This window comes from Paenibacillus sp. FSL R5-0341, assembly GCF_037975235.1.
Classification (GTDB): domain Bacteria; phylum Bacillota; class Bacilli; order Paenibacillales; family Paenibacillaceae; genus Paenibacillus; species Paenibacillus amylolyticus_A.
Window position 1 is genome coordinate 1672474 of record NZ_CP150241.1, and the last position, 112749, is coordinate 1785222.

The window sequence follows — 112749 nt, forward strand, 5'->3', positions numbered from 1 at the left end:
CTGCACGGCGTCGGCTCCAGCGTTTCGGGCTGGAGACATCCCGAGCTGCCATCAGATGCAAGCATCAATATCGATTTTTACATCCAGCAGGCTAGACAGGCGGAGGCCGGCAAGCTTGATTTTGTATTTATTGCCGATGGCTTGCATATTACAGAGCAGTCTATCCCTCATTTTTTGAATCGTTTTGAGCCACTTACCGTCCTGTCTGCTCTTGCCGCATCGACCAGAGACATTGGATTGGCAGGAACACTCTCCACATCCTATAGCGAACCGTTTACGGTGGCTCGTCAGTTTGCATCCCTGGATCATCTCAGCGGCGGACGTGCAGCGTGGAATGTGGTGACTTCGCCATCGGAAGGTGTAGCAGACAACTTCAACAAGGGAGGCCACCCCGACCACGAAACCCGTTATCGTATGGCGGAAGAGTACGTGGAGGTAACACGGGGATTATGGGACTCCTGGGAAGACGATGCGTTGATTCGGGACAAGGAAAGCGGTGTGTTCTTTGATCCGGAGAAGCTGCACAAGCTGAATCATAAAGGCGAATTCTACGAGGTGGCCGGTCCGCTGAACATTGCGCGTTCGAAGCAGGGGCATCCCGTCATTTTCCAGGCAGGCGCGTCAGAATCAGGTCGGGATTTTGCTGCAAAAACGGCTGATGCTGTATTTGTGCACGGTCAATCGCTGGAGGAAGCCAAGGTGGTATACGATGATCTGAAGCAGCGCGCGCGCTCCTTCGGACGTAAGCCTGAAGACATACTGATTCTGCCGGGCATTGCACCGATTGTGGGACATACCGAAGAGGAAGCCCAGCGTAAATATGATGAGGTTCTCCATCTGGGCTCTGTTGATGATGCGGTTCAATATTTAAGTCGTTACTTTGATTATCATGATTTTACCCAATATGATCTGGATGAGCCTTTTCCGGATTTAGGCGATTTTGGTTCCAATGGCTTCCGAAGTTTTACGGATCAGATTAAGCGGGAAGCACGGGAGCAAGGATCGACACTGCGCGAAGTTGCGTTACATGTTGCACAGCCCCGATCCCCGTTTTTTGGCACACCTGAAACCATTGCCGATATGATGCAGCTATGGTTCGAGGAGGGGGCTGTGGACGGATTCATTATCCTGCCGACCGTACCGGATGGACTGGAAGCTTTTGTAGAGTTGGTCGTGCCTGTGTTGCAACAGCGTGGACTGTTCCGTACGGAATACGAGCATGATACGCTGCGGGGAAATCTGGGACTTTCGGTGCCTGTTAATCGATACATGAAGCAGGGTGGTTGAATTAGTAGGCAAGAAAAGTTGATTCATAGTATATCGATTATAAAAAGAAACCGTTTCTATCCAATGGTTGGGTGGTACATCCATTTCACCAAAGAACGGTTTCTTTTTTGTTTTGTCATTTGAGCGCGTTCGACAGAGATCGTCTATTCATTCATAATCTGTTAATGAATGATTTCTCCAGATTAAGTTTAACGGTCAATGGAATTAGAACGAATCAGGCTAGTAAACTGGCAACCATCTTTAAAGTGAATTTGGAGGCCTATTTGGCTGTTGAGGAAATCCCTGGTCACTTGGCGAACTATTATTTGGAAAAGAGCTTCAAACAAGATATGAAATGGAGAGCTAAAGAATTAATTAGATGTAATCCAAGAAAATAATGGAGGATACAGAATGGACCTGAAGACGTATCTCGCAGAGCATTTTCCAAACCTGACCTTAGAACCGCCGCTTTTTTATAATGGGGATGTTGGAATACGATTCGAACTTGGCAATTCTCTGATGTTTGGAATGAGTACGGAGTATTACATGGAACAAGTTTATCATCGATCACTTGAATTATTTAAGGCTCTTCATGATCAAGAAGATGAAGTCCTATTCATAACTCAAGCTTATTTGGGAGATAAGCCTAAACAAAAAGTGAAAAAATTGAACCTGTACAGAAAATATATTAAGAAGAAAAGGCCGATTAGAGCCTTGATCCTTGAGATATTTCCAGGTTTGGATTGTGAACCAGATGACATCCAAGACCCAAGAAACACCATGTATTGGTACTGGACTAAATGTAGAGTTAAGGACTTGAAATATAATCAGTTAATCAAAGCTATATGTAATCATGATGTTGGAATTAGGCCAAAGATTTATCATAGGGTGTATTTTATTAATATAAGTAAAAAAACGATATTTCATATCTATGATGATAGAGGTTGCGATGTTATTTCAGCAGCAAGGGAAGAACTAATGGGTATTTATAAAGAATATAACGATTGGATTCTAGATTATGATCGAGAGATAATTAACAATGTATTTCTAGGATAATACAGGAAAACCTGAAATTTAATTAATCACAATCCCTAATAATTGTGGAAAAGAAAAGAAGCCGAGAACCTATCCACCCGGCTTCTTGTAGTTGATTTTTTTTCAAAAAAAGTTGCAATAAGAAGATTCTCTCCACACCAAAGTGTGTTGTAAATTGTTAAGCGTATCACTGTTTTATTTTATCTAACGGTACGTTAATACTTGCTGACTCGATTGGAGTAATGATCGTTCCGTCTTGTTCAATCAGGGAAATCGATATTTCTATAGAGTCTTGATTATCCAAATCTATAGAGATTGATCTACGTTGAAACTCATCAAACAGGCCTTCTGTTTTAACAACGGTATCTTCTTCAAACAATTCAGCATTTTTATCATGAATTGTAACTTGGAAAATTCGATCTGGAATTTTTTTTGATTTATCCGGTTGATAGTCTCTTTTACTGTACCATAACCCAAATTGTAGTTTTTTTGAAGTAGGTAGGTAGTAGAGCTCTGTAAGATGTATATTTGGATTCTTTAAATCTTGATTCTGTTCTGTAAGCTGAATTGGTTGTTCATCGTTATTATATGGAGTATCCCATTGTAATGGCAATGTCGAACCCGTTTTGAGAGCAATTAGTTCCCTGTCAGCATACCAATAAATCCCTACTAGAATTACAATGACTGAAAAAAGTGAAATAATTAGTTTTCTTTTCACATAACATCCCTACCATCTTTAGTTAATAACCTAACTGTCCTACTCCGTGTATCCAAGATTTAAATAAATTTAGAATCCCATTGTAGTTATTAATTCCATTACTTGCAACTACAGTATTGGACATATCTAAAGCAGAAGTTTTCAGATGTGATCGCGCAGGGTTAATGTATTATTTGAAACACAGGTTTGGAAGAAACTTTACGAGTGTTCCGATGTAAGGAGTAAGGATATGATTAAAAAAGAAAAGAAGTTTATCATTGCTATGATTGTACTTGCTGTAGTTGTATTAGGAGCTATATGGTACCTAAAAGTAGGCTATTTATTAAAGAAACCGGAGATGCCCGAAGCAAATATTGCAATTCAGGCCCAAATGGTGGATGGTGGTGCGATCAGTTTACGAAATGCTGATTACACCGAAAATCAAATCAAGGTTGGATATGAAGTGAGAGGGTTCAGTTTGGAGGAATATAATATTGCTTGTGAGCTTTATCATGACGGACATTTGATTTCAACTTCTGGCTCAACAGGTGGAGGTTTGATAGAACTGGACGAAAAGCATTATTACTTCATTGGTTATGAGAATATAACTGAAATGAATCTTCCTGAATCTATACATCTAAACGTGGAGATTAAAGTGATACCCAAGATTTTAGAAAAAAATCGATAACTTCAACATTTGACGTAAGTCTTGATAAAGAAGTGCAATAGATTTAAGAGGGCAGCTATGTCCGCAAAGATCACCGTTGTATGATGAAAGCCTCAATTTAAAAGGTACTTCTTCATGACAGATTTACGAAATGTCGCGTAATTGGATAACGCTTGAGAAGTGGAGGATTGAGGTACACTATATTGACTTATCCCTTCAAGGCTGAATTTGCCTAAGTTATCATTGATTAATCCATAATCACCAAAGGAGTTTTTCATCAAGAAAAGCACACTTTTATCACCCTTCTGCAGTTCTACATAGTCATCAGCTGTATATTTAACGTCTCCATCCAGGCTAACGGGCTCGATGATCGTTAATTCGTTCTGATCTGAAGGGAAACCTTCAGGTTTCTTTAATATCTTTTCAATCTTGATGTTCGTATTGGTGTGAAAGGATTGCATAGTCCCATCATCAAATGCAGTAATGACATGTTCTCGATCTCTAAAGTCTTCTATGGCATAGCCAATGACGATCAGTTCAGCAAACGCATCGAGCTTATCTATTTCATGAAAAGTTAAGGAATTGCCCGAAAGGTTGACGACTTTATGAATGGGCTCCCCCGGTTTCGATTGACCATTCATATATGCTAATGTACCAATGGAGACAGCTAGGACTATCAATACAGAGGTTAGTACAATTTTATTTTTGAAAAAAGACATGATCTCATCCTCTCATTGAATTTGAGTTCTTTGCAAGAATTTTGCTGTATTTCTACTATACACATATCTGAAAATTATTGTAAATTTAATTGTATAAGTCAGAAGAATTGAAGGAGAATCCTATGAAGACCATTGTGTATATGGTTAGGCATGCGGAGTCACCGTACACGGAAGGAACGGAAAGGACCAGAGGACTTACCTTGGAGGGCAAGGTGAACGCAGCTAAAATAACAGAAATGTTAAAAGACGAAGGAATACATACTATTATCTCAAGTCCATATGCCCGAGCTGTCCTAACCTTGGAGGGGTTGGCAACAGTGTTGGACATCAGTATTCAGATCATGGAGGATCTGCGAGAAAGACATTTTTCAGATGATATGATTACAGATGAAGAGTTCGAGCCTGCCTCGGAGAGAATGTTTGATGACCCTGATTATGCATTGCCAGGAGGCGAGTCGAACACGATTTGCCAGAATAGAGCAGTGGACGTGTTAAAACATATTTTAGAAGAATATAAGGGTGAAAAAGTAGTTATTGGCACCCATGGACATGTTATGACATTGATGATGAATTACTTTGATTCGAGTTACGGATTGGATTTTATGAACCAAACCAAGAAACCGGACATCTATCAATTAGAATTCAACGAGATGGAATTGGAGAATGTGACAAGGCTCTGGAAATGATATATAAGAACACTTGTACGCATTCGTGGATACAGCTAGAATATAGATATCTTTGATTATGAAAATATGGAAGGGAAGATTCCAATGACATTACATAACTTATTTCATGAGAAACCAACCCAATTATGGAACGAAAGAATGATTGAAGGCGGAGATGAGCTTTTTACAGAAGAGAGATTACTCATGTCTGATAAAGCTTTGGATCACTTTTTAAACCAATTAATCGCATTACAAGAAAAGAAAGATTCCGAGCAGATATTAAAGGCTGTAGAAGAAGTGGTGGTTGCCTTTAATGAAATGAATGAGGCCAATGATTATTTCATTGAAACGATGGAACGTGAAGAATTGGCTGATTTTATCGAGAAGGCAGCTAGGCAAGCTGGATTACAGATTGAAGGGCATGAAGATATTACGGAAGAATGGAGAGAATGGTAGTTTAATTAGACTGAGAAAGTTGAGGAAATATACCATGGACCCACAAGCATATGGTCGCTATTTATTAGAGATGGGCGGAGAAGAATTCAAGCCAGCGGACGATGAGCAGGTTGAGGCAGACCATCTGTACGGATTTTTTCAGTGGTTTATGCCATCAGGGGCAGGGGTTGAACGTTTGTTTGAGCCGATTCCAGACGGTCAGCGTTATCTGGACAGAATACGTCCGATCTATGAGATACTGAATCCGGAGGACTTTACAGGTGAATACGTGCCAGGTTATTTCAACGGTGGAAATGAGGAGGCTTCTGAGGCGACGTTGCGTGATCTGGGGTAGAAGTTAATCGGAGGATTGAAGAGCCTATTCTCCATGGTGACAGAGGATGACGAAGTAGCGGACGCCGCTAAGGAAGCATTACAAGATTTGGCATGTCTGACGGAGGTCGTTGTGCTGGCAGCAGGGGAGATTAACAAGTTAGAGCAAAGAGCGATTCTAGGCATGGATGAAGAAGATAACGAGTCCGTTTACGAAGCACTTGGAGAGCTTCTCAGCTCACGCAAAGATTACAACGAAGCTGTCGAAATATTGAGCGAAGCTTATTATTCCATCGCTTGCGATTATTGGGTAGCCTATTACTTACAGTGGCCCCGCTACCGAGGTTTGCAAGAAGCGAAAGACTGTCTGTTTCCTTACTTTGAGTTATATCGTTATGGCTATAACCTTCATTGGACTCAAAATAAGCTATTCATCGGCAGTCGCTCATGAGTATAGAAGATCATGTACAACACATGTAACAAGCGATCATTGAGAAATACAAGTCGTAGTTAATGCCAATTTTATAGAGAAGGGTGATAGATATGGAACGAGGACTCATTATATTTTTGAACGGAACGTCAAGTTCGGGGAAGACGAGCATCGCGATGGAAATGAAAAATCAGGGAGAGGTTCCGTTTCACCATCTATCTGTAGATCAATTCCTGCATAATTATGATCAGTTTATCGACAATACATATCCAGATATGAAACCAACAAGAGAAGTGGAACACCATGTGATGACAGATATCCTGTTCGACCCCATCAATTCGTTGTACTGTGCAACCATTAAGCTGTTTTCGGAAATGGGTTTGAATGTCATCGTGGATACGGTCATCAGCAATGACAAGTGGTTTAATGATTTTTATGAGTTGCTTTCGGATTATCCGATATTGTTTGTAGGTGTGCATTGCTCGAAAGAAGAACTCACCAGAAGAGAGCAGAGCAGGGGAGATCGCGCGATTGGACTGGCCCATTCCCAGTTCGACTACATCTACTCCTATGATGAATATGATCTGGAAGTGAACACGGAAGAGCTTAGTTCAGCTGCATGTGCGGAAAAGATATTAAGTTATATGAATTCCGATCAGGAATACTCGGTATTTAAGAAGTTAAGCAGAAGAGAGGTAAAAACATCGTAAAAGAAATGAATTCAAGACCAAGGCTGGTAAGCTGGCGTTTTGATGATGAGGTTAGGTCGGATCATCCGGAAGAATGGAATTGGATAGAGATCACGATGGTCTTTACAGATGGTTCCAGACGATGGAGCATCTTATATACACCAGAACGTTTGCTAAATAACTTGTCTCGACCGGACATAGACCCACCAGGTCTTCATATGAAGCAACTCATTGTTGTTAGAAGTTATGAAATGCATGACATTGAGAGAGTGCTGAACGTTTTTGATGAAGAAGATAAATTGATCGAGGCCTCAAGGGAATATCCAGAGTAGCTTCGAAATGATGAGTTCTATATTAGATGTGTTAATACATGTTTTATGTCTTGAAAAGAAGATTGGAAGGTTGTCTGATCTCTATGGAGTAGAGGAGGACCTTCCTTTTTGTTTTTAAAACTTTGGTGGACAAGGGGGAGAACGTTATGAATCCTGAAGATCATATTCAACACATGTTACAGGCGATCATTGAAAAAACACAATCCATCATCAACGATACTGGTAAACAATCCTTCGGCTCTTTGGCGTATTTCTTGGAGCACATGATAGCCTACCGGGATGAACAGCAATACATGTCTAACGAGTGGCATATCCGCACACCGCGCTGGCTAGGAGAATATGGAAATACGCCGGAGGAAGAAGAGCTTCTTTCAGACATCTACCAATTGCAAGCGTACATTGTAGAAAAGTTAAAGGGCGGATAAGCGGCTCGCGATGTCGCATTAGTCCGGCTGAAATGTCGCAAAAGTACATGGTAACACGATACGGAGATCGTATATACTCTCTTTATGTTTCGATAATGAAAATCATTATCACCAGTATACATAAGGGGGATTTACAAATGAAACAAGGAACAAAGGGGCAAACGGCTGGTAACAAAGCCTACACTGCTCACAAATCACGATTACTCATGGGCTTGATGATGGCCCTTATTCTAGTCCTGACGGCTTGCGGTGCCGCAACAGGTACAGATAGCGGTAAGCAATCTGCGGCAACGCCAGCGGAGACACCTGCGAATGCGGAAACGCAGACGGACGGAGCTTTTCCCGTAACGATCAAGGGTATGAAGGGTGACATCACTCTAAACGAAAAACCACAGAAAATTGCAGTCCTGGATGTTAAGTTTCTGGATCAAATGTTAGCCGTTGGCGAGAAGCCAGCAGGTAGTGTTATCGCTGGAGGTAACACTGATTTTCCAGAATACTTAGGCGATCAACCGAGTGATGTACAGGTTCTGGGTACACGGGATGAGCCTAACCTGGAAGCGATTGTTGCACTCGACCCGGATCTGATCATCATGACCGACTTTCAGGAGAAACAGTATGAGAGTGTAAGCAAAATTGCACCTACCCTGGTACTCGACTTCTACGAAGACTGGCGTGATACGTTAGCTACGGTTGCCCAAATTACAGACAAGCAGGACGAGGCAGAGAAAGTGCGTACAGCGTATGAAGAGAAAATCGCCGGGCTGAAAGCACAATTGTCAGAGAAACTTGGCGATGAAACAGTGGCGATCATTCGTCCACGAAAAGAAGGAATTCGTGTTCACGGGATTGATCATCGCATTGGTGGTATTATGTACAATGACTTGGGGCTAAAAATGCCTGCTCTGGTACAAGAGATTAATGAAGATGGTTCCGTAGAAATCTCGATGGAAAAAGTGCCTGACATTGGGGCAGATCGTTATTTTGTGCTGTCGGATGAGCTGTTTGCAGCAGAGGCAGAGGCAATGTTGACTAATCCAGTGTGGAAGTCCCTCGATGCTGTGAAAAATAACCTCACGTATGATGTAAACTCAACTCTTTGGATCGCTTATTACGGACCGCTTGCGATTAATCTGATTGTAGATCAGGCATCGGAAGCCCTGCTCGGATCGAACTAATATGAACCCATATCTCTCGACAGACTTATGGAAAGAGACGGTAGAGGATCATTCGATTTTGCTTGGTGAGCCGCCTGAACATAGTGTCCGTACCATTGCTTTGAGTGAGTTGCATGACGAAGAGGCGTGTCGAGAGTATATCAGCTGGTTTCAGAACTATATCGATGCGCCTGACATGAAAGTGGCAGCCTCCATGTTAGCCAAGCGGCTTGGTTATCTATGGACGACTCCGCTGGTGACTGCAATGACGTTTCATCATCAGCATGTAACCTTTCAGCTGGAGAACAGCTTTCTCTATCATCCGGCGCTCTCAGATCATGAGGGCGGCACACGATTTCCTTTTCTAGCGGTGAATGGGCTTCAGGCTGAAGAACTGACTGGAGACAGGATCGTATGGCGGGAAAAGGCTGTCCAGAGCATGTTTGCGGTAGAGCTGACACCTCTGTTAAAAACACTTGCTGCGATTGCACCTCTTTCGATGAGTATTCTCTGGGAGAATATCATGGTACGGATCGGCCGACTATTCGCTCCTGATGAAGCCGAGACAGAGCAGGAAAGTAAGATCATTCGAGAGGACTTTTCCTATCTGACGCAGGTGGCATCCGGGGAAGTGTTTGGTGAGAGGAAGAATCCGTTAACCCGCTTCACCGAGTGTAAGGACAATGTGCATGTTGCCAAAAGCGAGCGAATTACCTGCTGTTTCTATTACCAGATGTCAGGCGAATATTGTCTCAAATGTCCGAAAATTGACAATGAGAAAGAATCTCAACTAAAATGACAACAGCAAGAATTTTACCTTTGCGATTGTCAGGAGATGAGAGAAATGCCGCTGCAAGAACAGACAAGTCTATGGAGTGATACAACGATCAAGATGCTTGACGGGTATAGCGGTACTTTGCAGACAGGCAGCGTTTTACACGAAACGGATTTAACTTCAAATGTGCTGCTGTTGGCATATGGAGGCGAAGGGGAGCTTGCAATGGATGGCGAGGGTTGCCACATTGGAGCTTCTTTTGCCTGTCATGTGGTGAAGGGAGCATCCTTTATGCTGACGGCCAGATCAGACGAACTTTATTATATCGTGATCATGTACGAGGCTTCTTCCATGGAAGGAGCCTCCCATGCCATGCCCTCGTATCGCAAACATCCGCTGCAAAATTCGTTTATTCAGAACCCCGTGACTCAGGCAGAATGGATCCAGAATACGGAAAAAATCGTTGCCAAATGGCGTCGTGGCGAAGGACTTGAACGGTTTCATGCCCATGCGTTGCTCCAGGGGATGATCTATGAACTGATCATGGAGTATGAACGTGGTCAAGGCGGATCAGAGTCCGACATGGTGGATGTAGTCGTGTCATATATATCATCGCATTATCGCCAGAATCTGGAGCTTAAGGAGCTGGCAGCTCTTGCCGGTTGCAGCGTAAGGCAGTTACAGCGACGATTCAAACAAGAGAAGCAGCTTGGACCGATGGAGTACGTCATCCAGCTACGGATGGAAAATGCATCGCGGATGCTGCATCATACGGATGCGTCCATTGGAGAAATTGCTGAAAAGATGGGATATCGCGACATGTATTATTTCAGTAGGGCATTTAAGAAATATTATGGCGTCCCTCCGCTGCGTTATCGGCTTGATGCCGCTAAGGAAACAGATGCAAATTATGCTCAATCCTTGCTGCGGAATCGCATGGCTTCTTCGTACGAGTCGGACCAAGTCCCAGTGATATGCCATATGCGAGGTGAATATCCTGTCACCCGTTCTCCGCAACGTATAGCCGTACTTGATGTGCAATATGCGGATCATTTGCTTGCGCTTGGATTATCTCCAGCGGGAAGTGTGGGATTGGGAAGTGGAACGTTCCATTTCCCGCAATATATCAGGGCAGGACTTCAGGGTACCGAGATACTCGGAACATATGAGTACCCTGATCTGCTTGCGGTAGAACGATTGTCACCGGATCTGATTATTTGCACCGAGGTACATGATCAGTACTATGAACGGTTAAGCCGGATTGCTCCAGTTCTTATGTTTAAGCGCAATGAGAGCTGGCAGACCATTCTTAGCCTGTTCGGTGAATTAACTGGTAAGCGAGCAGAGGCCAAACGTATACTTGCGGATTATCACCGACGAACCACATTGTTATCAGAGGAACTTGCTCCAGTACTGGCAGGTAAGAGCGTGGCACTGATTCGTCCACTGGATTCTCTGGTTCGCGTACATTCTGCTTCGCATCGTACAGGTGCTGTGCTGTACCGTGATCTGGGTCTGCCTGTCCCGTTATTTGTAGCAGATACCACCGACACGGCCTATCATATTTCAGTTGAGAGACTACCGGCTGTGCAGGCGAGCCACTACTTTCTGCTTAGCAATGAGATCATGCAGGAGGGCATATCCGCGACCGAGCAACGTGTCTGGGGGATGCTTGATACGGATGAGCGACAGCAAATACACTCCGTAGATGCCGCGACATGGATCGGTTGTTATGGACCAACAGGCATCAATGGCATTGTGGATCAGATTGCACAGGCTTTGTTGACTTGAGCAGGTAGCTGCTGGCGCTAGCCCATTTTGCAGCGAAAGACGGTACGTTCTACCTTTTAAAAAGTGGATAGGTTCCAAAAGCAACGGAAGGTCGTCGGATTCCCTATGGGATGAAGAAGGCCTTTTTTTAAAAATGATGGTTCCTTACTTGCATTCTTTACAACACTATGCATATTCAGTATTCAAAACCCACAGGGAAGTATGGACTTGGGAGATTAAGTTTCTTGATTTATTTAGAGAGACATCCGTTAACATCATATTCATGTTGCGCAGTCTTGTATTCGCACGTATGCATGGTATAAAGCCTAAGAATGTGCAAAAAAAAAAAAATCGGCGAACCGATTCTTAAAAGTAATTTTCATTCTTACGGCGTAAAAAAACAATTTTCAATTGATAGCAGAATCTACGTCAATTTAACTGAGTAGCTAAGCTTAACTCAATCTTGCACTTCATGATAATTACCAGTCCATGGATCAAAAACGTATGAATTTACTTCTGAATTTTTTTCCACAGAAAACATATAACCTTTTTTAATTTCATTATATTCATCTTCTATTAAAGTATTTTTCTGCTTATTAACCACATAAGGTTCTTCTAAATTCTGAGTGACCTTATCTACTGCACTTTCATACGTGTATTGAGGAAGTGTGGTTACTGCATAGATTGGAATAAATATCAAAAAGAGTGTTTGTAAAAAAAATGCTATTTCTCTACGCTTTTTACTTAGTTGAACTTTTAAGAAATAACTCAACACTATGAAAAAGACTAACGCTCCAATAAAAGGAAACAAATCTAAAATATTATTGTAACGATATTGTAAAAAAATCAAAAAAGACATTTCTATCAGAGAAGCAATAATTATTAGTTTTCTATACATCATATCTCCTTTGAATAAGTAGTTGAAGCCAACATCAATGACATCAACTTATCTTAAATATATATTGAGTGGACTATTTTGACATAGCCTTAGTTAAGAAGCCAAGCATTATAGGCTCCGATTATGCAAAGATCAGTATTACTTCTTCCTTCGCCTTCAACTCTAATTGGTACCCATGCAACTTTTCCGTTCTTTGTATTAATCACTTTAGCATCTACGATCGTTCGCTTACTGCGCAAGCCAATCTTTCCGTTAGATCTCACTTCCAAGTCCTGTGCAGCAAATCTTCCATAAACTTGACCAGTAATAGCTTTGGTGATCTTATCAGCAACAATAGTTGAGCCAAGCGCTACGAGAATAGCTGTAATTATACCACCTGAACTAACTGTGAGAAGACCCAAAATCACACCTACTATGATTGAAACTTTAGTTCCTGAATCATAATTAAGATTATAAGTTTCTCCAAAAGTGATTTTTTCTTGTTTATATAAATAACCCCATTGCTTCACATTTGGATTAGAATTGTATGCTGAATCTACAAACGTCCAATTACTAGCAGCACTAGTAGCAAAAGATTCTTTGTTGCTAATCATCGGATCTGGAGCAATTTTTTCAATATAGTCACTCTCATTAGAATATTCTACTTTACCATCATTATCAATTGTCATCATATCTCTTGTTTCTTTGTTTTTAATTGTTTGAGATTCTTTTTCGCCATTTACATAAGAAGTTACAATATATTCTTTGTCTGTTTCTTCAATTGAAACTTCCAATGTACTTCCATCCTCAGTAGGGATAACATATGTACCCGATTCATTAGTTGTACTAGTAGTGTTGCTAAATCCACTAGCCCCTGCAACTTGAACGCTTAAAATACCAATAATTAGAAGACAAGACAACAATGATGTAAATAATTTTCTCATACGAACACTCCTTTTAATAATATACTTTTAAAACGTTTTCTATCCAATCATTTCCTAATATAATATATAATATCATTTAATGTAAATTATTATCTTTTCACCATGAGTTGTTTTCAAAGAAGGTCCGACATCCTTCCAAGTGAATTTGGTGTATAAATTAAGTAAAGATGTATCTCCTCTATCTTTGCCTCGAAGGGAATGTTATGAGGAACGATTTTTGAACTCAGATGTATATGTTAAAATGATAGAAAGTTTTTAAAATTCGAATAACAGGGGTAAAACACATGAAATGGCAGGAAGTGAGAGAACTGTTCCCTGACCAATTTGTTCTGGTTTCTATTCTTCAATATCATGAGGAAACAAAAAAGTCGTGGATGAGGTTACACCAATTCGTACTGTATCCGAACAAAAGTGAATAAAGAGTTTTTTCGAGTAGAGCCTGGTAATATTGTATATCATACGTCGAATCAAGACTTTGTAATTCATCCCCGTAAAGATCTATTAATGAGAGTGAGACGTAATACGAATGAAAATCAACTATGATGGACAGCTAATTACAACGTCACTTACCATTACATTTAGAGGAAGAACACTGAAAGTAGACGATGTTATTATAGACACTGGATCTTCACATACGATCATTAGTCCTGATGTTTTAGAGGAAATCGCAGTGACTTACGAAACTGGGGATTCAATTTTTGAAGCATACGGGATAGGAGGGAGTATTCCTTTCTACACCAAAATGATGGACATGTAATAGGCACAAACTGCATTGAGAATATAGAGATCGATGTAGGCATATTGCCTAAAGATCATAAAGGTCTTCTCGGGTTGGATATTCTGAAATAACAACAGTTTATTATTAACTTGAAGAGATTAGAGTTACATAAGTGAATTTTGAAATAAAGGCTATGGTGAAATCTACTTAGAAGGAGAGACTATGAACGAAAAAGCTAAAGGAAAATTAAAAAAGCAATTCCTACTCATCGTTTTATTTATTTTTATAATTGGAATCCAACTAATTACCAACAACTTAGTGAATCATCCCCTTGTATGGACAACTGCGATGTCAACTTTTAGCTTTATTATACTTTGTATATTCGGCCTTCTAACTTACCTTGATCTCAAGAAACAAGAGCAGTTCATAACGGTCGGACAAATTGTAGATGTGAAGAAGAATAAAAATATCATTATAGTCAAAGGATTGGGACGAGGTAATAGCAAAGTTTTAATCAAAGATAGTCCTATTCTGAATATGATGCAGCCAAATGACCTGATTGAAATCACGAGATTAAAATATACAAAAATGATAACGAAAAAAGTGTATAAGGACCAAGAGATACAACTTTGAGCAAGTGGTGGAAGAGTTGTAGTACTTTACATAAAAATAGAGGATGAATTTTGATATACGTCTAAGGTAGAAGGAGAGAATGTAAATGAACAACATAAACTCTCATAATTGTAACTTAAATATAAGGTATGATCTGCCTGATGAAGTGTGGAATAAAGTTTCTAAAGTATATGAGAGTATGCCAGGTTGGATTGGTTATAAAAGTGGAATTCCATATTGGTTTGGAACTGAAGAGGATGATGTCTTCATTGAAGCATCCGTTGAGCCTAGTGGATTATCATTTTATGCACAGATGGATAAAACTGATTGGAATGCTTGGATAGAAACATTTAAGTTGGAAGCGACAAAAGTGTTGGGTTTTGATGTTGGTGAACCTGAAGATGGATATGTGTGATGAAAGAAGGAGGATCTAATGATGAATGAATATGGTACATTACATGAGTCAAACGGTCGGTATGTTTTGAGGTTTGAACGATCTTTTCATCAAAATCCAGAAGATGTTTTCCTTATGATCACGAAGCCTAGTTCCTTCGCCCAATGGTATCCTTTCGCAACAGGAGAGATGGAACTCAGACTGGGTGGCAAGATTGCCTTTGATGATGGTGAAGGAACGACATATGAGGGGACTATTACTGAGCTAGAGAAGCCATATGTATTTGGTTTCCGTGAAGTTGATGATCTGGTTAACATTTCATTGAAGGCAGAAGATAAAGGCTGTCGAATGATCTTTACCCATACGTTTAACGATGATTCATGGGCAATAAATACCGCCGCAGGATGGCATAGGTGTCTGGATGTATTGGTGCAGATCATCAATGGTAAGCCCATTCAGTGGCAAGATAACTCAACTGAGCTGCGTAAAATCTATAGTGAAGCATTTAAGTTGGAGGATCTAAACCATAAAATGATCTAAAAAGGATAAAAGAAAAAATGATAAACTCTATTAGCATTGATGAGCGGAATGGGACCACATTTAATGAAGAGATCGTTATGAACCCTACATGGGCAGACAGTTTACGTTTTTTGAAAAAACTCGATGGAGATAAATTTACATTAGTTTTTTTTGAGGTATCTGACACAGGTTCAGCAATAGTTGGAGGCGGACCGGAATATTTTGTAGTGTCTGTTACAATGGATGAACATATATATACGCTTATGAACGATAAGCGGGGGAATAGTGAAATTTCTCTAGTTATCGGTGGTCAGTTAGGAAACTATTGCGATAACATTTGTATAGAATTAATACCCATGCTGGAAGTGCTAAAGTATTTTTATGAAACTGGTAAACTACACGAATCACATCAATGGAAGCAAGAATAATATTGACTTTGAAAGTAACTTGAAGGAAAGATTGGCTTCATCTAACATTAAATTCAACATATTCGGTTGAAAATGCATTTCTAAGGAGCAGATTCACCGGGGAGAGTAACGGATGCAGAACAATTGCCAGAAAAGTCAGAAACATCACACTGTATTTTTATGTAGATCATAAAGTAATTGATAATTTTTCGTGAACAAATTGTAGCGCTTTGTTTATATGAAATGAATTGGCTTGGTTTTACTGAAGAACAAATCAAGAGCAAGACCGATAACTTGGAAAACGAAAAATCATCTCAGCAAGTAATACTCAACAAAGGAACGTTATATGAATTCCAGAAAACTATACATCCATGAAATGAGTGATTTTATGAATATACAAGATTTAAGGGATTGGTCGGATAAGCACAATGCAAGAAACCGGGCAATAGAGGCTTTTTGGCATAACTTAGAAACCTATAGAGTTGAAGATCCTGAGGAGTTTACAGAGTTATTTTGGGATTACGACCAAAAGTATTTGAAAATTTGGATAGAGGATATATCACTCCATATCAAGAGTCTGGAATACCTGGATCCAAGTAATAAAGAGCTTGAATATATTGAAGTGAAGGTCAGAATTGAATATCGAGCAAATCATATAGGCTATTACAGAATAATTTTCGGTATAGACGGCCAGGTTGAAGATGATTATTTTATTTCGGAATGGACTGGATTAAGACTGTATCAAACAAGGAACTTGTTAGAAGATATGAGGGAAGAGATCGAAAACGACCTGATCAATGGGGAAATAAAAGAAAAAGAAGCTATGAAATTAATGAGTATCATAGAAGAGAAGAAAGAAAAAATTCGAAACAGCTATGCTGAGTCGTGAGCATAGGAAACGTTATTAATATCATAACGGGAGAGCTTAGCTCAGCCGAAGGTGCAGAAAAAATAATAGATCTTTTTACCTCTCGCACCTTGAGTCGTCATTAGGAAGATTTTTTTCAATTATTTAAATTACTCTCGATATCTCCTTGAGGAAGGTCGACCGATTCCCTGTGGGATGAAGAAGGGCCTGCCTTGTTTGTTTTTTGTCATCACAAAAGAAAGGTTCCTCTGATTCACTGCATATTCACATCCCATACAACCCAACATATATTGAGCGTATTAAAAACCTTTGGACCATATGGACATGTGAGATTAAGCATTCTAACTATTATCCCATTTTAACCAAATTTTTCTTCGTAAATATCACTACATAGGTTATCATATGCGTAGTCCAAATATTACGATGATTATGTAGTATTTTCGAAGTGAATGAATTAGATGTTATAAGAAAAACTAGGAAAATATATAACCATGAAAATCAAAGGATGAAAGAATTGAATAAGAATACATATCTTGTCAATATAGCTTATCTAATTGACTTGACTGACGAAGAATATAAAGAATTCGATGGGGAATTGACTCCTATACTAGAGAATGAAATTACTATAAGGAGAGATTTGAAATTACATTGGGAGAGCAGTTCCTCTGTATTGCTCAATCCAGAAGCAATGAATTGCGGAAGATGCGCAAAATGTAATTCATGGGCAACTGATAGAGACAAACCAAATCATGTTGATGAACTAAATAACGGAGCAGTTGTTAAAGGGAAATTACTTTGTGATGAGTGTTTGCCAGAGGAGCATAGGTGGGCTTTCTAGATAATGGATAATGTGAGTATTTTCAGAAATCAGTACCGTTTGATAACAACATGTTCACGCTTTGGGTCATTCGGTCCACGGTCCGGCAGGAGCAAAATGAGGGTTCGGAGAGTTATTTGGCAGCGGCAGGGAAGCAAAATTAGTGGGACTTCTTGAACACAAGAACGTTATGTGTAATTGCTGAAAGATAAGAATGAATATTCAAACAAAGGATGAAAGTGATGGACAGTTTAATTGAATTAATTTTTGAACCGGTATTTAACCGACTTGTATTTAAAATTAAACAATTGAAAGCTCAAGTAATATATGGAACATATTCAAAGAAGAATAATTGGATAAATGGAAACTTGAATAATAAAACGTATAAGGAAATAATCTTAAGTGACGAGAATCTCTTAAACTTATTTTTAAATAAAGAATACAGAAATAATAATTTAAAGGATGAAGAAACACGGATAGTCTATATTGAAAACATCAAAAAAGCGATACAGAAATAAATAATTATTTTGATCATAAAACAAGAAGCATCAGCAGCGCACAACATAATAATCATGCATCAGGGTATTCTCCCGTCGGTCCCAGAAGCGGGTTCAAAGAGCTGGTTGCTGTGTAACACTTCTGACTACGACAAACGTTCTGAATGCAGGAACGCTATGTGCAATTGTAGAGTTGGAGTAGGAGAGTCCAGTGGTGGAGAGGAAATTCAAAAGTCATTTTTTATTTCTACTGTCAGTTCCATTTGTAGTATTAGAGGTTTTACTTTTATTAAAATATCCTAACACCGGGTTAGGCAGGATTATAAGCTTGCCCATGACCTTTTTGGTGAATGGTATGATTATTCTGATCTTATCCAGTTTAGTTTATTATTTGCTTAAATACACCAGATTTAAAGTTGTTGGGTGAGTTATTCTAGGATTAACAATATGTTTAACTCTTATCGTAACAGTATGGTTGTATCCGCAGGATTCATCCAAACATATTTCAAAAACTATAGTAGAAGATATCAAGAGTTTATGGAGTAAATAAGGAATTTAATTGTGAAACAGACAAAATCAATTTACTAAGATATTGGATGTGACTGTATGAATCATGAACTATTCAATAAAATCAATGGATATTTAGAAGGGGTAAGTAATTTAATTACTCACTTCGGAGGATGTTATGGGCACGAATATCAGTTTATAAAAATTGATTCGCCAATAGAACGAGCTATAGAACTTCATAATACTAATAGTAATTTAAATGGAAAGATGAGTTTGATTGGGAACAGATTTATTTTTCGCTAGGTGATGAAGTATTTATCTTAGATATATATCAGTGGGGTTAACGGACAACTTTGCACTTCTCAGTCTGTCGAGTCATCGCCGTTGGTATGTAATAAGCGTTAAAGGAAATTAACAAGTCAAAAAAATAAAATAATGATAACTTGTGAGGCATTATGAAATTAATAAAATTAAAGGGCACTAAAACTGAAGAAGATATAAGAAGAGAATTAGTAGGATCGCATGAGTCATTATTTAATGATGAAATAAGATCAGGTTTGCTTTCAGTTATTAAGAGGTTTTTTCCACAAATGAAAACTGCCTATATTTTGTTCTGGATACCTGAACAAGGGGAAGATATTTTTTCGTTGCTGATTAATAACGATAGAATTGCAAAAGTAGAAATCGATCGCTACGACCCAGATATTGAACCTATAATTGAAAGCAAACAACTAGACAATACCTATTTAAAAGGACTTAGGAAATATACACGGATTAGACTAGCGATCGCACTTGAACTTGCAAACACGGATCTTAAAAATGAAGAAAAAAATTAAAGGAGTTTCCGAATTGAAGAATCAAAAGCGTTTAATGATTTTACTATTTCTTTTAACAATACTCGCCCTAAGTGGATGTATTTCATACAGTGTGAAGACAGATAAAATTGTTGAGGACGGGTTGATAATAAACTCAAGTTCATTTGGACTGGGAGAGAGCGAAGAAGATGTAGGTATTACAGTTGTAACATACAATTTCACTCTTCGAAATAGAACCAATAAATCAATAATGTTAGAAACAGTTGAACCGATCTTGAGTAAGGATATTCAGGAGCGATTAATTGATAGGGACATTAAATTGGACATAAATGAGAAAGTTGATGGTAATAGCTCGGAAGAACTGACAGGTACTTTTAAATTAGATACTAAAGGGCTGGATAAAGAAGGAATAATCAATTTAAACATTAATGTTAACGAATTTAATATAGCATTTGAACAAGTCATAGGAATGAATGAAGTAAATAACTAATTTGAGATAACTTTAAGAAAATATATCTAACAAAGAGGTGTATCTTTATGGAAAGAAAAAAAGATGATTACAATCAGATGAGTGTAATTCCAGAGCACCATAGCCCTGTTCGACATATGCTTAATGAAGTAAATGGACTACCGAACAGTCAATTTATAGACAGTTTTAAGAAAGCTCTGGATACTCCAGATGCATATGTAATTATGGAAGGTGATGATGGAGGACAAATCTATTTGTCTTGCCCTATGAAACTAGTAAAATGCAGTGAAGAGACATTACATACTCTGTTAAAAGATTTAGATACCATTGCATGGGACTGTAATGAGGGAGAAGGCCAAGGACTATTTTACGAAAAACTCTTTCCTGGTGATGGGATTAGTGGAGGTATGGGGGGAGGAGATGTTGAGGAAGGACTATGGATTCATGAAGAATTTATAGATTTACAATTATATGATGAAATTCATGAAGTCATATTAGGCAATAAAGAAAGAATAACAAAGTAATAGAATTAATGAATCTTAAGGGCCTTCAACATCGGATAACAAAGTGTTAATGTTGTGGATTGGCAAACTGTTGAAATACTTCATACGGTGTTAAGCAAAATATGCGAGGTGAGTTATGGGCGTAAGAAAAAAATATAAACGTAAAATCGTTCGCTTCAATCGATTATTTTATTGGTATGTTGAACCTGATATTGACGATGAAGGGATAATCAAATTACATATCATTTCTGAGGATAAGAAGTTAATCGTCACTTATGAAGTGGGACAACACAGTAATAAGAACAAGCCCCCATATATAGTCATCATCGGAGAAGAATTCGAAGGCTGGACAACAGAATATATAGGATACAGAAGAGTACTAACACCGAAATGGAGCGATGAGATCATCACGCCAAAATGGATAGGTGAAATTATTGATTGGTGTCTCTTGAAAGATAAAGAAATAAACATCGTTAATTGGAAAGGAGAACTTCTCCGACCTCTCTCCTAAAAAGAGTGTAATTGCATTTGAGAATAATTTAGAGTCATGTGGACTTTTTTGAAAACGCATACGTGAAAACAAGAGATGAAATTAACATTTCACATAAAAGGAGAGAAGCTAATGCAGATGAATCGTGGACATCATACGGTAAACAAAGTAATCGCTTGTGTTCTGTCATTCATATTTATCATTATGGCAATAGCGGTACCTGCCCACGCTGAAGAGAAACAGGTGGAGACTACACCATCCAGAATTCCTTTATCCAAGTTAGAGGAAACGATTGATGCTTATGTTGCCTCGTATGAGAAGTATACCGCTGCCGTTTCGGTTGTGGCTATTAAAGATGGTGAAACCATTGTGAATAAGGCATATGGTTACGCAGATATTGAGAATCAGCGAAAGGCGGATACCTCCACTGTTTTTGAATGGGCTTCCATCTCTAAACTGCTGGTCTATACAAGTGTGATGCAGCTTGTCGAACAAGGAAAGCTTGATTTGGATACGGATATCCAAGAATATCTGCCAGAGGGGTTTTTCAAAAAGCTGAAATATGATGAGCCGATTACCCTAATGAACCTGATGCATCACAATGCCGGTTGGGAAGATCAAACAGCGGCCGAGGTGTTTTATTACTCGGAGGATGAAACGTTAGAATTAGGAGAAACACTGCGTAAAAATGAGCCGAAACAGATCTATAAACCGAATAGCGTTGTCGGTTATTCAAACTATGGAGTTGGACTAGCCGGTTACATCGTGGAAGTGGTAAGTGGCCAACCTTATTATGAATATGTTAATCAACATATTTTTGAACCTCTTCATATGAACGACACTACGGTTCATCCAACAGGGCAAGATCGTCCAGACCTTGTGCAAAGAAGGAATGAGATTGAAGGGTATACAAAAGATTTGAAACTGATCCCTGAGAACAGAGTATACGTTACGTTTTATCCTACAGGGGCAGCGATTGGGACAGCAGAAGATTTAGGCAAATTCCTTGCAGCGTTAATTCCTGTAGATGATAGCAATGTATTATTTAAGAACAGGGATACGTTAAACGAAATGTTGTCAACAAGTCTATATTATGAAGGTACTTCTACTCCGCGATTTGCGCATGGGTTCGTTGAGATGGAATACTGGGTGCCTACACTGATGCACGAAGGGAATTTGAAAGGATTCTCAAGTAAACTTGTCTTTGATCCCGAATCTAAATTTGGGATGGTGGTCATGACAAATCAATCCTTTGAGGAAATTTATTATTACGGACTTACTAAAGAGATTTTCGGTGATAACGTCAATTCTAATAGAGTTACTTCGGAGGGGGGAGGGTATTTTCAACCCGCACGACGGGCAGCCGCTAGATTTACTAATTTATTTACGTTTCTTGATATAACGAAATATACAAAAGCTGATTTAGCAAAGTCTTATAATGTTGTCGAGCATAATGGTATTGTTGAGAAAATTTCAGTCACTCCTTACATTGATTACTTGCCTGTATCGAATGTAAAGGTAAACTTGATTAAGATATCTCTTATTCCGGTTGCACTAGCCATCATTTTCAGTTTAATTGCTTTGATCGGCTATTTAATCCGGATGCTTATTAACAAACTACGTAAACGAGGAAATCCTACCACCAATTTTAATAAATATCATCTTGCAATTAACTTTGCAGGTATGGCACTCCTTCTTAATCTTTTCATCATACAGAAGAAGATTAGTTTTCCAAATTATCCTGGTTATTCTTCGATACGGATCAATTTAATGTTTAATCTACTTTATGTGGTTCTAGCAGTGGCGTATCTTGGCTTGCTTATGTACAAACTGCGGAAGAGCAGTTACAGCAAAAAGCAAAAGGTGATGTACATCATGTCTGGTATCTCGGCTGCTATCTTGGCTGCTTTTATTGTGGGATGGAATTTGTATGTTTAGAAGGGCAGAAGCTAAATATAGATATTTCAAACATTACAAAGGCTTGCGGATGACTCCTATATATAAGTGATATTAAGTGAGGTCAATTACAAAGACATAAAGGCAGCAGTTCCTTATCGGGACCTGCTGTCTTTAAATTAGTTGGACAAGTATATAAACAAAGTCAAAGGTAACAACAAAAATGATCAGGGCTCTAGTTTAGATCTCTCACTGGCTTATTGCTACAGGTATTTGACACAGTTAATAAATGAACGGTAAAATCCAGATATTCCCTGAATTCAGAAACTAAATATTTCTTTAGTAGGTGTGAGGTATTCTATGACGAGAATTATGGTTACGCCAGAGCAACTTTTCGCAATTAGTAAACAGTTCTCTACAGCTTATACTACTCTTCAACACATGAATGAAAGTCTTCTGCGAAGTATGACTGATATTGAAGCGAACTGGGATGGGAGTACTAGAGAAAGGTTCTACTATGATTTCAAGAAGTCACAGATTGTTATGACTGAAGTTGTCACACTTATGAGTTCAATATCAACTGTGTTACATAACCATGGAGAACGATTTCTCCAAGCTGATCACGGGTCGGAAGGGCAAGTAGACATAAACTGTTTACCACCACCACCGAATGCTTGTGGCCCACAGGAAGGTGTAGACGATCGGAATGCAGTTGAGAAGTCTGTAGATAGTTTAAAAGAGCTAGGACAAGCATTTATACAATCGGCAGATGACCGATATCAGAAGAGATATGATAGTGTAGGCGGATTTCTGGATTACTGGACATTTGGTATTCCAAGTGGACTCGTAAACGGGTATGTTGATCGAGCTGACAAAGCTTTAGAGTCGCCTCAAGACACACTGAACTGGTTGACATTTGGAGTCCATGGAACGATTAGGGAAGCCGTTTTGCCTACAAATGCTTGGTCAAGTGAACATTGGGCAAGTATACTTGGTACAGGTGGTATGGTATTAGGGGTAAGCTCTGTTTTCAAACCAAAGCTGCATATCGATACCCCTGTTAAATATGAGGGCGCAGTGGATTTTAGACAGATTTTAAGTGACGGACAACGCAATGAGCTTCCGCTGACGGATAACCAAAAGATTGAGATAAAGAGTTACTTGAACAAGCTTGATTTCCCCGAAGAAAATATCTTAATCGCACAACCTGGTTATTATGATACCTGGAATACAGGCATGATGTATAATCGCTTGGTCATCAATACGGATGTCTTACCAGCAGCAGCCCCGGGAGTAGGGACTTTGAGTGCGAATACACGCATTTCAATGAATGCTACACTAGCTCACGAGATTATTGGGCACTATGAGGCTTCTATCGCAGGCAGATCGTTCCCACTTTATGATCTTCCTCCTGAAGTCATCAAAAGAAACTATGCTCTTGATGAGGCTCAGGCAAGTATCCGGGCAGCAAGGTTTGCTCCTGAACTCAATTCTACTGAACGGTATGCTTTATTGAGAGATGCGATGGTTAGACTTCGTAATGCCGATCTCAGAGTGCGAGATGTGAAAGGCGAGCTATTCATAGATCAGAGATAAGGAGGCCATACAATGGAAACTAAAATACTGTTTGGCGTGGGGTTAGTCTTCGATACTCCGGAATTCGGAACCATCGTCATGGGGGCCAATGAAGAGTTGGATGAACTACTTCCGTCAACAATCAAAGAGATGATCGGTAAACAGATTATCATAAAAAAAACGGATGGGGAAGAGCAAGTGTATGGAGTCATTTCTACTCAAATTAATCATTCTATAGCTGGTAAAAAGAATATCGGTATATGTTTGGGGAAAGAGATATCCCCGGAGGAAATACCATCTGGTTCATTTGTTTATTGTTATTCATCAGAACAAATTGATTGATAGTGTAGATTGTGCAAAGATGACATTAAATAGAGGTTGATTATTGAATTTACTGTGCTCATCTCTACTTCCGCAATGATCCAAGGTCAAAGGAGATTTTTTATGAGTATTAAAAATACGCAAGAAGCAATAAATCCAAAAATTGAAAACACACTAAATAAAACAAGATCAGTCCAATCTGACTCACTAAAACGTCTATCAGTTCGTGAATACAAGAACGTTATAAGTAATCGGGGAAAATAATTTGATTATAGGTGATTCTATGAAAGCACTAATATTATCTTTTTTCCAAGACTATGGTGTTGTTTTACAGACCATAAGCTCTATTTTTTTACTTGCGGTTACAATTATTTATGTAGTTGCAACTTATAAGATCATACACTCGTCCCATAAATCTTTTTTAAGGCCACTAAAGATAAACGATGAAGGGAATCAACTGATTGTTAAAAATTTCGGTCCAGGGATTGCGATAAATATTAAATTATTTATTAATACCAATATTTTTAAGAAAATCGATCCAAATAAAGACCCCACAGGAATAATTTTTGAAATATTTAAAGATAGATATAAACTAACAGAGAGTGAAACATTTGAACTGGAACCTGGTCAAAACATAAACTTCATATATGAAAAAGAAGTGATAAGATTTGATAAACTATTATTATACTGGGAAACAATAACCGGAGAACGAATGTTAATAAGGTACAATATAAATTTATCTCCTAATGGTCGAATCGATATAGTTCGATACAAGAAGCTCAGATTAAAGAGTTTAAAAAACACATTATTAGCGCCATTACAAATTATTTCATCTATCCTTGTTGGAGGTATGATGCGACCAACATTTGAGGAATTTTTAGAAGGAGAAAGAAAAAAGAAAGAAAAGAAAAACAAAAAATGGTTGATTTGATTATTCGAAGATGGCCCCGATAATATAATACAAATTATTCACGCAATGGTCCTGGTGGCCCTTGGTCTTAAGAGGCATTTCTAGAATTGAAATCAGTAGGAAACCCCATTCGTTTTCATGAATACGAAACGTTATACCACAGAAATATAACAAAATGAGATCTATAAAAAAATGAATGGAGATTTATGATGAGATTAACAATGTATAATTTAATTAAGTGTGGATTTTTTTCGGACAATCTGCCATCTCAAGTATTCACAAGTATTGAAATAGCAGATTTTCTTAAAAATAATCCATCAATTATAGAATTGAACTCAACAAGTTTAAAATCTAAAAAGATTGAGTTTACTCCTTGTTTATTTATTTCAAGTTACAAGAGTGACCTTGAAAGAAGAATTATAGCTCTCCCTCATTTAGATATGTACTTTATGCTATGTGAAGCTATTGAAAAACATAGAAGAGTTATAGAATATAAGCTTCGCCAAAATCAACATTCGTATTCTAATATCATTTCCCCTAATCAAATCAAAGGATACAAGGTTTTTTCCAGATTTATAAAGAATTATCATGACCGCACTATTTATTCTGCTGGTTACAAATATCTTTTGAAAATAGATCTTAGTAAATGTTACGAGAACATCTATACGCATAGTCTAACATGGGCCTTATACGGTAAGGAAGATTCAAAAAATGAACTTAAAAAGCAGCCAAAGTATAGAGATATAACATATAAAAGCTATGACGAATTTGATAAATTAGTTAGATCTATAAATAATAATGAAACTAAGGGAATCCCAACAGGCCCTCTAAGTTCTCGAATAGTTTCAGAGGTTATTTTAACTTCCATTGATGAAATTTTAAATAGTGAAGGGTACCATTTTAAACGTTATGTCGATGATTATAATTTCTATTTTCGAAATGAAAGCGAGATAAATGAATTCATCCCTTTTTTTCAAAATATTCTTTATGATTATAAATTACATATTAATACTGAAAAGACTCAAGTTAATAAGTATCCATATCAACTGAATCAGGACTTTGCTAAAGCTTTAAAAGAACACGATTTTTCTAAGGATGGATACTTGAAATATATAGAAAAAATGATAGAACTTCATCAAAATAATAATAAAGGGGTTTTGAAATACGGATTGAAAATTTTAAGTAGTCATACTATTCCGCAGAAAGAGAAAAAGCTTGTTTTCTCTCATTTAGTTAATATGATTCTTACATTTCCTAATATGGCCGAATATGTGCATAATGTCATATTGAATAACAACTTCACTTTCGATAGAAGTATACAACACAATATAAACAATATATTAGAAAGTTGTCTTAATTATAAGCATGAGCTTGAAACTATATGGTTGCTTTCTGTTATGGGTTCTCTCAATATGCCAATTGAAGTTGAAAATCTTGTGAGCATCATCAATTATTCTGAACCACTTTCTACAATTATGGCTTTGGATTATGTACAAAAGCAAAGTCTAAATAGAGAGATTGAAATTCAAAGTAGCACTGATCAATTGAAAGCGAAATTAAATAATGAATCTATTTACGGAGATAAGTGGATTCTTATATATGAGATTAATAGAAATCAATGGATTAGAGGGCTGAGAAATATATTGAATCAAAGTCAGCTTTTGAAGAAAGCATTAAACAATGATGTACGTTTTTATATCAGTCCTTTTAATTAAATAAGAACTTATGAATATAACTGTTGAAAGTGAGCTCAAGCGGCGGTTCCTTTAGTTTTAATCTAGCAATATATCAATTGGCTAAGTCTGGCTCTCTGAGTCTTGATCGATTTGATTATTAGGAATGCAGGAATGCTACATTCAACATAATTGAATCAATATATTTGATGAAAGCTCTCTTATATTGTTATAATATTTCTTGCTTATCTAAATAATAAGCCTGCTTAAAAGAAGGGAGGTTTAGAAGTTGAATGAATATAAAGAGAAAGTAAAAAGCTTATGGAAAGATAAAGAAAATACTTATTTCATCCACTACTCATGTCAAAATTTAAGTGATGATAATGAGGGATATTCCCCGCGTATCACCTCGATTGCTGTTTTACATTATCAGAGTAAGCAAATGTACAGCTTTTCAATGCAACTCGTTGCTGAAGAGCTGGATATTAAGAGAGAAGAAATATTTGAACATTATGATAAGATTGAAGAACAAATGCTTGATAAATTCTTTGCTTTTGCAGCTGAACGAGGTAATGCTGCCAATTGGATACATTGGAATATGACCAATAGTAATTTCGGATTTGAAGCGTTGGAACACCGATTTAAAGTGCTCTCTAAAAAAGATGCTTACCGAATTAATGAAAATAAGCGTTACAACCTTTCTAAAATTGTGAGAAAGATTTATGGAGATAACTTTGCAAAAGATCCAAAGATGTTAAGTTTAATGGAGTTAAATGGTGGGAGAGACCGTAATTTTTTGACGGGTGAAGAAGAGGTTAGGGCATATAAGGCGAAAGAATTTGTTAAGTTACACAATTCAACAATGTGCAAAGTATATTTTTTTAGTAACGTGTTTAGTAGAATCATTAAGAAAAACCTTCGAACAGAAAACAATCAATTAAAATATAAAATAAATGAACTCTCTCAGTCTCCAATAGTTCAAATCTTAGGAATTGTAGGTATCATAGGGACATTAATCTCATTAATACCGTTAATTCTTTCTGTTTTCAGATAACATCTATTCTATACAAATCCTTAGTATTCTATATAGGAAAACTTTTGAAACATCGTCTAACAATGTATAAATTAATATTACAATCCGTAGTCGATAAGAAGAATTTCTAAGCAGTCTCTGACAGGCCTATGCTTATGCTTGGCGTTGTGAATACAGAGGGGCAGCCTGAGTTAGTTCCATAGCAAAGACACTTTGAAAAAAAAGTCTTTGCTATGACTTTTTATATACTTACTGGAAGATGAATCGGGGATGACATATTAGAAAGAGTTTAAAGTTAGACAGCAAGATCAGACACCATAATTGATATATCGCAGTATCATTATAAAGTGTAAAATTATTGATGTTTCATTTTTAGTTTTTTTACTTTGAATTCACTAAGTTGTGCACTTATCCTTGGATCGAAAAAGTCAGATTTGAAAACTTCTAAATCTTGTGTGTAAACTGCTAACCGTATAAAAATATTTGGATTTTTATAATCTTCACTTTCTGGTAACCATCCTATTGAAGATGTATTAGGCAAAACGTTTCTATTAATTTCATCTCCGTCTGAACTTTCAACTTGTGGTATATACTTTATTCGATCTATAAATTTGTTGAATTCGTATAATTCTATGTATACTTCGGAAATATACGTAGATCTTTGAGAAGTATTCAATATTACATACTGATACCTGTGTTCTTCTCCCGCTCCTAAGTTGCTTAACGCTAACTTCACCCTCAATTTCAATCTTACCTTTTCTTTATTTTGCTTAATCATAATTACTATTGGTACGACTATACTTCCTATCAAAGCAATAATTAGAGTGGCTATAATATTAAACGTATCCAATAAACTCATTCCTCTCCTAATTTTGAATAATTCTTAGATCACAAAAGTATCATTATGAGTATAAAAGATGATACTTAAACGGTATTGAAACATTGATCTTCACACGTAAAGAAAATTAACACTATTTGCGGTTTTATTCTTGAAATTGGAGCAATGCATTTTGAAATGATTATGTTAAGGTACATCTGGATAGATAACGCTCACTTTTCACCTCATTTACTCAGACTCTCCAAGCAAATACCCCACAGAAACCTCCAAAGCTTTCGCAATTACCACCACTTCATAATCTTGAACAAGACGATACTGACCCTCTAAACGTGAAAGACTGGTCTGACTGATATCCAAACCCAATGTTTGCAATTTGGCGAGGAATTCTCGTTGTTTGATGCCCTTACTTTTACGAATAGATACGACTCGGGAGCCGATGATGTTTTTGTCGCCAGGCGGTTCTTGTCTATGCTTCATTATGTACACCCCTCATTTCAACCAAATTGTATGAGAAATAATGGTTGTTTTAATGCGGATATCGAATTAAAATGAAATAAACCGATATTCGCATTAAAACTGACTGCTCACGTCTAGGATTACCAAGATATGGCGCAGTTTAGACCCATCAGAGAGGTGGATGTATGAGCCGGTTGCTTGACTTATTGGAAGAGGAACGGCGCAAGCTTAATCAGCTTGGTGAGGCATCCTTGAAGCAAGCGATTCCGTTATGGGACAATCCCGAGGTTCAGGAACAGAGCCGAAGGGTGGATGAACTGGTGGCACGAGTGAGTGGAATGAAGGCGAGACATAACCGAGTTGTACGATGATGAGCGAGGTACATAATGCGTAGGGGAGGAGAAGCAATGGATTTTCCACAGTGGATGCAACGAGCGATTCAAGCAAGGCTGGATGAGGTGACTGCCCGGATTGAACATGATCCTGAACTGAGTCGAGTACGTGGGGGAACAGACGAAGCATTTGAAGTTTTGTTTGCAGGTAATGATGTCGAGCAAACACCTGAATATATCGAGTGGGAGAATCGTTATATTGTCAGCAAAGGCATAGAAAATGAGCGGTTGTATATGCAGGGACTACGAGATGGCATTCAGCTCACAGTATCCTTGCTGGGTCAGTCGAAGTCGATGTCAGAGGAGACCGATACAGAGGCTTGATCCACTAAGGCGAACCCATAAGTCAGGGGAAGCTGCCTTGATCTTAACTTAAAAACCGGAGCCGAAGCGCGAATCTATCGCTTCGGCTCCGGTTTTAATGCTCAATTTTCCAAATTCTAAATTAAGGAAAGGAGGGCGTTAATGATGTGTTAAGCTTAAAGAAACAAAGGCAGAAGTGAGGTATGGTTATATGAAAAAAAAATCTAAATACTTAATCCTGCTTTTTATGTTTATTGCGATTGTGTTTATTCTGCTTTTTTTAAATACCAATAAAAATGAAGCCAATGAGCCAGTGGTTAATGGCAATATCATTCACGTCAAAAACTTTGATCTGGATGCCAAATCAACGAATTTAAAGACTATGACAGAAGGGTCGATATTCGTTGAGGGTGAGAAGGAGCATATTGATCATATCAAGATAGTAGCACATGTAGAGATTGACCCTACTGACTGGGGTGGTGTTGCATTTTATCTCCCTGATCAATGGAGTGTCGCCAGCATCACCAGCAGTTATCCTGAACATCAATCGAAGTTGAAGCCTGCTGAGTATGTATCCACTTGGATGAATTCTTCTGATGACTCTTCATGGCGCACGATGATTGAAATTGGGAGAGAACGAAATTACATAGCAAATGGCGGAGGTACTGGAACGATTGTGATCGAATTAAGTCCCGATAAAAAGGGGATGTCCACCTCTGAGTCATTGAAAATTGGTATTGAGGTCGGATCAGACGAGAAAGATGGAAAGAGAGTTATGGGCACAGATTCTGTTGAAGTTCCTGTATTTTAAAGTGCTAGGATACCTAAATATAGAAAAACAAGCCGAAGCGATGGCAATGCACGCTTCGGCTTGTTTTTTTGATTATTTTGAACCGTGTTACTTCTTCAACTCTTACTTCGCACTTACCGATTTAAACCAATCATTCACTTCTTGCGTGATCTGATCACCGCCATTGGATTTCCAGTTGGCGACGAATTGGTCAAAGGCATCAATTGGCAAATTGCCGTAGATGATTTTGTTGAAGGTTTCCATCTCGGACTGGCGGAGCAGGTTCCATTTGGATACCATGGTTGGTGTTGCAGCGCCAGTGAAATAGTTTTGTTTACGGACGTCGATCTGGGACATAACGACTTTACCAGCATACCAGTTTTCCGGTTTACGGAATTCGGCCATTTGTTTCTCGTAAGGTGTTTCAGGCTTCTCGCCGTTGGCCAGCTTCACGAGTGTTTTCATGTACAGATCCGGGATACGTGCTGGGCCGGTCAGGAAAGGGAATTCGTTGGAGAAGTCTTTGATCTTCTCTTTGTCACTGGTCGGTTGTCCGTCAATGATATCCCAGTCGTAACCTTTGGCGAAGCCGTATTCATACTCACTGCCCGCTTTCGGGTTCGCGAGGTTGTCCAGCAGGTAGTTGTAATACAAGAAGATGGCTTCTGGATGCTTCGCATCTTTGTTGATCATGATACTTGCGTTGACACCAGAGTTCTGCCACTTCGTACCGATCTTGCCGTCTGGGCCAGCTGGCACAGGGTAAGCTTTATACTTTGAGCCAGGTACGTTCTTCAGCAGGTCAGGTGCAGGCCAGTCCGGTACCCAGTTTGCGCCAGGCAGAATGCCCGCTTTGCCAGCTGTCCAGCTTTCAGCGGATTTGCCTTCGTCCCACAGAGCGGAGTCAGCGTGGATATAACCTTTATCCATCCATTCAGCCAGCTTGGCAAGAGCTTGTTTGGCACCCGGGTTAACGGAGCCGTACTCGAGGTTGCCGTTTGCGTCTTTGTTCCATTGCTCCTCAATTGTGCCGTATGCACCGAACAACCAGTCGAGCTGACCCATCCAGGTGTTGGTGTTATTTTTCAGCGAGATCGCCAGCGGGAATACTTTGTCTGGAGACAGACCGTCCGGGTTTTCGTTTTTGAATTTGTCCATGATGTTCTCAAGATCCGCGATAGTTTTCGGAGCTTCCAGGTTCAGCTTCTCCATCCAGTCCTCGCGGAGCCAGAGCAGTGTATCGTCGTTGTCGGTGTACTCCATGATCGGCATGTTGTATTTCTTGCCGTCCTTGGTGAACGGATACCACAGTTCAGGATGTGCTGCTGCGTGATCTTTCAGAGTCTGACTCGCGTACTTGTCGAACAACTCATCGATGGCGATGAATTGACCGGAGTCGATCAGCTGATTCGTCAGTACCGCATTGGTGGGTACCGTTACGAAATCAGGCAGCTTTTCGCCAGAGGCGATAGCCAGTTGCAGCTTTTGTCTGTATTGATCGTCATTGGCCGGATACCAAGTATCTTTGTGTTTCATACCCAGCGTTTCGAGCATCCAGCGATCGTGCACGTTATTTTCTTTGGTATCTCCTTGCACGTATTTCTTCGGCATTAATACCGAACTGAACTCGATCGGTGGATCATATTTTCCTTTAGCAAAAGCAGCTTCTGCTTCCGCTGAGCCGACAGTTCCCGGCGTATTATCGGTACCATTGTCACTGGCTGTCTCGCCACTGCCGCACGCAGTGATCGTGATGAGCGCGATAACCATGAGCAGTGACCACCATGTTTTGAATTTGATCATTGTTCAATCCCCCTACGGTGTATGATCTTTACAAATGCGTGTTCAAAAAGGCCGGTTTTCAGTACCGAGAAGATGGGATGAAGCTAGAAATGGAGTAGCGGAGCGTAGATAGAGCTACGTGAGCAACGGACATTTCGGTTGAATCCCATATTCGATGCTGATGATGCCGCTAGGCATCCTTCGTAATCAAAAGCGGACTTTTTGAACAACCTCTACAATGTAACTGTACCAATTTGGGCGGGAGGGCATCTATATGAGTTTGTTAGTTTCGATAGGACTCTATTAGTGAATGTTCAATAAGATCGGTTTTCAGTCATGTTATTTATGCTGGTCTCTGTATTCTTGCGGCGTAACGCCGAATTGACGCTTGAACACTTTGATAAAATATGCCGGGTCCATATAACCAATCTCCATGCTGATTTCGTACACTTTTTTGGTGGTCGTGACCAGCTTGTGGCAGGCCCGATCCATACGCAGGCGCGAGATATAATCACTGATGCCTTCGCCCGTTTCGATCTTGTAGATTTTGGACAAATGGGTCGGGTGCAGATTGACATGGTCAGCGAGCACACGCAAAGACACATCCAGATGCAGGTTCTTATCTGTAAAATCCTGAATCTTCTTCACATACTCCGAACGGATGTCCTTGATCTCGTTGGACGTGCCTTCCTTGAGTTTGCCAAGCACGCTGAGCGACCATTTCCGCAATTTGCTGATGGTAGCGAAAACTTCCCCACTTTGCAAATCCTCGACATCATTGCCCATTAAAGTGGTCAGAGTCAGCTTGTTCCGATGGGCGATGTTAGTGAACGAAGCCGTAATAAGAAAACCTGCCTCCATGCAGTGCTCCCAGGATTCCGACCATTTCTCATCCAGCTCTGCGCAGACCGCGAGGATTTTCTCTTCGGCTGCATCCCATTGTCCGCTTTCCAACAGACTAATGAAGGTGGGCGGGGTGTACAGTACATCCAAGGGACCTTGCGCCGCAGGTGTCTCGACATCGCTGACACGCATGACGAATTCGCGTTCGTCTCCGACGATCTGCCGGAAATAGGCGGAAGCCTGACGGAAGCGATCGTAGAGCTGATCCGGAAAGGTGAACCACTCGGTGATAACGATGGAGAGGGAGCCTTTCAGAAACTGTTTTACTTTGGATTGAAGCTGAATGGACAGCTTCTCCAGAATGGTTTCTTTGCCAATATCGCCTTTCCGATCTTTAAACTGAAGCAAAAAAACCAGATATCCGTGCTCCTCCTTGACGCCCCACACTTCCATAAACTCACCCATAATCTCTTCCGCCATGTTGATGATCGCATATTCGATCAGGGTCTGATCATTGCTGTCATAGTGTCCGAATTCTTCTTCCAAACGAACCAACATTAATGCGGCATCTCCGGTATGAAAGGGCAGATCGTAATTGGCGATTTTCCGCTCCCATTCGGCAGCGGCGATTCGTTGTCCCTGTAAAGCTCCTAGTAGCAGTCGTCCCCGCAAATGGGGGAGATTCTCTCGCAACGTAAACTGCGTCCGTGTCAGTGAACTGACAAGTTCCCATTCATTATTTAATTGATCGATGGCCTTCTGAACAGCACCCATTAATTCATCATCAGTAGGGGGCTTCAGCAGATAGTCTACAGCTTCGAACTGGATGGCTTTTTTGGCGTAATCGAATTCGGAATACCCGGATAACAGGATGCATTTTATTTTTTTGTCACGGATGCGGATACGTTCAATCAGTTCAATGCCTGTCATTTCAGGCATCTGAATGTCTGAGATCACGATATCGATGGGGTGGGTGTCGATCATTTGTAGTGCTTCGTGTGCCGAGTATGCTTTATGCATATGTTCGATCCCCAGCGTGTGCCAGGGCTTGGTCATGGACAGGTTATCGACCCAGTGTGCTTCATCGTCTACGATCATCATGTGCATTATAATGTCTCCCTTGGTGGTTGGTATATAAGGCCAATAATTAAAATCAAAGGATACGTGAAGTGAACAAAATCGCTACGGATTTGAAGGGTTCTTTCGATCGCTGTTCAAGCCCCATTTTCTGAATTAGATGATTATAAGGTTAAAATGGTGCTTGAAAGGCGAACACTTCGTTTCTACAGAATCCCTTCAATCCTTCGCTTGAGTTCACGTAAATTCTAATCATTTATTTTAAACAAGGCCTTATATAAATGTTCACGTGTAAATGGTTCGTTCAAAATCAAATAGTCAACTTATCGTTAGTATCGTATCAAGTTGTATCGGTATTACCTTTATCGGAATCTGTGTCCTCTTTTGGTATCTCCCAGATGATTTCGGTTCGGAATCCGCCTAGTGGGGATGGGCCGAATAGGAGGTAGGAGTGACTGCCGAACAGGTGCGTGATTCGTTGGTGCGTATTCCAAAGGCCGCAGCCCATTTCTTCTTGTAAAGGTTCCTGCATTTTCAAGTTCAGCGCTTCGTACTGTTCCGGGCTTAAGCCTGGACCATCGTCGTCGATGTATATTCGGCCAAAACCATTCAAACGCTCCCCGGTAATTCGGATTTCCCCGGATGAATAGGACTTCGCTACACCATGTATGACGGAATTCTCGACCATCGGTTGAAGCATTAATCGTGGCACCGACTGGGAGAGCATATCCTCAGGGATATCAATGTGATACTCAATTCTACCATTACGCAGCTTCTGGATATCCAGATAGTTGATCAGCAGCTTGATCTCTTCTTGTAGCGACGACGTCTCCCGTTCCATACGGGTGGTGTAGCGATAATATGCACTTAGGTTATGCGCCATGGAGACGACGGCTTGCTCGTCCTTCATCTGGGCCATGTTGATGATATAACCAAGACAATTATATAGGAAATGGGGATTGATCTGGGCCTGCAACTGCTTCAGCGTTGCTTCCCTGGCTCTAATTTTCTCATGGAACACATTCTCGATCAGATCCTGAATCTGATGGGACATATCATTAAATCTACGGAACAGGAATGAGAACTCATTCTGGTTTTTGCTATGCAGTCGGACAGAATAATCTCCTTGCTCTACGCGGCGTAAGCCTTTGATCAGCTTTTTGATCGGATATTGCACATTCCGGTACAGCAGGATTGACGCAGAGATCCCCACCACCAGGAGCAGGATCATACAGGTGTAGAACAGATTCTGACTAAGCGAGATGGGTTTCAGAATCTGATACAGCGGGATCACATCAACCAGATGCCAATCCAGATAAGTGGACTTTACTGAGCTAACCAGATAGTTCTTGCCGTTCAGTTCGACCACATCCTGTGTGGTATCTTCGGGAGAGTGCGTATCCAGATATTGAATGAGTTCTGCAGATAACTGCTTGTCCGCGCTTCGATTGAGAATGGGTGAATTTCCTTTGTGATACAAGAAAGGATCGCCTTGTCCGCCAGCCTTATACGTATCCAGCATATTTTGAATATTCTCATAACTGAAGCTCGCTTCAATCACCAGATTACTTCCCGTGAGCATTCCCGGCTGTGCCAAGGAATCGGTATAGAACCAATAGAAGGATTGCAGCTTGTCTTTTGATTCCGCACCTTGGTCCCCATAGGTCCATTGTCCGCTCATATTCTTTTTCAAATACGCTTCATCATACCCTGTGGTTCGATTGTAGTTGGCGATGACATCTTCATTCTGCTGTGAATGCACCGCATATCGGGTGGGCCATATATCAGTAACACCGGTTTGCAGCATCATCTTCTCTTGTATCACATAACGGGTCTGCATCCGGTCATATCGATCATCCCACATGTTAAGGCCGTTGAACGCTCTGACATTCGGGTCTCGGGAGAGAATCAGGCTGAAATCCATCATCTGATTGATTCGGGAGTCGATCTGACTGGACAAAAACGTGAGCTGTTTCGTGTTGGAGATCTGCAGTTCTTTGCTGACGACATCATAGGTGACGTTGTTCGAGTAGGTGTACATGATCAGAATAGGGATGAATAAGACCACAATTAACAAGTTTATTTTGGCAAACAGACTGAATCGGGATCTGGTAGTACCTTGAAATGGCATTAAGCGCTTCCATATATGCATGAAAAGTCTCCTTCTAATTCGTGTGTAAACAACCTCTTCCGATGATATCCCTAACAAAACACTATCAAGCCTAACAATGTTATATAGCAGACCTCAGAATGGCTTGATACTATTTATATCAGAGAACCCGATCACACACAAAAACTTTTTTTGGGAACAGGAGAAGCGCTATGGAGGCTAAATTGGAGGGTAAGCGGATCCCGCAGGCAAACGTTGGGAACAAGCTGGATAAAAAGAGAAAAAAACGCTACAAACAGCCATGGATTCTGCACTTCATGGTGTTGCCGGCGGCCATTATGGTCTTTATATTTTCATACATTCCGATGTCCGGGATTTTGATGGCATTTCAAGATTATAAACCTGCACTGGGATTTTTTAATTCCGAATGGGTAGGACTGAAGCACTTCAGGTACATGTGGGAAAATGATTATTTCCTGCAAATTACGTGGAACACGCTATTTTTTGCCTGTACGAAGATTGTCATGAATCTGATCATTCCGTTTATTTTTGCCTTATTGCTTAACGAGGTACGGAAGATGGCACTGAAAAGAACGATTCAAACGCTCGTGTATCTTCCACACTTTCTGTCTTGGGTTACGTTGTCAGGCATTCTGATCGACATTCTGGCCCAGACGGGTATTGTCAATCAGTTCCTGGTTTCGGTATTCGGCATCAAGCCGATCTTCTTCCTCGGGGATGGCAGCTGGTTCCGATTCACGATTATTGCGAGTGATGTCTGGAAAGAGTTTGGATTCAACACAATCATCTTCCTCGCGGCACTGTCCGGCATTAACCCTGCACTTTATGAAGCGGCTGAAGTGGATGGGGCAGGACGCTGGAAGCAAACGATGTATATTACCATCCCGGCACTGATTCCCATTGGGATCGTGATCGCAACACTGGCACTGGGTAATGTGCTTAACGCCAACTTTGACCAGATCTTTAACTTATATAGTCCGTTGATTTACCAACAAGGAGATATTATCGATACGTTTGTGTATAGAGAAGGTCTGCTTAGTGGGCAGTTCAGTTTCGCTACCGCTGTGAATCTGTTCAAATCGGTCATCAGCCTGATCCTGATTGTGATCTCGTACCGACTGGCTTACCGATTCGCCGGATATCGAATTTTCTAGAAAGGATGACAAACGAATGTATCATAAAACGATGCCTTACCGCATATTCAGCATATTCAACAATGTGTTCCTGACCATCCTTTCACTGCTCTGCTTGCTGCCTTTGTATCACTTACTCATGGTATCACTTAGCGCATCTGCACCTGCAAATGCGGGTCTCGTAACATTTTGGCCGATTGGATTCACACTGGAGGCGTATGCGAAGACATTTGCCAATACCAACTTCCTCTCCTCCTTATGGGTATCTGTGGAGCGGACGGTGCTCGGTACTGGACTTGCGTTAATCGTTAATACGCTTGCAGCCTATGCGCTTTCCAAAGAGACGCGGGTGTTCCGCGCACGTAACATCTATCTGTGGTATTTTGTCATCACGATGCTGTTCAGCGGTGGCCTCATTCCGGGATATATCCTGATTCTGAAGCTGGGACTGATGAACACATTGCTGGCCTTGATCCTGCCGGGATTGGTTGCGGTGTTCAACATTATTCTGTTGCTCAATTTCTTCCGTACCGTTCCGAAGGACCTGGAAGAAGCTGCATTTATCGATGGTGCAGGTCACTTGCAGACGTTTATCAAAATCTATCTGCCTGTCTCCGTACCCGTTATTGCAACGGTCTCGCTCTTCATGATGGTTGGGCATTGGAACGCATATTTTGACGGGATCATCTACATCCGTGATGCAGAAAAACTGCCACTCGCGACATTCATGCAGACGATCATCGTGCAGGCCGACATGTCGAAGCTTGATCCGGAAGCAGTTGCGAACCTGTCCCAACGGACCATTCGGGCTTCGCAGATCTTTATCAGCGCACTGCCGATCCTGCTTGTGTATCCGTTCCTGCAACGGTACTTTGTAACCGGGATCGTGGTTGGTGCTGTTAAGGAGTAGTTGAGTGTAGGGGTTAGAATAGGGTTGTGAAAAGGAAGCTGCTGAACTGGGGAAGGCCAGGGAGGTGGCTTCTTTGTGTTAATAGGCGTTTGAGTAAAAGCATCAAAAGCCTTTATAAACACTCTATTTACGTTGAATGTTGAATTGGATAGTATTCTATTTTTCAATAATGACTAAAGGACAGATGAAATTTCAATGATTGGTGCGTGTTTACTAAGTGGTATAATATCATCAAACGATAGGGGGAATGACTATGAAATGGCAAGAGGTTCAACAAATTTACCCGAATCAATTCGTGAAGTTTGAAGTCCTTCATTCTGAAGAGACAGAGAATCAAGAAGTTATAGATGAGGTCGCTGTGATCGGTCCTGTAAGCGATGAAAAAGCAACCCAAGAATTACTAAATAGCCGGGACAATACCTTGGTCTATCATACTTCCAAAGATCAAGTCATTGTTAAGGTACGGAAGAATGTAGGTTTAAGGAGAAAATTTTAAATGAAAATTGAATATAGAGAAGGACTATTATTCACTGAACTAATAATCCTTTTTAACGGAAATAGAAAAAGGATCAATAACATAGTTATTGATACGGGAGCAAGTCATACCTTGATTTCACAGGATGAAGTAGACGATATTGGCATTCTAGTTGGGGTAGAGGATGAGATTATAACAAGTTACGGAATTGGCGGTAAGGAACATGCTTTTAGTAAGCGTGTCGAGGGAATACAGGTGGGAGATTTTGTTTTAAAGGATATTCCAATAGATTTTACTTCATTTAAATATCATAATATTAACGGTTTATTAGGACTGGACATACTTATAGAAGGCAAATTCAATGTAGATCTAGAAAAATTTAAACTATATCATCTATAAATCTAAGATAAAAGTATATTTTTATAATTGGAGATTGGAACGAAGCTCGTTGCCTACACTATGCTGCCCTGCTATAATTTCGATATATCTATCGTATTGGGGGTTATGACGTGGCAATATGGATAATGCCGGATTGCTCGTTCGCTAGAAAGCCTTACGCAAAGCCTGAATAGGGGCGGACTTTGTGTAGGGCGCGACAAAATGAGATCGTTTGCCCTGAAATCAACATCAACATTATGGTTCAACCCGCAGGCTTTGCACCTTACTTTATTTTCCTAATAAAAATAAGGGGCTGAACGCCATGCAAACACCATTTATTCAGAATCATCAATTTAATTATATTCAAAAACAAGCTGACTTCCTGCTGAAAACGCTACGCTCGGTTGTAGATCCAAAAGTATTGGAAACCGTTCGTTATACGGTCGGCACAAATGCGGTGAGCATCTTCGATGAACTCACTCCGGAGCAGAAGCAACTGCTGGAGCAGTTATCCACGTATGAGACGACACATGAATTGCAGACGTATCTGAACCGGCTGGAAGCATATCTGATTCCATATCCGCAAGTATCCGCGAAGCAGATTCAGAAGCTGTTTCCCAAGGTAAAGAAGCTTAAGGTGCCGGATCTGGAATCCATCGATTACGCGCGTACAACTTATCTGAGATGGACCGATATTGCTACCGATCGCTTGTTCATCGTGTATCCGTATGAAGGCAGATTCCTAGGGATTGAGGGGCGAATTACGGCGACGAACAAGAAGGGATACTGTATGTTCTGTCATCGCCATCAGGAGCTCGGATTCTTCAACGTGAAGACCAAGAGTTATACGCCAGACAATATTTCTTCTGTAGCCCAGTACGTATGCATGGATAACACAGCTTGCAACCATAGCATCACCGATACCAGTATGTTGGAGAAGTTTCTTTTCTCGACAGTAAAATAATGCATCTTAACAAACAGGGTCGCTCTTCTGAGCGACCTTTTTTGCCGTGTTCAAGCGGAGTTGGGGCGTTATAACCATGCAGCGCTATTAATATCTTTACAGCGTCGGAATATCGTTGGCATAGTTCAGTCCCAAGTGATGTGCATGGTTCAGCAGTGCTTCATAGTGTTCGGGCTTGGATTCCAACGTTTCATATAAAAACTCAACTCTTGATTGGGACACGCCACAGTAATCGGAAATACCCACATTGAGCAGATTGGTGATCGATTGCCCATAGTTGCGCTTATGCATCTGTTCTTCCGTCACGCCGGAAAGAGCGATCCACAATATCTGCTGATGAGGAAGTTTGTTCGCGCCATAGGCAAACCCGTTGTTCATGACACGATCCACATAACCTTTCAACATGGCTGGCAGATGCCACCACCAGAGAGGAAACACAAAAGCCACAGCATCGTGCTTCTTCAATCGCGCCATCTCCGTTTCAACCTCAGGCGAGAACACCTGATTTTCTTGAGTATAGTCTGGTTCATCCATCTCTCGGAGGATTGGGTCGAAGCCAATCCCATGCAAATCCAATATCTCATAACTGTGACCGGCCTCAGTAAGACCCTGTGCAAAACGTTGAGCTACCTGAAAGGTCAAAGAATCTTTTCTTGGGTGGGATACTACAACGAGTACGTTCATCTTATCTTTCACTACCTTTCTGGATTGCTGTCTTGTAGCCATAAATCAGTGGCTGATGCTATTATAAACAGGTATGAAAACATCTGGAAGTACGCACTTTGATGTTCTATAGGAAGAATGAAGTGCTATAGGAACATTAAAGTACCCTAAATGGATGCCTCGAAATAGGCTCAAATAATAGAAAAAAGAGCAATAAAAAGATTATGATTCACCTTGATATAGCCTGATTATGGAGGGGTTCAAAAATGACGGAACATGAAGACACAAACGCTCCAAAGAAATATAAAGTTGGCGTGGAAGCGGCCTTGGAAGTGATGGGCGGGAAGTGGAAGCCTTTGATTATTTATCATTTGATGACCGGACGGAAACGCACATCGGAGCTTCGACGGTTGATACCGGACATTACGCAGAAGATGCTGACAACACAGCTCAGAGGTCTGGAAAAGGATGAGATTGTGCAGCGCAAAGTATATTCGGAGGTACCTCCCAAAGTGGAGTACGAGTTAACAGACTACGGCTGGGGACTCAAGCCTGCCCTGGACCATCTATGTTATTGGGGAGAAGATCATCTGGACAAAATCCACGGAGATAAGTTTAAAGTGTTGGAGGACTTCGATTCTGAAGAGAAGGGGGCGAGAAATTGAATGGTACAGAGCACGTGAAACAGGCAGTTCCCATTCGTTGTGAAGGCGTGGCAGTAGTTCTGTTGAAGAAGAGCCTCGATCAATACCGTGTACTGATGCTGAAGCGGGCGGGTCGTATGTTGCATAACGAGTGGTGTTATGTTGGCGGCGGGATAGAGAAGGGCGAGAAGGCATGGGAAGCTGCATTAAGAGAAGTTCACGAGGAAACAGGTATTACGGAAGTCCGGTTGTATTCTGCCAATCAATTCGAACAATATTATTCACCCATGGAGGATTATATCTATACCGCTCCCGTATTCGTAGGATATGTGGATGAAAGCCAGGTTGTCCGGTTAAATCATGAACATATCGAGTACCAATGGATGACGTTTGACGAAGCCAGAGAAAACGCGGCATTGCCTGGCATTGATAACATTTTGGATTTTGTTGAAAAGCATTTTGCCAGAAAAGCCCCTTCCAAGTGGCTTCGGATTCATGGAGAGAATGATTAGGAGGTGGAACTCATCACGTACAAGACGATTTATCCAAGAGCATGGTTGAGCCTATTATGCATGAATGGGCGGCGCGAACCGACAAAGAGATCAAACATAAATTGTTTCAAACCTTGGGGTGGATCAGTACGTCTGTTGAATATAAGGAATCGTTGAGGCTGAAGATTTTGGAGGAATAGCGGTGAAAATAATAGAGCAATTTCTAACGATGTCGATCTGAAGTGGTCGAGGTGTTAGGCTTTACAAGATCTGTTATCGCTAACACGATTATTGAAGTAGATTCTAAAAATTAGCAGGAGAGATGCCCATGAGATATCTAACGAAAGAATGGTATGAGCTGTGTCAGCAGACACATCTTCATTTTGGTTTAAGAGTACATAACGGAGCTTACGAGTTCGATGAGAATCTATTTTTAAGGTTGTATAAAAGAAAGGAAAAAGCGCATGTGAAGCAGGAGCGAGAGCTTTATGATTTGGACCCACGTTACATGCTGGAGCATGATGGTCAAGTGCTCACTCGCGTAGACAAAGCTTTCGGTGAGGAAGAAGTGACAGAAGAGGATCAGATCGTTTATCACATGCCTTCGGAAGAACGAGCGCATATTGAGAAACTCATTGCAGAGTATGATGTACGCCCTCCTTTTGATGAGCAGAAATGCAAGGAAGAGTACAAAGAATCAATAGAGTGGAATTTTCAATACAAGGCGGAGAATTTGCCACAGGAAATCGTTGAACAAATTGCGGATATTCGTGTATTTACGTTGGGTTATTGCACGAGAGAGATTTTACAGCAATTAAAGAAACAAAGTGCGGAAAATAAGAGACATGTGGATCACGCAGCGAAAGAATTTAGAGAAGTGATGATGGCGCAGGATATTCCCGATGAAATACATGGCCGGGTTCAATATCATGATTGTACAGTGACAGAACTGCTGACGGGAGATGAAGTGGTCATTCGTTTTGATACCCGTGGGGGCTTCACCAACATAAATAAACTTACGCTGGTTGCACCCGAAATCATCAAGCAAGACGGTGGGATTGTAGGCAGTTACTGGCTATATCAAGAGCTGTATCGAATCGATAACGGATATGAGCTTCATGTTCTATTTGATGGAGAGAATATGCCTGAGCTGATTGTTCGCTGTGCTGATATTCTCGTAGAGGAAGAGTGAGAGTGAGCCCTAAAGGCTGATTATGGAGGAATTGTAGTGAAAATTAGCATCTTAGAAACCAAATTAGCTTCAAGATACGACGAGTTCGATCCTGAACAGGACGGAAATAAAAACACGAAATTTGCTGACATCATTATTGATGGTAGATCCCTTTACCAAAGGCTGAAAAAACATGAATTGGTACCTTGTCTGGGATGGGGTAGCGATGAATATCAAAGACTTCTTATTGAATGAGAAGAAACTACAGGTAGGCCCGTTTTATTTTGATTGGGAAAATTATAAAGAAGCCATTGAAAATACGTTTGGTACAGCCGGAATTCAGTAAGGAAAAAGGAGGATGAAGGAAATAGAGATGGAATGGACCACCAGTACGTTTGGTTATTTATCTACTCCCGTATTTGTCGTGGGCATTGCATGTTACTTCTTTCCTGACTTTCTATACAAAATATTTGTCCTGATGAGATATCGAAAAATTAAACCGAATTACGAGTTTGAAGATAACCCTCCTAATAGTGATATCCCTAAACCTATCGAAATAATATTAAAAGTACTAGGCACCATTATGATGATCCTAGGGATCATATGGTTTTGGTTTTCGGAAGAGTTTTACGATTTATTATTTTGACAGCAAGGAGTGGAACAACAATATGGAGTTTTTATGGACGTTAATCATCGTATCACTTATAAGTTTTATTGTGGTTCTTATCATTGCTGCAATAATACGTTATGCCATAGATTCATCCAACACATCGAGAAAGTTGGATATATTGATTAAAGAAGTGCACTATCTGAAAACTGAAATAAAAAAAATGCAACACCATAAGCAGCAAGATGGTAGCAAACATATTATTGATGAGAAAGTATAGAAAACAGAACGGAGGTACACCTGTATGAGCATGCTTTACCAAATGAATCAAGATCCTAGTTATATGAGGAGAACCACATGTTAATCAACCCAACGATAAATGAGATCAATAACTTATTTAAGATGCATCATATCAACGAGGAAATATCTGAAATTCAAAGTTTGTCAGGTACCACAGCGGGACGTGTTTATCGGTTGAGTACAGGTCTGAACAGGCACTATATTCTAAAATCAGATGAACCCGAACAGATTCACATTGCCCAGCAGTTTTTGGACACATATAAAAATTCTTCGTTATTGCCTGAAGTTTTGTTCACTGATCCGGATAACACTTATTTTATCTATACGTATATGGAAGGTACGACCCATTTCAACCGTGGACAAAAAAGAGACTGGTTATCTCGTCTGGTGAAAGAGCTATTCAATACATATGTGCGTTCTTCAGATACGGAATCATGGGGCAGAATAGAGTTCCCACAGAGGACCTGGAAAGAATTCAATCAGATTAGCGTTCATGAAGCAAAGATGAATCTTGGAAGTATTTTAACGATAGATGATTATAATTTGGTTCAATCCAAAGTGGATCGTCTCTTTCATGAGCAAGAAGAGAAGTTTCTTTTGCATGGCGATACGGGGATTCATAATTTTGTGTTTGCTCAAAATGAACTCATCGGCGTCATTGACCCATCTCCAATGGTGGGACCTATCCTCTATGATTTCTTATATGCTTTTAGCTCTTCGCCGGATGATATCAACACCGAAACATTATTTGCTACGTTCGAACTTCTGGAACAGGTAGATATGGATAAATCCAGATTGATAGAGGAAGCTCTGGTCCATCTGTATTGCCGAATTGGGCTGAGTAACAAGCATCATCCGGATGATCTACCTAAATATTTGAAGGCATGGCAGGAATGGAAACGATTATGTCAGGGATGTTAAAATAGTAAAGTTTTCACCTTATCATTCAAAAGTGAAAGAAAAAATCTGATTATAGGTAAGTAGGATATTGGTGAGGTATGAATATGAGATGGACTATTGATTTAGATATATTGAAGAGAAAGGTAATCACCTATGGAAAAGACAATTAGTAGTAGAATAATAGGCTCTTTTATGTACAATGACGAATTTAACTCCTATGATTATACGGAAGGGAAAGTATATTACAGTTTAAAGCTTGAGAATGAAAGCACCAATGTAGATGCATTGATGAGTAGAGCAGAAAAACTATTCTGTCAGTTTGATGGATTTGAAAAAAGGGCTAAGACACAGATAGCACATCATTTAATTGATTATAAAAATGATTTTTGGCCTGAATACGATGAAGATGATGAGAATTTAAATTGGGATGATGTAGATGCTGGGAAATATGACGTAACCACAGAAGACTTTGAAAGAGTCATAACGTTGCTAGACATTGAATTACGAGTGAACCATATATACTGTGAATGTTCAGATGGAGATTTATTTGGTGGCCATCGAATTCATGCAAAATTTGATCATGACTATCATTTAATTGATGCAGATGTTTAGGTGAGGAAACGTTAAGTTGGATACGTCATTATAAACTGGGCTGAGGTTGATGTTTAGTGTTCTGACCTGCCTTTCCTGATTTTGATAGAAACATACATAACATTTAGGAGGAACATTCATTGAAAGCATTATCGATCGTCAGTCTTATTGGGTTCGTACTCAATTTTTTATTCATAGTCGTTTTTTTAGATGGTTCGCAAGAAGGTGCGGAGGTAGCGGCAGGTTTGGGACTTCTGGGTGTACTGTATGGTCTGCTTTTCTCAATTCTAGCTCTAATCATATCTAGCAAGAGAAAAAAGGCCCCTGTAAATGTTCATGAACAACTGCTACAGTTGGGTGAATTAAAAGAGAAAAATATCATTTCGGAATATGAATTTGATCAGAAGAAAGAGAAGCTACTTTACAGATACAAGTAGTCCAGATTGCGACAAGGTAAAGAAGATATTCCATTCTCTGCTCATGCAAAAAGCTGAACTTCTGCAAACAAAAACAGGGCGTTCCCTTCACCGGGGAATCTGCCCTGTTTCTGTTTGCAGCTATATGTTATACCATCTCAATGGTGATGATGCGCGTGGGCATCTGGTGCGTCGCCTTTGACGGTACATAGTACCGAGGTATCGTGCAGATGTTTTTCGGACTCCACTTGGAGCGTCACATGTTTGATTTCTTTATGTTCCAGCATATGTTCAATCTTCTGAATCAGGATCTCGGATGCATAGACATCCATCGTTCCATCCACCACGATATGTGCGGTCAGCGCGTTCAAGTTACTGGTAATGGACCAGACGTGTACATCATGAACGCCTTTGACGCCATCGACTTGTTTGATGGTCTGCACCAGTTCATTCACATCGACATTGGCCGGAGTACCTTCCATCAAGATATGCAAGGATGACTTGGTGACATAGAAACCACTTCGCAATACCAGTGCAGCGACAATCACACTCGCAAGTGGATCGGCCCAACCCCAGCCAAAGAACATCATGAGCAGTGCCGCCGCAATGGCCCCAACCGATCCCAACATGTCACTGATGACATGGAGATAAGCCCCGCGCATATTCAGGTTATTCTCGGTATCGCTACCACGCATCATGATCCAGGCCACCAGAATATTGATGAGCAATCCAATGACGCTGATGATTAACATGCCTACGGTTGCCACTTCTGGCGGGTTGATAAAACGACCAATTGCTTCGTAGAAAATGTAGAGTGCAATGGCGATTAACGTAATTCCGTTTAACGTAGCGGCCAAAATTTCAAATCTTCTGTACCCGTACGTTTTGCCAGTATTCACCGCTTTTTCACCAAAGGTAAACGCCAGTAAAGCGATCCCAAGTGCAATGGAGTCGGACAGCATATGGCCTGCATCCGAGATAAGCGCGAGACTGTTGGTGATGAATCCACCAATGGCTTCAACGATCATATAGATGGTAATAATAATGAAGGAAAACAGAAGTACTTTCTTATTATTGGTCGTGTGAGCGTGGTTGTGCCCATGATCGTGCCCATGGTTATGACTGTGATGATGTCCAGACATATTAAATCCTCTCCTTTGGAGCGAGGCTCCGCTATGTAATATGATTTCTAATGTGGCTATAATTGATCCTTAGCGATGGTTAATCACTAACGAATGAATATATGAGCGTTTGTTCATATGTTATGAATTTATTATAGTTCTGCCTCTTAGTAGTGTCAACCAGATTTAAGAAAATGTAAACATGTACAGGGTATATCCATGCATGCGCTAGCGAATAAGATTGCTTTTATGCTACCATCTGTGCAGGATCAAAGTGAGATGTACTCGTTACATAGAAGGGCGGATAACCATATGAAACATCTGCTGCTGGCAGACGATGATGCCAATATTCGAGCACTCCTGCGGCATGTCATGACCAAGGAAGGGTATCGGGTCCATGAAGCGCAGGACGGACTGGAAGCTGTCAAACTAATGCAAGAAACACCGATCGATCTGGCAATCTTAGATGTGATGATGCCAGGCATGGACGGACTGGAGTTATGTGATTTCATTCGGCAGCATTACGATATTCCAATCATGTTGCTGACGGCTCGAGATCAGCTATCTGACAAGAGAGATGGTTATTTGAAAGGAACAGATGAATATGTGACCAAGCCATTTGAACCGGAAGAATTAGTCTACCGGGTAAAGGCGTTATTTCGTCGGTACCATCGCACATCCAGCGATATCATCCGTATGAACCGGATCGTCATTGACCGTAACAATGTGGAGGTTACCGATGGGCAATCCATTCTCTTTTTGCCAATGAAGGAGTTTGAATTACTCTCACAGCTTGCCCAGTTTCCGGGCCGTTTGTTCTCGCGGGATGAGCTCATTCGGCTCGTATGGGGAGCAGATTACGAAGGAGATGACCGTACCGTTGATGTGCACATCAAGCGGCTGCGTGATCGTTTTGCGGACTATACGGACGATTTTGTCATTCAGACTGTGCGGGGCATTGGTTACAAGATGGAGGTGAAAGTACCTTGAGGACCTTGTACGTCCGGGTATTCCTCATTACGATTGCGGTGATTATGGTCAGCGGCATGCTCGGTTTTCTTTTGTCCAACATCTACTATCATACGAAGCTCAAGGATTTCAATGATGAGAAGCTGGTGGGGATCGCAACGCATATGAAGCAATTTGTGGAGCAGCAACCCGGCGCGATGGAGCAGTATTTGAACAATGCCGCCGCACTTGGGTACGAAATCTATGTGACGGATGGGAAAGGCAACGACCAATTCTACGGCCGCGAATTCCGTGAAAAAGATCTGGACAAGCAAGCTGTAGAACTGGTGCTAAGTGGTGAGGTATACCATGGCGTAGCCCAGTTTCCAAGCAAACCGTTCATTACCGGTTTCTTCGATAATCAATTAAGCAATACCGTGGGTGTTCATTTACAGCTAGGCAATGCGAATTACGCTCTTTTTATGCGTCCAGATGTAATCCTGCAATTCGGTGAGCTGCGAATCTTTTTTGCGCTGATTGGAGCATTTACGATAGGTATTAGTATTCTGATCTTTCTGATCAGTACCCGCTATCTGGTCAATCCCATTGAACGTCTGTCCGAGGCGACCAAGCGCATTGCGCAAGGAAAATATAATCTGAAATTGCCTACCGGAAGGCGGGATGAGATTGGACAGCTGGCCCAGCATTTCATGACCATGAGTCGTGAATTGGAAAGGGTAGATCAGGCGCGACAGCAGTTCGTATCGAATGTATCACATGAGATTCAATCACCGCTGACCTCGATTCAGGGTTTTGCCCAATTGGTGGCGGATCGAGATCTGCCTGAACAGGAAAGAGAGCATTATGCATCTATCATTGAGGAGGAGAGCCGTCATCTCTCTTTGCTCAGTAGACAACTGCTTCTCCTGTCCTCCCTAGAACAAGGCAACGAAGACCTGAGCAAAGTAAAGTTCTCTCTTCGAGATCAATTCCGGCAAGCGGTTCAGGTGCTGCAATGGCAACTGGAAGAAAAAGAGCTACTGCTTCGGATTTCGGTGCCCGAATCCATTCAGCTAGTGGGCAATGAAGTACTACTCATGCAAGTGTGGATGAATCTGCTGGGTAATGCAGTGAATCATCTGCCACAGGGAAGAAGCATCGAGATTCATGCCGGGCAGACAGATAACCAGTGTGTGATTCAGATTCGGGATACAGGAGACGGGATTGCTGCGGAGCATCTTCCTTTCCTGTTCGATCGATTCTATCGGGTGGATCGTGCGCGGGAACGTTCTTCTGGACGAACCGGGCTTGGACTTGCCATTGTACAGAAAATTATTCGAATTCATGACGGTACAATCGAGGTTTCCAGTTCGCCTGAGGGTACGGTCTTTACCGTGACACTTCCACAGATGTAATCTGTTATTCATTTGCCGTTCATTTTCGCCTCCTATACTTGGGTTATCAAGAGGGAGGTCACAGAACATGTACTTGGCTATTCGGGAAATGAGGTATGCCAAAGGGCGGTATGCCTTAATTGCTACAATCATGGTGCTGGTTTCATTTCTGGTACTGTTTGTTACAGGTCTTGCACAGGGGCTGGCGTATGATAACGCAGCTTCGGTCAAAAATATGGCAGCAACCCACTTTGTGCTGGAACAGGATTCGAATCATCGGTTTACCCGGTCACAAGTGGATCAGGATCAACTTAATCAAGCTCGCTCCGTGGTAGGGGAAGAGAACGCTGAGCCGCTGGGTGTGAAAATGACAACCGTCAGTCCAACGGGCGACACAAAAAAGATCGATGTCACGCTGTTCATGGTGAACCCAGAAGGCTGGCTCGCCCCAGCGGTTACCGAAGGATCTCCGATTACGAGTCAGACGAACGGGCAGGTTGTGGTGGACCATAAGTTATCTGAATCTGGCGTCACCATTGGTACCGTCCTGGTTGATCAAGCCTCGGGAACGGAGTGGACTGTGGGTGGATTTGTCCAAAATGAATCCTTCAGTCACTCCCCAGTAGTGTTCCTGAATGAACAGGAATGGCTTACGCTTCAAGGAGGTTCACGAGCTTCGCAAGGTTCAGCCGACACCAATGCTAATGCTCTGGTGTACAATGCCATTGCGATTAAAGATGCAGGCGAGCAGGTAGACGGCCTGAGTGCTGCAATGCCTAATACGGAAGTCATTACGAAGTCGGATGCCGTATCGGCCATCCCTGGATATAAGGAAGAGCAGGGATCGTTGCTCATGATGATCGCTTTTCTATATGTCATCTCGGCGTTTGTGCTTGCGGTATTCTTCTACGTTATCACGATTCAGAAAACGAGTCAGTTTGGCATTTTGAAAGCCATCGGAACGCGGAATGCTTATCTGGCGGGTAGTGTTTCGTTACAAGTATTAGTTCTGTCGGTTGGCAGTTTGGTGATAAGCGTACTACTGGTTCGACTGTTTGAGTCCATTCTACCAGCATCGATGCCGTTTCAATTAGGCTTGTCCACCCTCGCTCTGACTTGTGTATTATTCATACTCATGTCTGTGGCGGGTTCATTGTTCTCGGTGTGGAAGGTTACCAAAATTGATGCACTTGATGCGATTGGGAGGACAGCAGCATGAGAAACCGATTGGTATTGCAAGGAATTACACAGACCTTTGAAGATGGCGGTAGCAAACGAACGATTCTGGACAAGTTGGACCTTGAAGTTGCTGAAGGTGAACTCGTAGCTGTGATGGGGCCTTCAGGATCGGGTAAAAGTACATTCTTGTCCATCGCAGGCGCACTTCTCGAACCGACGGAAGGACAGATTCTTCTGGATGGGGCCTCTATTATGGGCAAAGGCAAACAGGAGATATCCGATATGCGGCTTCAGCAGCTTGGTTTTATTTTTCAAAGTGCCAACCTCATTCCGTATCTGAAAGTAGAAGAACAACTGATGGTGGTCGCGAAACTTGCTGGAGCGGAGAAAAACAAGGCGGAGAAACGAGTGGATGAGCTGTTGGATACGGTAGGCTTGACTCATCGGCGGAAGGCATATGCGGAGAAGCTGTCTGGCGGGGAACGTCAGCGGGTCGCCATTGCACGGGCGTTGATGAACGATCCTGCTGTCCTGCTCGCGGATGAGCCAACAGCGAGCCTGGATGCAGAACGTGGACTGGATATTGTCGGCATGATTGCACGGCTCGTGAAAGAGCAGGGCAAGAGTGCAGTGATGGTCACGCATGATGAGCGGATATTACCGCTCTGTAGCCGGGTTCTTTTTTTGGAAAATGGAAAGCTTGTGCAGCATTAGAAGGAGAATGGTCTGAGCGTCTGGAGAGAATACTGATCCAAGGCTTAAGTGCAGAAAGTATAAGAAGAGGGTCACGGTTTCCCGGTGGGAAGGTGGCCTTCTTTCTGTGTTTTCGACTATAATTGGAAGAATAGTGGAATTCGATAGAGAGGATCGGGTGCGGATGAGTAGCTTAAGTTTGGAATTATATCCGGCGCTGAGTACGTCAATTCATTGGGGAATTATTGAGGCGGAGTTCAGATTGAATGAGATCGTGGACGAAAAGCTGGTGAGCAATATTAGCATCATTCCATTTGTAGGCGATCAATGTGTCGTCTTTCAACTGGATAATGGAGATTGGGAGCTGCCTGGAGGGACGCTCGAAGCCGGTGAGCAGTATATGGCTGGACTGAAGCGTGAGCTATTGGAGGAGCTTGGGGCAGAAATGCGGTCCTATCAAATTTTTGGTCATTTCTATTGCACTTCCAGTGCTTTGGAACCTTATCGACCGCATATCCCGCATCCCCATTTTGTACGAATCATTGGATATGGAGACGTTGAACTTGTTGCTGATCCGCTGAATCCGGAGGATGGTGAGCAGGTGGTTGCGGTGGAAGTGGTAGAGATTGAGGAAGCGATCCGAAGATTCCAGGGACAGAACAGACATGACATTGCGGAGATGTACAAACTGGCTTATATGCTGCGAGAGGAAGCTAAACAGGCAGGCAAGGACAAGATGATCTAATTCCGATACCTTATGGAGGTAATGATGATTCGAGATAAGATTAACGAGCTGCTGGATACTTTACCCGAATTGGAACTGAACCGAGCATATTGGGGGATTGAGCGAACGGTCACTGTGGATTGAATGTACGGACATAGAGGAACAGTTAGTAGGAACATCACAAGTCATTTCGACTTTAGAGGCTTTAAAACACTACGAAAATATGATTTCAGATATTAAGAACTGGTTGAATACTTAATTCAGGAGGAGACACTCACATGGCAAACGATAAAGGAACACTCAGAATGTGCGAACAAGGACATTCGTATTATAAAAAAAGCGACTGCCCAACCTGTCCGACGTGCGAAGCTGAACGTAAACCGACAGAGGGAGTTCTAGCCTTGCTGTCTGCTCCCGCCAGACGTGCCTTGGAGAATGAAGGCATTACGACACTACTGCAACTTGCGGAGTACACGGAGAAAGAGATCCTGAAACTGCACGGAATCGGACCGTCTGCCATGCCCAAACTGCGGAACGCATTGGAAGAAGAGGGACTGTCTTTCAAGAAATAACCCTCTTCACGATGTTGCATTAATCCAAACCAGAAGCAGAAATAATCTCCTCGATCGTTACCTGATATAACAAGTTTCCTTCACTGAGTAGCAGACGATGCTGGCGAAAATCCTGCCGTGCCTGTTTGAAGGGCTGATCATCTTCATTTAGCAAATCAATCTTCTGCCCCTTGCTCAATGTTCCGGGCTTCTCCATTTTCTTAAGCACAAACGTACCATGTTTACCGTACCCTGCATCGAACAAGAAATGAAAACCATCCGTACTGAAGCCGGAGGAACCGGAGATGTTTGGATTCATGAATGTAACGTCGGGTTTACGGGTTCCCCCTGAGATACAACCGAGTTCAAAATCGGTATAGAAGTAGAACCAGACCTGCTTCTCATTCACCACATTGAGTGCGTAACAATCTGCAATATCAGCTGTGCTATTTTCGTACACTTTATTACCGTGCTCATCCCAGGCCAACAGACCGTTTGAACCAATTGGATCGCTCCATCCGTAGTTACCAAACACCCCTTCATCGAAGTAACTGGTCCAGATCGTTCCCTTCTCTGCGACCTGTACACTTTGGATACCATCTCCCAACAGAAACTCGCGGATCGTATTTCCGTTCAGATCACACACTTTGGCGTTCAAATCATACTGTTCATTGCCGTAATTCGTACAGCGTGCTCCCACGAGCAGCAGATGTTCATGTAATGGTTGTACGTAATGATAATTGAACATCTGCCCCCAGATGACAACTTCCTCGATAGTTTGATCTGCCACAATAAGCACTTTGTACGTATAGCTTTGATTCAATGTACTTTGGACGAACATACCTCGTTTTCTTTCAGGGATCTGATTCATCAACAGTACATAGACAAGGCCATCACCGCCCCACAGGGTGGAAACGATATCGAAGCCCTCGACATAATTCGAAATGTCGGCAAAAGGTAAAAGTTTTACTTTAGGATTGGTCATATCCATATCCTCCTTCGTAGTCCCAATGCAGAGTCACCATCTGCATCTGTATAAGAGCATTATGACTTACGTGTACTTAACTGAACATGGCGGAAGTATAGCGAAAGTCTTTTTGGCTTTTGTAGCATCTGAATACGATGGTTTAAAATGGATGCTTCGTCCTTGACACTCGTAGTACAATAAGGAAGTTGTGTAAAATTCTATATAAGAGGAGGGCGGAGAGGTCGCTATAAGAAGAGTGTGAAAATACATACAACGCACGTGAAGTAGGGTGAAAGAATTATCCGTAGATTCAATTGGCAATATTACAAGGAAGACTCATCTCAGAAAGACAAAACTGATTAAGGAAGTGTTACAAGGTGGAACCACATATTCATGAGCAAAAAACAGACTACCGTCCACTAGGTGTATCGGGATTGGGTGGTTGGCTGATTCTCATCCAGATAGGATTATTTCTTACCATGATCCTGCTCGCAGTACAGTTGATGCAAAACACGTTACCAGCATTAACACCCGAAATGTGGGACTTATTTGTTTCCAAAGACTCCGAATACTATCACGTTCTGTGGGGGCCGTTAATTATTTTTGAAGCTATATATAATGTGGTCTTTTTATTGTTCACGATATATATAGTTGTGACTTTTTATAGAAAAAAAGCAATCTTGCCCCGGTTAATGATCATCTATTACAGTGTTAGTTTGGTGCTCTATATGGTTGATTATATACTCGTACTTCAGATACCTATGATGCGGGAGTTGGAAGATGGAAGTGGGATACAGGAGATTGTGAAATCTGTCATCACTTGTGCCATCTGGATTCCTTATTTTATCAAATCCGAGCGAGTTCATAACACATTTGTAAGATAAATGGGTTGCAGGAAATGCCCGATCTTGGATAGAAGCTATCTGAGGTCGGGTTTATTTGATACATACGAAAGTCGTTATAGATGTATAGTTAACCTGTTCAATGTGAAAAAGGAGGAGAGATCTTGAAGATTTACCTGGTAAGGCATGGGATGGATGAGGAAGGGTATCGAGGCGGATGGAGCGAACGCGGACTTACGGAACAGGGGATCAATCAATCTAGGAAACTGGGAGAGCATTTGCATCATCATGCTGAGGAGTACAATATACATACGATTATTAGCAGTGATCTTCCTCGTGCGGTACAGACTACACGGGAAATTGAGAAGAAATTACATATTCAGGCTAGCTTAATGAAAGATTGGCGGGAGATGAATAACGGAGAATTGGCAGGCATGCTCCATAAGGATGCGGAAGAGCATTACCCAGGGGTTTATTTCAACACGCTTGATATGAATTCGCCTTTTCCGGGAGGAGAAAGTCCAAGGGATTTTTATAACCGGATAAGCATATCTTTCGAGAATCTTCTTAGAGATATAGAGGAACAAACCGTCAAGTCCAATGTGCTGTTAATTACTCACGGTGGCGTGATTAACATCCTGTACTATCTGCTTGAGAATAGGGAGTGGAGCAATAAGTCCGGCTTTTATCCCATGGACAACACCAGTGTACATACTGTTGAAAAGGGAGCACAGGGTTGGAAACTTAGTAGCGCAAATGTAATGTGTCATTTGAATTAGTTGTTTTACCTTGGAGAAAACTCGGATGGATCTCTGGATCATGGGATTTGTAGATCGAAGAACATTCTTGAGAATAAGGAGGAAAAGGGTTATTTTATTGTTCATAAAAAGAATTACAAATGTAGTGTTAGTTGTCTCAATTCTTGTGTCTTTCTATTATTTGTATATTATGCTTGTTCATCTACCAACAGATGGTTTGGAATTAGCAGAATTAAAAATTAGATCCACTGTAGCATTAGGAGTTACGGCAATCGCTGCGTATATTAGATTAAAGTTATAGAAACTATGATTTTAAAACAGATGTGTTAGGCAATTTTGACCGAACTGCTGTGAATATTTTAGTCCTAACAATCTCTGGAAGGGTGAATCTATGAAACCGATTGAAAGTTATTTTGCCCCATTTCCGATATTAGAAACTGAAAGAACGTTGCTCCGTCCCCTTACCTATGATGATCTCGATGATATGTACAGTTATTGCGTTGTACCTGCTGTATCGGAGTTCACTACCTGGGACGCGCATCAGAGCAAAGAAGACACCAAAGCTTTTTTAGATTTTGTCATGAGTCGCTATGAGATAGATCTAATAGGCCCGTGGGGGATTGAAGATAAACAAACCAAGAGGCTGATTGGTAGTTGTAACTATCTAGGGTGTGATAGCGATAACAGGAGAGTCGAACTGGGATATGTGTTATCTGATCAATATTGGAATCAGGGTTTCATGACCGAGGTTGTGAAACGAATCATCCAATTTGGATTTGATGAAGTGGGGCTTGAGCGAATCCAGGCCAGATGTTTAGTGAAAAACAAAGGTTCCGCCAAGGTCATGGAGAAGTCAGGCATGCAATTCGAAGGTATTTTACGGAAGTACATGAGAGTGAAAAATGAACTTCAGGATCTGAAGATGTATGCTATTTTAAAAGAAGACTTCTATACTCGTGTTAAATAAAGAACGTGTTATTGAAAGGGCGATCGAGGTTGAACAAAGGAATTCTGTATTTTATTCTATTGATGACTTTTTTAAGTAGCTCAGAAGTGGCTTACAATCGTAATGCCGTTTCAAAAGAACCTCCTGCATCTCATGCAACTAAGATATTTACTGAGGATGAATTCCAATTTGAGATTAAGTCCAAAGATATTACAATTAAATTAGGAAGTACTCGTGAAGTGGTTGAGCAGCAACTTGGAACACATGTAGATTATTATAAGCATACGAATGTCTACCAGTACAAAGATATGAGAATTCATTACAAGGATGGCATTGTGGATGGTATCATGATTGATGACCCGGGAAAGTTCAAAACGTATAAAACGCCAAGCGGGATCGGCTATGGAAGTACAGTCCAGGAAGTCTTCCAACAATACGGCAAAAAAGCTTTTATAGATACTAAAAAAGGAAAAGTAAAAAGTATTACATATGTCATGGAGAAAAATAAACAAGGCGATTACCATGTCATACCGTCATTTGATCATGCAATATTGGAAGGAGGATTTGAGAACATGAAAGGGTTGTCCATGAACTTTGATCAAAGGGGGCGTGTGTCATTCATCATGCTGGCGAGCCATGAGTTTGCCTATAATCCTGAGTTCAATATTGATGATATACAATAAAAGGAGGAAATAAGAATGAGCTTGATTGGATAGTATCTGGCTTTGCCTCAGGAAATAATCTCTCAATTATATCGTATTTTATATTGTCTAATTCAATAATTATATGCCTAGCTTTGGCCCATTCCCGATCGTTGAGGAAATGGGTTTTATTTTTGTTTTCAGCAAGCAACGTACATAATGTCATATCTTGAACCGGGTGCCTTCCGCTATAATCTTCAAGTTATCCAAACGTGAAAGAATGAAGGAACCAGGAGGTACAACGAATTGATAGCCAAAAACAGATATAAATCACTCGAACTGGAGACCCCCGGCTTATACGAGCTGGAAGGGCTTGAGGTGGGAGTGACATCGAATTGCAATTATAAATGCGACTATTGTTGCGCTTACAATCGGGATGATGGAGCTTGCATCAATAGTGAGGAAGTCATCCGTATTATTAGTGAGCTGCCTCATCTCAAGCGAGTTCGATTGTCCGGGGGTGAAGTTACTCTGAAATACCAGGATTGCCTAGAGATCGTGACGTACTGCGCTTCACATGGCATTGATACGCAATTGAACAGTAATGCCAGTCTGCTAACAGAAGAACGGATTCTCGCGTTGCGTGATGCAGGCTTGTCCAACATCCATATTTCGTTCAATTATACGGATGCGGAGGCCTATGCTGCGTACTACCGTGTGCATCCTCGCATGTATGAGAGACTGGAGCAGAATATCCGTTTGTGTACAGAAGCCGGTTTGGAGACGGTATTGGAAACGTTGCTGTTTGAAGGTAACCAAGCGAACCTGCAGGCTATTAGTGATAAGGTGTATGACCTGGGTGTGCGCATCCATGAGATCCAGAACAGCATTAAGATGCCACATACCGATTGGAGTCAGATTGTATCCAGAGAGTCCCTCATTCGATCTGTAGCGGAGTTAATTGAACATAAAAAGCCAGATACAACGCTCTATTTTACCTGTATGGACCGGTTCGCTGAACAGTTGAATTTGCGTGAACAACCCGGTGTGTATTTCTCGAATTGCGTGGATGGCACGAAACAGCTGCACTTGCACGGTAATGGGGATATTCTCATTTGTGAGTTATGCCATCCTGTTGTGATTGGCAACATCTACAACGGAACGTCGTTGAAGGATATCTATGATCAGCAGCCACCGGCGTTAATGGAATTTTTGGAAAAGCGGCCTTGTCCCGCGTACGATGCTCTTTTTGCAGACGCATAACAGGAAGAGTGTTGTTAAAGAAAATGATATGTATGTTGAACGAGATATGTACATGATAACAGCGACATTTAAGGTTCTATAGATTGAAAATCAAGGTGATCTGATTTCCTCAGTGGGAAAAAGGATCACCTTTTTTGATTGAACTATTCATTTACATAAAAACGGAGAGGACAGAAAAAACCTGAAAAAGCGAAGCGTTCGCCTTTATCCCCGGATTTTCCCCTTTAGAAGAGGGAATCAGAAAAATCTGGGGGTAACAGCGATTGGAAGGTTGTTCTGTCATCGTAGTGTCAGTGTGAATGTTCTTTAGTTCAATTGATGTGGTTTCAGATTCATTTAAGCTACTCGGCCTAATATGGCTTTAAGAACTTAGATGAAGAGGTGAGCTTCACATGATGAAGATCTATGAGAAACCAACCCGGAAAGACCCACATAAACGACCGATCTCCCCAAGAAAGCGCAGATGGTTCATCATCACACTTGTCAGTGTACTCGTGGTAGGTGGAATCCTGTATAGTCTGGCTGACCGTTACCTGATCCGGCATGTGCAAGTTGTTGTAGCGGATGAGAACACGGCAACGGCAACAACGGGCACCGACAATGATTCCAGCAATACTTCGACCACCGCAACTGAAGTGAATGCAACGTCAGATGATTGGAATTATTCGAGTGATGATATGAAAGTCAGTATTGAAAAGGTACAGACTGGTTCAGGCTCGGATCAGATTACGTATTATGTTGCTGATGTTCAGCTAACGGATGCAAGTAGCCTGCGAACTGCGCTGGCAGATAATAGTTTTGGTACTAACATTACCGAGAATACGTCAGAGATTGCCGCTGCCAACAATGCGATCTTTGCCATTAATGGTGACTACTACGGATTCCGCGATGATGGTGTCATTATCCGCAATGGAACATTGTATCGAGACAGCCCAACGCGGGATGCACTTGCCCTGTTCAACGACGGAACGATGAAAACTTATAACGAGAACGAGATTTCTTCCTCGGAACTGCTGGCTGAAGGTGCAACCAATACACTATCCTTTGGGCCCATTCTGATCCAGGATGGCGAGATCGTCAGTGAATTTAGCAGTGTGAAAATCGATAACAACTTCGGCAACCGTTCCATCCAGGATGCGAATCCAAGAACAGCGATCGGCATGATTGCTCCGAATCATTACGTCTTTGTGGTGGTGGACGGACGGCAGGACGACAGCCGTGGCATGACCTTGGCAGAACTGGCTGATGTCATGAAAGGCCTCGGAGCAACTGAAGCCTACAATCTGGACGGCGGCGGTTCATCCACGATGTATTTTATGGGCAGAGTCGTCAATAATCCGCTGGGGCGTAACCAGGAACGTGGCGTAAGTGACATTCTATATCTGACGGAGGGACAAGGATCATGACGATATTAATTCCATCATATGAACCCGATGTACGTTTACTGAATCTTGTTCTGCAACTGCAGACATTCAAACTTGGACCCATTGTGATTGTGGATGATGGTAGCGGCCACGGTTACCGTGGAATTTTTGAAACGGCAGAAGCCTATGGCTGTACGGTCTTGACACATCCTGTCAATCTGGGTAAGGGCAGGGCGTTGAAGACAGGATTTCAGTATATTAAGGAGTACGGACCTCAGGGCGGTGTGGTATGCGCAGATAGTGACGGACAGCATCTCCCACACGATATTAAGCGTATCTTCGAAGTGCTACTCGCACAGACGACACCAGGAATTGTACTCGGCAGCCGTCGCTTCAGTGGTAAAATTCCAGCACGCAGCCGTTTTGGCAACACAGTCACACGGGCGGTCTTTTCCCTCACGACAGGTACCAAAGTATATGACACGCAGACCGGTCTACGCGGTTTTCCTTACGCCATGCTGGACTGGTTGAACCAGATTTCAGGAGATCGGTTTGAATACGAGATGAACATGCTGTTAACGGCACACAAGGAAGGGTATGAAATTACGGAGGAGTTCATAGATACGGTGTATCTGGATCACAATGAGTCCTCCCATTTTCGCCCGCTGGTCGATTCATTCCGGATCTATATGCCAATCCTGATGTTCAGCACATCTTCGGTGCTGTCCGCTCTGATTGATTTTGGATTACTGTTCGTTATCCAATATTTCACACACAATCTGTTTCTGTCGGTTGTTGCAGCAAGACTGTGCAGCTCCATCTTCAACTATACGATTAATCGGAAGTACGTGTTCACCGTCGGACGAACCTCGAAGGTGCGGCAGTCTTTGCCAAAATATTTCTCGCTCGTCTTACTGGTGCTGCTATTAAACTACGGTTTACTGTATTTTTATAATGAAAAACTAATTATCCCGCTGCTCGCAGCCAAGCTATTGACCGAGGTGTCCATCTTCCTATTCAGCTATTGGGCGCAGCGCAGATTTGTCTATTAACCTGAAGAGAGTGAGCCTATGGCTTGCTCTTTTTTTTGGTTGAAACGGTTTCATATGCACCCTGTTATAGGGTACGATGGAGAAGAGTGAACGCAAAGCAGTGATCACAGATCAAGGTGAAATGGACGTGAATCGATGTTGAATCGAGTGCGCAAGGACTTGCGTTATTACCTTCAGGAGCATCAGGATCGGAACAACCGCATTTTGCATTATTTCGCGTTTTTGTCGGCCTTTGTGGCATGGATTTTTTTGTTTATTGATATCAAAGTCACGCTACTACTCGCCGTCTTCCATTACGTTTTATCCTGGATTGGGCACTTCTATTATGAAGGTAATAAACCCGCAGCTTTTCGTTATCCTCATATCGGCTTTTATGCCGGGTTTACCTGGTTTTTCATGAAGACAATGGAGATCATAACCCGCAAGGATATCATTCGTCCGTGGCTTGACCAATCAGAGTGAACTGAATGTGAATAGGAAGATAAGTGAGAAGTTCGAGTGTAAATATTCTTTAGTTAAACTTATATAAATTAAAGGTGGGAGGTTGATTATGTATCTTCGTAGTGTGGAACTCCTGTCGGCCAAGATCGAGAATCGAGACCAATACCCTTTTGACATACCCACGATACAATCCTTGGAACGTTTGGAGTTTACGAATAACATTACTTTTTTTGTAGGTGAAAATGGTTCTGGGAAATCTACGCTGCTGGAAGGCATCGCTCATCAATGTGGATTCAATACCGCAGGGGGCGGCAGGAATAATGCTTATGAGACACATGCTTCGGAATCCTCGCTCGGGAATTATCTAAGATTGGCATGGTTGCCCAAAATAACGAATGGCTTCTTCATGCGCTCTGAATCTTTCTATCAGTTTGCATCACATGTGGATGAGATGCCGGAGTCGCTTCAATATTATGGCGGGCGTTCATTACATGAACAATCGCATGGAGAATCTTTTCTCAACCTGTTCGTCAACCGCTTTAGTTCCAAAGGCATCTATCTGCTCGACGAGCCCGAGGCTGCTTTATCACCAGCAAGACAGCTCTCCTTGTTGCGTATTCTCCACGATCTGTCAGGCACTTCGCAATTCATTATTGCGACGCACTCACCCATTCTGCTGGGGTATCCGGGGGCGGAAATTTTAAGTTTTGACGATAGCGATATTCAAGAGGTAGCCTATGAGGATACCGATCACTATCAGATTACCCGTAGCTTTCTGGAGAACCGCGACCGGATGCTGAATGAATTATTTAAGGATTAAGTTAAGTTTTCCGTGTAAGCAAGGGAATTTACTAAGCCATAAGGCGCAAAATTTATTTGTGAGGAGAGATGGGATGAAAGTAGGTTTGCTTATTGTTGATATGCAAGAGAGTATTGTGCGTAAAAAGATGGACCAGACTTCGATAGACCATGCCTGTGAGTACATTAACCATGTGGCTAACGTGCTGCGATTGAATGAACATGTGGTCGTTCACGTTCAGGATGTGGAGGGAATGGAGGAGGCCAAACCGGAAGAGTATCGTATTATTCCCGAGGTGGATGTGACTGAGAAGGATCTCACCGTTACCAAGGAAGCTTCCAATGCCTTCTGGCAAACTGATCTGGAGCAGGTGTTGAAGAGTCATGGAATTGAATTAGTGATCATCGCCGGGTTTGCTGCGGAGGAATGTGTTCTATTTACGTACAACGGAGCAATGGAGCGAGGATTCCGTCCGGTGATGTTGCAAAACGGAATTCTTAGCACCCATCCCGAAGCGGTGACTTCAACGTACAGAGATCGCAATGTGATTTCATATCCTGTGGTTGATTATCTGATTCAATAAGTGTTGGCTACATGCCAGTGGAGGTGATGGTTATGAACGTGCTTAACGTTGCTTTTGTCCTATTGATCTCATTGGCAGGAGTTGTTTTCGGTGTTCAGGGGTTGAAGAAAAAATCTCCAGTCATGATGTATATCAGTGTAATATTTATTTTCGTTCCTATACTTCTTTTCATGGATTGGTTGACGTTCTTACCTTTTATCGCTCCCGCAGCGCTTGCCAGTGGATACTTGGTGAAAAATAAAGATAAGACCAGTAATCGGACTCTGTAGGGAGTCTTTTTTTTGTACAAATGTTCATGTCCACTTTGAAAGAAAAGGTTACTTCATGGTTTAAACCAAACTTTGCCTATATCTGCTTGGGTTGAAACGATATATTGAGAACAGGGGGCAGCAAGCTCGTTGTGGATATCGGCAAAGTCGTGTATGGATCACTGACCAAATCATTAACAAAGGGAGATGTGGAATGAAGATGAATGTACAAATTACGAGTATTTTGCCAGAGCAGAAGGAATTGTTTCTCAACCTGTACAACTTGTATTTATATGATCTGTCTGAATTTTCTGGTGAGGATCTACTTGAAGAGGGGAAATATGATCCAACGAACACCTATCTATATCTGGAACGCGATGAATTACATCCGTTTTTGATTCAGTATGAAGGGAAGGTTATTGGATTCGTACTGGTGTGCTCACCTCCATATGTGCCGAAAGATGTGGATTATACGGTGCAAGAGCTGTTCCTGGTCAAAAAGTATCGCGGACAGGGACTGGCAGCACAAGCGGTTGACTTGGTTTTTGCTCAATTTGAGGGCATATTCCAAGTAGAACAGCTTGTCAACAATACGGCAGCAGTTTCGTTCTGGAAAAGATATTATGAGCAACATCAGATTGAATATACCGAGTCTGAATATAGCATTGAGATTGACAACATCGCTGGCAGCCACCTGATTTTGTCCCAGACTTTTGTGCGTGGAAGAGAGGAATAATATTTAAATTAGAAGGTGATTAGCTTGTTTATTATCGTAGCAACCAAGGGGGACTTGAAGTGGGTTTCGGGTGTCTTTCAGGCAGAAGATGTAGCTAGACAGTACATGGATCTTATACCTGAAGAGCTTAAAGAATACCAGGAAATCATTCAGGTAGAGAACATCACATATCCTTTTTATATTATAGAGCGTCAGGAATCTCCATTTAGGTTTCTCGGCAAAGCTGAAGTGATCTCACTTTTCGATCATACGGATATATCAGAGGACGAAGATGAGGTGCACTTTAATATCTACACGATCGATTTCGACTATAGACCGAAGAAACCAGGTACAGACTATATGGGCACACTTAGACATGATCATGTGACCAATGACTTTATAGAGAGGTATCGTGAAGAAGGATTAGCGTTTCTGAGTAAACGAAGGATTTTCTAATGTCATGGATGCGACGATGTCGTGTCCATTTTGTTCTATGTGTAAATCGAATTGTGATAGAGCTTACGTGAGAAATGTTTACTGTGGAAACTGAAAAAAATATGCGACAAACTCTTAAATGTCCTGGATTTTAAACGGCAGAAAACTGGATTTCAATTAACATATACTATTGCTGATCTTTGTGTTAAGTTGAGTGAATACCAATAAGATCCAGTAATCATACTATGAGTGAGAGGACTAATATCATGAATTGTGCTAAAAAGCTTGTGACCACTCTATTGATTACAGTTATGTTGTTTTCATCGTTTAATGTAGTATTTGGTGCCGCCGCGTCTTCGGTATCAGACATCGAGGGAAACTGGGCAGAAAGCCAGATCACGAAATGGATCGACAAAGGTTTTATTCATGGTTATGAAGATGGCAGCTTTAAACCGAACAATACCATAACTAGAGCAGAGTTTTTCTCATTGGTTAATCGTTCATATGGATTTACTGAAACAGCATCTGTATCCTTCAAGGATGTTACTTCATCTAACTGGGCATATGCTGAGGTTTCCAAAGCTGTAAAAGCTGGATACATAAAGGGTTATAGGGACGGTACAATCGGTGCCAATAAACCCATTAGTAGACAAGAAGTTGCAGTTATTATCAATGATCTTCTAGATCTATCGAATGAAACTAGTACTGGGGAGCACTTTACGGATTCGAGTGCAATAGCTTCATGGGCTAAAAATTCGGTGGATGCTACTGTAGCTAAAGGGATCTTGCAGGGCTACGATAATAACTTCAACCCGAATAAACCGATTACTCGTGCTGAAGCAGTCGTTGCGCTGGATCGTTCAGTGAATGCAAGAGCAACGGATTACAGCTTAGCTGGAACATATGGCCCTGAGGCGGGAACGCAGACCATTGATGGGGATGTGCTCATTAGCGCGGCTGGGGTTACATTGAAGAATATGATCATCAAAGGGAACCTATTATTTAGTGAAGGTATCCAAGAAGGAGATGTACACCTTACGAATGTTACGATTAAAGGTGTGACACGGGTAGAGGGTGGGGGCGTTAGTACCATCTATTTAAAAAATACCATGGCATCTACCCTTATCGTTGATAAGACAAAGGGGCCCGTTCTCATTATTGTAGAAGGTTCAACGACAGTAGGAGAAGTAACCATTCAATCCCCTGCTACGCTACAAGAATCGGATACTACGGGGAATGGTTTCGGCAAGATTACGTTATCTGAGCGATTACCTGTGGGTTCGAAAGTGGGTTTAAAAGGAACATTTGATTCCTTAACCGTTAAAGGCAGCGGGGTTCAGGTGGATATTCCTGAAGGCCGTATTAAGGACGTTATCGCAGCAGTAACAGCAACTGGCACGACACTTAACTTAGGGACGGACGCAACTATTGTAAACCTTTACTTAGATGCGGTAGCTAAGATTCTAGGCACGGGAACTATTGAAAAAGTGACGTTAAGTTCCGTAGCTAAAGATGGTACGACTTTTGAAACTACAATTCGACTGTTGGATAAAGTTATAACTACAATTCCTCCAACTACTTCTACAAATGTACCCGTGACTGGACCTTCCACTGGAGGAACGGATACAATCGCTCCTACATTGTCCAATGTAACGAGTGGTCACATTGCAGGTGGAGATTCTGTGGTAGGTAGGAGCAATGAAAGTGGATATTTGTATCTGGTTCCTTCCACAACACCGAAAACAGTTACAAGTTTAAATCAATCTGTTGCAGGATTGTTAGGCAAGAAGCAATCGGTAACAGCAAACGTAGATGCCACAATTAATACAGCAGGTTTAGCTTCAGGTACGTATGTCGTATATGCAGTTGATCTCGCAAACAATATATCGATGGCTTCGGCAGAGATCGTTATTGGTACAAATCAGTTAACCGTTTCGACTCCAGTACTCTCAACCGAGAAAATGTACGATGGAACGTCTTCGGCTACAGTAATAGCAGATTCACTAACCGGAGTTGCTGCTGGAGACCATGTAACCGTGAGTGCAGCAGCCACCTACAATGATGCAATAATAGGCACAGGTAAAACAATAACTGTAGTTTATACGTTGGGCGGAGCAGATGCGGCCAAGTATATTGCGCCTGCAAACTATACGATCCAGACAGGGGTGATTACAGCCGCACAGTTGACGATCGGCGAACCGATGTTGACTCTTGATGAGATAAATGGAGATTCATCCTTAGCCATATCTGCCGGTTCATTAGTTGGGGTTGTTTCAGGTGAGGATGTGACTGTGAGTGCAGAGGCCTTATATGATACATTATCAACTCAGGAAGTTAGACCATTAACTGTGGTTTATACAATAGCTGGTGTTGATAGTGGCAAATATATTGCTCCAGTTAATAATACGAACTACACTGTTTATGTACAATCTAGTGCAGATACGGGGACGATCATAGACCTAATTACCACTTTCAAAGTGTATGATGGAACCTTTGCAACAACTGCAATAGCAGGTTCTAGAGTAGGATCTTGTGGAGAAAATGAACAAGGTATTTGTCCTGGGGATGACGTAACGGTAAGTGCTTCAGGAGTCTATGATAATGAAAATGTAGGAACAAATAAAAAGATAACCGTATCGTATATTTTATCTGGTAATGATGCAACAAACTATACTGCACCAGATGAAATTGCAGTGAATGGTGTAATAACTAGAAAGCAATTGATGATCACGTCTCCGACATTAATACTCTCCAAAGTGTATGACGGAACTCTTATTGCAAATGTAACACCAGGTGCATTATCTAACATTATCCCTGGGGATGACGTACAGGTAATCGCCGTAGCCACTTACAACAATGCAGCTGTAGGAACCAATAAAGTAATAACGATTAATTACACTCTTACAGGAAATGATGCAGGAAATTATGTTGCCCCAGCAACGCAGATAGTTGGTACAGGGGAGATTACTGCTACACCGTGATGTTTATGTTTGAAGACCATTTTCATTAGTGACTTTTCTGATGAAAGTGTAGAAGCAAATAGAGTCTCCACTGTCGAATAAGACTGTGGAGGCTTTTTGATTTTTAGATTCAAAACAACTTCGCATTTACCAATACATGGGTTATGATGAATTAAGAGGATTGAATGAAAGTGAGCGTGTAAAGGGGACAAATGTAGGTATGCCAAAGCATCATTTTGTTATTGAAAACAAATCGCAAGTAGACGGGAATATTCATACCTCCTACTCATGGGATTCACAAGGGATAATACATGGAAGTGGATTAACCACAAAGAATCATGCGACCTGAGAAGACGAATTCATTGCGTACATCTATGATTCCCTTTGCTGGTTGGATACATGGAATCCATCTACGTGTATGAGATGTAGTGGACTGAACAACTATGGAATAACCGTGATTGAAGAGCAGGATGTTTTGTTGAAGTTTCATCAACTGATTCAGGCCTGGATTGATCTATTCAGCCATGCGGCGGATCCGATTGTTCTGACAGGGAGTTACTGTTTTGATGGAGAAGAACAAAAGAGCTACTACGAGAAACTCGTGTACAACAAAGTTGAATTAATCAACGAATTATACACGCTTGCGAACATAGCAAAGTATGCTGAGACAAATGGGAGATGCATTGTGCATTTTGGGATATAAATCGATAGAAAAGGTTCCTGATATAAAATCGTAAGCTGTTGAGAAGCAACCCGACAGAGAGGAGCGAGAGTAATGACTAGTCGTATTGTTGTTACGGGTGGAGCTATTATTCGAGATCATATGGGGAGAGTGCTGCTGCAAAAGAGATCAGATTATGGGGATTGGGGATTACCTGGTGGTGGTATGGAGCCAGGTGAACGAATCGAAGAAACCATGATTAGAGAAGTGAAAGAGGAAACGGGGCTTGAGGTGAGGTCTTATGAATTGGCCTCCATCTACACGGGCGAGAGGATGCACTATACGTATCCGGATGGAAATGAAGTAGTATTTGTAATGTTTTTATTTGACGTTATTGCGGAGTTGGAAGGAAAACTCTGTGATGATCAAGTAACTCTTTTATTTGAAGATGAACAAAAGGAGTCATTACAGCTTATTTTTAAAAGTGTGGATGAGATTGATATTTCCACAATTAACAATGTGCAGAAGCCTATATTTGTAGACTTGAAGCAAGGAGAGTCTAAATTACTACGCAAGTGACAGCGTTAATAGAATAACTCAAAATGAATTGAGGTTAGATCATGCTGAAAAACATGGAATTAATTCAACCTTTTATTCCAGCATTTTCTGTTCAAAATTTGGAGTGGGTTGCCGGGTTGAATCTGTATATAAAACAAGACAAATATTATGAAAATATTTCGATAGCAGATATTACATTTTTAATGAAAATCTCAAATGTTACATATGAATTACTTTTTAGATTCACTAATATTGAAAGTTTTCATTATAAGCCTCATGGAGTTCTAGTACAGATCAGTGGGTTTAAGATTAAAGATCTGAAAGACCACGGATATCATCCGATGAAATATTTCGTTGAGGACTACGAGGACGGAATATTAGGATTTTATTGTGAGGGTATTGAATTGATACATGTACAAGAGAGTGAGCACTTAGCTTTGTAGTTCATAGAACATCATTTTTAATAAAGAAGGGAGTTTTTTTTTTTTATTGCCTTGGCCAATGGTTCATTTTGCAATTGCATCCGAATTGATATCCGAGCCATCCCCTGAATTGTTATTGGGAAGTCTCGCTCCTGATTCTATCCATGTAAGAACTAACACCCGTACTGAAAAAGCAAAAACTCACCTCATGCCAGAGGCAGGAAGATTCGCAACAGACGAAGAGCTTGAAGCCTTTTTTGAGTCCAACAAAAAGTTGGCTTATAGTGATCCCAAATTCATGCAATATCTGTGCGGTTACATCGCCCACATCTATACGGACCGCGTGTGGACATTCGATATTTATCCTGCATATGAAGCCCACCCCAATGGAAGAAGCCTGTATACACAGGATGTCTCAAAGCTGGAGTTTATGATTTTACGGAATTGGGACGGGGCTCGTGAATGGTTAAATGAGCTGAACGTGGGAAGAGCATTTGATTTAGGTGGATTGCTAGAATCTGAGGTGTATCAGTATAGGGGAGAGAAACTTGAGTTTTTAGCTGACTCTGACAACGAACCCTTGGGTGATTTAAATATTTTATCCATGGAAGCTATGGAAGAGTTCATACATACAACAGGATTGGCGCTAAAACAATTGTTTACGAAATGGATTGTTTATAAGGATTTACGTAGCAATATGTAAGTAAGGGAGGAATTTACCTGAAGGTATATAGGAAACAAGTCCGCAAAATTGTAGTGAATGATACACTGTTTTTGTATGTTGTGGATGAGCAAGCATACGATATTGTTATTCGGATCTATTCAAATACATTTAAATCTACATTTGTAGAGTTCGATGTGGCTTGGGAAGATACATGGGATATATTTGTCTATGAACCTAAACTGATATCCAACCTTATTCAATATGCAATAAAACATGGGTGGGACTACCAACAGAAGAATAACAGAATGAAATTCAAAAACACGACAAGTATCGTAAGAATTTTAATGGCAGAGAAACAAACATAATAACAAGGAGCGTGAACACAAATCAAAAGGACGTTCTACATATGTATGTTGCTGTTGATAATAGTCGCTGGATGTAGTTCACCAAGTAAAGAGATTGATCCAATCCAACGTTTGAAAAAGTACGATACCGCTCAAGAAGCCATTCTGCACTATGTTAAGTCATATCACATGACTGGTCCAGTAGCACAGATTAATATAGGAAACGAAAATCGTCAGTTGGTTTTCACGGAGTCCAGTAAGAGAACGTATTCTATCGGTGAATTAATCGAATTCGAAGGACAATACGCAGTAGCTAAGCTTTCAGCTGAAGTGAGAGTAAGCGAACTCGCGTGGGCGAAATGGAGTTTCCCTACATTGGATGAGCAGGAATATACGATAACTATTTCTGATGAAGAAGAGCCGGATTCTGCACAATATATGAAGGAATTTGGATTGTATGTACATGTAAGCGATATACCTAACGACAACAATTTAGTCACTACTTCACCTAATATCATTAACTATTATAATTCGGTTGGGGTAGAAGAATAAGGCTGTAATTTTTATTTGAAAAGGAGACCCTATCATGCAAAAAACAATAATAGAACTATCTGATCTGATGAAGAAGTATCCTAAGAGTGCGGCATTTTTATTATCTATCATTTTGTTGAATTTGGTGTATGCCTTTGGTAAAGATATCGGGGCGTGGCTTTACCACCTGACTCATTAGAATATTTGTAATGAAAGGCATGGTCTCCAGTTAATTCTGCATCATAGAATCACATAAAGGAGGATTTCTATGGACATCGTTATGACGCTTGAACCGCACGGATGGCTGGATATCCTGGTTCAACCTGATCAGGGAGAACCGATTGAGATTCCGGTTTCTTTTTTGTCGGATGCGGTAGATGAGATAGCATGTCGAATCGTTGCATTGCACAAAGGAGTCACAGAAGTAACCATGACAATGCAAACCGAACCTGGAGAATATCGCTTCTGGATCAAGAAACGTTCGCAGGTAATTGTTCAATTTATGGTGTATGAGATGAGTGATAATTTTAGCCCGAAAGCCGTCACAGAGGGGCGATTACTTATGTCCGAGGAGCTAACCCTGGTCAAGTTGACCAAGCTGTTCTATAGAGAATTAAGCAAATTAAAGGAAATGGGACCCGAGGAATATCACAAACGGTGGAGTTTTGAGTTTCCGCTGAATGCCTATGAGCGGATAGGAAGGGTCGTCCAAATCCGATGAAATGGAATGTTTTTGACGAGAAGGAGGGGTGACATGGCGAACATACATAAGGGGAGATATTCAGCTCAGATTGAGGGAGAATTTGTTGTTTTTATTATCGGGATGAGGATTAATCGTCTATGGGCTATACATAAATGGCTACCTGTTTTTAAGTCCATGGGCCCGATGATTAAAGAGCTGTATATGAATCCGGAGACCGGATTTCTGAGTACAGAGTATTTTATAAGCTGGCGTGGGGTGACTCTGTTACAATACTGGCGCTCTTACGATGAGTTGGAGAAATACGCACGGGGTGGACTGCACTTGGAAGCTTGGAAAAGATTCAACCGCTCCATTGGTTCCGATGGAACCGTAGGGATCTATCATGAAACATACAAGGCTCAGTCGGGTTCCTTCGAGACCATTTACGCCAACATGCCCAAATTCGGATTAGCTAAAGCGTCTGACCATGTGCCTTCGACAGGGAAAATGGAGACATCCAGACGCAGAATGGGCGGAGAGAATGACCCGGCAGTGGAAGCACCAGATAATCCTTAAAGTGGTGAACAGAGAGGGGAATGTTATTGAAGGCTAGAGTGCGAGTAGAAGATATACATTCAAAGCAACTTAGCTGGTTATGTATTGAACCGATGCTTATTTCTGTACGGGGCAGAGATATGGCCGCCAAAACAGAGATATACCGACAGCTACATGAAGGGCAACAAGCCTTATTTCTGTTCTATTCCTATCACAATCACACGAAGAGTCTGGCAGAGTTTTACTGGTTTTCGGCATATAACATCATCGAGATTAAGAGCTGGCATGGAATTAAAAATGGGATGCACTTTTTTCGTTTAGATGAAATGGTGACTCTACTGGACCAGATTGAAAGTCTGATTACGGACAAAAACAGAGTGGATGAAGCGTGGAGTGAGGTGCTGCCAACAGATCTGGAGAATGACCCGATATTACTTCAGAGAACAGAGGTTTTATATGCTACCTATCAGACCGTGGCGCAATTAGCTATTGCACACATGAATAAGATAATCCTGCAAAATCAGGAGATGTATCTGGAGGTTGAGTAGGTTAAGGCAGCACCTTGATAAAAAAAGAATAGCTCATGCCTTAAATGCTCTGGATGATTACATGGAAGAACTGCTCCTATGGAGTGGTTCTTTTTAGTATCTAAGCCATGCCAATGCAACAAACTTGCAAAATCATGCAACAAAACGCAATACAGTGGGACTGCCGTAACTATGCTAGTAATATGAGTTGTGAGAGGAGGGGCAACACGTGAAAGTCATTTTTGAAGAGGACACAGCAATTGATAAAAGGGTAGCCAAGGTCATAACTCATCCTTCGGAGAAGTCGAAGTGGGATCGTATTCAGAAAGCGATTGGCCAGTCCGAAACCCAACTAACGGTCATCCATGCCAAGAACAATCGCAACGTACAGATACAATTAAGCTCGGTGGTCGCCATTGAGTCGGAGGATCGGATGTGTTGTATACGTGTGATTACAGGCGAGAGATACTTGCTCAACAAACGGTTGAAATTTGTAGAAGAGGACCTGGATGACGTTCATTTTGTAAAAATCAATAATCAAACGATCATCAATACCCAGTACATCACCGCATTCTCTGCAACAGACCAAGCTCGGATTAAGGTAGATCTGAGCGATAGCTCCAGTTACTTTGTCAGTCGATTTTATATTAAAAACTTTAGGGGGAAATTATCATGATTACTCAACTAAGACATTCTTTTTTTCAAGTATTCACTATAATGACGCTATGGATCACACTCTTGGCTACAATATTCTTTGGTGATCTGCCCATTCAGATGTCCTATTTATGGAATATAGCGGGTATTTCTTTCATTGCAGCTGTAGTGTTTGGAATGATGTATAACATACTGTGGAACTATTTTACGTTAAAACCGATATGGAATATCGTCATTTCTTCCACATTCAATATTGCAGGAGGTATGGCGATGGTATGGTTGTTCTCGGTAGACATGTTCCAATTCATCGCTCCCTGGTTCCCCGGCATGTGGTTGTTATCTATCGTGCTGCACGTCATCGCTTTTTATTTTTATGCTAGAATGGATAGCAGGAAAAAAGCGGAAGAGTTAAACAACATTCTCAAGTAGGTAAGGGGAACAAATATGAACGAGGAAGAAATGTTGGAGTTATACGGATTGGAGCCTGATGACATCCATCGAGAGCCGATCCGACAGCTGCTTCAGCAAGAGATTGAGAACCGAAAATCAGAGAATAACGAGGTTCTGAGACTGTTGTGCATCATATTATTCTGTATTGGAAATGTGGAGGACACCACGCTGATCTGGCAAGCCAAACGAAAGAATCAGGATGCGGGTAGTTATATTGATGTGCAGTTATTATGTGGTGCGGGATATGATCAGACTTTATTTATTTGGAAAAAATGGACGGGGAACTGGCGCATGAGGAGTTGCTTTACCTTAGACAGTGCGAGCCGTATGACTTTGTTGATTTTTCCAAAGCGGAATGGGTCTCAGACTACAAACAATATTACGGTGTTTGATATGTGAGCACACCAGAAGGAGAAGGACTATGCCAAGTTTGCATGACAATATCATACTAAGTTACGAAGTCGATTTAGAGAACGAAAGAATCAGGATGCGTACTTGTTCGAGTCATGAGACGCCAAAAAATATGGATGTTTTATTCTCAGGAGTAATGGCCCATGCGTTTGATACACCGCTGCATGGCAGCATTATTTTGGATCTGGATGAGTGGGACATTGAGCATTTTGTCCCTCATAATCGAGAGTTGTTAGAGTTAGGGAAGGGCTACGGTTGGCCTGTCAGTTATGATTCCTATGACGAATTGCAAACTCGGCTGATAGAAGAGAAATACAAGTACATGGTGATCTCTTCCTCGTATGGATTGAGTGGGTGGGTTTTGGCCAAGAACGTAGAGATTTCTGTTCAAGAAACGGGGTGAACATGACATCCATTCTTCGTATAATGTGAATGAAGGCAGGACTTTTACGCAGACGATTGACGGTGAGGGAGAGAAGTTTCATTTTAAAGGCGGACATATACGGCATATGGGGATCTATTCAACATATAGTTACCTTTTTGCGGATAATGAAGACAAAGAGATTCAGTTTGAAGCGGTTGGCATAATGAATATGTTATTTAATAGATAGTTAGATAGAGTGATGGTGGACAGTTACAAAAGTTGCATGAAAGTTCTGCTGATATCCACGCGCTTTGCATGATGTAACTCGTGCAGAGCAGCGTGTTTTTGGCGAGAAATGCGATATAAACAGAGATGGCTTACTTCGTTTGTTCGCAAATCCCACATTATGGGTTATGATGTACCTTGAGAGAAAATTTTACATACATAGGAAGTCTTCTTCTTTTAAAATAAAAGCAAGCAAAGTCATAACCGGGATGGTGTGTTCCGTGGATGAATTGAAGAAACATTTGAGTACGCATCGGGCAGGGCAGGTATTGGACGTAGGCACGGGATCGGGTAGATTTATTCCTACCATACTTGAACTATTCAGTGGTATCGAACAGATTACTGGAATGGATACGGATATGGATTCATTACGTCAAGCAGAGGCTGCTTATGCGAGTCATGGAAAGATTCAGTTTAAGCCGATGGATGCGGGTAACATGGGATTTGCAGATGGGCCGTTCGATACGGTTTGTATTTCGAATGCATTACATCATTTACCGCCAGGTGCACAGGTCCTGGAAGAAATGAAGCGAGTTGTGAAAAGAAACGGTCTGTTTCTCATGAATGAATTAGTCAGTGATAAGCCGAATGAAGCCCAACTGACTCATATTTTATATCATCATTTCAGTGCCGATATAGATCAGCGTTTGGGAATATACCATCATCACACGTACACGCGTCAGGAAGTCAGGGATATCGTTACTGCCAGTGGTATACGTATACATTGGACATACGAGTACAACGAACCCAAGCCGGATGTTATGGCAGAACGGGATATATATTTGGTTACTAATGCCTGCAAACAGCATATGGTAAGGGCCAAGGCGTTTGAAGATTATGCCGCATTTGCAGAACAAGGTAATTCTATCATTGAACGTTTGAAAACTGTCGGAATTCAGCGCCCAACGCAGCTCATGATCGTGGGAGGTTTGGAAGAGTAGATGAATGCTGATCGGAGGATGAGAGAGCATATATGAATCTTTTTGATCCACAGTCTCCTATATCGGGCATGGGAAGATACAAAGTTCGCAAGATTATTCCATAAGCGATATTATCATTCAAGAGCAAAAGAAACTTTGCCAGGGAGCTATATAAGTACGATGTTATTTTGGAAAAAGAAAGATGATGGCGATTCTGCGCAATGGTTATTGCAGATATTGATTGATAACATAGTTTCTGATAGATGGAAGATCCATATCATCACACAAAGTAAAGGATGATGTAATGATGGCTAGGAGATTAATACTCATTGAAGGATTACCGGGTTCAGGCAAGTCAACGATTGCCAAGATGGCATCCGAAATCCTGATAGGTCAAGGCAAGCAGGTACAACTATTTCAGGAAGGAAACCTGGATCACCCTGCTGATTACGAAGGCGTTGCTTTTTATCATGCTGAAGACTTCGAGACTTTATTGAAAACGCATGAAAAATACAGAGAGGTTCTGGAAAGTAATGCGATTGCCCATGATCAAGGTTTCTTGATTCCTTATCGTAAGATGAAAGAACAATGGGGAATAGAGCTTCCCGATCACATTGTACAGGATATTTTCAGGCGAGATATTTACGAAATTCCTTTTGAGCAAAATGTTAAGCTGATCACCGAGAAGTGGCAAGATTTCGCCCGAAATGTGTTAAGCACGAATGATGACTGCATCACGATATTTGAATGTTGTTTTATCCAGAATCCACTAACCATGGGTCTTGTAAAATGCAATCAATCCAAAGAGCAGAACGTGCAGTATGTATTGGAACTGGGGCGTATCATTCATGCTCTGAATCCGCTTCTCATCTATATCGACCAGAAAGATATATCCTATACCTTTGATAAGGCAGTTAGTGAAAGACCAAAAGAATGGTCAGAGGGATTCATTAATTATTATACGAACCAGGGTTTGGGGCAGGCACAGGGTTATCAGGGTGTTAAGGGTACGGTACAGGTTTTGCTGGAAAGAAAGAAGCTGGAGTCCGAAATCTATGGGTTACTTCAGATGGATAAGGTCTGGCTGGATAATTCGGATTATGACCGCGAGGCTTGTAGGCACAAACTAGAAAAGATTCTGTAATAACCTTAATGAAATACGAATACATACCGGAGGTTAGTTTTATGACATTTTATGGAGTAGCCTTAATTGCAACAACCGCAATCTTACTTATTATAGGTGTTCGAAGCAAACGGAAAGTAATTCTTAGATGGGGCATAGCCAGTTTAATTTTATTGCTCGTACTCATCATTCCCTCATTCATCATGGGATTCATGGACGGATTTGCTGATGGATGGTCAGCGAGATGACCACTGCAGATAACAATAATATGTCGTATGAACAAAATAACAACAAATTCAACTTCCGTGTGGCAGGTATTGTTATGGATGCGGGAAGAGTTCTTTTGCATACGACTGAACAGGATGATTTCTGGAATCTGCCCGGAGGGCGGGTGGAATTGAACGAAACAACAGAAGCGGCTATTGTGCGAGAGATGATGGAGGAACTGGGTGTTCATGTAGAAGCGCACAGGCTCGCATATGTTAGTGAAGATTTCTTTGAATATGATGGCCTGAAGTATCATGAAGTTGGTTTTTATTATGTCATCACATTGCCGGAAGCCCATAAGCTATATAGCCAAGTTGAGTTCAATGGCCTAGAAGAAAACGGTAAGCTAATCTTCCGATGGTTCTCCTTGGACGAACTGGAGCGGATGGAAGTCTATCCTGTGTTTTTGAGAAAGGAACTGACTACTCTCCCTGATGCAAAAGGCATCAAACACTTCATTCAGAAATAGAGGGATATGTTTTGTAGGTGATCTATAACTGTACTTAGGGGGACTTTCAATGAAGTTATCGGATTATGAATATTTAACTTTGGCTCTGGAAGAAGCAGAACAATCATTTACTGAAGGAACGTATCCGATTGGTGCGATAATCGTGGATGTGGATGGGATTGTCGTGAGTAAAGGCAGAAACCGAGTCTTCTCGGATTGCGACCCCACCGCACATGCAGAGGTTGATGCTATTCGTCGGGCAGGAAAACATTTGCTGGATGTAGACAAGAAGAGATTCACGAAGAAGAAAGACTTGACGCTTTATACTACCTGTGAGCCTTGTCCCATGTGTTCATGCACCATATTAATGTCGGGGATTAAAAAGATTGTATGGGCAGCAGATGATGAAGAGTATGGCGGGCTTCGACGTTTCAAGGAAGGGCCTCATTTTATCCATATGTTTGACACGCTATCCTGTGTTGAAGCACCCTATCTTGACCTGGAAAACAGACAGAGAGCTTTGCTTGCCAAATGGAATATTGGTAGAGGTTTGTTTGATACAGAGTGGGAGATTCCCAAACAATGATCTTTTCTAAAGGGGATGTCGGTATGTTTCAAAACAAATATGTTCAAGCCGCTATTAATGCAGTTCATTACGTAGAGACCAAGAAATTTGTAGACCCAGTTGAGGCTTGGAGTTTTGCAACAGGAGAGTTGTTCGGTGAGGGAAGTTGGGGACAACGGAAAGGCTGTCCAAAAACTGCTTTTCTGGGCCTGTGTGAGGATGGTTATGTCAAAGGGATTCCACAAGGAAGATACAATCATAAAGAGAACTCGTTAAATAAAAGGTATGCCATTAACACGGTGAAGTTATTTCATGAGGACCCTAGTATGGCTCATGAAAATAGTAAGAAATTGTGGTCAGTTGTCACTGAGGGCAAAGTGATTAAGCCAAACTATCAGGTCGATATTGTTAAAGCACTATGGAGAAAAGGAATGATCCTTACAGAACGGGGATGAATTCACCTGGAATTCGTGGGACAGAAAATTAAAATAAAAACAGTCACAGAGCAGGATCTCGACTTCATATGTCAACTTGAATGTGACTCAAGCATATGGAGCTTTGAGGAAAATGTTGAAACGGATGAGGAGAAGGTCCGTGAGGAATATCGCAGCCATTTTGCTGTCGCAGATGAGAAACCGTATGCCTATGATTTCGTTATACGCCGCTTGAATGATCCGGAAGATACACCCATTGGTATTGTTCAGATGTGGAGTTATGTGGATTACCGAAAAAGCTGGGAACTTGGATTCGCAGTACTTTCAGAGTACGCAGGCAACGGATATGGGAGCGAGGCTACCCGTCTTTTGTTACAATTTGCATTTCAAGAGTTACAAGCTCATAAGGTCGTCGGCATGTGTAATTCACAAAACGTTCGCTCAGCTGCACTGATGAAGCATGTGGGTTTGACTCGGGAGGCCGTATTCAAGGAAGAACTGTGGTGGGACAATCAGTGGACAGACCAGTATTTTTTCTCGATTTTGGATAGAGAGTTTAAGTCAGTCTAATAGGAACGGGAGGAAATAAAATGACTACGTTGGTTCTGTTAGGTGATTTGCTCTTCGAGTCTAACGCTAAATTGAATCAGAGAATACGAAGCTTGTTCGACAGTGAACAACCTTCCATTGGATATATCCCTTCAAGTTCCGACCCTGAGCGAAAGTATTTTGAACACACTAGACGTTACTATAATCTAATAGGAATAGATAACATTCAATATTATGATCTTGATCTGGAGTATGAGGAGAGCACATTTGGCGCTATTTTCGAATGTGATGCGATTCATCTATCCGGCGGAAATACGTTTTATTTTCTAAGTTTATTACAGAAGAGAAATGTGCTTGGTTTGCTGCGTTCCTATGTGAAGAGTGGTGGCATTCTGATTGGGGTCAGCGCAGGCAGTATTCTGACGACATCTACGATCGAGATAGCTGAGTATGGGGAAGATGCAGATGAAAATGAAGTGGGTTTGGATGATATGAAAGCACTGGGGCTCGTTAAATTTGAGTTTGCACCGCACTGGGACGGTTCTGAAGATACCCTGAATTCATTAAGAGAATACACGCGCGTTAACCGTACAACGGTCTATGCGTGCCAAGATGGTGGCGGGGTTGTAATGGATGGTGAAAGTGTAGAGTTATATGGAAATGTACGTCTCGTAGATTACAGAGAGAGTAGGTCTGATCATGAGTGAGGTTACGGTCTATCATTATGATGCTTTCTCTATAGTTCCTGGTCAAGGTAACCCGGCAGGAGTGGTTTTTGAGGCAGATCATTTGAGTGAGACGGAGATGCAGCAGATCGCTTATAAGGTTGGTTTTAATGAGACGGTATTTGTGTTGAACTCGGAAGTAGCTGACGTCAGATTACGTTATTTTACGCCGGGTCATGAGATTAATCTGTGTGGTCATGCCACAATGGCATCACTGTATGGTATGAGGACACGTGGTATGTTGGGTGACAAAGAGTTAATCACGATTGAAACCAATGTAGGTCTATTACCCATACGATTTGAGCGGAATACCGACACCATTTACATGGAAATGAAACAGGATCAGCCGCAGTTTATACCGTTCCAGGGTGATATCGAGAAGCTGGTGAGCGCCATAAACCTCACTCTGGATGATGTCGACCATTCTACGCCAATCGTTTATGGAAGTACAGGAACCTGGACGTTATTAATCCCAATTCGTGAACTAAGCTCTTTTACGAAAATGAAACCGGATTCTTCCCTATTCCCAGGAATTTTACTTGAAAACCCCAAAGCTTCGCTGCATCCCTTTTGTTTCGAAACCCGTGATTCCGATGCGATGATGCATGCCAGACATTTTTCCTCACCTTACTCAGGTACGACGGAAGATCCAGTGACTGGAACAGCCTCCGGGGTCATGGGTGCCTATTATTTAACGTATGTGAAACCGGAGATCGCTGAGGTACAGTTTGTGGTAGAACAAGGGCATGAGATTGGTAGAGATGGAAAGGTTCAAGTGAGTGTGATTCGGGATGGTAAGGATATGGATGTCAGAATGAAGGGGACGGCTGTTTTTGTGCGTGAACTGAACGTTGAACATACAAAAGTATGAAGGGAGATTAACATTTTGGAAATTTTTGATATTCGGCAGAAGCCGGACGTGCTGCAAGAAGCAGTACAGTATTTTTGGAAACAATGGGGCTCGGAATCGAGCTTCCATTTCTATCGAGATTGTGTAGAGCGTTCTGTGGATACAGAGAGTGATGTGCCGAGATTTTATGTGATGTTGGATGGAGACCGAATTATCGGTGGGTACGCATTATTACGAAGTGATCTGAATAGCAGACAGGATCTCTTTCCCTGGTTTGCATGTCTTCATGTTGATCCAGAATATCGGGGCCGAAACCTGGGTGGACAACTTCAGACCCATGCATTAAATGAGGTGAAAGCGAAAGGGTATGACAAGCTCTATTTGTGTACTGATCTGACCGATTATTATGAAAAAAATAACTGGGCCTATATCGGTAAAGGATACCTGCTTGATGATGAAGAGACGAGAATCTATGAACATAAGATTTGATTGAAACAGATCTACCACTCCCTGAGTTAAGTGGTAGGTTTTTCGTTTTTAAACCAATAAGCACGCTAAGCGACTCTTACATCTACCCAAAAAGTTAACTTAGGAAAAATGTGCTAGAATAGGGAGTTGTGATTTAAAATGTGAAATAGGAGGAATAACAATGATGATTACGATATTTCTAATGTTGATTAATGTGCTGTTATACGGACTGGGTGTGTATGCGCTGATCCTGTTTATTAAGCTGGCCCGGCGTGGGATTCAGGCACTGGATATCTACCTGTATGAGAAACGTGGAGAGCGCTTCTAACGTTCAGCATCTCATACTCGAACAGAATTATCATTTTTCTCTCAGTGTTTTATCTTTTCTATTCTAGTATGATTAACGCATCATTAGAGTAAAGAGAGGGTTAATAACATGGAGGGTTTTTTAGAGCAAATTAATGAGTTGAACGAGCTTCAGAAAGACTTAGTTAGCCTACATCCTTTGTTTGCAGAACATTATCCAGTTGTTGTAGCCTATGAGGCTTTATTATATATCTATGATTATTCGTCCAAAACGCAGCAATATGAGTGGGTGAAGACGGTACCGGACGATTTATATATTCCAGATGAATGCCTTGCGGCAATGCCGGTGCATCATATGGACGGAAGAATGTGTGCGATTGTAACGGATGCAGCGTTCAAAGATCTGGAGCAGAAAGTCTATCTGTTCCACGAATATGTTCATTGCTATGTATATGAGAAATATGATGAACGGATCGTAAACCGTCTTCAGATTAAGCACAAAATGGACCAACTGAAGCGCGTAACATGGGAACTGGATTATGAATTTCCATATGAAGATGAAATCGTTGTGGAGCGGATTAACTCATTGTTGTCTGCTTTGAAGAGTAAAGACCTATCGAAAGTGCAAACAGCTAGAAAGGCGTTGTTCCGTTCATTAAATGAAGAACAAGCGGAGTACTGGAGTTGGCTGGAGTGGAACGAAGGTTACGCAAGGTATGTTGAGAATCTGATTCGGGCAAAATTTGGACAGGAAAGTAATCATTTTGGAGATACAGCTCCGTTCAATCGTCTGGTATTCTATGAGTGTGGATCGGAATATATTAGTCTGCTCGTGAAGGAACAGCCGGAGTATCATACGGATCTGGAGCAGCTATTTGACCGGATGCAATTGGAGAGAATACAGGGTTAATTACGAACTTACGGTGAAGAAATGTGGAACATAGCGAAGTTTATCTATTCCGGTGATCTGTACGTTGCACCCGTAGGTTATATCGTTTTATCCTAAGTCAGTAGAATACTACCCGATAAAAGGAGATTATTTCTATGCCGCTACCTATGGTTCATCTCAATATTGCTAATCGAATTGCAGAATCTCTGCAAATGCAGTTTGGTCGAGATTCATTCTATCTGGGGAACATCGCCCCGGATTCCATACATATGCGTGAAGGCACAACCAGAGAGGACAAGGAATACACCCATTTTAACCCGAAAGATAATGGAGATTACCTTGGTGGACTGAAGGAACTTTACTCATCCTATATGCAACAACTTACCGATGAAGGATGGAAGTGGTTTGTGCGTGGGTACTTTATGCATGTGTTGACAGACTATTACTGGTTCCGAAGTGTGCATCCTGAATTCGTCGAACGGGTCAATAAGGCAGACCAACACACAGGAAGTAGCAGATCGAAGGATGAACTGGCGCGTTTATATTACCAGGAGACGGACCAGATTGATTTCAATATCTATCAAGGTTCAAGTTGGAGTGAAGAAGTGTGGCAGGTGCTCAACAGTTCACCAGGCTATGATATGACAGATCGTTTAACTGCGGATGAGATTATTCGCTGGCGGGACCATACGTTTTCTTTTCTTAATGGGGAGGAACCTGGAATTACTCCTGAGTTCATTACGGGTGAGAGGGTTCAGGTATTTGTGGAAGAGACCGTAGAGCGACTGATCGCTCTGTTGTCTTCATGGGACCCGGAGTTGCGTAACTGGATATGACTACGGATATTTAGATAGTTCAGTTGAGTCACTAGATGCTGTAATTGTTACTTCTCTATTCATTACGAAGTCAGGGTGGTCGGTGGTATGGTGAAATATGTAGGTTTCTTGATGGTATTCGTCATTGCTACGTTCATGACAGGGTGCAGTCAACCGAATGAACCGGACTCGGAAGAAGGGCTTCCTGTGCTGATCACTTTAACCTGTAATCCAAACCTCACTTTGGAACCATGCCAAGATGTTGAGTTTGATCGAGCTGATGAGATTCGGATCATGATGGAGGCCATACATAAGGCAGAGCGTTTGCCGGGTAATCTCGATTATGGTACACAGTACAACATGAGCATAACGAATGGGGATGGCTCGGTAACACGGTATGATTTTTCACTAGGAATGGATCCCAAGATGCAAGGCCTCTTAGTAAACCAGGAAGACACGTCTGCTGGGTATAGTATATCCCTTGAGGATGCTAACCAATTAAGAAGACTGATCCAGCGACGTACAGATTAAGAAGGTATATGGAATGGAGAAGAACCTGTGGATGACCAAATTACTATTGAACCTTTGACGCAAACGGATGCGGATGCAGCGTGTCAGGTGTTTGAAACAACGATCCCCGCAGCATTCGAACAGGAGGGCATAGGCTCCCTACTGGATGATATCCAGCATGAAATAGCACATAAGAGAGCATTAATTCACACTGCATTGCAGCCAGATCATAACAAGGAAGCAAATGTATTTTTCCTCGTGGCCAAAATGGGTAAGTCCATTGTAGGCACAATTTCGTATGGACCTTGTGGTGAGGAGATTCGAGAATGTACAGATCAACGGCTGAATGATATCGGAGAACTGGGTAGCCTGTACGTTTTGCCCGAGGTTCAAGGTCAAGGGATTGGTTCAGCGCTCATTCTAGCACTGGGTACTGAACTTCAGCGGTTGGGTATTCAGCAATTCTGCTTAGATAGCGGCTATCGAATCGCACAGCAGAAGTGGCAACGCAAATTCGGTTAACCCTATGTGGTGGCGAAGAACTATTGGGGCGAAGGAACAGATCATATGGTATGGTTATGTAAAGTACAGGATTTTATAGTAAAAGTAAAATGAAATGAACAATAGAGATGACGACCTGTGCTATACAGGGGTCATCTCTTTTACTAACTAACGGAATCTTTCTGCATCGATCGTGGGCGATTGTTCGTACAGTGTATCATGTGTGTTTTGATGTACCCGAGGAAAAAGGAGTGAACATATGTCAATACAGTGGAAGCCACCCGAGCAACGGTTATCTCCTCATGCAGTAAACCTGTGGAGAATTAGCGCCATCATATGGAATGTCATAGGCCTTCTGATACTTGCCGGACTGTTAATACTCGACTCCATCTATGGGTGGAAGACGTGGATCGGTTGGATATTGTGGGGGGTTACAGCCATATCTGTGCCTTATGCGGTTTGGGATATTTTTATCCAGCCTTCATGGTTATACAAGCACTGGTACTATGATGTGAATGAGGAGTTCCTGCAACTGAAGCATGGGGCGCTAACCAAGGTACATCAGATCATTCCCATGGCAAAAGTGCAATCGGTTACAACGAATCAGGGACCTTTGATGCGAAAATATGGACTCTATTCCGTATCGGTTGGCACGATGGGTTCATCACATGAAATCCCGGCATTGCCAGAGGAAGTTGCGCTTGCGCTCCGTCATCAGATTGCGTCCTATGCACGGATTAATGAGGTGGATGAATGATTGATATAAAACGACATCACCCATTAACCATGCTGTGGAGCTTGTGGAAACTGGTGAAAAATTCGTTCGCGATCATCCTGTTTTTGTTTGTCTTCCGTCAGGACTCAGAGTCCCAATGGCTCTTCTATGGAAGAATTGCCTTTTATGTAGGTATTTCAATAGGTTTGATTTCGATCATCTGGAAGTGGTTTACTTCTCGTTATACAGCGGATGATACAGCCTTTCATATCTATAGTGGTATGTTCAACCGTACTAGAAGAACTATCCCGTATAGTAAAGTCCAGAATGTGAATCGTCATACGACAGTGTTTCATCGGTTGTTCCGCGTGACGTCGATGCGTTTCGAGACCGGAATCAAGGGAGAAGATGCTACTTTTCAGTTACACGTTGTTTCACTTTCTGAAGCGGAACTGCTGGAGAAGATTGTAGCGGGGTATATAGCAGAAGAAGCAGAAACGGTAGAAGCCGCCACAGAGGAACATGATACGTTGCATGTAGCTGATCCCATAGAAGAGGGAGAGTCACAATCTGAACCTGTTATAACGGATAAAGCCATGTCTCTGCCTGCAAAAGAAAAACAGGAACGGGTTGTTCATTATCATTCTACCCGGAAGGATATATTCAAAGCATCCTTTACCTCGCTTAGTTTTCTCGTACTGATTCCGGTCCTGGGCACGCTTTATTCGTGGGTGAAAGATTTTTTCCCCGATGAAGAAGTAACGGAAAGCTTATTATTAACCTGGCTTGATTCCTGGTGGATTGCCAGTTTGATGATTTTGGTTTTATTAATTATATCCATTGCTTTGGGTATTGTCAGAACCTTCGTGAAGTATGGAAATTTCCAGATCACCTCGGATGCCAAGCGGATCTATATCACGAAGGGCATGATGGAGCAAACGTCATTTTCAATCCTGAAAGAACGCGTTCAGGCCGTGAAAATTACACAGTCTCCGATGAAAAGGCTGCTTGGCCTAGCGGAAGTGGAACTGACAACTGCGGGGAGTCTGGGGGAATCCGAACATGAGGTGAACTCGCTCTATCCCTTCCTGCCTGTGAAGCAAGCCTATAGCATGATTGAGGAGATTCTACCATCCTATCAGGTTACGCAGGAGATGGAAAAACTGCCACGAATATCGCTATGGCTGCGTCTGCTCAAACCAAGCTGGGGATGGATCGTGATCACAGGTTTATTGTGGTATTTCAAACCATTCGTGTTAGGACAGAAGCATGCCTGGTGGATGATTTCGGCGATTCTGTTAGTATGGATTGCAACATGCAGAGTGGTGGACTTTTTCCATACAAGATACATCTTGAATCAGAATTTCATTCAACTTCGAACCGGTGCGCTCACTTCAACACTCTTCATCTCCAAACGTGAGAAAGTCATCGAAGTGCAGATCACCCGTAATGTGTTACAGCGTTGGTTGGGTGTTGCTTCCATTCATACGGTAAACCGTGCCAAACCTGTTCTGCATCATCGGGCACATGACATTCCCTTGGTTATGGCTGAATCATTTCAATCATGGTACATGGGACGTACCCAAGATGTTCAAACCCGTTAATCGCAAGAGCAAGTGCAGGAAGACCACATCAGGTTATTCTGTGCTTGCTCTTTTTAAATTGAGGAATTTTTATAACAGAAGAGGAGGGACATTTTGGTGAAAGCTGTGTTCTTTGATGTGGACGGTACATTGCTGAGCGAAATAGATCGGAGTTTATCACCGCGTACAGCTGAGTCGATCCGGGAGTTGATTCGTAAAGGCGTTCAAGTCGTACTCGTCACAGGCAGGCCATATAATTTATGCGAAGAATTCAGAAATCTCGGAATCGATACGATTATTTCGGCTAATGGGGCATTGATCAAAGCAGGTGATGAAGTGATACATAAGTCTGTACTGTCTGCACAGATGGTTAGAGAATTTAGTGAGTTTGCCGAGTTGCAAGGGCATAGTATTTCATATTTTACAGAGTCATTTGAGACGAACGGGTTGTGTACAGCAGATGGTCGTGTTACTGAGGCTTTAAGAGATACGCTTGGACTCATGGATTTCCCGCAGAAAATCAGCACGTTGGAACAGGACGTATACTGCATTTGCTTATATGCGGATGAGGCGGAAACGGAGAAGTTCCAATCCAGATTTCCTTCTTTACGATTCGTGAGATTCCATCCGTATGTAGTAAATGTGCTGGAAGCGAGCGAAGTCAGCAAATCAATAGCCGCAGAGAGAATTCTCGACTACCTGAAGATATCCAGAGAGGATACAATGGCCTTTGGCGATGGGGAGAATGATGTGGATCTGCTAGCGTATGCGGGAATCGGAATTGCGATGGGAAATGGCGGAGAACGAATTAAACAAAGCGCCGATTATGTCACCCTGCGGGCAAGTGAAGATGGAGTTACCCATGCATTGAAGCAATTTAAGATTTTATGAGATGCATATTAAATAGATGAAGGATATCCCAATTGTGGATTTTCATGTAGAATGATATTGCACGTATTAAGCCCTAAAGCATAGGGTGTTTATCGAAGGGTGACTTATGAAAAAGGTTGTTATCGTAATCCTGTCTCTTGTTGTACTTGTTGGTGTATCCTCTTCTGCTTATGCTCATCCAGGCAGACTGGATAAGAACGGTGGACATAACTGTTCAGCCAAATCCAAACAAAAGGGCCTATGCACGGGCTATCACTATCATAAAAAGAAAAAATAAGCACTGCTTCACATTCTTGAACTGGGGGAAAGAAGCGATGGATCATATTAAAGCGGTTATTTTTGATCTGGACAATACGATTCTGAACAGAACGATGACCTTTGACGCATTCACGCAGAGTTTGATTAACACTTATTTTAGTCATCTTGAGTCAACCGAAGAGATAAGCAGACGAATTATTGAACTCGACCAGGATGGTTATAAGGACAAACCTCTACTGTTCAACGAGTTGTTGCGTGAACTCCCTTGGGCAGAACATCCGCCACATGCAGAGTTGATGGCCTTCTATGGCAGAGAGTATGTGCGAAGTTCAGTTCTGATGGAACAGGCGCGAGAAGTGGTTCAGCATCTGCGGGGGAAATATCAAACCGGGTTAATTACCAATGGGCAGACCGATATCCAGTATGGAAAAATCGATCAACTCGGTATTCGGGATGATTACGACCATATTATTGTTTCAGAAGAGGCAGGAGTCAAAAAGCCCGATCCACGCATATTTCAGCTTGCGCTGGATCATTTCGGTCTAAGCCCAGAGCAATGCATCTACATTGGCGATCATCCGGTGAACGATATTGAGGGAGCAGCAAGCGTAGGCATGAGCACCATCTGGATAAAGGTTAACCAGCCATGGCAGGGCAGCATTAAGACGGGTCCTTTACATACGATTGAACATCTAAGTGAGTTGAAAAAACTGCTTTAGAAGACGGTTATATAAATTGATATAACATTTACACAAAACGGAGAGGCCAGAAATAACCTAAGGAAGCGAAGCGTTCGCCTTTATCCCCGGATTTTTCCCCTTAGGAAAGGAATCAAAAAATCTGGGGATAACAGCGATCGGAAGGTTGTTCTGTCATCGGAGTGACTTAGTGTAAATATTCTTTAGTTCAGTTTATGTAGATAAAGACTACTATAATCACAGTCTGGAAAGCGAGGAACATATGGAGATTAGACAGATGGCTACAGCGTTTTTGAGCAATGGCTCAGATATGCTGATGATGAAGAAGGTAGGCAGCAGGCTGTTTGATTTTGAATTTTGGGGCGGCATTGGCGGACATCTGGAACAAGGAGAGCTGAACGCACCCATGACCGCCAGCTATCGGGAGATTGAAGAAGAGACCGGATTCAAGCCAGGGGATGTGGAACATTTTCGACTTCGATATATTCTGTTAGAGGTTAGCGGAGGTGAGATTTGGCAGCAGTTTGTATATTTTGGAGAGACCAAGCATCGACGGTTCGTGTCCTCGGATGAAGGGGAGTTATTCTGGATACCGCTGGATGAGGTACTGGATTTACATGCGTCTATTCTGATCAAAGCGACACTTAGGCACTATTTACAACATCCGGGAGCAGAGGATATCTGGATTGGCAACGTTCAGAACGGAGCAGATCTAAAGGGTACTCCACAGGTAGTATGGAACAGAATGCAGGAAACGATATCATTTGAGCCAAAAGGGGGTTATCAATAATGTTGAAATATAGAACCGAAAGAAAAAAATTGAGATGGATAAATTATCTGTTGATCACTGTACTGATGGCTATAATTCTTCCGATTAGTCATGCGGAGGCAGGTAGCACAATTACAGTGAAAACGAAGGTCCAATATTACAAAGGACAGCCATACATACATCTAACAGGTGGAAAGAAATCTGTGACGGATAAGTTGAACAAGACATTTAAACTCCACGCAGTGAAAGCAGCTCGCCTGGACAAAGAAGAAAAGCAATCAAACAAAAATTATTTCTACATTACCATGGCCAGTGTAAAATACAATGCAAAAGAAAAGTTATCTGTGGTATATGAAGATCATGTGTACGCTGGCGGAGCACATGGAATGGATGCGACAAAATCATATAACTATGATTTAAGAACGGGGAAAGAACTGAAGCTAAGCGAGTATGTCAAAGACGATACTCAGATGGAGAAGGTAGAGAAATCAATCTCCAACAGTCTATTAGCCATGTATAATGCAGGAGTTTCTATTTTTGAAGAAAATATTTATGATTTTGAGCTTGATCAAACATCCCAATTCTTTTTATATGACAAAGGGATCGTCATTCGATTCCATCCTTATGAGGTTGCACCCTATGCTAAAGGATTTGTAGATATCAAAGTCCCATACAGTAAATTCAACCAATAGATTGTATGCAATAAAAGACATGATCCAGTTCGATGAGGACATGTCTTTTTGTATAAAATATTTTAAAATAATCTAAATAATGCCAACACTTTCTGACATTTTATAGTATATTAAGAGTGTTCGGGAGGTGAGTGATGAGATAATCCATGTTGGTGATCTGTTCGGCTTCTATGTGTCTACATACCTTGTGAATAGCTTAACCCATCCCAAGAAGGAGGTTTTGTTATGAAGCGTATTGGAAACATGTTTCGTAAAGCAATGCTGTTCTCTCTATCATTAATGCTGGTGTCTATCGCGTACTCACCTCATCCAGCTTCCGCTGCAAGTGGGCCTGTCAAAGGATTTCATGTAAGCGGTACCAAGTTATTGGATGCTACAGGTACACCTTTTGTCATTCGTGGGGTGAATCATGCCCATACCTGGTTTAAGAATGATCTGCAAGCGGCCATTCCGGCTATTGCTGCGACAGGTTCGAATACCGTGCGTATCGTATTGTCCAACGGCAGTCGCTGGACGGCAGATTCACTGGCGGATGTAGAGCAGATTCTGGCGCTGTGTGACCAGTACCAACTAACCGTTATGCTGGAAGTACATGATGCCACCGGGTCGGACAGTATTGCGGAACTGCGGAAAGCCTCGGATTATTTTATCAGTATCAAGGATGCCCTGATTGGCAAGGAAGATCGCGTAATCGTGAACATTGCGAATGAATGGTACGGATCATGGGAAACCGCAGTATGGGCGGATGGATATCAACAAGTGATTCCTGAACTCCGTCAGGCGGGCATCAAGAATACGCTTGTCGTAGATACCGCAGGTTGGGGGCAATACCCTACAGCGATTTTTAATCGTGGACTGGATGTGTTTAATGCGGACCCACTGGCAAATACCATCTTCTCCATTCATATGTATGAATACGCAGGCGGTGATGCAGCAACGGTCAAAAGCAACATTGATCATGCGCTGGCCATCGGCGTACCTGTCATTGTAGGCGAATTCGGATTCAAGCACACCAGTGGTGATGTGGATGAAGCGACGATCTTGAGCTACGCACAGCAAAAGGGAGTTGGCTGGTTGGCCTGGTCCTGGTACGGTAACGGTGGCGGTGTAGAATACCTTGATCTGAACAACGGTCCAGCAGGTTCCCTGACCGATTGGGGACAGACGGTGGTCAATGGACCGAACGGTACGCTGGCTACCTCTGAGTTGAACACGATCTATACAACCCCTGGCTATCAACCTGTTCCAGATAACGGTAGTGGGGGAGTTGTCACGATCCCGGCTGCGCCGACAGGTGTAACTGCCACGCCGGGTAATGGACAAGTAGCGCTGAACTGGAGCGCATCTCCCGGAGCAGCGAGTTATATTGTACAGCGTGCGACAACGAGCGGAGGAACATATACGGATGTAGCTACGAATGTGAGCGGCACAACCTACACCCATACGTCTTTGACGAATGGAACCACGTACTATTACAAAATCAAAGCCGTGAATAGTGCGGGAATCAGCCCAAGCTCAGTACTGGTGAGTGCGACACCACAGGCGGGTACAACCACGCCAACGTCGAATCTGGTTCTGCAATATCGTGCGGCAGATACCGATGCAACGAACATTCATATCAAGCCCTACTTTAATATCAAAAACAATGGTACATCTGCGGTTAACCTGAGTGGTCTGAAGATCCGTTATTACTTTACAAAAGACGGCTCCGAGGGGTTAAATACCGTTATAGATTGGGCGCAGATCGGAGCAGCCAACATCACGACTAGCGTTGGAAGTATCACGGGCACGAATGCAGATACCTATGTCGAGATTGGTTTCACTTCGGGTGCAGGGTCTCTGCCAGCGGGAGGTCAGACGGGAGACATTCAGCTGCGCATCCACAAGGATAATTGGGGCAATTTCAACGAAAATAATGACTATTCCTTCCGTCCAACGCAAACTACCTATGACGTGTGGAACAGGGTGACTCTCCATCAGAATGGCAACCTGATTTCCGGGGTCACACCTTAACGTAAAGCGTATCCGCTATTCAGGCTGACCGTAGCAACGGGAACATGCTGCGGCAGCCTGAACGGGCGAACCATTTTAACTTTGCAGAGACAGAGGCGCTTGTTATGGGTTGTTGAAAGAAACTGATTTCGTCAGACTAGGCTGTGATAATTCGATCTTTCGTTCGTCTGTTCCGATGTTCAATAGCTTCCTCATAGTCCCCGATCAGTGTATCAAAAATATGCTCCCACGACCGCTGCTCAGCTAGCTTTCTGCCTTCCAGTCCCATCATCCTCAATTGGTTCCCGTGATTTCCCCAGAGACATATCTCCCGAATCAGTGCATCTGCCTGACCTGGCTCGAATAATACACCATTGCGGTGGTGGGATACCAGATCCTTGACACCTCCGGCATTGGCCGCCACCACAGGGAGTCCTGAAGCCATCGCTTCCAGTACGACATTGCCAAATGTCTCCGTAGAAGAAGGAAACACAAACAGATCCGCCGAAGCATACATAACAGCAAGTTCTTCGCCATGCATATAGCCTGTAAAGGTGACATTGGGTGGGGTTTGCGAACGCATTTTGGGAAGAGATGGGCCGTCACCAACGATAATCCAGTGAACACGGGACTGCATTTCCTGGGGCAACTGCTGCATGGTAGTTGTGAGCGTAGCGATGTCTTTTTCCGGGGCAATGCGACCAACGTAGAGTAGAATAAGGGGAGCGGTGATGTGGTATCGTTCACGGATATCCGAGCTTCGTTTACTAGGGGAGTATAGGTTGCAATCAATCCCGCGGGACCACAGCTTCAGACGCTGAATGCCTTGGGCTTGCAGGGTGTTTAACGTTTCCTGCGATGGGGTGAGTGTTGCATCACAGGCACGGTGGAACCATTGGATATATTTCCAGTAGAGCGGAATCATGCTTTTCAACCGGTAGTATTCGAGGTAACGATCGAAGTGGGTATGGTAGGAGACAACATGCGGAAGATGATGTTTGAGCGCATACCTCAGGCCAAGCAGCCCCATATTAAAAGGCGTGGCGATATGCAGCAGATCGGGCTGAAAGACTTGTAGCTGCTTGTGAGTGTTTGCTCTGTTGGGTAGCGCAATGCGGCATTCGGGATACAGAAAAAAAGGGATGTTAGCAACCGATCTGACTTGAGTCTCATGGCTTCCTTCAATGACGGAGTTCGGAGTAAACAGCAGATGTTCAATTCTTCTGCGGTTCAGATGGTTACTCAAGCGGTGGAGCGTGCCAGCAACACCATTGGTTTCCGGAAGATAGGTGTCTGTGAACAAGGCCAGGCGCATCATTACCCCTCCCAAGACTCGTGATGCCAAGATCATAACAGCGGAACATTTTCCAGAGGTCAAGTGCACGTTAACTTGACGCTTTCCCCTGTAAAATGACTTCGGCACGAACATGTAAACTTCCATAAGTTCAACTTGTATAGCGTATTCTGCTATGATGTAATAACGTGTCGGCGTAGTTGAACTTGAAATTTACACGATAACGGAGAGGGCAGAAAAAAACTGAAGAAGCGAAGCTAAAAGCTTTCTGCAAGAAAGCTGCTTCGGAAGCATACACTTCGCCTTTATCCCCGGATTTTCCCTTTAATAAAGGGATTGAAAAAATCTGGGGATAACAGCGATCGGAAGTTTATTCTGACCGCGTAGTGGTCCAGTGTAACAACATTCGTTCAAACTATTTAGATAGAGAGATACAGGAGGCAGAGAAAGATGAACAAGTTACAGGAAGAACTGCAGGAATTGTTACCACTCGATCAGCTTGAGGAGATGTCAGGTGAAGAAGTAGTGGGGAGTGTTGCCATGGACCTTTATCGGGCTGAGTTTGCGACGATTCGAGAGAGTGGACCAGAACTTCCGCAAGTATTGCGAGATACCATTCTAATCATCGATCTGGATACCGAGCTGTCCATGAACGGTATGACCGGTTTCCTTGAGAATGCCAGTGGTCAGTATCTCGGTGAGACAATAGCAACGATGGAGCGGATCGGTAATGAGGCTGATGCCGTGATCCTGAAGAAGATTGAGCAGATATTGTCCGAGAGCGGGGTAACGCACGGGCAATTACGAGATAATGTGAATGGCCTGTCCGAAGATGACATCACGACAAGCCTGCAAACACACGGGGAACAGATTCATGAGGTATTGCAGCAAATTGAGCTGGAAGCCGGCAATTTAAGCATGCAATCGGATAACGAAGAAAGCTTCGACCTGTTGTATCAATATGTGGATGCGAATAAAGATCGTCTGAGACAGGAGATGCAGCAATTCTTGTCTAATTGAATGGAAAGAGGAGGCAAATGACAAGCATGAACAAACGATTAGCGATGGAATCCGTTCTGGTTACTCTGTTATTCATCATCGGTTTTGTAGCTTGGAATGTCGTTCAAGGCATGATCATGACCATGAATTACGTACCTGATCTGACGAACATCACTTCTTCGGGTACCCCATTACAATCCAAGATTGCTTTTGGAACCCTTGTTCAATGGAATATAACATCCATGATCATGGCTGTTGCTGGATTCATTTTGCTCGCCGCTGCATATTACGGTCTTCGATCAGGAATGCAGCGCTGGACACAGCGTTCCTGAAAATTGTCCGCTTAGGCCCCACATTCTGTGTACTAACGTTATCTATGTAACACACCATTTACAACTGCCCTGAGTCCATTAGACTCAGGGTTTTTACTATGGCTAATGTTTTTCCGCTTTGAAGGGGAAATTTTCTAGATCCAAGGTCAAGAGAGAATCCGTTACAATGATCTTGTAAGCGCTTATCGTTTTGGATAGAGAGAGGAGGAGAGACAGAGATCATGATTACAACCAATCAGATTTATCTCGATCAGACATGGCAAAGCAAAGAGGACGTATTTGATTTTATATCTGCGGAGGCAGAGCGTTACAGCATCACTACAAACCGTGTTCAACTTGCGGCTGATCTGTGGGAACGCGAACGTGTCTACTCCACCGGACTTCAGGATCACTTTGCGATTCCCCATACCCAGAGTGAAGTTGTAAAACGTCCGGCGGTGATGGTCATCCGATTGAGGGAGCCCATTGATTGGGAATCACATGACGGCAAGCCAGTAAAATATATTTTTGCCATCCTTGTGCCTAAAGGTCATGTAGACGTATCCCATCTGCAAATTATCTCTTCACTTGCCACCTTATTGCTTGAAGATTCATTCAAAGAGGCTATCGCGGAAGCGGTGCAGCCGGAAGATGTATATGCGTTGCTTCATCAATATACGGAAGGACTGGTGTCATAATGAAAATCGTAGGTGTTACGTCATGTATCGCAGGTCTCGCCCATACTCCGATGGCCGCCAAAGCATTGGAGAAAGCAGCTCAACAACTGGGATATGAGATCAAAGTGGAACAGCAGGGGGCTATGGGGCAAGTCAATAAGCTCACGGAAGAAGATATTGCTGCAGCGAATTTTGTACTGATTGCAGCGGATCAAACGGTGAAGGACATGGATCGGTTTGGCGATAAAAAAGTCGTGCGTGTCAAAATCGGTCATGCCGTAAGTCAGGCAGAAGCGGTATTAACCAAAGCTGTTGAGGCTGTGAACGCACAAGCCTAACCCCACCTTCCACATGAGGAGAGAGTACGATGAGAAAATGGTTCGGTGAAGCAAAAACACATCTAATGACAGGTATCTCCTATCTGCTGCCGGTCATTATCGCGGGTTCCCTGGTTGTTGCCATCTGTAAAATTATCGCACTATCGATGGGCATTACCGATCTTGATCCGTACAAAGATGGAAGCGGATTCTTGCATATTTTATATCTCGTGCAAAATGTAGGATGGAGCGGCATCGGACTATTGACGATTGTCCTGTCCGGTTATATCGCGTACTCCATAGCCGACAAACCTGCGCTGGCTGCAGGTCTGATCGGCGGGGTGCTGGCACAGCAGACCAACGCCGGTTTCTTGGGCGCGTTGATCTCAGGCTTCTTTGCCGGATACATCACCTTGTGGGTTAAAAACAAAGTCAAGATTACAGGTCCGGCTGCTGGCTCGGTACCGTTAATCATTTTGCCGCTGATCACCGTTGGTTTAACCGGATTTCTGATGGCGGTCATTCTGGGTGGCCCACTGGGCGCACTGAATGAGTATCTTATTGCTTGGGTTCAAAACATGAGCCAGAGCGGGACGAACACCGTTCTACTTGCGATTATTCTGGGAGCGATGATCGGATTTGATCTCGGCGGACCCGTCAACAAAGCGGCATGGATGGCAGGCAATGCCCTGTTCCTGTCCGGTGTCTATCTGCCGAATATTTTTATCAATATTGCCATCTGTATTCCACCACTTGGTTATGGCTTGGCGACATTGCTGATGAAGAAACGTTTTTCCAAAACCTATCAGGAAGCGGGCAAAGGTGCAGTAATTATGGGCGTGATCGGCATCACGGAAGGTGCAATTCCGTTCACACTGCGTAACCCTGCCAAAATGATTCTGGTTAACATGTTTGCCTGTGCGACGGGGGCTGCTCTGACTGCATTGCTGGGAGCGCATATCATCATGCCACCGATCGGTGGATTATATGGAGCTGTATCGGTAGGTACCCCAATCGCGTATCTTGCCGGAGGCATTGTCGGTGCACTAATCGTGGCGGGTGGCACCATGCTGGTGAACTTCCGTGATGAAGAAGAGAAACAGCCTGCCAAGACTCAGGAAGCTTCAGTGAAGAAAAACGGGGAAGAAATCGAACTCGTTTTTGACTAAAAAAAGCATCTGGAGGGATATAGAGATATGAGTGAGAGCAATCGCACCAAAGTACATGTGATTCCACATACACACTGGGACCGGGAATGGTATTTTACGACCTCCCGTTCCAAAGTGTATCTTGTCAAACACGTCAAGGAAGTATTGAACGCACTGGAAAATATCGAAGGATTTCATTATTACCTGCTGGATGCACAGGGCTCGCTGCTGGATGATTACATCCGCTGGTGTCCCGAAGATGAGGAACGGATCCGCCAACTGGTTTCAGCCAAACGACTGATGACGGGACCCTGGTATACACAGACGGATCAATTGGTGATTTCCAGTGAATCCATGGTTCGAAACCTGTATTATGGTATGAAAACAGCACAAAAGTACGGACATGCGATGAAGGTTGGTTATGTCCCGGATGCGTTTGGACAATCGGCACAGATGCCGCAGATCTATCGGGAGTTTGGGATTGAACGTTTCCTGTTCTGGAGAGGCGTATCAGATAATACGAATCCACATACCGAGTTTACGTGGGAAGGATCGGACGGCAGCCGTGTATTTGCTGTACAGATGCCATTCGGATATTACTACGGTGGTAACATTCCAGAGAATGAGGAAGATCTAATCCCTTATCTGGAGAAGCAGATTGGTGCGCTGGAACGCAAAGCCTCGACCAAACATATCTATTTCCCTAATGGGTTTGACCAGGCGCCTGTCCGGTTGAACCTGCCGCAGTTGATTGAACGCTTCAATACGCTGGATACAGAACGCGAATATGTGATGAATGAACCGGAACGCTTTCTGGCGGAGATCGAAGCGGATAGTCAGGATCTGCCTGTACTTCGGGGCGAATTAATGGAGGCCAAGCACATGCGGATTCACAAGTCCATTTTTTCTACCCGTGCCGATCTCAAGCAACAGAATAACCGGATTGAGAATCTGATCGCCAATACGCTCGAACCTGTGCTTGCCATTAGCCATTCTCTCGGGCATGATTACCCGCATCGCATTGTGGAGGACATCTGGAAGCTGTTGTTTGAGAATGCGGCACATGACAGCATCGGTGGCTGTAACAGCGATACAACGAATCAGGACGTTGCGTTCCGTTACAAACAGGCCTATGATATCGCACTGAATCTGCTTGACCTGCATATGCGGATGATTGCTTCAACGATACAGCAGGAGGAGACATTTGCGTTCACCCTGTTCAACACGCTACCTTATGTGCGAGGCGGGGTTACCGAGATCGAAGCTTATATTCCGGAAGAATCCTTTGTGATTCGGGATACGAAGGGACGCGAGCTAGCCTATACCATTTTGGAAAAAGTAGACCAGACCGATTATGTGCTTGGACAACACATCGATCTCAATCCAAGCCGCAAAGTGCATCTGCCGGAACGGGTATATCGTGCGAAATTGCTGGTGGAACTGCAAGAGGTTCCGGCGATGGGCTACACCCAGATTATCTTTGATTTCAGTCAGGGCGCTGCACCCGTCATGGAGCGGCGTAACGGGGACACAATTGAAAATGAACATTTCACCATTGCGCTACAAGCAAACGGCACCTTGCAAATTACGGACAAGCGATCAGGCCAAGTGTATGCAAATCAAATGGTCTTCGAAGATAATGGGGATGACGGAGATTCCTACAACTATTCGCCACCCGAGCGGGATCTAATTGTTTCTTCGGCAGGCAGCCAGATGAGTGCAACGACCACTCAAACGTTAGTATCCCAGACACTATCCCTGCGTTTCACACTGGATGTTCCCTACGATCTGGAAGAGCGCGCCGCAGGCATCACGTCGGGTGCATTGCCAATGCAGGTGGAGATATCCCTTCGCAAAGGAGAGAAGCTGATCCGCTTCCACGTTCAGGTGCAGAATGAGGTGTTCAGCCACCGTCTGCGTGTCCTATTTGATACAGGAATTGCTTCCGCCCTATCCATTGCAGATCAGCCTTTCGGTGTGATTGCTCGTCCAACCTCATTGCCAGAAGTGGAGGTATGGGAGCGCGAACAATGGCAGGAGAAACCGATCACCATTGAAGCGATGCAGAGTTATGCAGGGTTGAACAACGGTTCGCATGGTATGGCTGTGATGACGGAAGGTGTACGTGAGTATGAAATTGTTGGCGAACAAATGGATACCATTGCCCTGACCTTGTTCCGCACATTCGGTTTCATGGGTAAGGAAAACCTGTTGTATCGTCCTGGCCGGGCTTCCGGTGAGAAAATTGTAGCAACACCAGACGCGCAATTGCTTGGCGAGCTCTCCTTTACCTTTGGCCTGCATATCCAGACTTCTGGATTCGACGAAGCGAATGTAGCCCGTGCTGCGCGTGAATATTTAACACCGATCAGCAGTTATCAGCTGTGCGACTTTTTGAATGGACGACTGATCTTTGCTTTCCGAGATGAGGAACGTGTGCTGGAACCCGATTACAGCCTGATGTCGTTCAGCGACGATTCCAACGTGGTGTTAAGCAGTTTTAAGAAAGCAGAGGAGAGTGACGGATACATTGTACGTGTCTTCAATCCGTATTTGTCACAGTCTGCAAACGTGAACATGCACTTTAATCAGCCTGTACATGCAGAGCGTGTATCTCTTGGTGAAAAACCCCTGGAGCCTCAGCAGAGGTTAACTGAGGGAGAAGAGGTCGTTCGTTTTCCGGAACTCACACATTGTAAATTAATGACTGTACTTGTATCGATATAAGGTGAGCTTTAGTTCTACACAATCCTGATCAGAATGGAGGTCGGATATCGGTATGATTTTTCCAACTAAACGGTTGAAAAAGCTGTTCCACCTCATTCATGGTGAAGGACAGGAACAGGCTTGGACGAGCCAAGCACTTGCAGACAGGCTGGAAGTTACGGTGCGTACCATTCGGGATGATCTGAAAAAGCTGGATCATATCCTTGCGGGGCATGGCGGGAGCCTGGAGTCCAAGCGTGGACGGGGATATTCCATTCGTGTACACGATGCGAAGCGGTATGATGAGCTGTTGGAGGAACGGAAGGATGATCGGCAAAAAGGTGCGCCAGTACCTGGGTCACCCGATGAGCGTATCCGTTATGAATTGTTCAAGCTGCTTGGTGAACCGGGTCATATTAAGATGGAAGACCTCGCTGATCAGCTGTATATAAGCCGTGCAACGATGAACAATGATCTGAAAATCATTCGTCAGATTCTGGAGAACTACCAGCTTCAGCTTCAGATCAAGCCAGGACATGGTGTGAAGGTCGTCGGAGACGAGCAAAGGTTCCGTTATTGTCTTGCCGAGTACGCCGATGCGCGAGATGAAGAATTGGGACCGGAGGGCATGACTGCTGCACAGGAACGTTTGTTGTACCCAATCGAACCCGCACACATCCGCGAAATCGTCATTCGCCATGTAGGCAAACAGGATGTTCGTATTGCAGATGTGGCGCTGAAAGATCTGATTACGCATCTGGCTGTTATGGTGTTGCGCATTAAACAGGGGCATGAACTGGAGCGATTCGAGAAAGTGGAGGCGAATCTACAGGATCAGCAACTTGCACAGCAGATTATTCAGGATCTGGAGTCGTTATATTCCATTCACTGTCCTATCGGAGAGCGAGATTATCTGTTGCTTCATATTGTTAGTAAAAAAATGACCGCTACCGATTGGAATGGACTACGAAGTGACCCATTATATTTTGCTGTACAGCAGATGCTGGGTCACATCTATGATCGGTACACCTATGATCTGCGTGATGATGACCGCTTGCCGAATGATCTCTATGCCCATCTGAAGCCCATGATTACGCGGTTGGAACATGGCATGAATATGCGGAATCCACTGCTGGGACATATACGTAAATATTATCCACTCGCCTATGAGATTACGATAAGTGCAGTGAAACAGCTACAGACATACGTACCTCATGAAATCAATGACAGTGAGATTGGTTACCTGGCTCTTCACATTGGTGCAGCATTGGAACGTAAATACCAGATTCCTCATCGCAAACGGAAATCCGTATTACTCGTCTGTGGGTCAGGATACGGCACAGCCCGTATTCTTGAATCCAGATTGCGTTCGTTATTTGCCGAGCTGGAGGTCTCTCGTGTAGTTTCGCTAAGAGAGTACGAGGAGATGGGGAGTGTGCCTGAAGATTTGGTCATTTCCACGATCCGGTTACGGGAGTCCAAAGGCAAACCGTCGGCCGTCATTGCTGCGATTCCATCGGAACGCGACATGGCAACGATCACTCATCTGGTACGAACCAGTGATGAGCAGGAGGAAATGACGCTGCTGCGTTACTTTGATCCAGCATTGTTCATGTTTCGGTCCGATCAGCCTGACAAAATGACACTTATGGCTGAGATGAGCGGAGCACTGTTGGAGAAGGGAATTGTAACGGAGCAATTCTGGCCCGCTGTGCAGGAGCGGGAAAAGATGGCTTCAACCGCGCTTGGAAGAGGTATGGCCATTCCGCATCCCATGGAGCTGAGTTCAACCCGTACGACCGTATCGGTATGTCTGCTTGAGAAGCCGATTCCGTGGGATGAGGAGAATGAAGTACATGCTGTATTTATGTTATCCATCTGCAAAGAGGATTACGAACAGGCGATGGGGATTTATGATCTGTTTGTAGAATTGATCCGACAGGAGGAGCAGCTGGAAAGCCTGCGATCCTGCGGCAGCTTTGATGCCTTTGCCCAACTTGTATGTGAAACGTTGAGTCTGAAAAGTACCGAAGTGTATTAATATATAAGTTCACTAAGGATAATTCCACTGACACTCCGAGTACAGAATAACCTTCCGATCGCTGTTATCCCTAGATTTTTTGATTGCTCATATTAAAAAGGGAAAAAACCGTCCTTCATCAGATTTTTCTGACAGAGGACGGTTTATTTCGTTTACACAAACTATAGATTAGATATGTTTGGATATGACTTCTTCCAGTCCTTGAGCGACAGAATGCGCACCCCGCTGCAGGTGTCTTTCATACAAATGCAGGCGGACAAAGCTCTCATCCGTTCCCATCGCTTCGGAGAATATTCCACTGAGGCCACGAGCGCGGCGGTCGATCTGTAATAACAGTTCCAGTGAATCCCCCATCGGATAGAACAGCACTTCCAGTTCATCCAGATGCCCACGGAACTTGCTCGTTGGCACAAATTCGAATTCCTGCACAAATGGCAGATTGCCGCCCAGCTTCGGGGCATAGTCGTTAGTCACTTCACGTAGCTTGAAGCCAAGGATATCAATTGCATCGAGCACGGTGTTCATGTCTTTGCTAGGCACAACATGCAATCTGTCCCGGTCGGATGGGTCCACAGCGCTTGAGATATCGAGGCCCGTTTCTACCCAAACTTCTGCACGATGCAGTGTAATAGGCAGATTTTCTGGCAGGTCAAATGAGAAGTCTTTCTCCAATTTGGCACCAGGCTGTAAGGTGAATCCTTCGGTGAGCAAATATTTGGCTATAACGGCTGTTTCTTTTACTTTGCGATCATCGCGCTCCCGTATGTAATGGGTTTTGATTGAAAGATAGATTCGATCTACGTTCTGTTCCACATCTCCACCTTCAATATACACAACCCCCGAGATGATTCCTCCAGGCGTGACCTCTGGTGTATGCAATTCTGTATTTACTTTGGCTGCTCCAACACCTACACTGGCTAACATTTTCTTGAAAAATGACATGCGCTCAACCTCCAGATCAGATGGTTTACTATTTGGGGATAAATACGACTTCGACCTTAATACGGAAACTGGAAGAGAAGCGTTTCATATTTTAGCAAAGATATATCCCTATCAAAACAGGAGAATCGACTTACCTATGTCGAATGGTTTGGAAGAAGGGATTTTTTGTAAGGAGATGAAGGCGATTGAACACAGAATTCTCAGAACAGAAATATGGTGAAACGGGTGTCAAAACCAGCTTCGAGCAGATGGCGAACGGTGAACAGAAATATAAAATGATAGCAGAAGACGGCAGTTATTATTGCAGAACCGTTGCTTCAGCCCAGGGAGCATGGCAAAACAGTCATGTACATATCAAACTAACGGAGTTTTATGTTGTGCAATCCGGATGGATTGCTTATGCCAGTTATGGAGAAGATCAGGTGCTTTCGATTCAAGTGATGCGTGAAGGAGAGCACATCGTTGTCCAGCCGGGAGTTCATCACAATGTATATATGTCAGCCAATAGCGTTATCCATACAATTAAATATGGGTTGAATACACATAGTGATTGGTCTGCTTCTCCGGAATTAGACTGCGTTACACAAACATTAATGGAGAGCGAATTGCTTCAAACTTACGGATAATCTTGGGGGTTAAATACATGCGTAGAAGTACAATATGTTGGCTAACTGGCATTGCGATTGTTATTGTAGCAACTTTCATTGTATATAATAATTTGACCCCGAGCGTTACAGAGCAGGATGTTAGCTTAAAGGGCACGATTCGGCAGACCGCTTCGGAGAAATACGAGGTGCAATTATCTATTACACGCAGAAAAGAAGATAAGAGTCAGCATACTGTATATCCCGTTGTGCCTGGCTGGGGTTCAATATCGTTTAGTGATAAAAAGGACAACCGATTTATTCAACCTGTTTCCGTCGGCAGTACGGGTGCAATGGAAGGAATTCTTCGTCAAGCGTTACAGAGGCAGTCAGCCACGGCAATGACTGAATTTTCAGGGTTCTCCATACCTGATGCAGCGGGCACGTACAAGATGCGTTTTACCATTCATCCTTTGGATGAGAAAGCAGAACTTATTCAGCATCCCATGATCTATTATGTTCATAAAGAAAATGTTCTGGGCAAGGACCTGAGTTGGGTCTCGGGAACTCCGCTTGAAATCATTAAGGAGTATGCAGAGTGAATAATGTATATGAATCAAATGAAATCACCGTACGTTTTTTGGAAATTGAAAATGAACAACATCTGGTGAAGTGGCTGACTGACCCGAAAGTCCTTCAATACTATGAAGGCCGTGATCGGCCGCATGATCTGGAACGGGTAAGAGAACATTTTTACAATCAGGATGATAATGCTACTCGTGGTATCGTGGAGTATGGAGGAAATCCGATTGGATACATTCAGTTCTATGAGCTTGAGGAAGAGGAACGAACGGAGTATGGTTATGGAGACACGGATGAGATCATCTATGGAACGGACCAGTTTATTGGAGAGGTAGATTACTGGAATAAAGGTATAGGTACACAGTTGGTGCAGTCCATGCTGAATTTTCTGATTAATGAAAAACAAGCCCGTAAAGTGGTTATGGACCCTCAATCCTGGAACTTGCGAGCGATATCCTGTTATGAGAAATGTGGTTTCCAAAAGATTAAACTGTTAGAGAAACATGAGCAGCATGAAGGACAGATGCGAGACTGTTGGCTTATGGAATATACACTGTAGTTGCTGTTTAAAGTTATTTTCAATCATACAAACAAGGAGGAATAATGGATGGATGAAAGATTTCCGATAGGACCATTTGTACACACGGGCGAGGTTACGCCTGCACAGAGAGAGCAGTGGATTCAGGACATTGCTGAGCTGCCTGAACGCGCGCGCGAAGCGGTAAAGGGTCTGAGTGAAGATCAATTAAGTCTGCCGTACCGAGAAGGCGGATGGATGCTCAAACAGGTGATTCACCACATGGCAGACAGCCACATGAACAGCATGATTCGTTTCAAGCTGGCCCTGACAGAGGATACACCAACGATTCGGCCTTATTATGAAGAGCGCTGGGCTGAATTGAGTGATTCAAGGGAATTGGATATCGAATTCTCGCTGCAAATTCTGGATGCGCTCCATCGTCGCTGGGTGTTTCTGTTAAACGCGTTGACAGATGCAGATTATGCCAAACAATTCTATCATCCCTCATCGCAAGAAACGACGAGACTGGATTACAATCTGGGCATGTATGCTTGGCATGGCAAACACCATGTTGCCCACATCACATCGCTTAGAGAGAAACTTGGAATATAGATAAGCAATAGAGCTGTTATGAAAGGAGTGCATCATCATGACAGATATACATATACGGCTCTTAATTGAGAATGATCCACTTGTAATCTCGCAGGCTTTTCAAGCGCAGGGATGGCATAAATCTGCCGAGCAGTATTTCCATTACCTAGCTGAACAGCAAAATGGGAAACGTGTGACCCTAGTTGCGGAGTTCAATGGAGAATTTGCCGGTTATGTTAATGTATTATGGGTATCACATTATCCGGCGTTCAAGGAGCAGGGGATTCCTGAAATCAACGATTTCAATGTACTGATGAAGTTCCAGCGCCAAGGGATTGGTTCACGGTTGATGGACCGAGCAGAGGAAGTTATTCTGGAACGAACGGATGTAGCAGGCATTGGTGTAGGTGTGTTTTCCGATTATGGCAAAGCGCAAATTCTATATGCCCATCGCGGGTACATACCAGACGGTCACGGTGTACACAAACTTGATCATTACATTCAGCCGGGTGAAGAAACGATTATGGACGACGATGTTGTACTTTATCTTACGAAGAAGTTAAGAGCCGCGCAATAAGTGTAATGTGTTCTTAGTTACCAAAGAAAGATGATAAAAAAGCTGTCCTGCATGTTATACTCTATTGGAATTTGAGGAATGATAAGCAGGATGTTGAGAGATTAGATGATTAGAGGAGTGAGTCATGCATGTTTAGCAAAGTCGGACAGATTATGTTGTATGTCAACAATCAGGATGAATCATTGGCATTTTGGACGGAAATTGCGGGGTTCCATATTGTGGATGAAGTAAACCTTGACGAGGGTATGAGATGGATTGAGATTGCGCCTACCCCAAATTCGCAGACGAGCATTATTCTTCATGACAAGGCGTTTGTGGAGCGGATGTCGGCGGGTATAAATCTGGGCACACCTTCGTTAATGTTCTTCACCGAAAATCTGGATCAATTATATGCCGACTTGTCTGGTAAACATGTAACGGTTGGAGAGATTGTCGAGATGCCAACGGGGCGTGTCTTCAACTTTGCCGATAACGAAGGGAATTACTTTGCTGTACTGGAACGGGCGAAGTAAATTACAACTTAAAACAGCACTATTGCAAGCGATCGACATTCCATGTCGGTCGTTTTTTGTTGGGAAAAAGCTTATGTTTTCGAATATAAAACACAAGAAAAATAGAGAACTACTGGGTAAAAATGTTATAATAGAGTGTGGATAATTTAATGAAAATAACAAGAATTTGATAGCGGAAAATGAGGAGTGGAACGGGAATTTAAGGAGGAATGTGGTTGTGGAAAAGACGATTAAAAGTGTACAGGATCTGTATGATATGCTCGATGCCGACTTCAGATCTGCCAAGCAGTTTTGGGAGCCTTTCTATGAGGATCGGAACAGACCAATACCCTTTTTCCCAAACAAACCGGATGAAAATCTGGTAGCGCATGTGAACGCAGGTGTGCTGAGTGGTGGCAAGGCCCTGGAACTGGGTTGTGGCCCGGGTAGAAATGCATTGTATTTAACTCGCCAAGGGTATCAGGTAGATGCTTATGATCTTTCGGAGACAGCTATTGCCTGGGCTAAAGAAAGGGCGGCAGAAGAGCAACTGGATGTGCATTTTGAATGCCAATCTGTGTTCGAATTGGCACCAGAGCAAGAATATGATCTTGTCTACGACTCGGGTTGTCTGCATCATCTGTTACCACATCAGCGCATTCCTTACATAGAAATGATCCACAATGCACTCCGTCCAGGAGGATATTTTGGAATGACTTGTTTTGCTCCGGGTTTTGGCGATATTGGTGGGCCGGAGACCGTTATGAATGATTGGCAGGTGTATCAAGAGAAGTCGATGCGAGGTGGTCTTGCGTTCACGGAGGAGAAGCTTCGCTACATGCTGGAAGATGGCTTCGAATGTGTCGAGTTCCGTGCGATGAAGGCGATGGAGCAGCATGAACCGTGTTTTGGTGTACCTTTTCTATGGGCCACGTTGTGGAGAAAGAAAAACTCGTAAGAATAGACAATTACATGCAATGAAAATAGAGGAGGCGTGGTTTCGGAATGGGAACAGGAACAGGAAGAAGATACTTTATCATTACAGGCACATCCAAAGGGATCGGTTTACAACTTGCAGAGTTATTATTGGCTATGGGGGATTACGTTTACGGTATTTCACGCGGGGGTTCGGATCTGTTGGAATCAGGCGAGGGATGGAGGGGGCGTTACCGCCATGTTCAGTACGATCTTGCCGACCTGACTGGGATTGATGATTTGATTACACATGTATTGAGCCAAATTCCGTCTCAGGAAGCCGATTTCATTGGACTTATTAATAACGCAGCGATGCTAGAGCCTCTAAGACCTATCGATCAGTGCAGTTCGGCAGAGATAAGTCAAAGTCTCAACATCAGCCTCGCAGCGCCAATGATATTAAGTTCATCTTTTATTCAACAAACAAATCACCTGTCCGCCAGACGTAAAATTGTCAATCTCTCATCCGGTTCGGGAAGTTATCCCGCGCCTTCAATGGCAGTGTACTGTACATCCAAGGCAGGCATGAACATGTTCACCCAATGCGTATCCTTGGAACAAACAGGAAAACAGAACCCTGTTGAGATTATTGCTTTTGATCCGGGGATGGTCGATACCGAATTACAGGCTGTTGCACGAGGCAAAAGTGCAGAGGAGTTCGCCCTTGCAGGTATGTTCAATCAAGTATATGAAGCAGGACAATTAAGATCGCCACGAGACGTAGCGATGCAGTTGATCGAGCGGATGGACGAAAACAGTGATGCAAGCCATGTTATACACACCATTGAGAGCTAATGTGATATATGTATTTCGAATCGTTTTCTTTACGAAGTAAGGATACCTTTTGATATAAGCCCAACTTCCCTGTACACTGGAATCAGCGATTGGAAGAACGATTCGTAACGGTAAAGGTGATCCTGCAACAACGGAGTCTGATCACCTTATTCAACCTTAGAAGATCAGAAACGTGGTGAAGTCTCTTGTTTAAAATTATGCTCATTGAAGACGACGAATCATTATTCAATGAAATCAAGGAACGTTTGTCCCAATGGTCGTATGACGTGTATGGTGTGCAGGACTTTGGCAAGGTATTGCAGGAGTACAGCGTAATTCAGCCGCAACTGGTCATTATTGATATTCAGTTACCCCAATATGACGGGTTCCATTGGTGCCGGATAATTCGTTCGCACTCCAATGTGCCGATTATCTTTTTGTCCTCACGGGATCATCCTGCCGATATGGTCATGTCCATGCATTTGGGTGCAGATGATTTTATCCAGAAGCCTTTTCATTTCGATGTATTGATTGCCAAGATCCAAGCGACTTTGCGGAGGGTGTACAACTATAATACAGAGCATATAGAACTCCGAACCTGGCGCGGTGCGGCTATTGAATATGTGAAAAATACGTTGACCTGCGGGGATGAATCCGTCCTGTTAACCAAAAATGAGATGTTCATCCTTAAAGTGCTGGTCGAGCACAAAAATCAAATTGTTACCCGTGAGGATCTCATCCGGAGCTTGTGGGATCATGAGCATTTCGTGAGTGACAATACGCTCACGGTAAACGTTAACCGGTTACGGAAGAAACTTGAACCCATTGGACTGGACGGTTACATTGAAACCAAAGTAGGTCAGGGCTACATGGCAACGGAAGAGGCAGAAGCATGATCGGAAAGTACATACGAGAAAAGGCTAGCTGGTTATGGCTGTTGGTAAGCATGCAGCTCATTATCTTATTGGTGGCCTACCTGGACTCGTCCATTCCATTTCAATCTGTGATGTATATCGTAGGATTGAATGTAGTGGTATGTCTTGTTTTTATCTGGGCGAGATACCTGAAAGAAACCCGCTTTTATAAAAAGTTGAACACTTGGGATCATACCTATGATCTTGGAGAGCTTGAGATCGCCGAGAGTCCCTATGAACTCATCGTACACGAGGCTGTTACCTCCCAAACGCAGCGGTATCGTAAGGAGTCATCACATCATTTTATCGCTTTGGAACAGGAGAAGGATGAGATGTTGTCCTGGATTCATGAGGTGAAGACCCCACTGACTGCGTTGCAACTGATGATAGAGCGCTTGCCAGATGATAAGCTACAGAACCAAATGACATATGAATGGTTACGAATTCATCAGTTGCTGGATCAGCAGCTTCATCAGAAACGTATTCCGTTCATGCATAATGATCTGTTCATCGAAGAGACCGAACTTGAACCGGTATTGAATAGCGAGATACGAGCACTGAAATCGTGGTGCATTTCCAAAGGCATTGGCTTTGATGTGTCTTTAATGGTATCGCACGTGCTGACAGACAGCAAATGGTTAGGCTTCATCCTCCGGCAGTTGTTGAGCAATGCGGTGAAGTATAGTGATTCATCGGATATTCTCATTGAAAGTCGGGAACAGGATGGACACATCATACTCATGATTCAGGATCACGGGCGGGGGATTGAGGTTCAAGATCTGCCACGTATATTTGATAAAGGATTTACGTCTACCCGAGGCAGAATGGATGGGGCGGCTACCGGGATGGGTTTGTATTTGGTTCGTCAGGTGGTCCAGACGCTTCATATGAGCATTCATGTAGAATCTTCTCCTGGTGAGGGCACAACCGTCGCACTTACTTTTCCGCGAAAAAACGACATGGTGCATCTTGCAGGCGTGTGACAACAATGTCACATGCTTTTTGGTTTTGTTCGGTGAATCGCACGATAACACTGCACATCCCGCCTATGATATAGACATGAGCATTTTGCAGAAGATCTAAGAGGAGTGAGTGGGATATGTGGATACTGGAAGCCAAAAAAATTCATAAAGTCTATGGTAATAAACTGAATAAACAGGAAGTGCTGAAGGGGATCGACCTCGGGGTAAGCAAGGGAGAGTTTGTTGGTATTATGGGGCCTTCGGGTTCGGGTAAAACAACGCTGCTTAATGTACTTTCCTCCATTGATCGGGTGAGTCAGGGCACGATTGGTATTGAGGGCAAGGAATTCACTGGAATGAAGGAGAAACAGCTGGCTGAGTTCCGCAAACATCATCTGGGCTTTATTTTTCAGGAATACAATCTGCTGGATACCCTTACGGTGAAGGAAAATGTATTATTACCGCTCTCGATTACGAGCATTCCAAAGCAGGAGGCACACCGGAAGTTTGAACAGATTGCCCGTGAACTGGGAATCTACGAATTGAAAGACAAGTATCCATCTGAGATTTCAGGGGGGCAGAAGCAGCGGACTTCGGCAGCACGAGCATTTGTCCACGATCCAAGTATCATTTTTGCGGATGAGCCGACAGGAGCGTTGGATTCCAAGTCCGCTTCGGATCTGCTCGGCAAGTTAAGTGATATGAACAGCGCACGAAAGGCGACCATCATTATGGTTACCCATGATCCGGTTGCCGCAAGTTATTGCAGCAGAGTGATCTTCATTCGAGACGGTCAGATCTACACCCAGCTGAATAAAGGAGACGAGTCCCGACAATCGTTCTTCAACGATATTATCAAAACCCAAGGCGTATTGGGTGGTGTACAGCAATGAGCTTGAATTATATCATCTTCCGCAATCTCAGGAAAAATCTAAAGAATTATTATCTCTATGTATTTGCGCTTGTGTTCAGTGTGGCCTTATATTTTTCTTTTGTGACGTTACAGTATGATCCTTCCATGGATGAGGTGGCTGCTTCAACGAAAGGTGCGGCGGCTATAGGCGCATCTTCGGTACTGTTAATCGTCATTGTCGGCATCTTTTTGCTCTATGCCAATACGATCTTTATCAAGCGGCGTAGCAAAGAAATTGGATTATTTCAATTGATCGGACTGACGAAAGGCAGAATTTTTGGTATTTTGAGTGCGGAGAACAGTATTCTTTATTTTGGCTCCATGGCCATTGGTGTGTTAATTGGGTTTCTTGCGTCCAAGCTTGTATTGATGATATTGTTCAAAATTCTCGGTGTGGACGCGATTACGAGATTGTATTTCTCTCCGATGGCACTGATGCAAACGGTGATTGTCTTTACGATTATGTATTTGCTCATCATGCTGATGAACTACACCTTTATCAAGAGACAGAGCATTCTCTCGCTCTTTCGGGTGTCTGCCACTTCGGAGCAGCAGGTGCAGAAGATGTCGTTTGGACAGATGATTATTGGCGTCTTGGGTATTGCCCTGATTGTGTATGGATACTTCATGTCTGCACGGTTGTTCAGCGGTGAGGCAATGGATATGCAGCAGTTGATGTATACAATGATCCTGATTCTGTTCTCGGTCATACTGGGGACATACCTGTTCTATAAGGGTTCGGTAAGTTTTATTTTTAATCTGATTCGCAAAAGTAAAAACGGATACCTTACCATTCATGAGGTGTTGTCTTTATCTTCAATCATGTTCCGCATGAAATCCAATGCATTGCTGCTCACGATTATTACAACCGTGTCGGCGCTTGCCATTGGCATGCTGTCGCTCAGTTACATTTCGTATTATTCGGCAGAGGCGCAGGCCAAGGAAAGCTTGCCGGAGGATTTTTCTTTTGCTCAGGTGGATATGAAAAATCGCTTTGTAGCCGAGTTGGATCACAAACAGATTCCATATGAAGAGAATCACAGAGAGCCGATTTATATTGAAATTGACGCTCAAGAAGTGATGGATGAGTCCATGGCGGACCAGTACCTGCTCAGTAGTGTGGTGAGTGACAACATGGTGGATAACATTGTTCTGAAGCCAGGTGAAGTGGTTTTCATGGGATATGGAAATGCCATTCAGCAGTTGATTACCATTCAGGAGAAAGGTCCAATCGTCTTGCATGGATTGAAGCGAACGCTAGACCAGCACCTGATCGGAACCACCAAACAGGGAGTCCTTCCCGCGTACTATACTGGGGGTACACCGGTTGCGGTAGTGCATGAAACGGTATATCAGCAGCTGCGACAGGATCTCGATCCCGAGCTTCAGAAACCCGAGCGGGCTGACTACTATGGTGTACGTATTAAAAACGAGGGGCAGGCAGAAGATGCATACGCCGTATATAAGGAGCAGCAGTTGGAAGCACCAAGTTTCTCCCAGATTGAGTTCAGAAATAACCAACGTAACACGATGGGCCTAATTATGTTCATTGTTGGATTCCTTGGGTTGACGTTCTTGATCACATCGGGATGTATCCTGTACTTTAAACAAATGAATGAAAGCGAAGAGGAGAAGGGTAATTATACCATTCTTCGTAAACTTGGATTCACGCAAAGCAATCTGTTGAGAGGAATTCAGATCAAGCAGTTGTTTAACTTCGGTATTCCGCTTGTGGTGGGATTGAGTCATAGTTACTTTGCCGTGAAGTCAGGTTGGTTCTTCTTTGGTACGGAGCTGGCGACACCTACGGTCATTGTTATGATAGTCTATACATTGCTATATTCAATTTTTGGTCTGTTGTCTGTGTGGTACTATAAACGGGTGATTAAGGAAGCTTTGTAGAATTGGGATCAGGAGTATGCTGATATAGCAAAATAGGTTGAGTAAAGGGCAGCTGTAATGATTATAGACTGCTCTTTTTCTTGCTTTCTATCCCTGCTCAGAACCGGTGTTGTATTTAAGGATTGCTTTTTCAATATCGTCTCTAGTCCAGCCTTCTTCATGAGGAACGATAATATGTTGTGTGAACGTCAGCTCGGAACGCTCTCCATGAGAAGTGACTTCAACGGTAATCGTATCAACAGTTTCGCTAAATTGTGGCATCTCAAATGTAAGCACCAATCGGCTGGGTGGATCAATCTCCAAGTATTCTCCAATAGCTCTATAATCTTTCCCCTCACGATGGTCTACGATTTCCCAAGTACCGCCGACTTTGGGTTCATTCTGTACAACTTTATACAGATAAGTATAATGCAATTAGTTACTTTTGTTTAACAGGGTATCTGGAAAATGAATATAACTTCGTAAAAAAAGGATGATTACGGAATTAAGTCGAAATGATTGATAGAGCCCATGAATCTGATTCATATATAAGGTGAAACAAGGGGAGTGGAGATATCTAATGAATCTGGCAAATAAAATCACGTTGGCTAGAATCGCGTTGATTCCGTTGTTTATAATCTGTTTCCTCAATCAGCAAAGTGTGATGATTGCTCTAATTATTTTTGCAGTAGCAGCAGGTACGGATAAACTGGATGGATATGTGGCTAGAAAATATAATCAGATCACGAATCTGGGAAAGCTACTTGATCCGCTGGCGGATAAACTGTTGATTGCGGTAGCGCTCATCATGATGGTGCAGGAGAATATGATCAGTTCATGGATTGCTGTAATCATTATTGGGCGTGAAATTGTCATTACAGCGTTACGAATGGTAGCAACAGAGCAGGGTATTGCTCTTGCAGCCGATCGATATGGTAAGATCAAAATGGTGCTTCAGGTGGGAGCGATCGTTGCCATAATGCTCAACAATTATCCGTTTCAGCTACTGACTGATATCCGGGTGGACGTGGCATTATTATGGCTTGCAGCAGGTGTTACCCTCTTATCCGGGATGAATTACATTATCGTAAATTATAAACTGCTGAGATAAAGGAGTGAATAGGAGATGTTTAAAGGAAATATAACCCCAAGCACTTCAGAAGATTCGGCATATGTTCGCCAGCAATTAGTCGCATACAATGCGACCCATGTGAGCGAGGAATTAAGAAATCGGTATGAAGAATTTAATTTTAATATCAAAAATGAGGCTGGCGAAATTGTCGCAGGAGTGCTCAGTACACTTTGCTGGAACTGGCTGGAACTTGATATCCTTTGGGTGGACTCCGATCAGCGGC

At 42.5% G+C, this 112749-nt stretch carries 140 protein-coding genes and 1 pseudogene (2 of these 141 cut by a window edge); 126 read left to right on the forward strand and 15 right to left on the reverse strand.

What is annotated here, in order from left to right; translation table 11 throughout:
- From MKX75_RS07465 to MKX75_RS07475, 3 genes are all read left to right on the forward strand, one after another.
- Positions 1-1287: the 3' portion of an LLM class flavin-dependent oxidoreductase gene (locus MKX75_RS07465; RefSeq protein ID WP_339169085.1), read on the forward strand. Its footprint begins 36 nt before the window's first position; the window shows 1287 of its 1323 coding nt (coding positions 37-1323); its start codon lies off the left edge, out of view; it ends in the stop codon at positions 1285-1287.
- A 164-nt stretch (positions 1288-1451) separates the two neighbouring features.
- Positions 1452-1664 carry a hypothetical protein gene (locus MKX75_RS07470; RefSeq protein ID WP_339169086.1) on the forward strand — a complete coding sequence of 71 codons (213 nt, stop codon included), beginning with the start codon at positions 1452-1454 and terminating at the stop codon, positions 1662-1664.
- 13 nt (positions 1665-1677) lie between these two features.
- Positions 1678-2322 carry a DUF3885 domain-containing protein gene (locus MKX75_RS07475; RefSeq protein ID WP_339169088.1) on the forward strand — a complete coding sequence of 215 codons (645 nt, stop codon included), beginning with the start codon at positions 1678-1680 and terminating at the stop codon, positions 2320-2322.
- A 166-nt stretch (positions 2323-2488) separates the two neighbouring features.
- Here the strand turns inward: MKX75_RS07475 and MKX75_RS07480 are convergent, their stop codons facing one another.
- Entirely contained in the window at positions 2489-3019 is a 531-nt protein-coding gene (locus tag MKX75_RS07480) for a hypothetical protein (protein ID WP_076330088.1), read from the reverse strand.
- Positions 3020-3248: 229 nt separating this feature from the next.
- Between MKX75_RS07480 and MKX75_RS07485 the strand changes: the two genes are divergently transcribed.
- Positions 3249-3686, forward strand: coding sequence for a hypothetical protein (locus MKX75_RS07485; RefSeq protein ID WP_339169090.1), 438 nt, complete (start codon positions 3249-3251; stop codon positions 3684-3686).
- 92 nt (positions 3687-3778) lie between these two features.
- Here the strand turns inward: MKX75_RS07485 and MKX75_RS07490 are convergent, their stop codons facing one another.
- Positions 3779-4384, reverse strand: a complete 606-nt coding sequence (locus tag MKX75_RS07490; RefSeq protein WP_339169091.1) for a hypothetical protein — start codon at positions 4382-4384, stop codon at positions 3779-3781.
- A gap of 122 nt (positions 4385-4506) precedes the next feature.
- On the opposite strand from MKX75_RS07490, the gene MKX75_RS07495 reads away from it, so the two are divergent.
- The 10 genes from MKX75_RS07495 (at position 4507) to MKX75_RS07540 (ending at position 11416) form a co-directional block, all read left to right on the forward strand.
- Positions 4507-5070, forward strand: a complete 564-nt coding sequence (locus MKX75_RS07495; RefSeq protein ID WP_339169092.1) for a histidine phosphatase family protein — start codon at positions 4507-4509, stop codon at positions 5068-5070.
- 84 nt (positions 5071-5154) lie between these two features.
- A complete protein-coding gene (locus tag MKX75_RS07500; RefSeq protein ID WP_339169093.1) occupies positions 5155-5505 on the forward strand; it encodes a hypothetical protein in 351 nt (116 codons plus the stop codon).
- 34 nt (positions 5506-5539) lie between these two features.
- Positions 5540-5839 carry a hypothetical protein gene (locus tag MKX75_RS07505; RefSeq protein WP_339169095.1) on the forward strand — a complete coding sequence of 100 codons (300 nt, stop codon included), beginning with the start codon at positions 5540-5542 and terminating at the stop codon, positions 5837-5839.
- 33 nt (positions 5840-5872) lie between these two features.
- Positions 5873-6268, forward strand: a complete 396-nt coding sequence (locus tag MKX75_RS07510) for a hypothetical protein (RefSeq protein ID WP_339169096.1) — start codon at positions 5873-5875, stop codon at positions 6266-6268.
- Between the two features lie 92 nt (positions 6269-6360).
- Positions 6361-6957, forward strand: a complete 597-nt coding sequence (locus MKX75_RS07515; protein WP_339169097.1) for an AAA family ATPase — start codon at positions 6361-6363, stop codon at positions 6955-6957.
- A 5-nt stretch (positions 6958-6962) separates the two neighbouring features.
- Positions 6963-7268 (forward strand): hypothetical protein, encoded by a 306-nt coding sequence (locus MKX75_RS07520; RefSeq protein WP_339169098.1) that lies wholly within the window; start codon positions 6963-6965, stop codon positions 7266-7268.
- Between the two features lie 146 nt (positions 7269-7414).
- Entirely contained in the window at positions 7415-7693 is a 279-nt protein-coding gene (locus MKX75_RS07525; RefSeq protein WP_339169099.1) for a hypothetical protein, read from the forward strand.
- Positions 7694-7830: 137 nt separating this feature from the next.
- Positions 7831-8871: an iron-siderophore ABC transporter substrate-binding protein gene (locus MKX75_RS07530; protein ID WP_339169101.1), complete on the forward strand. Its 1041-nt coding sequence runs from the start codon at positions 7831-7833 to the stop codon at positions 8869-8871.
- 1 nt (position 8872) lies between these two features.
- Positions 8873-9649 (forward strand): IucA/IucC family C-terminal-domain containing protein, encoded by a 777-nt coding sequence (locus MKX75_RS07535; protein WP_339169102.1) that lies wholly within the window; start codon positions 8873-8875, stop codon positions 9647-9649.
- 45 nt (positions 9650-9694) lie between these two features.
- A complete protein-coding gene (locus tag MKX75_RS07540; protein ID WP_339169104.1) occupies positions 9695-11416 on the forward strand; it encodes a helix-turn-helix domain-containing protein in 1722 nt (573 codons plus the stop codon).
- 436 nt (positions 11417-11852) lie between these two features.
- Here MKX75_RS07540 and MKX75_RS07545 read toward each other — a convergent pair whose 3' ends face one another.
- Positions 11853-12296 (reverse strand): hypothetical protein, encoded by a 444-nt coding sequence (locus tag MKX75_RS07545; protein ID WP_139331811.1) that lies wholly within the window; start codon positions 12294-12296, stop codon positions 11853-11855.
- An 86-nt stretch (positions 12297-12382) separates the two neighbouring features.
- The gene (locus MKX75_RS07550) at positions 12383-13216 is read right to left on the reverse strand and encodes a hypothetical protein (RefSeq protein WP_076330100.1); all 834 of its coding nucleotides are present in this window, start codon (positions 13214-13216) and stop codon (positions 12383-12385) included.
- A gap of 284 nt (positions 13217-13500) precedes the next feature.
- Here MKX75_RS07550 and MKX75_RS07555 point away from each other — a divergent pair.
- The 19 genes and pseudogenes from MKX75_RS07555 to MKX75_RS07645 all read left to right on the forward strand — a co-directional run bounded on the left by MKX75_RS07555 (position 13501) and on the right by MKX75_RS07645 (position 28261).
- Positions 13501-13759: pseudogene (locus tag MKX75_RS07555) on the forward strand (hypothetical protein).
- Positions 13743-13973: a retroviral-like aspartic protease family protein gene (locus MKX75_RS07560; RefSeq protein WP_254847780.1), complete on the forward strand. Its 231-nt coding sequence runs from the start codon at positions 13743-13745 to the stop codon at positions 13971-13973. The pseudogene MKX75_RS07555 and the gene MKX75_RS07560 overlap by 17 nt, the downstream one beginning before the upstream one ends.
- A gap of 183 nt (positions 13974-14156) precedes the next feature.
- Positions 14157-14567: a hypothetical protein gene (locus MKX75_RS07565; RefSeq protein WP_339169106.1), complete on the forward strand. Its 411-nt coding sequence runs from the start codon at positions 14157-14159 to the stop codon at positions 14565-14567.
- A gap of 85 nt (positions 14568-14652) precedes the next feature.
- Entirely contained in the window at positions 14653-14961 is a 309-nt protein-coding gene (locus tag MKX75_RS07570; RefSeq protein ID WP_339169107.1) for a hypothetical protein, read from the forward strand.
- 21 nt (positions 14962-14982) lie between these two features.
- Positions 14983-15480: an SRPBCC family protein gene (locus MKX75_RS07575; RefSeq protein ID WP_339170397.1), complete on the forward strand. Its 498-nt coding sequence runs from the start codon at positions 14983-14985 to the stop codon at positions 15478-15480.
- Positions 15481-15557: 77 nt separating this feature from the next.
- Complete coding sequence (locus MKX75_RS07580) at positions 15558-15887, forward strand: hypothetical protein (RefSeq protein WP_339169109.1); 330 nt, start codon at positions 15558-15560, stop codon at positions 15885-15887.
- 325 nt (positions 15888-16212) lie between these two features.
- Positions 16213-16755 carry a hypothetical protein gene (locus MKX75_RS07585; RefSeq protein ID WP_339169111.1) on the forward strand — a complete coding sequence of 181 codons (543 nt, stop codon included), beginning with the start codon at positions 16213-16215 and terminating at the stop codon, positions 16753-16755.
- Between the two features lie 424 nt (positions 16756-17179).
- Positions 17180-17572, forward strand: a complete 393-nt coding sequence (locus MKX75_RS07590; protein WP_339169112.1) for a hypothetical protein — start codon at positions 17180-17182, stop codon at positions 17570-17572.
- A 212-nt stretch (positions 17573-17784) separates the two neighbouring features.
- Entirely contained in the window at positions 17785-18069 is a 285-nt protein-coding gene (locus MKX75_RS07595; RefSeq protein WP_339169114.1) for a hypothetical protein, read from the forward strand.
- 941 nt (positions 18070-19010) lie between these two features.
- The gene (locus MKX75_RS07600) at positions 19011-19391 is read left to right on the forward strand and encodes a hypothetical protein (RefSeq protein WP_175623636.1); all 381 of its coding nucleotides are present in this window, start codon (positions 19011-19013) and stop codon (positions 19389-19391) included.
- Complete coding sequence (locus MKX75_RS07605) at positions 19375-19860, forward strand: hypothetical protein (protein ID WP_339169116.1); 486 nt, start codon at positions 19375-19377, stop codon at positions 19858-19860. The genes MKX75_RS07600 and MKX75_RS07605 overlap by 17 nt, the downstream gene beginning before the upstream one ends.
- Before the next feature lie 47 nt (positions 19861-19907).
- Positions 19908-20363 (forward strand): hypothetical protein, encoded by a 456-nt coding sequence (locus tag MKX75_RS07610; RefSeq protein WP_339169118.1) that lies wholly within the window; start codon positions 19908-19910, stop codon positions 20361-20363.
- Between the two features lie 115 nt (positions 20364-20478).
- Positions 20479-20853, forward strand: a complete 375-nt coding sequence (locus MKX75_RS07615) for a hypothetical protein (RefSeq protein ID WP_339169120.1) — start codon at positions 20479-20481, stop codon at positions 20851-20853.
- 111 nt (positions 20854-20964) lie between these two features.
- Positions 20965-22770, forward strand: a complete 1806-nt coding sequence (locus MKX75_RS07620) for a serine hydrolase domain-containing protein (protein WP_339169121.1) — start codon at positions 20965-20967, stop codon at positions 22768-22770.
- Positions 22771-23088: 318 nt separating this feature from the next.
- Positions 23089-24324 carry a WXG100 family type VII secretion target gene (locus tag MKX75_RS07625; protein WP_339169123.1) on the forward strand — a complete coding sequence of 412 codons (1236 nt, stop codon included), beginning with the start codon at positions 23089-23091 and terminating at the stop codon, positions 24322-24324.
- A gap of 12 nt (positions 24325-24336) precedes the next feature.
- Entirely contained in the window at positions 24337-24645 is a 309-nt protein-coding gene (locus tag MKX75_RS07630) for a hypothetical protein (RefSeq protein WP_339169125.1), read from the forward strand.
- A gap of 262 nt (positions 24646-24907) precedes the next feature.
- Entirely contained in the window at positions 24908-25555 is a 648-nt protein-coding gene (locus MKX75_RS07635) for a hypothetical protein (protein ID WP_339169127.1), read from the forward strand.
- Positions 25556-25755: 200 nt separating this feature from the next.
- Entirely contained in the window at positions 25756-27249 is a 1494-nt protein-coding gene (locus MKX75_RS07640; RefSeq protein ID WP_339169128.1) for an RNA-directed DNA polymerase, read from the forward strand.
- Between the two features lie 247 nt (positions 27250-27496).
- Positions 27497-28261, forward strand: coding sequence for a hypothetical protein (locus MKX75_RS07645; RefSeq protein WP_339169130.1), 765 nt, complete (start codon positions 27497-27499; stop codon positions 28259-28261).
- Positions 28262-28595: 334 nt separating this feature from the next.
- Here the strand turns inward: MKX75_RS07645 and MKX75_RS07650 are convergent, their stop codons facing one another.
- Positions 28596-29099: a hypothetical protein gene (locus tag MKX75_RS07650; RefSeq protein WP_339169132.1), complete on the reverse strand. Its 504-nt coding sequence runs from the start codon at positions 29097-29099 to the stop codon at positions 28596-28598.
- A gap of 207 nt (positions 29100-29306) precedes the next feature.
- Positions 29307-29555 carry a helix-turn-helix transcriptional regulator gene (locus MKX75_RS07655; protein ID WP_339169133.1) on the reverse strand — a complete coding sequence of 83 codons (249 nt, stop codon included), beginning with the start codon at positions 29553-29555 and terminating at the stop codon, positions 29307-29309.
- A gap of 164 nt (positions 29556-29719) precedes the next feature.
- Here MKX75_RS07655 and MKX75_RS07660 point away from each other — a divergent pair, with 164 nt between their 5' ends.
- The 3 genes from MKX75_RS07660 to MKX75_RS07670 all read left to right on the forward strand — a co-directional run bounded on the left by MKX75_RS07660 (position 29720) and on the right by MKX75_RS07670 (position 31040).
- On the forward strand, positions 29720-29905 hold the full coding sequence (locus tag MKX75_RS07660) for an aspartyl-phosphate phosphatase Spo0E family protein (RefSeq protein ID WP_339169134.1): 186 nt from the start codon (positions 29720-29722) through the stop codon (positions 29903-29905).
- A gap of 36 nt (positions 29906-29941) precedes the next feature.
- On the forward strand, positions 29942-30250 hold the full coding sequence (locus MKX75_RS07665) for a hypothetical protein (RefSeq protein WP_339169136.1): 309 nt from the start codon (positions 29942-29944) through the stop codon (positions 30248-30250).
- Between the two features lie 190 nt (positions 30251-30440).
- Entirely contained in the window at positions 30441-31040 is a 600-nt protein-coding gene (locus MKX75_RS07670; protein ID WP_339169137.1) for a hypothetical protein, read from the forward strand.
- Between the two features lie 102 nt (positions 31041-31142).
- Here the strand turns inward: MKX75_RS07670 and MKX75_RS07675 are convergent, their stop codons facing one another.
- From MKX75_RS07675 to MKX75_RS07685, 3 genes are all read right to left on the reverse strand, one after another.
- Positions 31143-32822, reverse strand: coding sequence for an ABC transporter substrate-binding protein (locus tag MKX75_RS07675; RefSeq protein ID WP_100529643.1), 1680 nt, complete (start codon positions 32820-32822; stop codon positions 31143-31145).
- Positions 32823-33140: 318 nt separating this feature from the next.
- Positions 33141-34751 carry a response regulator gene (locus MKX75_RS07680; protein ID WP_339169138.1) on the reverse strand — a complete coding sequence of 537 codons (1611 nt, stop codon included), beginning with the start codon at positions 34749-34751 and terminating at the stop codon, positions 33141-33143.
- Between the two features lie 310 nt (positions 34752-35061).
- The gene (locus tag MKX75_RS07685; RefSeq protein ID WP_339169140.1) at positions 35062-36873 is read right to left on the reverse strand and encodes a histidine kinase; all 1812 of its coding nucleotides are present in this window, start codon (positions 36871-36873) and stop codon (positions 35062-35064) included.
- A 275-nt stretch (positions 36874-37148) separates the two neighbouring features.
- Here MKX75_RS07685 and MKX75_RS07690 point away from each other — a divergent pair, with 275 nt between their 5' ends.
- From MKX75_RS07690 to MKX75_RS07710, 5 genes are all read left to right on the forward strand, one after another.
- Positions 37149-38006, forward strand: coding sequence for an ABC transporter permease subunit (locus MKX75_RS07690; protein WP_175623691.1), 858 nt, complete (start codon positions 37149-37151; stop codon positions 38004-38006).
- Between the two features lie 16 nt (positions 38007-38022).
- Positions 38023-38895, forward strand: coding sequence for a carbohydrate ABC transporter permease (locus MKX75_RS07695; protein ID WP_076330123.1), 873 nt, complete (start codon positions 38023-38025; stop codon positions 38893-38895).
- A gap of 253 nt (positions 38896-39148) precedes the next feature.
- Positions 39149-39391 carry a hypothetical protein gene (locus MKX75_RS07700; protein WP_339169141.1) on the forward strand — a complete coding sequence of 81 codons (243 nt, stop codon included), beginning with the start codon at positions 39149-39151 and terminating at the stop codon, positions 39389-39391.
- Positions 39392-39769: a retropepsin-like aspartic protease gene (locus tag MKX75_RS07705; RefSeq protein ID WP_062833276.1), complete on the forward strand. Its 378-nt coding sequence runs from the start codon at positions 39392-39394 to the stop codon at positions 39767-39769. It abuts the gene before it with no gap.
- 301 nt (positions 39770-40070) lie between these two features.
- On the forward strand, positions 40071-40712 hold the full coding sequence (locus MKX75_RS07710) for a FusB/FusC family EF-G-binding protein (protein WP_339169142.1): 642 nt from the start codon (positions 40071-40073) through the stop codon (positions 40710-40712).
- 96 nt (positions 40713-40808) lie between these two features.
- On the opposite strand, the gene MKX75_RS07715 is transcribed toward MKX75_RS07710, so the two are convergent.
- Positions 40809-41396 carry an NAD(P)H oxidoreductase gene (locus tag MKX75_RS07715; protein WP_339170399.1) on the reverse strand — a complete coding sequence of 196 codons (588 nt, stop codon included), beginning with the start codon at positions 41394-41396 and terminating at the stop codon, positions 40809-40811.
- A gap of 245 nt (positions 41397-41641) precedes the next feature.
- Between MKX75_RS07715 and MKX75_RS07720 the strand changes: the two genes are divergently transcribed.
- From MKX75_RS07720 to MKX75_RS07760, 9 genes are all read left to right on the forward strand, one after another.
- Positions 41642-42040: a helix-turn-helix domain-containing protein gene (locus tag MKX75_RS07720; protein ID WP_062833279.1), complete on the forward strand. Its 399-nt coding sequence runs from the start codon at positions 41642-41644 to the stop codon at positions 42038-42040.
- Positions 42037-42531, forward strand: coding sequence for an NUDIX domain-containing protein (locus tag MKX75_RS07725; protein WP_339169144.1), 495 nt, complete (start codon positions 42037-42039; stop codon positions 42529-42531). Before MKX75_RS07720 ends, MKX75_RS07725 begins: the two co-directional genes overlap by 4 nt.
- 307 nt (positions 42532-42838) lie before the next feature.
- Positions 42839-43702, forward strand: a complete 864-nt coding sequence (locus MKX75_RS07730) for a DUF4085 family protein (protein ID WP_339169146.1) — start codon at positions 42839-42841, stop codon at positions 43700-43702.
- A gap of 172 nt (positions 43703-43874) precedes the next feature.
- Complete coding sequence (locus tag MKX75_RS07735; protein ID WP_339169148.1) at positions 43875-44027, forward strand: hypothetical protein; 153 nt, start codon at positions 43875-43877, stop codon at positions 44025-44027.
- A 12-nt stretch (positions 44028-44039) separates the two neighbouring features.
- Entirely contained in the window at positions 44040-44327 is a 288-nt protein-coding gene (locus tag MKX75_RS07740) for a hypothetical protein (RefSeq protein ID WP_339169150.1), read from the forward strand.
- Between the two features lie 22 nt (positions 44328-44349).
- Positions 44350-44568, forward strand: coding sequence for a hypothetical protein (locus MKX75_RS07745; protein ID WP_339169152.1), 219 nt, complete (start codon positions 44350-44352; stop codon positions 44566-44568).
- 77 nt (positions 44569-44645) lie between these two features.
- Positions 44646-45509 (forward strand): aminoglycoside phosphotransferase family protein, encoded by an 864-nt coding sequence (locus MKX75_RS07750; RefSeq protein ID WP_339169153.1) that lies wholly within the window; start codon positions 44646-44648, stop codon positions 45507-45509.
- Between the two features lie 132 nt (positions 45510-45641).
- Entirely contained in the window at positions 45642-46100 is a 459-nt protein-coding gene (locus tag MKX75_RS07755; RefSeq protein ID WP_339169154.1) for a DUF2262 domain-containing protein, read from the forward strand.
- A 119-nt stretch (positions 46101-46219) separates the two neighbouring features.
- Positions 46220-46516, forward strand: a complete 297-nt coding sequence (locus MKX75_RS07760; protein ID WP_339169156.1) for an SHOCT domain-containing protein — start codon at positions 46220-46222, stop codon at positions 46514-46516.
- A gap of 137 nt (positions 46517-46653) precedes the next feature.
- Here MKX75_RS07760 and MKX75_RS07765 read toward each other — a convergent pair whose 3' ends face one another.
- A complete protein-coding gene (locus tag MKX75_RS07765) occupies positions 46654-47637 on the reverse strand; it encodes a cation diffusion facilitator family transporter (RefSeq protein WP_339169158.1) in 984 nt (327 codons plus the stop codon).
- Positions 47638-47928: 291 nt separating this feature from the next.
- On the opposite strand from MKX75_RS07765, the gene MKX75_RS07770 reads away from it, so the two are divergent.
- From MKX75_RS07770 to MKX75_RS07795, 6 genes are all read left to right on the forward strand, one after another.
- Positions 47929-48606 (forward strand): response regulator transcription factor, encoded by a 678-nt coding sequence (locus tag MKX75_RS07770; RefSeq protein ID WP_076330137.1) that lies wholly within the window; start codon positions 47929-47931, stop codon positions 48604-48606.
- Complete coding sequence (locus tag MKX75_RS07775) at positions 48603-49979, forward strand: HAMP domain-containing sensor histidine kinase (RefSeq protein WP_339169159.1); 1377 nt, start codon at positions 48603-48605, stop codon at positions 49977-49979. Before MKX75_RS07770 ends, MKX75_RS07775 begins: the two co-directional genes overlap by 4 nt.
- A gap of 67 nt (positions 49980-50046) precedes the next feature.
- A complete protein-coding gene (locus MKX75_RS07780; RefSeq protein WP_339169160.1) occupies positions 50047-51177 on the forward strand; it encodes an ABC transporter permease in 1131 nt (376 codons plus the stop codon).
- A complete protein-coding gene (locus tag MKX75_RS07785; protein ID WP_339169162.1) occupies positions 51174-51851 on the forward strand; it encodes an ABC transporter ATP-binding protein in 678 nt (225 codons plus the stop codon). Before MKX75_RS07780 ends, MKX75_RS07785 begins: the two co-directional genes overlap by 4 nt.
- A gap of 163 nt (positions 51852-52014) precedes the next feature.
- Positions 52015-52575 carry an NUDIX domain-containing protein gene (locus MKX75_RS07790; RefSeq protein WP_339169165.1) on the forward strand — a complete coding sequence of 187 codons (561 nt, stop codon included), beginning with the start codon at positions 52015-52017 and terminating at the stop codon, positions 52573-52575.
- Positions 52576-52832: 257 nt separating this feature from the next.
- Positions 52833-53126: an RNA polymerase alpha subunit C-terminal domain-containing protein gene (locus MKX75_RS07795; protein ID WP_339169166.1), complete on the forward strand. Its 294-nt coding sequence runs from the start codon at positions 52833-52835 to the stop codon at positions 53124-53126.
- A 19-nt stretch (positions 53127-53145) separates the two neighbouring features.
- Here MKX75_RS07795 and MKX75_RS07800 read toward each other — a convergent pair whose 3' ends face one another.
- Complete coding sequence (locus MKX75_RS07800) at positions 53146-54090, reverse strand: hypothetical protein (protein WP_339169167.1); 945 nt, start codon at positions 54088-54090, stop codon at positions 53146-53148.
- Positions 54091-54449: 359 nt separating this feature from the next.
- On the opposite strand from MKX75_RS07800, the gene MKX75_RS07805 reads away from it, so the two are divergent.
- The 49 genes from MKX75_RS07805 to MKX75_RS08045 all read left to right on the forward strand — a co-directional run bounded on the left by MKX75_RS07805 (position 54450) and on the right by MKX75_RS08045 (position 91216).
- Positions 54450-54956: a DUF2569 domain-containing protein gene (locus tag MKX75_RS07805; RefSeq protein ID WP_339169169.1), complete on the forward strand. Its 507-nt coding sequence runs from the start codon at positions 54450-54452 to the stop codon at positions 54954-54956.
- A 122-nt stretch (positions 54957-55078) separates the two neighbouring features.
- Entirely contained in the window at positions 55079-55693 is a 615-nt protein-coding gene (locus MKX75_RS07810) for a histidine phosphatase family protein (protein WP_339169171.1), read from the forward strand.
- A 370-nt stretch (positions 55694-56063) separates the two neighbouring features.
- Positions 56064-56639, forward strand: coding sequence for a GNAT family protein (locus MKX75_RS07815; RefSeq protein WP_076330147.1), 576 nt, complete (start codon positions 56064-56066; stop codon positions 56637-56639).
- A 29-nt stretch (positions 56640-56668) separates the two neighbouring features.
- Complete coding sequence (locus MKX75_RS07820) at positions 56669-57301, forward strand: hypothetical protein (protein WP_076330148.1); 633 nt, start codon at positions 56669-56671, stop codon at positions 57299-57301.
- Between the two features lie 264 nt (positions 57302-57565).
- Positions 57566-58522 (forward strand): radical SAM protein, encoded by a 957-nt coding sequence (locus MKX75_RS07825; protein WP_076330149.1) that lies wholly within the window; start codon positions 57566-57568, stop codon positions 58520-58522.
- 392 nt (positions 58523-58914) lie between these two features.
- Positions 58915-59928 (forward strand): phosphodiester glycosidase family protein, encoded by a 1014-nt coding sequence (locus MKX75_RS07830; protein WP_339169173.1) that lies wholly within the window; start codon positions 58915-58917, stop codon positions 59926-59928.
- Complete coding sequence (locus MKX75_RS07835; RefSeq protein ID WP_076330151.1) at positions 59925-60938, forward strand: bifunctional glycosyltransferase family 2/GtrA family protein; 1014 nt, start codon at positions 59925-59927, stop codon at positions 60936-60938. Before MKX75_RS07830 ends, MKX75_RS07835 begins: the two co-directional genes overlap by 4 nt.
- Before the next feature lie 135 nt (positions 60939-61073).
- Positions 61074-61400 (forward strand): DUF962 domain-containing protein, encoded by a 327-nt coding sequence (locus MKX75_RS07840; protein ID WP_339169174.1) that lies wholly within the window; start codon positions 61074-61076, stop codon positions 61398-61400.
- An 88-nt stretch (positions 61401-61488) separates the two neighbouring features.
- Positions 61489-62199, forward strand: a complete 711-nt coding sequence (locus MKX75_RS07845) for an AAA family ATPase (RefSeq protein WP_339169175.1) — start codon at positions 61489-61491, stop codon at positions 62197-62199.
- A gap of 73 nt (positions 62200-62272) precedes the next feature.
- On the forward strand, positions 62273-62761 hold the full coding sequence (locus MKX75_RS07850; RefSeq protein ID WP_339169177.1) for an isochorismatase family cysteine hydrolase: 489 nt from the start codon (positions 62273-62275) through the stop codon (positions 62759-62761).
- A 32-nt stretch (positions 62762-62793) separates the two neighbouring features.
- Entirely contained in the window at positions 62794-63030 is a 237-nt protein-coding gene (locus MKX75_RS07855; RefSeq protein ID WP_062833310.1) for a hypothetical protein, read from the forward strand.
- Positions 63031-63223: 193 nt separating this feature from the next.
- Positions 63224-63745, forward strand: a complete 522-nt coding sequence (locus MKX75_RS07860; RefSeq protein ID WP_339169179.1) for a GNAT family N-acetyltransferase — start codon at positions 63224-63226, stop codon at positions 63743-63745.
- Positions 63746-63769: 24 nt separating this feature from the next.
- On the forward strand, positions 63770-64180 hold the full coding sequence (locus MKX75_RS07865; protein WP_339169181.1) for a hypothetical protein: 411 nt from the start codon (positions 63770-63772) through the stop codon (positions 64178-64180).
- 245 nt (positions 64181-64425) lie between these two features.
- Positions 64426-67140, forward strand: a complete 2715-nt coding sequence (locus MKX75_RS07870; RefSeq protein WP_339169182.1) for a YDG domain-containing protein — start codon at positions 64426-64428, stop codon at positions 67138-67140.
- A gap of 433 nt (positions 67141-67573) precedes the next feature.
- Positions 67574-67822, forward strand: a complete 249-nt coding sequence (locus MKX75_RS07875) for a hypothetical protein (protein WP_339169183.1) — start codon at positions 67574-67576, stop codon at positions 67820-67822.
- A 72-nt stretch (positions 67823-67894) separates the two neighbouring features.
- On the forward strand, positions 67895-68359 hold the full coding sequence (locus MKX75_RS07880; protein WP_145146617.1) for an NUDIX domain-containing protein: 465 nt from the start codon (positions 67895-67897) through the stop codon (positions 68357-68359).
- 41 nt (positions 68360-68400) lie between these two features.
- A complete protein-coding gene (locus MKX75_RS07885; protein ID WP_145146618.1) occupies positions 68401-68781 on the forward strand; it encodes a hypothetical protein in 381 nt (126 codons plus the stop codon).
- A 58-nt stretch (positions 68782-68839) separates the two neighbouring features.
- Positions 68840-69463, forward strand: a complete 624-nt coding sequence (locus MKX75_RS07890) for a hypothetical protein (protein ID WP_186333560.1) — start codon at positions 68840-68842, stop codon at positions 69461-69463.
- 371 nt (positions 69464-69834) lie between these two features.
- On the forward strand, positions 69835-70320 hold the full coding sequence (locus MKX75_RS07895; protein WP_339169186.1) for a hypothetical protein: 486 nt from the start codon (positions 69835-69837) through the stop codon (positions 70318-70320).
- A gap of 34 nt (positions 70321-70354) precedes the next feature.
- Complete coding sequence (locus tag MKX75_RS07900) at positions 70355-70498, forward strand: hypothetical protein (protein ID WP_186333562.1); 144 nt, start codon at positions 70355-70357, stop codon at positions 70496-70498.
- A 69-nt stretch (positions 70499-70567) separates the two neighbouring features.
- Complete coding sequence (locus MKX75_RS07905; RefSeq protein ID WP_145146621.1) at positions 70568-71020, forward strand: hypothetical protein; 453 nt, start codon at positions 70568-70570, stop codon at positions 71018-71020.
- Positions 71021-71053: 33 nt separating this feature from the next.
- The gene (locus tag MKX75_RS07910; protein ID WP_339169188.1) at positions 71054-71557 is read left to right on the forward strand and encodes a DUF4188 domain-containing protein; all 504 of its coding nucleotides are present in this window, start codon (positions 71054-71056) and stop codon (positions 71555-71557) included.
- 26 nt (positions 71558-71583) lie between these two features.
- The gene (locus MKX75_RS07915; protein WP_339169190.1) at positions 71584-72084 is read left to right on the forward strand and encodes a hypothetical protein; all 501 of its coding nucleotides are present in this window, start codon (positions 71584-71586) and stop codon (positions 72082-72084) included.
- A gap of 208 nt (positions 72085-72292) precedes the next feature.
- Positions 72293-72739 carry a LytTR family DNA-binding domain-containing protein gene (locus tag MKX75_RS07920; protein ID WP_339169192.1) on the forward strand — a complete coding sequence of 149 codons (447 nt, stop codon included), beginning with the start codon at positions 72293-72295 and terminating at the stop codon, positions 72737-72739.
- Positions 72736-73146, forward strand: coding sequence for a hypothetical protein (locus tag MKX75_RS07925; protein ID WP_076330162.1), 411 nt, complete (start codon positions 72736-72738; stop codon positions 73144-73146). Before MKX75_RS07920 ends, MKX75_RS07925 begins: the two co-directional genes overlap by 4 nt.
- 15 nt (positions 73147-73161) lie before the next feature.
- Entirely contained in the window at positions 73162-73566 is a 405-nt protein-coding gene (locus tag MKX75_RS07930) for a hypothetical protein (RefSeq protein ID WP_339169195.1), read from the forward strand.
- Between the two features lie 124 nt (positions 73567-73690).
- Positions 73691-73981 (forward strand): hypothetical protein, encoded by a 291-nt coding sequence (locus MKX75_RS07935; RefSeq protein WP_339169197.1) that lies wholly within the window; start codon positions 73691-73693, stop codon positions 73979-73981.
- Between the two features lie 467 nt (positions 73982-74448).
- A complete protein-coding gene (locus MKX75_RS07940) occupies positions 74449-75168 on the forward strand; it encodes a methyltransferase domain-containing protein (RefSeq protein ID WP_339169199.1) in 720 nt (239 codons plus the stop codon).
- Between the two features lie 286 nt (positions 75169-75454).
- Complete coding sequence (locus MKX75_RS07945) at positions 75455-76291, forward strand: adenylyl-sulfate kinase (protein ID WP_339169200.1); 837 nt, start codon at positions 75455-75457, stop codon at positions 76289-76291.
- A 223-nt stretch (positions 76292-76514) separates the two neighbouring features.
- Positions 76515-77006, forward strand: a complete 492-nt coding sequence (locus MKX75_RS07950) for an NUDIX hydrolase (RefSeq protein WP_339169201.1) — start codon at positions 76515-76517, stop codon at positions 77004-77006.
- A 49-nt stretch (positions 77007-77055) separates the two neighbouring features.
- The gene (locus MKX75_RS07955) at positions 77056-77571 is read left to right on the forward strand and encodes a nucleoside deaminase (RefSeq protein WP_339169202.1); all 516 of its coding nucleotides are present in this window, start codon (positions 77056-77058) and stop codon (positions 77569-77571) included.
- A 23-nt stretch (positions 77572-77594) separates the two neighbouring features.
- Complete coding sequence (locus MKX75_RS07960; protein ID WP_339169204.1) at positions 77595-78005, forward strand: hypothetical protein; 411 nt, start codon at positions 77595-77597, stop codon at positions 78003-78005.
- Positions 78006-78020: 15 nt separating this feature from the next.
- Positions 78021-78554, forward strand: a complete 534-nt coding sequence (locus MKX75_RS07965; protein WP_339169207.1) for a GNAT family protein — start codon at positions 78021-78023, stop codon at positions 78552-78554.
- A gap of 20 nt (positions 78555-78574) precedes the next feature.
- A complete protein-coding gene (locus MKX75_RS07970) occupies positions 78575-79240 on the forward strand; it encodes a Type 1 glutamine amidotransferase-like domain-containing protein (protein WP_339169209.1) in 666 nt (221 codons plus the stop codon).
- Positions 79233-80129, forward strand: a complete 897-nt coding sequence (locus MKX75_RS07975) for a PhzF family phenazine biosynthesis isomerase (protein ID WP_339169210.1) — start codon at positions 79233-79235, stop codon at positions 80127-80129. Before MKX75_RS07970 ends, MKX75_RS07975 begins: the two co-directional genes overlap by 8 nt.
- A 15-nt stretch (positions 80130-80144) precedes the next feature.
- A complete protein-coding gene (locus MKX75_RS07980) occupies positions 80145-80597 on the forward strand; it encodes a GNAT family N-acetyltransferase (protein ID WP_339169212.1) in 453 nt (150 codons plus the stop codon).
- A gap of 160 nt (positions 80598-80757) precedes the next feature.
- Positions 80758-80904 carry a hypothetical protein gene (locus MKX75_RS07985; protein WP_167350840.1) on the forward strand — a complete coding sequence of 49 codons (147 nt, stop codon included), beginning with the start codon at positions 80758-80760 and terminating at the stop codon, positions 80902-80904.
- Positions 80905-81012: 108 nt separating this feature from the next.
- Entirely contained in the window at positions 81013-81792 is a 780-nt protein-coding gene (locus tag MKX75_RS07990; RefSeq protein WP_339169215.1) for a hypothetical protein, read from the forward strand.
- Positions 81793-81926: 134 nt separating this feature from the next.
- Positions 81927-82607, forward strand: coding sequence for a zinc dependent phospholipase C family protein (locus MKX75_RS07995; RefSeq protein WP_339169217.1), 681 nt, complete (start codon positions 81927-81929; stop codon positions 82605-82607).
- Positions 82608-82694: 87 nt separating this feature from the next.
- Positions 82695-83117 (forward strand): hypothetical protein, encoded by a 423-nt coding sequence (locus MKX75_RS08000; RefSeq protein WP_339169219.1) that lies wholly within the window; start codon positions 82695-82697, stop codon positions 83115-83117.
- Positions 83118-83144: 27 nt separating this feature from the next.
- Positions 83145-83618, forward strand: a complete 474-nt coding sequence (locus tag MKX75_RS08005; protein WP_339169221.1) for a GNAT family N-acetyltransferase — start codon at positions 83145-83147, stop codon at positions 83616-83618.
- Between the two features lie 238 nt (positions 83619-83856).
- A complete protein-coding gene (locus MKX75_RS08010) occupies positions 83857-84354 on the forward strand; it encodes a PH domain-containing protein (protein WP_076330183.1) in 498 nt (165 codons plus the stop codon).
- Positions 84351-85916 (forward strand): PH domain-containing protein, encoded by a 1566-nt coding sequence (locus MKX75_RS08015; protein ID WP_339169222.1) that lies wholly within the window; start codon positions 84351-84353, stop codon positions 85914-85916. Before MKX75_RS08010 ends, MKX75_RS08015 begins: the two co-directional genes overlap by 4 nt.
- Positions 85917-86009: 93 nt before the next feature.
- Positions 86010-86786, forward strand: coding sequence for a Cof-type HAD-IIB family hydrolase (locus tag MKX75_RS08020; protein ID WP_339169225.1), 777 nt, complete (start codon positions 86010-86012; stop codon positions 86784-86786).
- Between the two features lie 106 nt (positions 86787-86892).
- Entirely contained in the window at positions 86893-87063 is a 171-nt protein-coding gene (locus MKX75_RS08025) for a YHYH domain-containing protein (protein WP_094030640.1), read from the forward strand.
- A gap of 37 nt (positions 87064-87100) precedes the next feature.
- Positions 87101-87763 carry an HAD family hydrolase gene (locus MKX75_RS08030; RefSeq protein WP_339169227.1) on the forward strand — a complete coding sequence of 221 codons (663 nt, stop codon included), beginning with the start codon at positions 87101-87103 and terminating at the stop codon, positions 87761-87763.
- A 256-nt stretch (positions 87764-88019) separates the two neighbouring features.
- Positions 88020-88532: an NUDIX domain-containing protein gene (locus tag MKX75_RS08035; RefSeq protein ID WP_339169229.1), complete on the forward strand. Its 513-nt coding sequence runs from the start codon at positions 88020-88022 to the stop codon at positions 88530-88532.
- Positions 88532-89203 carry a DUF3298 and DUF4163 domain-containing protein gene (locus MKX75_RS08040; protein ID WP_145146647.1) on the forward strand — a complete coding sequence of 224 codons (672 nt, stop codon included), beginning with the start codon at positions 88532-88534 and terminating at the stop codon, positions 89201-89203. Before MKX75_RS08035 ends, MKX75_RS08040 begins: the two co-directional genes overlap by 1 nt.
- A gap of 225 nt (positions 89204-89428) precedes the next feature.
- On the forward strand, positions 89429-91216 hold the full coding sequence (locus tag MKX75_RS08045) for a cellulase family glycosylhydrolase (RefSeq protein WP_339169231.1): 1788 nt from the start codon (positions 89429-89431) through the stop codon (positions 91214-91216).
- 136 nt (positions 91217-91352) lie between these two features.
- Here the strand turns inward: MKX75_RS08045 and MKX75_RS08050 are convergent, their stop codons facing one another.
- Positions 91353-92513, reverse strand: coding sequence for a glycosyltransferase family 1 protein (locus tag MKX75_RS08050; protein ID WP_339169233.1), 1161 nt, complete (start codon positions 92511-92513; stop codon positions 91353-91355).
- A gap of 426 nt (positions 92514-92939) precedes the next feature.
- Between MKX75_RS08050 and MKX75_RS08055 the strand changes: the two genes are divergently transcribed.
- The 7 genes from MKX75_RS08055 to MKX75_RS08085 all read left to right on the forward strand — a co-directional run bounded on the left by MKX75_RS08055 (position 92940) and on the right by MKX75_RS08085 (position 100688).
- Positions 92940-93509, forward strand: a complete 570-nt coding sequence (locus tag MKX75_RS08055; protein ID WP_339169235.1) for a hypothetical protein — start codon at positions 92940-92942, stop codon at positions 93507-93509.
- Positions 93510-93535: 26 nt separating this feature from the next.
- Entirely contained in the window at positions 93536-93820 is a 285-nt protein-coding gene (locus tag MKX75_RS08060; protein ID WP_339169237.1) for a hypothetical protein, read from the forward strand.
- A 221-nt stretch (positions 93821-94041) separates the two neighbouring features.
- Entirely contained in the window at positions 94042-94497 is a 456-nt protein-coding gene (locus MKX75_RS08065) for a PTS sugar transporter subunit IIA (protein ID WP_339169239.1), read from the forward strand.
- Positions 94497-94814 (forward strand): fructose PTS transporter subunit IIB, encoded by a 318-nt coding sequence (locus MKX75_RS08070; protein ID WP_017689749.1) that lies wholly within the window; start codon positions 94497-94499, stop codon positions 94812-94814. The genes MKX75_RS08065 and MKX75_RS08070 overlap by 1 nt, the downstream gene beginning before the upstream one ends.
- Positions 94815-94843: 29 nt before the next feature.
- Positions 94844-95962 carry a PTS fructose transporter subunit IIC gene (locus MKX75_RS08075; protein WP_101314956.1) on the forward strand — a complete coding sequence of 373 codons (1119 nt, stop codon included), beginning with the start codon at positions 94844-94846 and terminating at the stop codon, positions 95960-95962.
- Between the two features lie 27 nt (positions 95963-95989).
- Positions 95990-98668, forward strand: coding sequence for a mannosylglycerate hydrolase (mngB, locus tag MKX75_RS08080; RefSeq protein WP_339169241.1), 2679 nt, complete (start codon positions 95990-95992; stop codon positions 98666-98668).
- 52 nt (positions 98669-98720) lie between these two features.
- Positions 98721-100688 carry a BglG family transcription antiterminator gene (locus MKX75_RS08085; protein WP_339169242.1) on the forward strand — a complete coding sequence of 656 codons (1968 nt, stop codon included), beginning with the start codon at positions 98721-98723 and terminating at the stop codon, positions 100686-100688.
- A gap of 168 nt (positions 100689-100856) precedes the next feature.
- Here the strand turns inward: MKX75_RS08085 and MKX75_RS08090 are convergent, their stop codons facing one another.
- Positions 100857-101630 carry a sporulation protein gene (locus MKX75_RS08090; protein WP_076330195.1) on the reverse strand — a complete coding sequence of 258 codons (774 nt, stop codon included), beginning with the start codon at positions 101628-101630 and terminating at the stop codon, positions 100857-100859.
- A 185-nt stretch (positions 101631-101815) separates the two neighbouring features.
- Between MKX75_RS08090 and MKX75_RS08095 the strand changes: the two genes are divergently transcribed.
- The 12 genes from MKX75_RS08095 to MKX75_RS08150 all read left to right on the forward strand — a co-directional run bounded on the left by MKX75_RS08095 (position 101816) and on the right by MKX75_RS08150 (position 111415).
- Positions 101816-102256 carry a cupin domain-containing protein gene (locus MKX75_RS08095; protein ID WP_339169244.1) on the forward strand — a complete coding sequence of 147 codons (441 nt, stop codon included), beginning with the start codon at positions 101816-101818 and terminating at the stop codon, positions 102254-102256.
- A 17-nt stretch (positions 102257-102273) separates the two neighbouring features.
- Positions 102274-102816, forward strand: a complete 543-nt coding sequence (locus MKX75_RS08100; RefSeq protein ID WP_076330198.1) for a hypothetical protein — start codon at positions 102274-102276, stop codon at positions 102814-102816.
- Complete coding sequence (locus tag MKX75_RS08105) at positions 102813-103355, forward strand: GNAT family N-acetyltransferase (protein ID WP_076330199.1); 543 nt, start codon at positions 102813-102815, stop codon at positions 103353-103355. The genes MKX75_RS08100 and MKX75_RS08105 overlap by 4 nt, the downstream gene beginning before the upstream one ends.
- A 48-nt stretch (positions 103356-103403) precedes the next feature.
- Positions 103404-103928 (forward strand): YfiT family bacillithiol transferase, encoded by a 525-nt coding sequence (locus MKX75_RS08110; protein WP_339169246.1) that lies wholly within the window; start codon positions 103404-103406, stop codon positions 103926-103928.
- A gap of 37 nt (positions 103929-103965) precedes the next feature.
- Positions 103966-104484, forward strand: coding sequence for a GNAT family N-acetyltransferase (locus tag MKX75_RS08115; RefSeq protein WP_339169248.1), 519 nt, complete (start codon positions 103966-103968; stop codon positions 104482-104484).
- A gap of 128 nt (positions 104485-104612) precedes the next feature.
- Positions 104613-104996 carry a VOC family protein gene (locus MKX75_RS08120; RefSeq protein ID WP_062833361.1) on the forward strand — a complete coding sequence of 128 codons (384 nt, stop codon included), beginning with the start codon at positions 104613-104615 and terminating at the stop codon, positions 104994-104996.
- Between the two features lie 256 nt (positions 104997-105252).
- Positions 105253-105933: a class I SAM-dependent methyltransferase gene (locus MKX75_RS08125; RefSeq protein ID WP_339170401.1), complete on the forward strand. Its 681-nt coding sequence runs from the start codon at positions 105253-105255 to the stop codon at positions 105931-105933.
- A gap of 47 nt (positions 105934-105980) precedes the next feature.
- Entirely contained in the window at positions 105981-106745 is a 765-nt protein-coding gene (locus tag MKX75_RS08130) for an SDR family NAD(P)-dependent oxidoreductase (protein ID WP_076330203.1), read from the forward strand.
- Positions 106746-106930: 185 nt separating this feature from the next.
- Complete coding sequence (locus tag MKX75_RS08135; RefSeq protein ID WP_076330204.1) at positions 106931-107620, forward strand: response regulator transcription factor; 690 nt, start codon at positions 106931-106933, stop codon at positions 107618-107620.
- The gene (locus tag MKX75_RS08140; RefSeq protein WP_339169250.1) at positions 107617-108621 is read left to right on the forward strand and encodes a sensor histidine kinase; all 1005 of its coding nucleotides are present in this window, start codon (positions 107617-107619) and stop codon (positions 108619-108621) included. Before MKX75_RS08135 ends, MKX75_RS08140 begins: the two co-directional genes overlap by 4 nt.
- Before the next feature lie 116 nt (positions 108622-108737).
- Complete coding sequence (locus MKX75_RS08145; RefSeq protein ID WP_339169252.1) at positions 108738-109493, forward strand: ABC transporter ATP-binding protein; 756 nt, start codon at positions 108738-108740, stop codon at positions 109491-109493.
- Entirely contained in the window at positions 109490-111415 is a 1926-nt protein-coding gene (locus MKX75_RS08150; RefSeq protein WP_339169254.1) for an ABC transporter permease, read from the forward strand. The genes MKX75_RS08145 and MKX75_RS08150 overlap by 4 nt, the downstream gene beginning before the upstream one ends.
- 87 nt (positions 111416-111502) lie before the next feature.
- On the opposite strand, the gene MKX75_RS08155 is transcribed toward MKX75_RS08150, so the two are convergent.
- On the reverse strand, positions 111503-111829 hold the full coding sequence (locus MKX75_RS08155; RefSeq protein WP_339169255.1) for an SRPBCC family protein: 327 nt from the start codon (positions 111827-111829) through the stop codon (positions 111503-111505).
- Positions 111830-111974: 145 nt separating this feature from the next.
- Between MKX75_RS08155 and pgsA the strand changes: the two genes are divergently transcribed.
- The gene (gene pgsA, locus MKX75_RS08160) at positions 111975-112505 is read left to right on the forward strand and encodes a CDP-diacylglycerol--glycerol-3-phosphate 3-phosphatidyltransferase (protein WP_339169257.1); all 531 of its coding nucleotides are present in this window, start codon (positions 111975-111977) and stop codon (positions 112503-112505) included.
- A gap of 15 nt (positions 112506-112520) precedes the next feature.
- Positions 112521-112749, forward strand: partial view of a GNAT family N-acetyltransferase gene (locus tag MKX75_RS08165; RefSeq protein ID WP_339169259.1) — the 5' portion only. 197 nt of this gene lie beyond the right edge of the window; the window shows 229 of its 426 coding nt (coding positions 1-229); it begins with the start codon at positions 112521-112523; its stop codon lies beyond the right edge, outside the window.

What these genes read in the sequence shown, in the direction of transcription:
- MKX75_RS07470 (WP_339169086.1), top strand. Translation starts at nt 1,452, where the DNA reads ATGAATGATTTCTCCAGATTAAGTTTAACGGTCAATGGAATTAGAACG.
- MKX75_RS07475 (WP_339169088.1), top strand. Translation starts at nt 1,678, where the DNA reads ATGGACCTGAAGACGTATCTCGCAGAGCATTTTCCAAACCTGACCTTA.
- MKX75_RS07485 (WP_339169090.1), top strand. Translation starts at nt 3,249, where the DNA reads ATGATTAAAAAAGAAAAGAAGTTTATCATTGCTATGATTGTACTTGCT.
- MKX75_RS07490 (WP_339169091.1), bottom strand. Translation starts at nt 4,384, where the DNA reads ATGTCTTTTTTCAAAAATAAAATTGTACTAACCTCTGTATTGATAGTC.
- MKX75_RS07495 (WP_339169092.1), top strand. Translation starts at nt 4,507, where the DNA reads ATGAAGACCATTGTGTATATGGTTAGGCATGCGGAGTCACCGTACACG.
- MKX75_RS07500 (WP_339169093.1), top strand. Translation starts at nt 5,155, where the DNA reads ATGACATTACATAACTTATTTCATGAGAAACCAACCCAATTATGGAAC.
- MKX75_RS07505 (WP_339169095.1), top strand. Translation starts at nt 5,540, where the DNA reads ATGGACCCACAAGCATATGGTCGCTATTTATTAGAGATGGGCGGAGAA.
- MKX75_RS07510 (WP_339169096.1), top strand. Translation starts at nt 5,873, where the DNA reads ATGGTGACAGAGGATGACGAAGTAGCGGACGCCGCTAAGGAAGCATTA.
- MKX75_RS07515 (WP_339169097.1), top strand. Translation starts at nt 6,361, where the DNA reads ATGGAACGAGGACTCATTATATTTTTGAACGGAACGTCAAGTTCGGGG.
- MKX75_RS07520 (WP_339169098.1), top strand. Translation starts at nt 6,963, where the DNA reads ATGAATTCAAGACCAAGGCTGGTAAGCTGGCGTTTTGATGATGAGGTT.
- MKX75_RS07525 (WP_339169099.1), top strand. Translation starts at nt 7,415, where the DNA reads ATGAATCCTGAAGATCATATTCAACACATGTTACAGGCGATCATTGAA.
- MKX75_RS07530 (WP_339169101.1), top strand. Translation starts at nt 7,831, where the DNA reads ATGAAACAAGGAACAAAGGGGCAAACGGCTGGTAACAAAGCCTACACT.
- MKX75_RS07535 (WP_339169102.1), top strand. Translation starts at nt 8,873, where the DNA reads ATGAACCCATATCTCTCGACAGACTTATGGAAAGAGACGGTAGAGGAT.
- MKX75_RS07540 (WP_339169104.1), top strand. Translation starts at nt 9,695, where the DNA reads ATGCCGCTGCAAGAACAGACAAGTCTATGGAGTGATACAACGATCAAG.
- MKX75_RS07545 (WP_139331811.1), bottom strand. Translation starts at nt 12,296, where the DNA reads ATGATGTATAGAAAACTAATAATTATTGCTTCTCTGATAGAAATGTCT.
- MKX75_RS07550 (WP_076330100.1), bottom strand. Translation starts at nt 13,216, where the DNA reads ATGAGAAAATTATTTACATCATTGTTGTCTTGTCTTCTAATTATTGGT.
- MKX75_RS07560 (WP_254847780.1), top strand. Translation starts at nt 13,743, where the DNA reads ATGAAAATCAACTATGATGGACAGCTAATTACAACGTCACTTACCATT.
- MKX75_RS07565 (WP_339169106.1), top strand. Translation starts at nt 14,157, where the DNA reads ATGAACGAAAAAGCTAAAGGAAAATTAAAAAAGCAATTCCTACTCATC.
- MKX75_RS07570 (WP_339169107.1), top strand. Translation starts at nt 14,653, where the DNA reads ATGAACAACATAAACTCTCATAATTGTAACTTAAATATAAGGTATGAT.
- MKX75_RS07575 (WP_339170397.1), top strand. Translation starts at nt 14,983, where the DNA reads ATGAATGAATATGGTACATTACATGAGTCAAACGGTCGGTATGTTTTG.
- MKX75_RS07580 (WP_339169109.1), top strand. Translation starts at nt 15,558, where the DNA reads ATGAACCCTACATGGGCAGACAGTTTACGTTTTTTGAAAAAACTCGAT.
- MKX75_RS07585 (WP_339169111.1), top strand. Translation starts at nt 16,213, where the DNA reads ATGAATTCCAGAAAACTATACATCCATGAAATGAGTGATTTTATGAAT.
- MKX75_RS07595 (WP_339169114.1), top strand. Translation starts at nt 17,785, where the DNA reads ATGAAAGTGATGGACAGTTTAATTGAATTAATTTTTGAACCGGTATTT.
- MKX75_RS07600 (WP_175623636.1), top strand. Translation starts at nt 19,011, where the DNA reads ATGAAATTAATAAAATTAAAGGGCACTAAAACTGAAGAAGATATAAGA.
- MKX75_RS07605 (WP_339169116.1), top strand. Translation starts at nt 19,375, where the DNA reads ATGAAGAAAAAAATTAAAGGAGTTTCCGAATTGAAGAATCAAAAGCGT.
- MKX75_RS07610 (WP_339169118.1), top strand. Translation starts at nt 19,908, where the DNA reads ATGGAAAGAAAAAAAGATGATTACAATCAGATGAGTGTAATTCCAGAG.
- MKX75_RS07615 (WP_339169120.1), top strand. Translation starts at nt 20,479, where the DNA reads ATGGGCGTAAGAAAAAAATATAAACGTAAAATCGTTCGCTTCAATCGA.
- MKX75_RS07620 (WP_339169121.1), top strand. Translation starts at nt 20,965, where the DNA reads ATGCAGATGAATCGTGGACATCATACGGTAAACAAAGTAATCGCTTGT.
- MKX75_RS07625 (WP_339169123.1), top strand. Translation starts at nt 23,089, where the DNA reads ATGACGAGAATTATGGTTACGCCAGAGCAACTTTTCGCAATTAGTAAA.
- MKX75_RS07630 (WP_339169125.1), top strand. Translation starts at nt 24,337, where the DNA reads ATGGAAACTAAAATACTGTTTGGCGTGGGGTTAGTCTTCGATACTCCG.
- MKX75_RS07635 (WP_339169127.1), top strand. Translation starts at nt 24,908, where the DNA reads ATGAAAGCACTAATATTATCTTTTTTCCAAGACTATGGTGTTGTTTTA.
- MKX75_RS07640 (WP_339169128.1), top strand. Translation starts at nt 25,756, where the DNA reads ATGTATAATTTAATTAAGTGTGGATTTTTTTCGGACAATCTGCCATCT.
- MKX75_RS07650 (WP_339169132.1), bottom strand. Translation starts at nt 29,099, where the DNA reads ATGAGTTTATTGGATACGTTTAATATTATAGCCACTCTAATTATTGCT.
- MKX75_RS07655 (WP_339169133.1), bottom strand. Translation starts at nt 29,555, where the DNA reads ATGAAGCATAGACAAGAACCGCCTGGCGACAAAAACATCATCGGCTCC.
- MKX75_RS07660 (WP_339169134.1), top strand. Translation starts at nt 29,720, where the DNA reads ATGAGCCGGTTGCTTGACTTATTGGAAGAGGAACGGCGCAAGCTTAAT.
- MKX75_RS07665 (WP_339169136.1), top strand. Translation starts at nt 29,942, where the DNA reads ATGGATTTTCCACAGTGGATGCAACGAGCGATTCAAGCAAGGCTGGAT.
- MKX75_RS07670 (WP_339169137.1), top strand. Translation starts at nt 30,441, where the DNA reads ATGAAAAAAAAATCTAAATACTTAATCCTGCTTTTTATGTTTATTGCG.
- MKX75_RS07675 (WP_100529643.1), bottom strand. Translation starts at nt 32,822, where the DNA reads ATGATCAAATTCAAAACATGGTGGTCACTGCTCATGGTTATCGCGCTC.
- MKX75_RS07680 (WP_339169138.1), bottom strand. Translation starts at nt 34,751, where the DNA reads ATGCACATGATGATCGTAGACGATGAAGCACACTGGGTCGATAACCTG.
- MKX75_RS07685 (WP_339169140.1), bottom strand. Translation starts at nt 36,873, where the DNA reads ATGCATATATGGAAGCGCTTAATGCCATTTCAAGGTACTACCAGATCC.
- MKX75_RS07690 (WP_175623691.1), top strand. Translation starts at nt 37,149, where the DNA reads ATGGTGTTGCCGGCGGCCATTATGGTCTTTATATTTTCATACATTCCG.
- MKX75_RS07695 (WP_076330123.1), top strand. Translation starts at nt 38,023, where the DNA reads ATGTATCATAAAACGATGCCTTACCGCATATTCAGCATATTCAACAAT.
- MKX75_RS07700 (WP_339169141.1), top strand. Translation starts at nt 39,149, where the DNA reads ATGAAATGGCAAGAGGTTCAACAAATTTACCCGAATCAATTCGTGAAG.
- MKX75_RS07705 (WP_062833276.1), top strand. Translation starts at nt 39,392, where the DNA reads ATGAAAATTGAATATAGAGAAGGACTATTATTCACTGAACTAATAATC.
- MKX75_RS07710 (WP_339169142.1), top strand. Translation starts at nt 40,071, where the DNA reads ATGCAAACACCATTTATTCAGAATCATCAATTTAATTATATTCAAAAA.
- MKX75_RS07715 (WP_339170399.1), bottom strand. Translation starts at nt 41,396, where the DNA reads ATGAACGTACTCGTTGTAGTATCCCACCCAAGAAAAGATTCTTTGACC.
- MKX75_RS07720 (WP_062833279.1), top strand. Translation starts at nt 41,642, where the DNA reads ATGACGGAACATGAAGACACAAACGCTCCAAAGAAATATAAAGTTGGC.
- MKX75_RS07730 (WP_339169146.1), top strand. Translation starts at nt 42,839, where the DNA reads ATGAGATATCTAACGAAAGAATGGTATGAGCTGTGTCAGCAGACACAT.
- MKX75_RS07735 (WP_339169148.1), top strand. Translation starts at nt 43,875, where the DNA reads ATGAATTGGTACCTTGTCTGGGATGGGGTAGCGATGAATATCAAAGAC.
- MKX75_RS07740 (WP_339169150.1), top strand. Translation starts at nt 44,040, where the DNA reads ATGAAGGAAATAGAGATGGAATGGACCACCAGTACGTTTGGTTATTTA.
- MKX75_RS07745 (WP_339169152.1), top strand. Translation starts at nt 44,350, where the DNA reads ATGGAGTTTTTATGGACGTTAATCATCGTATCACTTATAAGTTTTATT.
- MKX75_RS07750 (WP_339169153.1), top strand. Translation starts at nt 44,646, where the DNA reads ATGTTAATCAACCCAACGATAAATGAGATCAATAACTTATTTAAGATG.
- MKX75_RS07755 (WP_339169154.1), top strand. Translation starts at nt 45,642, where the DNA reads ATGGAAAAGACAATTAGTAGTAGAATAATAGGCTCTTTTATGTACAAT.
- MKX75_RS07765 (WP_339169158.1), bottom strand. Translation starts at nt 47,637, where the DNA reads ATGTCTGGACATCATCACAGTCATAACCATGGGCACGATCATGGGCAC.
- MKX75_RS07770 (WP_076330137.1), top strand. Translation starts at nt 47,929, where the DNA reads ATGAAACATCTGCTGCTGGCAGACGATGATGCCAATATTCGAGCACTC.
- MKX75_RS07780 (WP_339169160.1), top strand. Translation starts at nt 50,047, where the DNA reads ATGTACTTGGCTATTCGGGAAATGAGGTATGCCAAAGGGCGGTATGCC.
- MKX75_RS07785 (WP_339169162.1), top strand. Translation starts at nt 51,174, where the DNA reads ATGAGAAACCGATTGGTATTGCAAGGAATTACACAGACCTTTGAAGAT.
- MKX75_RS07790 (WP_339169165.1), top strand. Translation starts at nt 52,015, where the DNA reads ATGAGTAGCTTAAGTTTGGAATTATATCCGGCGCTGAGTACGTCAATT.
- MKX75_RS07795 (WP_339169166.1), top strand. Translation starts at nt 52,833, where the DNA reads ATGGCAAACGATAAAGGAACACTCAGAATGTGCGAACAAGGACATTCG.
- MKX75_RS07800 (WP_339169167.1), bottom strand. Translation starts at nt 54,090, where the DNA reads ATGACCAATCCTAAAGTAAAACTTTTACCTTTTGCCGACATTTCGAAT.
- MKX75_RS07815 (WP_076330147.1), top strand. Translation starts at nt 56,064, where the DNA reads ATGAAACCGATTGAAAGTTATTTTGCCCCATTTCCGATATTAGAAACT.
- MKX75_RS07830 (WP_339169173.1), top strand. Translation starts at nt 58,915, where the DNA reads ATGATGAAGATCTATGAGAAACCAACCCGGAAAGACCCACATAAACGA.
- MKX75_RS07835 (WP_076330151.1), top strand. Translation starts at nt 59,925, where the DNA reads ATGACGATATTAATTCCATCATATGAACCCGATGTACGTTTACTGAAT.
- MKX75_RS07840 (WP_339169174.1), top strand. Translation starts at nt 61,074, where the DNA reads ATGTTGAATCGAGTGCGCAAGGACTTGCGTTATTACCTTCAGGAGCAT.
- MKX75_RS07845 (WP_339169175.1), top strand. Translation starts at nt 61,489, where the DNA reads ATGTATCTTCGTAGTGTGGAACTCCTGTCGGCCAAGATCGAGAATCGA.
- MKX75_RS07850 (WP_339169177.1), top strand. Translation starts at nt 62,273, where the DNA reads ATGAAAGTAGGTTTGCTTATTGTTGATATGCAAGAGAGTATTGTGCGT.
- MKX75_RS07855 (WP_062833310.1), top strand. Translation starts at nt 62,794, where the DNA reads ATGAACGTGCTTAACGTTGCTTTTGTCCTATTGATCTCATTGGCAGGA.
- MKX75_RS07860 (WP_339169179.1), top strand. Translation starts at nt 63,224, where the DNA reads ATGAAGATGAATGTACAAATTACGAGTATTTTGCCAGAGCAGAAGGAA.
- MKX75_RS07870 (WP_339169182.1), top strand. Translation starts at nt 64,426, where the DNA reads ATGAATTGTGCTAAAAAGCTTGTGACCACTCTATTGATTACAGTTATG.
- MKX75_RS07880 (WP_145146617.1), top strand. Translation starts at nt 67,895, where the DNA reads ATGACTAGTCGTATTGTTGTTACGGGTGGAGCTATTATTCGAGATCAT.
- MKX75_RS07885 (WP_145146618.1), top strand. Translation starts at nt 68,401, where the DNA reads ATGCTGAAAAACATGGAATTAATTCAACCTTTTATTCCAGCATTTTCT.
- MKX75_RS07890 (WP_186333560.1), top strand. Translation starts at nt 68,840, where the DNA reads ATGGTTCATTTTGCAATTGCATCCGAATTGATATCCGAGCCATCCCCT.
- MKX75_RS07895 (WP_339169186.1), top strand. Translation starts at nt 69,835, where the DNA reads ATGTTGCTGTTGATAATAGTCGCTGGATGTAGTTCACCAAGTAAAGAG.
- MKX75_RS07900 (WP_186333562.1), top strand. Translation starts at nt 70,355, where the DNA reads ATGCAAAAAACAATAATAGAACTATCTGATCTGATGAAGAAGTATCCT.
- MKX75_RS07905 (WP_145146621.1), top strand. Translation starts at nt 70,568, where the DNA reads ATGGACATCGTTATGACGCTTGAACCGCACGGATGGCTGGATATCCTG.
- MKX75_RS07910 (WP_339169188.1), top strand. Translation starts at nt 71,054, where the DNA reads ATGGCGAACATACATAAGGGGAGATATTCAGCTCAGATTGAGGGAGAA.
- MKX75_RS07925 (WP_076330162.1), top strand. Translation starts at nt 72,736, where the DNA reads ATGATTACTCAACTAAGACATTCTTTTTTTCAAGTATTCACTATAATG.
- MKX75_RS07930 (WP_339169195.1), top strand. Translation starts at nt 73,162, where the DNA reads ATGAACGAGGAAGAAATGTTGGAGTTATACGGATTGGAGCCTGATGAC.
- MKX75_RS07935 (WP_339169197.1), top strand. Translation starts at nt 73,691, where the DNA reads ATGGATGTTTTATTCTCAGGAGTAATGGCCCATGCGTTTGATACACCG.
- MKX75_RS07945 (WP_339169200.1), top strand. Translation starts at nt 75,455, where the DNA reads ATGGCTAGGAGATTAATACTCATTGAAGGATTACCGGGTTCAGGCAAG.
- MKX75_RS07950 (WP_339169201.1), top strand. Translation starts at nt 76,515, where the DNA reads ATGACCACTGCAGATAACAATAATATGTCGTATGAACAAAATAACAAC.
- MKX75_RS07955 (WP_339169202.1), top strand. Translation starts at nt 77,056, where the DNA reads ATGAAGTTATCGGATTATGAATATTTAACTTTGGCTCTGGAAGAAGCA.
- MKX75_RS07960 (WP_339169204.1), top strand. Translation starts at nt 77,595, where the DNA reads ATGTTTCAAAACAAATATGTTCAAGCCGCTATTAATGCAGTTCATTAC.
- MKX75_RS07970 (WP_339169209.1), top strand. Translation starts at nt 78,575, where the DNA reads ATGACTACGTTGGTTCTGTTAGGTGATTTGCTCTTCGAGTCTAACGCT.
- MKX75_RS07975 (WP_339169210.1), top strand. Translation starts at nt 79,233, where the DNA reads ATGAGTGAGGTTACGGTCTATCATTATGATGCTTTCTCTATAGTTCCT.
- MKX75_RS07985 (WP_167350840.1), top strand. Translation starts at nt 80,758, where the DNA reads ATGATGATTACGATATTTCTAATGTTGATTAATGTGCTGTTATACGGA.
- MKX75_RS07990 (WP_339169215.1), top strand. Translation starts at nt 81,013, where the DNA reads ATGGAGGGTTTTTTAGAGCAAATTAATGAGTTGAACGAGCTTCAGAAA.
- MKX75_RS07995 (WP_339169217.1), top strand. Translation starts at nt 81,927, where the DNA reads ATGCCGCTACCTATGGTTCATCTCAATATTGCTAATCGAATTGCAGAA.
- MKX75_RS08000 (WP_339169219.1), top strand. Translation starts at nt 82,695, where the DNA reads ATGGTGAAATATGTAGGTTTCTTGATGGTATTCGTCATTGCTACGTTC.
- MKX75_RS08010 (WP_076330183.1), top strand. Translation starts at nt 83,857, where the DNA reads ATGTCAATACAGTGGAAGCCACCCGAGCAACGGTTATCTCCTCATGCA.
- MKX75_RS08015 (WP_339169222.1), top strand. Translation starts at nt 84,351, where the DNA reads ATGATTGATATAAAACGACATCACCCATTAACCATGCTGTGGAGCTTG.
- MKX75_RS08025 (WP_094030640.1), top strand. Translation starts at nt 86,893, where the DNA reads ATGAAAAAGGTTGTTATCGTAATCCTGTCTCTTGTTGTACTTGTTGGT.
- MKX75_RS08030 (WP_339169227.1), top strand. Translation starts at nt 87,101, where the DNA reads ATGGATCATATTAAAGCGGTTATTTTTGATCTGGACAATACGATTCTG.
- MKX75_RS08035 (WP_339169229.1), top strand. Translation starts at nt 88,020, where the DNA reads ATGGCTACAGCGTTTTTGAGCAATGGCTCAGATATGCTGATGATGAAG.
- MKX75_RS08040 (WP_145146647.1), top strand. Translation starts at nt 88,532, where the DNA reads ATGTTGAAATATAGAACCGAAAGAAAAAAATTGAGATGGATAAATTAT.
- MKX75_RS08045 (WP_339169231.1), top strand. Translation starts at nt 89,429, where the DNA reads ATGAAGCGTATTGGAAACATGTTTCGTAAAGCAATGCTGTTCTCTCTA.
- MKX75_RS08050 (WP_339169233.1), bottom strand. Translation starts at nt 92,513, where the DNA reads ATGATGCGCCTGGCCTTGTTCACAGACACCTATCTTCCGGAAACCAAT.
- MKX75_RS08055 (WP_339169235.1), top strand. Translation starts at nt 92,940, where the DNA reads ATGAACAAGTTACAGGAAGAACTGCAGGAATTGTTACCACTCGATCAG.
- MKX75_RS08060 (WP_339169237.1), top strand. Translation starts at nt 93,536, where the DNA reads ATGAACAAACGATTAGCGATGGAATCCGTTCTGGTTACTCTGTTATTC.
- MKX75_RS08065 (WP_339169239.1), top strand. Translation starts at nt 94,042, where the DNA reads ATGATTACAACCAATCAGATTTATCTCGATCAGACATGGCAAAGCAAA.
- MKX75_RS08070 (WP_017689749.1), top strand. Translation starts at nt 94,497, where the DNA reads ATGAAAATCGTAGGTGTTACGTCATGTATCGCAGGTCTCGCCCATACT.
- MKX75_RS08075 (WP_101314956.1), top strand. Translation starts at nt 94,844, where the DNA reads ATGAGAAAATGGTTCGGTGAAGCAAAAACACATCTAATGACAGGTATC.
- mngB (WP_339169241.1), top strand. Translation starts at nt 95,990, where the DNA reads ATGAGTGAGAGCAATCGCACCAAAGTACATGTGATTCCACATACACAC.
- MKX75_RS08085 (WP_339169242.1), top strand. Translation starts at nt 98,721, where the DNA reads ATGATTTTTCCAACTAAACGGTTGAAAAAGCTGTTCCACCTCATTCAT.
- MKX75_RS08090 (WP_076330195.1), bottom strand. Translation starts at nt 101,630, where the DNA reads ATGTCATTTTTCAAGAAAATGTTAGCCAGTGTAGGTGTTGGAGCAGCC.
- MKX75_RS08100 (WP_076330198.1), top strand. Translation starts at nt 102,274, where the DNA reads ATGCGTAGAAGTACAATATGTTGGCTAACTGGCATTGCGATTGTTATT.
- MKX75_RS08110 (WP_339169246.1), top strand. Translation starts at nt 103,404, where the DNA reads ATGGATGAAAGATTTCCGATAGGACCATTTGTACACACGGGCGAGGTT.
- MKX75_RS08115 (WP_339169248.1), top strand. Translation starts at nt 103,966, where the DNA reads ATGACAGATATACATATACGGCTCTTAATTGAGAATGATCCACTTGTA.
- MKX75_RS08120 (WP_062833361.1), top strand. Translation starts at nt 104,613, where the DNA reads ATGTTTAGCAAAGTCGGACAGATTATGTTGTATGTCAACAATCAGGAT.
- MKX75_RS08125 (WP_339170401.1), top strand. Translation starts at nt 105,253, where the DNA reads ATGCTCGATGCCGACTTCAGATCTGCCAAGCAGTTTTGGGAGCCTTTC.
- MKX75_RS08130 (WP_076330203.1), top strand. Translation starts at nt 105,981, where the DNA reads ATGGGAACAGGAACAGGAAGAAGATACTTTATCATTACAGGCACATCC.
- MKX75_RS08140 (WP_339169250.1), top strand. Translation starts at nt 107,617, where the DNA reads ATGATCGGAAAGTACATACGAGAAAAGGCTAGCTGGTTATGGCTGTTG.
- MKX75_RS08145 (WP_339169252.1), top strand. Translation starts at nt 108,738, where the DNA reads ATGTGGATACTGGAAGCCAAAAAAATTCATAAAGTCTATGGTAATAAA.
- MKX75_RS08150 (WP_339169254.1), top strand. Translation starts at nt 109,490, where the DNA reads ATGAGCTTGAATTATATCATCTTCCGCAATCTCAGGAAAAATCTAAAG.
- pgsA (WP_339169257.1), top strand. Translation starts at nt 111,975, where the DNA reads ATGAATCTGGCAAATAAAATCACGTTGGCTAGAATCGCGTTGATTCCG.